97 protein-coding genes and 3 pseudogenes (2 of these 100 cut by a window edge) are annotated in these 115,343 nt (G+C 41.7%); 58 read left to right on the top strand and 42 right to left on the bottom strand.

Annotated features, from left to right (window positions below):
* Positions 1-98 (top strand): annotated as a pseudogene (locus AACW06_RS02800) (IS200/IS605 family transposase); its annotated part reaches 55 nt to the left of the window's first position; the annotation flags it as partial.
* A 164-nt stretch (positions 99-262) separates the two neighbouring features.
* Here the strand turns inward: AACW06_RS02800 and AACW06_RS02795 are convergent.
* A complete protein-coding gene (locus AACW06_RS02795) occupies positions 263-1,456 on the bottom strand; it encodes a class I SAM-dependent methyltransferase (protein ID WP_192073889.1) in 1,194 nt (397 codons plus the stop codon).
* A 267-nt stretch (positions 1,457-1,723) separates the two neighbouring features.
* On the opposite strand from AACW06_RS02795, the gene yccX reads away from it, so the two are divergent.
* A complete protein-coding gene (gene yccX / locus AACW06_RS02790) occupies positions 1,724-1,999 on the top strand; it encodes an acylphosphatase (RefSeq protein WP_192073888.1) in 276 nt (91 codons plus the stop codon).
* Between the two features lie 30 nt (positions 2,000-2,029).
* On the opposite strand, the gene AACW06_RS02785 is transcribed toward yccX, so the two are convergent.
* The 6 genes from AACW06_RS02785 to AACW06_RS02760 form a co-directional block, all read right to left on the bottom strand.
* On the bottom strand, positions 2,030-2,359 hold the full coding sequence (locus tag AACW06_RS02785; RefSeq protein ID WP_053311585.1) for a TusE/DsrC/DsvC family sulfur relay protein: 330 nt from the start codon (positions 2,357-2,359) through the stop codon (positions 2,030-2,032).
* A 118-nt stretch (positions 2,360-2,477) separates the two neighbouring features.
* On the bottom strand, positions 2,478-3,146 hold the full coding sequence (locus AACW06_RS02780; RefSeq protein ID WP_192073887.1) for a Bax inhibitor-1/YccA family protein: 669 nt from the start codon (positions 3,144-3,146) through the stop codon (positions 2,478-2,480).
* Positions 3,147-3,366: 220 nt separating this feature from the next.
* On the bottom strand, positions 3,367-4,134 hold the full coding sequence (locus AACW06_RS02775; protein ID WP_053311583.1) for an amino acid ABC transporter ATP-binding protein: 768 nt from the start codon (positions 4,132-4,134) through the stop codon (positions 3,367-3,369).
* 21 nt (positions 4,135-4,155) lie between these two features.
* Positions 4,156-5,253 (bottom strand): amino acid ABC transporter permease, encoded by a 1,098-nt coding sequence (locus AACW06_RS02770; protein ID WP_192073886.1) that lies wholly within the window; start codon positions 5,251-5,253, stop codon positions 4,156-4,158.
* Between the two features lies 1 nt (position 5,254).
* Positions 5,255-6,460: an amino acid ABC transporter permease gene (locus AACW06_RS02765; RefSeq protein ID WP_192073885.1), complete on the bottom strand. Its 1,206-nt coding sequence runs from the start codon at positions 6,458-6,460 to the stop codon at positions 5,255-5,257.
* Positions 6,461-6,529: 69 nt separating this feature from the next.
* On the bottom strand, positions 6,530-7,558 hold the full coding sequence (locus tag AACW06_RS02760) for an amino acid ABC transporter substrate-binding protein (RefSeq protein WP_192073884.1): 1,029 nt from the start codon (positions 7,556-7,558) through the stop codon (positions 6,530-6,532).
* A 457-nt stretch (positions 7,559-8,015) separates the two neighbouring features.
* Here AACW06_RS02760 and AACW06_RS02755 point away from each other — a divergent pair, with 457 nt between their 5' ends.
* Complete coding sequence (locus AACW06_RS02755) at positions 8,016-8,936, top strand: precorrin-2 dehydrogenase/sirohydrochlorin ferrochelatase family protein (RefSeq protein ID WP_192073883.1); 921 nt, start codon at positions 8,016-8,018, stop codon at positions 8,934-8,936.
* A 90-nt stretch (positions 8,937-9,026) separates the two neighbouring features.
* Here the strand turns inward: AACW06_RS02755 and AACW06_RS02750 are convergent, their stop codons facing one another.
* Together AACW06_RS02750 and AACW06_RS02745 are read right to left on the bottom strand one after the other, a co-directional pair.
* A complete protein-coding gene (locus tag AACW06_RS02750; RefSeq protein ID WP_192073882.1) occupies positions 9,027-9,509 on the bottom strand; it encodes a YajQ family cyclic di-GMP-binding protein in 483 nt (160 codons plus the stop codon).
* A gap of 15 nt (positions 9,510-9,524) precedes the next feature.
* Positions 9,525-10,586 (bottom strand): 3-deoxy-7-phosphoheptulonate synthase, encoded by a 1,062-nt coding sequence (locus AACW06_RS02745; protein WP_192073881.1) that lies wholly within the window; start codon positions 10,584-10,586, stop codon positions 9,525-9,527.
* A gap of 208 nt (positions 10,587-10,794) precedes the next feature.
* Here AACW06_RS02745 and AACW06_RS02740 point away from each other — a divergent pair, with 208 nt between their 5' ends.
* Together AACW06_RS02740 and AACW06_RS02735 are read left to right on the top strand one after the other, a co-directional pair.
* Complete coding sequence (locus tag AACW06_RS02740) at positions 10,795-11,685, top strand: putative PEP-binding protein (RefSeq protein WP_192073880.1); 891 nt, start codon at positions 10,795-10,797, stop codon at positions 11,683-11,685.
* A gap of 118 nt (positions 11,686-11,803) precedes the next feature.
* Positions 11,804-12,283 (top strand): PaaI family thioesterase, encoded by a 480-nt coding sequence (locus AACW06_RS02735; RefSeq protein WP_053311574.1) that lies wholly within the window; start codon positions 11,804-11,806, stop codon positions 12,281-12,283.
* Positions 12,284-12,305: 22 nt separating this feature from the next.
* On the opposite strand, the gene AACW06_RS02730 is transcribed toward AACW06_RS02735, so the two are convergent.
* Entirely contained in the window at positions 12,306-13,658 is a 1,353-nt protein-coding gene (locus AACW06_RS02730) for a hypothetical protein (RefSeq protein WP_192073879.1), read from the bottom strand.
* 100 nt (positions 13,659-13,758) lie between these two features.
* Here AACW06_RS02730 and AACW06_RS02725 point away from each other — a divergent pair, with 100 nt between their 5' ends.
* Complete coding sequence (locus tag AACW06_RS02725; RefSeq protein ID WP_192073878.1) at positions 13,759-14,592, top strand: CvfB family protein; 834 nt, start codon at positions 13,759-13,761, stop codon at positions 14,590-14,592.
* Positions 14,593-14,766: 174 nt separating this feature from the next.
* Here AACW06_RS02725 and rsmF read toward each other — a convergent pair whose 3' ends face one another.
* From rsmF to AACW06_RS02705, 4 genes are all read right to left on the bottom strand, one after another.
* A complete protein-coding gene (gene rsmF, locus AACW06_RS02720) occupies positions 14,767-16,191 on the bottom strand; it encodes a 16S rRNA (cytosine(1407)-C(5))-methyltransferase RsmF (RefSeq protein ID WP_192073877.1) in 1,425 nt (474 codons plus the stop codon).
* A 105-nt stretch (positions 16,192-16,296) separates the two neighbouring features.
* Entirely contained in the window at positions 16,297-18,936 is a 2,640-nt protein-coding gene (locus tag AACW06_RS02715) for an MlaD family protein (protein WP_192073876.1), read from the bottom strand.
* Positions 18,929-20,185 carry a paraquat-inducible protein A gene (locus AACW06_RS02710; protein ID WP_192073875.1) on the bottom strand — a complete coding sequence of 419 codons (1,257 nt, stop codon included), beginning with the start codon at positions 20,183-20,185 and terminating at the stop codon, positions 18,929-18,931. The genes AACW06_RS02715 and AACW06_RS02710 overlap by 8 nt, the downstream gene beginning before the upstream one ends.
* Before the next feature lie 27 nt (positions 20,186-20,212).
* Positions 20,213-22,015, bottom strand: coding sequence for an ABC transporter ATP-binding protein (locus tag AACW06_RS02705; protein ID WP_192073874.1), 1,803 nt, complete (start codon positions 22,013-22,015; stop codon positions 20,213-20,215).
* A gap of 92 nt (positions 22,016-22,107) precedes the next feature.
* Between AACW06_RS02705 and AACW06_RS02700 the strand changes: the two genes are divergently transcribed.
* From AACW06_RS02700 to rmf, 14 genes are all read left to right on the top strand, one after another.
* Positions 22,108-22,581: a GAF domain-containing protein gene (locus AACW06_RS02700; protein WP_192073873.1), complete on the top strand. Its 474-nt coding sequence runs from the start codon at positions 22,108-22,110 to the stop codon at positions 22,579-22,581.
* A 99-nt stretch (positions 22,582-22,680) separates the two neighbouring features.
* The gene (gene proQ / locus AACW06_RS02695; RefSeq protein ID WP_053311566.1) at positions 22,681-23,304 is read left to right on the top strand and encodes an RNA chaperone ProQ; all 624 of its coding nucleotides are present in this window, start codon (positions 22,681-22,683) and stop codon (positions 23,302-23,304) included.
* Positions 23,305-23,321: 17 nt separating this feature from the next.
* Positions 23,322-25,316, top strand: coding sequence for a carboxy terminal-processing peptidase (gene prc, locus AACW06_RS02690; protein ID WP_192073872.1), 1,995 nt, complete (start codon positions 23,322-23,324; stop codon positions 25,314-25,316).
* 141 nt (positions 25,317-25,457) lie between these two features.
* On the top strand, positions 25,458-26,132 hold the full coding sequence (locus AACW06_RS02685; protein ID WP_192073871.1) for a hypothetical protein: 675 nt from the start codon (positions 25,458-25,460) through the stop codon (positions 26,130-26,132).
* A gap of 185 nt (positions 26,133-26,317) precedes the next feature.
* Positions 26,318-28,924: an aminopeptidase N gene (gene pepN, locus AACW06_RS02680; protein WP_192073870.1), complete on the top strand. Its 2,607-nt coding sequence runs from the start codon at positions 26,318-26,320 to the stop codon at positions 28,922-28,924.
* A 48-nt stretch (positions 28,925-28,972) separates the two neighbouring features.
* Positions 28,973-29,191 (top strand): DUF2835 domain-containing protein, encoded by a 219-nt coding sequence (locus AACW06_RS02675; RefSeq protein ID WP_053311562.1) that lies wholly within the window; start codon positions 28,973-28,975, stop codon positions 29,189-29,191.
* Positions 29,192-29,373: 182 nt separating this feature from the next.
* On the top strand, positions 29,374-34,215 hold the full coding sequence (locus tag AACW06_RS02670; protein ID WP_192073869.1) for an NAD-glutamate dehydrogenase: 4,842 nt from the start codon (positions 29,374-29,376) through the stop codon (positions 34,213-34,215).
* Between the two features lie 46 nt (positions 34,216-34,261).
* On the top strand, positions 34,262-35,272 hold the full coding sequence (pyrD, locus tag AACW06_RS02665; protein ID WP_192073868.1) for a quinone-dependent dihydroorotate dehydrogenase: 1,011 nt from the start codon (positions 34,262-34,264) through the stop codon (positions 35,270-35,272).
* 178 nt (positions 35,273-35,450) lie between these two features.
* Complete coding sequence (locus AACW06_RS02660) at positions 35,451-35,996, top strand: cell division protein ZapC (RefSeq protein WP_192073867.1); 546 nt, start codon at positions 35,451-35,453, stop codon at positions 35,994-35,996.
* Positions 35,997-36,495: 499 nt separating this feature from the next.
* Positions 36,496-38,625: a bifunctional 23S rRNA (guanine(2069)-N(7))-methyltransferase RlmK/23S rRNA (guanine(2445)-N(2))-methyltransferase RlmL gene (rlmKL, locus tag AACW06_RS02655; protein ID WP_192073866.1), complete on the top strand. Its 2,130-nt coding sequence runs from the start codon at positions 36,496-36,498 to the stop codon at positions 38,623-38,625.
* Between the two features lie 9 nt (positions 38,626-38,634).
* The gene (locus AACW06_RS02650; RefSeq protein WP_141652889.1) at positions 38,635-38,877 is read left to right on the top strand and encodes a glutaredoxin family protein; all 243 of its coding nucleotides are present in this window, start codon (positions 38,635-38,637) and stop codon (positions 38,875-38,877) included.
* Complete coding sequence (locus AACW06_RS02645) at positions 38,855-40,771, top strand: ABC transporter ATP-binding protein (RefSeq protein WP_192073865.1); 1,917 nt, start codon at positions 38,855-38,857, stop codon at positions 40,769-40,771. The genes AACW06_RS02650 and AACW06_RS02645 overlap by 23 nt, the downstream gene beginning before the upstream one ends.
* A gap of 6 nt (positions 40,772-40,777) precedes the next feature.
* Positions 40,778-42,685: a DUF3466 family protein gene (locus AACW06_RS02640; protein WP_192073864.1), complete on the top strand. Its 1,908-nt coding sequence runs from the start codon at positions 40,778-40,780 to the stop codon at positions 42,683-42,685.
* A 168-nt stretch (positions 42,686-42,853) separates the two neighbouring features.
* Entirely contained in the window at positions 42,854-43,027 is a 174-nt protein-coding gene (gene rmf, locus AACW06_RS02635; protein ID WP_010320553.1) for a ribosome modulation factor, read from the top strand.
* A gap of 132 nt (positions 43,028-43,159) precedes the next feature.
* Here rmf and fabA read toward each other — a convergent pair whose 3' ends face one another.
* Together fabA and AACW06_RS02625 are read right to left on the bottom strand one after the other, a co-directional pair.
* Positions 43,160-43,678, bottom strand: coding sequence for a bifunctional 3-hydroxydecanoyl-ACP dehydratase/trans-2-decenoyl-ACP isomerase (gene fabA, locus AACW06_RS02630; protein ID WP_053311554.1), 519 nt, complete (start codon positions 43,676-43,678; stop codon positions 43,160-43,162).
* Positions 43,679-43,748: 70 nt separating this feature from the next.
* Positions 43,749-45,392 (bottom strand): S16 family serine protease, encoded by a 1,644-nt coding sequence (locus AACW06_RS02625; RefSeq protein ID WP_192073863.1) that lies wholly within the window; start codon positions 45,390-45,392, stop codon positions 43,749-43,751.
* Positions 45,393-45,555: 163 nt separating this feature from the next.
* Between AACW06_RS02625 and matP the strand changes: the two genes are divergently transcribed.
* The 4 genes from matP (at position 45,556) to AACW06_RS02605 (ending at position 47,349) form a co-directional block, all read left to right on the top strand.
* A complete protein-coding gene (gene matP, locus AACW06_RS02620) occupies positions 45,556-46,005 on the top strand; it encodes a macrodomain Ter protein MatP (protein WP_053311553.1) in 450 nt (149 codons plus the stop codon).
* A 9-nt stretch (positions 46,006-46,014) separates the two neighbouring features.
* Positions 46,015-46,332, top strand: coding sequence for a DUF3634 family protein (locus AACW06_RS02615; protein ID WP_192073862.1), 318 nt, complete (start codon positions 46,015-46,017; stop codon positions 46,330-46,332).
* 340 nt (positions 46,333-46,672) lie between these two features.
* Positions 46,673-46,945, top strand: a complete 273-nt coding sequence (locus AACW06_RS02610; protein ID WP_192073861.1) for a DUF1496 domain-containing protein — start codon at positions 46,673-46,675, stop codon at positions 46,943-46,945.
* 23 nt (positions 46,946-46,968) lie between these two features.
* Positions 46,969-47,349, top strand: coding sequence for a hypothetical protein (locus AACW06_RS02605; protein WP_192073860.1), 381 nt, complete (start codon positions 46,969-46,971; stop codon positions 47,347-47,349).
* 16 nt (positions 47,350-47,365) lie between these two features.
* Here AACW06_RS02605 and AACW06_RS02600 read toward each other — a convergent pair whose 3' ends face one another.
* Both AACW06_RS02600 and AACW06_RS02595 read right to left on the bottom strand, forming a co-directional pair.
* Positions 47,366-47,677: a hypothetical protein gene (locus tag AACW06_RS02600; RefSeq protein WP_192073859.1), complete on the bottom strand. Its 312-nt coding sequence runs from the start codon at positions 47,675-47,677 to the stop codon at positions 47,366-47,368.
* Between the two features lie 36 nt (positions 47,678-47,713).
* Complete coding sequence (locus AACW06_RS02595) at positions 47,714-48,382, bottom strand: helix-turn-helix domain-containing protein (protein WP_192073858.1); 669 nt, start codon at positions 48,380-48,382, stop codon at positions 47,714-47,716.
* 159 nt (positions 48,383-48,541) lie between these two features.
* Between AACW06_RS02595 and AACW06_RS02590 the strand changes: the two genes are divergently transcribed.
* From AACW06_RS02590 to AACW06_RS02555, 8 genes are all read left to right on the top strand, one after another.
* Positions 48,542-50,116, top strand: a complete 1,575-nt coding sequence (locus tag AACW06_RS02590) for a phage/plasmid replication protein, II/X family (RefSeq protein WP_192073857.1) — start codon at positions 48,542-48,544, stop codon at positions 50,114-50,116.
* Between the two features lie 13 nt (positions 50,117-50,129).
* Positions 50,130-50,432, top strand: a complete 303-nt coding sequence (locus AACW06_RS02585; protein ID WP_154398319.1) for a hypothetical protein — start codon at positions 50,130-50,132, stop codon at positions 50,430-50,432.
* A 485-nt stretch (positions 50,433-50,917) separates the two neighbouring features.
* The gene (locus AACW06_RS02580) at positions 50,918-51,139 is read left to right on the top strand and encodes a hypothetical protein (RefSeq protein ID WP_017044163.1); all 222 of its coding nucleotides are present in this window, start codon (positions 50,918-50,920) and stop codon (positions 51,137-51,139) included.
* A 70-nt stretch (positions 51,140-51,209) separates the two neighbouring features.
* Positions 51,210-52,655 carry a hypothetical protein gene (locus tag AACW06_RS02575; RefSeq protein ID WP_192073856.1) on the top strand — a complete coding sequence of 482 codons (1,446 nt, stop codon included), beginning with the start codon at positions 51,210-51,212 and terminating at the stop codon, positions 52,653-52,655.
* Positions 52,656-52,657: 2 nt separating this feature from the next.
* Positions 52,658-52,975 (top strand): DUF5455 family protein, encoded by a 318-nt coding sequence (locus AACW06_RS02570; protein WP_017044161.1) that lies wholly within the window; start codon positions 52,658-52,660, stop codon positions 52,973-52,975.
* 1 nt (position 52,976) lies between these two features.
* Positions 52,977-54,191 carry a zonular occludens toxin domain-containing protein gene (locus AACW06_RS02565; RefSeq protein ID WP_192073855.1) on the top strand — a complete coding sequence of 405 codons (1,215 nt, stop codon included), beginning with the start codon at positions 52,977-52,979 and terminating at the stop codon, positions 54,189-54,191.
* A gap of 149 nt (positions 54,192-54,340) precedes the next feature.
* Positions 54,341-54,550: a hypothetical protein gene (locus AACW06_RS02560; RefSeq protein WP_192073854.1), complete on the top strand. Its 210-nt coding sequence runs from the start codon at positions 54,341-54,343 to the stop codon at positions 54,548-54,550.
* Between the two features lie 8 nt (positions 54,551-54,558).
* Complete coding sequence (locus AACW06_RS02555; protein WP_192073853.1) at positions 54,559-54,777, top strand: hypothetical protein; 219 nt, start codon at positions 54,559-54,561, stop codon at positions 54,775-54,777.
* Between the two features lie 178 nt (positions 54,778-54,955).
* Here AACW06_RS02555 and AACW06_RS02550 read toward each other — a convergent pair whose 3' ends face one another.
* The 3 genes from AACW06_RS02550 to AACW06_RS02540 form a co-directional block, all read right to left on the bottom strand.
* The gene (locus AACW06_RS02550; protein ID WP_192073852.1) at positions 54,956-56,677 is read right to left on the bottom strand and encodes a response regulator; all 1,722 of its coding nucleotides are present in this window, start codon (positions 56,675-56,677) and stop codon (positions 54,956-54,958) included.
* 2 nt (positions 56,678-56,679) lie between these two features.
* Complete coding sequence (locus AACW06_RS02545) at positions 56,680-57,867, bottom strand: FIST signal transduction protein (protein WP_192073851.1); 1,188 nt, start codon at positions 57,865-57,867, stop codon at positions 56,680-56,682.
* A gap of 126 nt (positions 57,868-57,993) precedes the next feature.
* Positions 57,994-58,323 carry a hypothetical protein gene (locus AACW06_RS02540; protein ID WP_192073850.1) on the bottom strand — a complete coding sequence of 110 codons (330 nt, stop codon included), beginning with the start codon at positions 58,321-58,323 and terminating at the stop codon, positions 57,994-57,996.
* A 258-nt stretch (positions 58,324-58,581) separates the two neighbouring features.
* Between AACW06_RS02540 and ccoN the strand changes: the two genes are divergently transcribed.
* The 11 genes from ccoN to ttcA all read left to right on the top strand — a co-directional run bounded on the left by ccoN (position 58,582) and on the right by ttcA (position 68,585).
* Positions 58,582-60,009 carry a cytochrome-c oxidase, cbb3-type subunit I gene (gene ccoN / locus AACW06_RS02535; protein WP_053311549.1) on the top strand — a complete coding sequence of 476 codons (1,428 nt, stop codon included), beginning with the start codon at positions 58,582-58,584 and terminating at the stop codon, positions 60,007-60,009.
* 13 nt (positions 60,010-60,022) lie between these two features.
* The gene (gene ccoO, locus AACW06_RS02530; RefSeq protein ID WP_053311548.1) at positions 60,023-60,643 is read left to right on the top strand and encodes a cytochrome-c oxidase, cbb3-type subunit II; all 621 of its coding nucleotides are present in this window, start codon (positions 60,023-60,025) and stop codon (positions 60,641-60,643) included.
* A gap of 9 nt (positions 60,644-60,652) precedes the next feature.
* Positions 60,653-60,826 (top strand): cbb3-type cytochrome oxidase subunit 3, encoded by a 174-nt coding sequence (locus AACW06_RS02525; protein ID WP_192073849.1) that lies wholly within the window; start codon positions 60,653-60,655, stop codon positions 60,824-60,826.
* Positions 60,826-61,803, top strand: coding sequence for a cytochrome-c oxidase, cbb3-type subunit III (gene ccoP, locus AACW06_RS02520; protein ID WP_053311546.1), 978 nt, complete (start codon positions 60,826-60,828; stop codon positions 61,801-61,803). Before AACW06_RS02525 ends, ccoP begins: the two co-directional genes overlap by 1 nt.
* 83 nt (positions 61,804-61,886) lie before the next feature.
* The gene (locus AACW06_RS02515) at positions 61,887-62,366 is read left to right on the top strand and encodes a FixH family protein (protein WP_192073848.1); all 480 of its coding nucleotides are present in this window, start codon (positions 61,887-61,889) and stop codon (positions 62,364-62,366) included.
* A gap of 4 nt (positions 62,367-62,370) precedes the next feature.
* Complete coding sequence (locus AACW06_RS02510; protein ID WP_192073847.1) at positions 62,371-64,743, top strand: heavy metal translocating P-type ATPase; 2,373 nt, start codon at positions 62,371-62,373, stop codon at positions 64,741-64,743.
* Positions 64,744-64,920, top strand: a complete 177-nt coding sequence (gene ccoS, locus AACW06_RS02505) for a cbb3-type cytochrome oxidase assembly protein CcoS (protein ID WP_053311543.1) — start codon at positions 64,744-64,746, stop codon at positions 64,918-64,920.
* Positions 64,910-65,590: a sulfite exporter TauE/SafE family protein gene (locus tag AACW06_RS02500; RefSeq protein ID WP_192073846.1), complete on the top strand. Its 681-nt coding sequence runs from the start codon at positions 64,910-64,912 to the stop codon at positions 65,588-65,590. Before ccoS ends, AACW06_RS02500 begins: the two co-directional genes overlap by 11 nt.
* Positions 65,591-65,678: 88 nt before the next feature.
* Complete coding sequence (locus AACW06_RS02495) at positions 65,679-66,431, top strand: FNR family transcription factor (protein ID WP_192073845.1); 753 nt, start codon at positions 65,679-65,681, stop codon at positions 66,429-66,431.
* A 128-nt stretch (positions 66,432-66,559) separates the two neighbouring features.
* Positions 66,560-67,507 (top strand): universal stress protein UspE, encoded by a 948-nt coding sequence (uspE, locus tag AACW06_RS02490; protein ID WP_192073844.1) that lies wholly within the window; start codon positions 66,560-66,562, stop codon positions 67,505-67,507.
* A gap of 145 nt (positions 67,508-67,652) precedes the next feature.
* Complete coding sequence (ttcA, locus tag AACW06_RS02485) at positions 67,653-68,585, top strand: tRNA 2-thiocytidine(32) synthetase TtcA (protein ID WP_192073843.1); 933 nt, start codon at positions 67,653-67,655, stop codon at positions 68,583-68,585.
* A gap of 63 nt (positions 68,586-68,648) precedes the next feature.
* On the opposite strand, the gene AACW06_RS02480 is transcribed toward ttcA, so the two are convergent.
* Genes AACW06_RS02480 through AACW06_RS02470 form a run of 3 tightly spaced genes read right to left on the bottom strand, consistent with a single transcriptional unit; the run spans position 68,649 to position 70,914 of the window.
* Positions 68,649-69,314, bottom strand: a complete 666-nt coding sequence (locus AACW06_RS02480; protein WP_192073842.1) for a DUF2987 domain-containing protein — start codon at positions 69,312-69,314, stop codon at positions 68,649-68,651.
* A gap of 9 nt (positions 69,315-69,323) precedes the next feature.
* Positions 69,324-70,130 (bottom strand): glucosaminidase domain-containing protein, encoded by an 807-nt coding sequence (locus AACW06_RS02475; RefSeq protein ID WP_192073841.1) that lies wholly within the window; start codon positions 70,128-70,130, stop codon positions 69,324-69,326.
* Entirely contained in the window at positions 70,123-70,914 is a 792-nt protein-coding gene (locus tag AACW06_RS02470; protein WP_192073840.1) for a hypothetical protein, read from the bottom strand. The genes AACW06_RS02475 and AACW06_RS02470 overlap by 8 nt, the downstream gene beginning before the upstream one ends.
* A 318-nt stretch (positions 70,915-71,232) precedes the next feature.
* Between AACW06_RS02470 and potA the strand changes: the two genes are divergently transcribed.
* The 5 genes from potA (at position 71,233) to AACW06_RS02445 (ending at position 76,281) form a co-directional block, all read left to right on the top strand.
* Positions 71,233-72,366: a spermidine/putrescine ABC transporter ATP-binding protein PotA gene (gene potA / locus AACW06_RS02465; protein WP_192073901.1), complete on the top strand. Its 1,134-nt coding sequence runs from the start codon at positions 71,233-71,235 to the stop codon at positions 72,364-72,366.
* On the top strand, positions 72,350-73,207 hold the full coding sequence (potB, locus tag AACW06_RS02460; protein ID WP_171375537.1) for a spermidine/putrescine ABC transporter permease PotB: 858 nt from the start codon (positions 72,350-72,352) through the stop codon (positions 73,205-73,207). The genes potA and potB overlap by 17 nt, the downstream gene beginning before the upstream one ends.
* Positions 73,207-73,977, top strand: a complete 771-nt coding sequence (potC, locus tag AACW06_RS02455; protein ID WP_192073839.1) for a spermidine/putrescine ABC transporter permease PotC — start codon at positions 73,207-73,209, stop codon at positions 73,975-73,977. Before potB ends, potC begins: the two co-directional genes overlap by 1 nt.
* A 107-nt stretch (positions 73,978-74,084) precedes the next feature.
* Positions 74,085-75,119: an extracellular solute-binding protein gene (locus tag AACW06_RS02450; protein ID WP_192073838.1), complete on the top strand. Its 1,035-nt coding sequence runs from the start codon at positions 74,085-74,087 to the stop codon at positions 75,117-75,119.
* Between the two features lie 124 nt (positions 75,120-75,243).
* Entirely contained in the window at positions 75,244-76,281 is a 1,038-nt protein-coding gene (locus AACW06_RS02445; protein ID WP_053311532.1) for an extracellular solute-binding protein, read from the top strand.
* A 77-nt stretch (positions 76,282-76,358) separates the two neighbouring features.
* Here AACW06_RS02445 and cobB read toward each other — a convergent pair whose 3' ends face one another.
* The 11 genes from cobB to AACW06_RS02390 form a co-directional block, all read right to left on the bottom strand.
* On the bottom strand, positions 76,359-77,096 hold the full coding sequence (gene cobB / locus AACW06_RS02440) for a Sir2 family NAD+-dependent deacetylase (protein WP_192073837.1): 738 nt from the start codon (positions 77,094-77,096) through the stop codon (positions 76,359-76,361).
* Positions 77,097-77,251: 155 nt separating this feature from the next.
* Positions 77,252-78,472: an ammonium transporter gene (locus AACW06_RS02435; RefSeq protein ID WP_192073836.1), complete on the bottom strand. Its 1,221-nt coding sequence runs from the start codon at positions 78,470-78,472 to the stop codon at positions 77,252-77,254.
* Between the two features lie 313 nt (positions 78,473-78,785).
* The gene (locus tag AACW06_RS02430) at positions 78,786-79,202 is read right to left on the bottom strand and encodes a hypothetical protein (RefSeq protein WP_192073900.1); all 417 of its coding nucleotides are present in this window, start codon (positions 79,200-79,202) and stop codon (positions 78,786-78,788) included.
* Positions 79,203-79,206: 4 nt separating this feature from the next.
* Complete coding sequence (locus AACW06_RS02425; protein ID WP_192073835.1) at positions 79,207-80,250, bottom strand: formate dehydrogenase subunit gamma; 1,044 nt, start codon at positions 80,248-80,250, stop codon at positions 79,207-79,209.
* A 14-nt stretch (positions 80,251-80,264) separates the two neighbouring features.
* A complete protein-coding gene (gene fdh3B, locus AACW06_RS02420; protein ID WP_192073834.1) occupies positions 80,265-80,873 on the bottom strand; it encodes a formate dehydrogenase FDH3 subunit beta in 609 nt (202 codons plus the stop codon).
* Positions 80,874-80,884: 11 nt separating this feature from the next.
* Complete coding sequence (locus AACW06_RS02415; RefSeq protein ID WP_168522199.1) at positions 80,885-83,740, bottom strand: formate dehydrogenase subunit alpha; 2,856 nt, start codon at positions 83,738-83,740, stop codon at positions 80,885-80,887.
* 12 nt (positions 83,741-83,752) lie between these two features.
* Positions 83,753-83,953 (bottom strand): twin-arginine translocation signal domain-containing protein, encoded by a 201-nt coding sequence (locus AACW06_RS02410; protein WP_192073833.1) that lies wholly within the window; start codon positions 83,951-83,953, stop codon positions 83,753-83,755.
* 108 nt (positions 83,954-84,061) lie between these two features.
* On the bottom strand, positions 84,062-84,637 hold the full coding sequence (locus tag AACW06_RS02405; protein ID WP_192073899.1) for a TorD/DmsD family molecular chaperone: 576 nt from the start codon (positions 84,635-84,637) through the stop codon (positions 84,062-84,064).
* A gap of 83 nt (positions 84,638-84,720) precedes the next feature.
* A complete protein-coding gene (locus AACW06_RS02400; RefSeq protein ID WP_192073832.1) occupies positions 84,721-86,382 on the bottom strand; it encodes a 4Fe-4S binding protein in 1,662 nt (553 codons plus the stop codon).
* 188 nt (positions 86,383-86,570) lie between these two features.
* Positions 86,571-87,020: a DUF3306 domain-containing protein gene (locus AACW06_RS02395; RefSeq protein WP_337923143.1), complete on the bottom strand. Its 450-nt coding sequence runs from the start codon at positions 87,018-87,020 to the stop codon at positions 86,571-86,573.
* Positions 87,004-87,468, bottom strand: coding sequence for a DUF3305 domain-containing protein (locus tag AACW06_RS02390; protein ID WP_192073831.1), 465 nt, complete (start codon positions 87,466-87,468; stop codon positions 87,004-87,006). Before AACW06_RS02390 ends, AACW06_RS02395 begins: the two co-directional genes overlap by 17 nt.
* A 212-nt stretch (positions 87,469-87,680) precedes the next feature.
* Between AACW06_RS02390 and AACW06_RS02385 the strand changes: the two genes are divergently transcribed.
* Entirely contained in the window at positions 87,681-88,499 is an 819-nt protein-coding gene (locus tag AACW06_RS02385) for a formate dehydrogenase accessory sulfurtransferase FdhD (protein ID WP_192073830.1), read from the top strand.
* A 116-nt stretch (positions 88,500-88,615) separates the two neighbouring features.
* On the opposite strand, the pseudogene AACW06_RS02380 reads toward AACW06_RS02385, so the two are convergent.
* Positions 88,616-88,798 (bottom strand): annotated as a pseudogene (locus AACW06_RS02380) (IS630 family transposase); the annotation flags it as partial.
* A gap of 165 nt (positions 88,799-88,963) precedes the next feature.
* On the opposite strand from AACW06_RS02380, the gene AACW06_RS02375 reads away from it, so the two are divergent.
* Positions 88,964-94,123, top strand: a complete 5,160-nt coding sequence (locus AACW06_RS02375; RefSeq protein WP_192073829.1) for a VCBS domain-containing protein — start codon at positions 88,964-88,966, stop codon at positions 94,121-94,123.
* A 238-nt stretch (positions 94,124-94,361) separates the two neighbouring features.
* On the opposite strand, the gene AACW06_RS02370 is transcribed toward AACW06_RS02375, so the two are convergent.
* The 4 genes from AACW06_RS02370 to AACW06_RS02355 form a co-directional block, all read right to left on the bottom strand.
* The gene (locus AACW06_RS02370) at positions 94,362-95,675 is read right to left on the bottom strand and encodes an HlyD family type I secretion periplasmic adaptor subunit (protein ID WP_172532656.1); all 1,314 of its coding nucleotides are present in this window, start codon (positions 95,673-95,675) and stop codon (positions 94,362-94,364) included.
* A complete protein-coding gene (locus AACW06_RS02365) occupies positions 95,668-97,794 on the bottom strand; it encodes an ABC transporter transmembrane domain-containing protein (RefSeq protein ID WP_192073828.1) in 2,127 nt (708 codons plus the stop codon). The genes AACW06_RS02370 and AACW06_RS02365 overlap by 8 nt, the downstream gene beginning before the upstream one ends.
* The gene (locus tag AACW06_RS02360; protein WP_192073827.1) at positions 97,791-99,437 is read right to left on the bottom strand and encodes an ABC transporter transmembrane domain-containing protein; all 1,647 of its coding nucleotides are present in this window, start codon (positions 99,435-99,437) and stop codon (positions 97,791-97,793) included. Before AACW06_RS02360 ends, AACW06_RS02365 begins: the two co-directional genes overlap by 4 nt.
* 294 nt (positions 99,438-99,731) lie before the next feature.
* On the bottom strand, positions 99,732-101,321 hold the full coding sequence (locus AACW06_RS02355; RefSeq protein WP_053311520.1) for an ABC-F family ATPase: 1,590 nt from the start codon (positions 101,319-101,321) through the stop codon (positions 99,732-99,734).
* Between the two features lie 397 nt (positions 101,322-101,718).
* Here AACW06_RS02355 and AACW06_RS02350 point away from each other — a divergent pair.
* From AACW06_RS02350 to fbpC, 7 genes and pseudogenes are all read left to right on the top strand, one after another.
* A pseudogene (locus AACW06_RS02350) lies at positions 101,719-102,511 on the top strand (mechanosensitive ion channel family protein).
* 119 nt (positions 102,512-102,630) lie between these two features.
* Positions 102,631-103,266, top strand: a complete 636-nt coding sequence (locus tag AACW06_RS02345) for a response regulator (protein ID WP_171980527.1) — start codon at positions 102,631-102,633, stop codon at positions 103,264-103,266.
* An 8-nt stretch (positions 103,267-103,274) separates the two neighbouring features.
* Positions 103,275-104,894 (top strand): MASE1 domain-containing sensor histidine kinase, encoded by a 1,620-nt coding sequence (locus tag AACW06_RS02340; protein WP_172532975.1) that lies wholly within the window; start codon positions 103,275-103,277, stop codon positions 104,892-104,894.
* Positions 104,895-104,981: 87 nt separating this feature from the next.
* Entirely contained in the window at positions 104,982-106,313 is a 1,332-nt protein-coding gene (gene uhpC / locus AACW06_RS02335) for an MFS transporter family glucose-6-phosphate receptor UhpC (RefSeq protein ID WP_192073826.1), read from the top strand.
* Positions 106,314-106,442: 129 nt separating this feature from the next.
* Complete coding sequence (locus AACW06_RS02330) at positions 106,443-107,477, top strand: ABC transporter substrate-binding protein (protein ID WP_168522187.1); 1,035 nt, start codon at positions 106,443-106,445, stop codon at positions 107,475-107,477.
* 175 nt (positions 107,478-107,652) lie between these two features.
* Complete coding sequence (locus AACW06_RS02325; protein WP_192073825.1) at positions 107,653-109,749, top strand: ABC transporter permease; 2,097 nt, start codon at positions 107,653-107,655, stop codon at positions 109,747-109,749.
* Between the two features lie 17 nt (positions 109,750-109,766).
* Positions 109,767-110,822: a ferric ABC transporter ATP-binding protein gene (fbpC, locus tag AACW06_RS02320; RefSeq protein ID WP_168786709.1), complete on the top strand. Its 1,056-nt coding sequence runs from the start codon at positions 109,767-109,769 to the stop codon at positions 110,820-110,822.
* Between the two features lie 57 nt (positions 110,823-110,879).
* Here fbpC and AACW06_RS02315 read toward each other — a convergent pair whose 3' ends face one another.
* The gene (locus AACW06_RS02315) at positions 110,880-112,910 is read right to left on the bottom strand and encodes a sensor histidine kinase (RefSeq protein ID WP_192073824.1); all 2,031 of its coding nucleotides are present in this window, start codon (positions 112,908-112,910) and stop codon (positions 110,880-110,882) included.
* Positions 112,900-114,393 (bottom strand): sigma-54-dependent transcriptional regulator, encoded by a 1,494-nt coding sequence (locus AACW06_RS02310; RefSeq protein ID WP_192073823.1) that lies wholly within the window; start codon positions 114,391-114,393, stop codon positions 112,900-112,902. Before AACW06_RS02310 ends, AACW06_RS02315 begins: the two co-directional genes overlap by 11 nt.
* 243 nt (positions 114,394-114,636) lie before the next feature.
* Between AACW06_RS02310 and AACW06_RS02305 the strand changes: the two genes are divergently transcribed.
* A protein-coding gene (locus AACW06_RS02305) for a substrate-binding domain-containing protein (RefSeq protein ID WP_192073822.1) crosses the window boundary here: on the top strand, positions 114,637-115,343 show its 5' portion. It continues 109 nt past the right edge of the window; 707 of the gene's 816 nt are visible here — the first part of the coding sequence; it begins with the start codon at positions 114,637-114,639; the stop codon falls past the right edge of the window.

Here is a 115,343-nt window from a genome sequence, read left to right as displayed (position 1 = left end):
TAAAAAGTTACATAAAGCACCAACTAGAGCAAGATAAAATGGGAGAGCAATTAGCGATCCCGTATTCAGGTAGCCCGTTTACGGGCCGCAGGAAATAGTCATATACAAATGTCAGATCACTACGCGCCTGCTAGGGCGCAGCCAGTAGGAGAGCCTTATAGGCGCATATAAAAAACCACCTACTTCAGTAGGTGGTTATCATTATGTTGTCTGGATATCTTTGGCTACTGCTAGAGTGAATAGTTGTTTGCTGTGCTTTGTATTATAAAACCTTACAAGCGAACCCTTTCAAATAAAAACCTTCAGGATAGGCTGAATCTGTAAGATGATCGGCAGCTTGCTCGAATCTTTCTACAAACTTAACGCTGCGGCCTGCATCCAAGGCGGCATCAGCAAGTATTTTTTGAAATAGGTCGGTTCCCATTAAGCCAGAGCATGAGTAGGTAAGTAGTGTTCCACCTGGCTTTAAAATTTGCATGGCGAGCATGTTAATATCTTTATAACCATTTGCCCCTGACGTTAAGTTATTTTTGCTCGATACAAATTTTGGTGGGTCCATGATGACCACATCAAATTGTGTACCTTGATCACGGTACTCACGTAGCAATTTAAAAACATCGGCATTCAGGAAAACGGCTCGTTTTTTAGAAATATCAAAATTGTTAATTTCAGCATTATATTTAGCGGTATCTAGTGCTGGTTGAGATACGTCGGCATTGATAACACGCTGTGCACCACCTTTTAGGGCGTACAGGCCAAAACCTCCTGTGTAGGAAAAGCAGTTAAGAACCTCTTTATTTTTAACATATTTTAAAGACTTTTGGCGGCTATCTCGTTGATCAAGGTAGAAACCAGTTTTGTGTCCACCAATAATATCGACGCTTATTTTTACCCCATTTTCTTCAATGATGACTGATTTTGGCGGTTCTTGACCGTGAAGCACACCAGTTGTTTCTTCAAGACCTTCTTTTTTACGCACCGCGACATCTGAGCGCTCGTAGATACTGCATTCAGGGAAAACTTGGATAAGGGCATCAACGAGCGAGGATTTGTGGAACTCGGCACCAGCACTAAGTAGTTGGCAAACTAGGTAGTCTTGATACTTATCGATGGTTATCCCAGGTAAGCCATCTGATTCAGCAGCAATAAGTCTAAAACCTGTCAAGCCATCTCGCGCGATAATATCTTCACGTACTAGTAAAGCGTCTTTGATTCGTTGAACAAAGAAATCCGTATCAATTTCTCTTTTGTCAAAGCTCCACACGCGCGCTCTAATTTGAGAGGTGGGGGAATAGGCTGCTTTAGCTAACCACTGGCCGTCATGGGTAAGTACATCTACCGTTTCACCGAGGCTAGGTTCACCTTCAACCTTATTGATTCCTCTCGAGAAAATCCAAGGATGTTTACGGCGTAAAGACTTTTCTCGGCCTTTTACTAGATAAATTGCAGGTGTCATAGGTTACTCGATGAAATATTCAAAATGGGGGCGTATTTTCATAGAAAAGGTTATGGAAAGCAAATAAAGAAACGGAGATACGCTATATGTTGGATTGCTAATTACTTGATCTTAAAAAGTCATCATTCATTACGATTTTTAATCAATGGGATATCTATCAATTCAAAGAGCATTTATCTATTCCATAATATTAAATAAATGATAGGTTTGTTGGGTTTAGGTTCAAATTACCAATGTATATGGTTTAGATGAGATAGCGAGGTGTTCATGGTGACTCAATGCGATAAATTTGTAGTCTCAGGAATAGTGCAAGGGGTTGGTTTTCGTTACCACACAGCACATTATGCCTTGAAACTAGGTTTAACAGGGTACGCTAAAAATTTAAATAATGCTGATGTAGAAGTGATAGCCGTTGGAGATAGCGACAAAATAGAACAGCTTTACCAATGGATTAAACAAGGACCAAAGACCGCGCAGGTTGAGTTTGTGATGCGTGAAAGTGGTTTTGCTTCTGAAAGTTTTAAAGGTTTTGAAATACGATAAGGCTATTTAGTGAGCCTTATCGTATATATCTTATAAGCACTTCGCGGGTTTAGGCAGGCCTGCAAGTTTGGTTGCTTGTTTAGCTGGGCCTTGTTTAAATAGCTTAAACAAATACTTACTATTACCTTTTTCTGGTCCATGTGCTTTTTCCATGGCCTTTACAAGCATGCGTACAGCAGGGGACGTATTAAATTCTTCATAAAATTGGCGAACAAAGTGAATGACTTCTAAATGCGCATCCGTCAATTCGATCTCTTCATGATTAGCTAAAATTTGGATCATGCCTTCTTCCCACTGAGTGTGGTCAAGCAGGTAACCTTGAGCGTCAGTTTCGATGATTTTACCGTTGTATTCGAACATGTGAGTTCCTCAAATAACGATTTGCCGCTAGGGTATATCACGGTATGTCTGATCTCAACTATTTAGAAAGTAAAAAGCCCGAAAGCGTTCGCTCCCGGGCTTTTTCTAAACGGCTAGACTAGTCGTCGTTCATTATACCTAGAATGCTCAGTAAGCTGATAAACAGGTTCAAAATATTCAAATACATTGAGATAGTTGCATTGATGTAGTTAGTCTCTTCACCTCGCACGATACGGCTTGTATCAAACAAAATAAAGCCAGAAAATACGAGTGCTGAAATGCTACTAATAGCAAGTTGAGCCACTGTTGAGCCAACAAAGATATTAATAAGTGCCGCAACAATAACGATGATAAGACCAGCCATTAAGAAACTTCTCATGAATGAAAAGTCTTTTTTAGTCGTTATGGTATAAGCGGATAGACCCATAAAAACTAGGCCAGTCAAACCTAACGCTTGAGCAATAATACTTGGACCATTTGGAATCGCCACATAATGGTTCAGCATTGGCCCCAAGGCACCACCCATTAATGTAGTAAATACAAATGTCCAAACGATACCTGAAGAAGAGTTAACTGCTTTAGGCATCACAAAGAAAAGGATTCCGATGGCGGCTAGTTGCATAACTAACGCCATCATTGATGATATTTGCATAGCCATGGTAGCCATTGCTGCAATAGCACTGGTCATTAGCGTCATTGAAAGTAAGAAGTACGTATTCTTCAATACTTTATTCGTTTGTAATGTGCTCTCTAAACTTGTTGAGCGAGTAAACATAGGGCTGTTCATAATCTTCCTCGTAAGGGTTTATGTCTTTAAGTACATTTATGGGGCTGAAAGTTCCATAAATCAAGCCCGATGTACCATTTCTTTCGTTCCATAATAGTAAAAATAGTCACGGACATGTTAATGAATGTGTAACATGATGTGTCGGTTAACATAAAAGAAAAAGAGGTGAAAAACACCTCTTTTATCAATTGGTTAGTAATTGGCAATCAAAGTTTGTTAATTAATGATGCAGAATTTGAGAAAGGAAGTTTCGAGTTCTGTCTGATTGCGGGTTTTCAAAGAACTCAACTGGGTTGTTTTCTTCGATGATTTCACCCGCATCCATAAAGATAACTCTATCGGCGACTTCTTTAGCAAAGCCCATTTCATGCGTCACACAAAGCATAGTCATGCCTTCTTCAGCCAACTCGACCATTACATCCAGTACTTCCCTAACCATCTCTGGGTCAAGCGCAGATGTTGGTTCATCAAATAACATGACTTGTGGGTTCATACATAATGAGCGAGCAATGGCAACACGTTGCTGCTGACCACCAGACAATTGACCTGGATATTTGTCCGCTTGATCTGGGATCTTCACCCTTTCTAAATACTTCATTGCGATAGCTTCGGCTTCGCCCTTAGGCATTTTCTTGACCCAAATAGGAGCTAGGGTGCAGTTTTCCAATACAGTCAGGTGAGGGAATAAATTAAAGTGTTGAAAACACATGCCGACTTCGCGGCGAACGGCTTCGATATTTTTTAAATCTTCAGTTAACTCATTGCCTGCAACGATAATTTGACCTTTTTGATGCTCTTCAAGTCGATTAATACAGCGAATCATGGTCGATTTACCTGAGCCGGAAGGGCCACAAATAACGATTTTTTCGCCTTTTTTCACTGTTAGATTGATGTTTTTCAGTACGTGAAACTCTCCGTACCATTTATTCATATCATTAATCTGAATCATGACTTCTTCAGAGGGAGCTAGTTTGTGTTGTTGCGTCATAATACGTCCTTGAATTCTTAATTATCGTTTGTGACCAGTGTGGAGTTTGTTTTCGAGCCATATCGAGTATCTCGACATACCAAAACAAAACACCCAGAACACTAACGCGACAAATATATAACTTTCGGTCGCAAAGCCTAACCATTCAGGGTCAGTATTTGCGGCTTGTCCAATGCCTAAAACGTCGAACATACCGATAATGAGTACCAAACTGGTATCTTTAAATAAACCAATGAAAGTATTCACAATTGATGGAATGGTGATTTTTAGCGCCTGAGGCAAAATAATTAAACTTATTTTTTTCCAGTAGCTCAAGCCAAGTGCATCTGCTGCTTCATATTGACCTTTTGGTATCGCTTGTAGGCCACCACGAATTACTTCAGCCATATAAGCCGCACTGAACATCACGACCCCGATCAGTGCGCGGATCAGCTTGTCGGTTTCTGAGCCTTCGGAAAGGAACAGCGGTAGCATAACCGACGCCATAAACAGTACAGTAATCAGAGGAACGCCACGCCACATTTCAATATATACAGTACACAAGCTACGTATAATTGGCATGTCTGAACGACGACCTAAAGCTAAGGCAACACCGATTGGTAATGACACCACAATACCAACCAAAGCGATGATCAACGTTACGAGTAAGCCACCCCACTTATGTGTATCAACAACTTCCAATCCAAAAAAACCACCGTACAGCAAAGCTGCAACCATGAATGGGTAGATATTGACAAAGAATAACCATATCCATGTTTTTTTCGGCGTTTTTTCATACGCAAGTAGTACAGTGAAAATTGCAAGTGTGAAATAGAAAAGGCGAGGGCGCCAAAGTTCAGTTTCAGGGTAAAAGCCGTACATGAACTGATCCCATCTAACACTGATAAATACCCAACACGCACCATCACGTGTGCAATCATTACGTGTACTGCCTATCCAATCGGCATCGAGTATTGCCCAGTTAAAGATATACCAAACCAATGATAGAGCCATATAACCGAGGACTAATGTCAGAACCGAGTTTACGGCGTTGTTAAAAAGGTTTTTTCGTAACCAACCGACCAGACCAACAGTATTAGCAGGTGGCGGAAGGCTAGGCTGAAATTGATGTACTTTCATCTTATCTCTCCACCAAAGCAACTTTACGGTTATAAATGTTCATTAACGCTGAGGTAACCAAGCTTAGTGTCAGGTAAACCCCCATCGTCATCGCGATAATTTCAATGGCTTGCCCAGTCTGGTTGAGTGTTGTTCCTGCAAAAACAGATACTAAGTCTGGATAACCTATTGCCATAGCTAACGATGAGTTTTTCGTTAAGTTTAAGTACTGGCTGGTTAACGGTGGGATGATGATGCGTAGTGCCTGTGGAATTACAACCAGTTTCAATGTTTTTGATCTTGGTAAGCCAAGAGACATGGCAGCTTCTGATTGACCGTGATTAACGGCATTGATACCAGAACGAACGATCTCAGCGATAAATGCGGCCGTATAAATACTGAGTGCGACAAGTAAAGCGGCCAATTCGGGGATAATACTGATACCACCTTGGAAGTTGAACCCTTTTAGTGCTGGGTATTCCGCAGAGATAGGTCGCCCCATAATAAAATAAACAACAACGGGCAGAATGACACACAGTGCGAAAATTATTCTAGCCATTGGTGTTTGTTGGCCAGTTAAACTTTGTCTGTTTCTAGCCCATATACCGATAATGATTGAAGCTATCAACCCGGCGATGAAGGTAAAAAATATCGCTGAACTGCCTGCTTCAAAAACCGGTGAGGGAAAGAATAGGCCTCGAACGTTAAGGAAAATTGAATCTCCTAACTGCATGCTTTGTCTTGGTGAAGGCAGTGCTTGTAAAACGGCAAAATACCAAAAGAAAATTTGTAACAGCAAAGGAATATTACGGAATGTTTCAATGTATACAGCAGCTAATCGACTCACCAGCCAGTTCGATGACAAACGAGCAATCCCAATAAAGAAACCAAGGATGGTTGCTAGAATAACACCAAGCAAGGAAACCAAAGCCGTATTTAAAAGACCAACAACAAAGGTGCGTCCATAAGAGAATGTTTCATCATATTCAACAAGAGTTAGGCCAATCCCAAAGCCAGCCTCTTGATCTAAAAAATCAAAGCCGGTCGCGATACCGCGAGCGTCTAAATTCGAAAGTGCATTTGACACAATGGTATAAAAGAAAAAGCCCAATACCGATACTGTTATGACTTGAAATACGACTGATCGAAAGGTGGGATTATAGAACAGGTTTGCGCTTTTCGCCGAGGGAACCTCAGACTTAGCCGCAATAGTATTAGTAGGTTTCATACAACTATAACCTCAAATCCATTTTCTAAAAAAGGCGGCCGAAACCGCCCATTTGGGTTTGTTTCACTATTAACGGAGTGGTGGAGCGTACATAAAGCCGCCAGCGTTCCACAAAGCATTTACACCACGTGAGATTTGTAGTGGGGAACCAGTACCAACAGTGCGCTCAAAACTTTCACCGTAGTTACCGACTTGTTTCACGATTTGGTAACCCCAGTCATCACGAATCCCTAAACCTTTACCTTTAGGTCCATCAAGGCCAAGGATACGTTTGATATTTGGATCATTTGACTTGAGCATTTCATCAGCATTTTTAGACGTGATGCCATATTCTTCAGCGTTAATCATTGCATTTAACGTCCATTTTGTAACGTTGAACCATTTGTCATCGTCTTGACGTACTACTGGACCGAGAGGCTCTTTAGAAATAATTTCCGGAAGTACAACCGCTACATTAGGGTCTTGTAAATTTAGGCGAAGGGCGTATAGGCCTGATTGGTCAGTCGTTAACACATCACAGCGACCAGCATCGAAACCTTTCGAAGTTTGAGCGGCAGTATCAAATACAACTGGCTTGTAGCTCATGCCGCTGTTACGGAAGTAATCGGCTAGGTTAAGCTCTGTTGTGGTGCCTGACTGAACACAAACAGATGCACCATCAAGTTCTTTAGCACTCTGGATACCAAGATCTTTCTTGACCATAAAGCCTTGGCCGTCGTAGTAGTTTACGCCAACGAAGTTAAGACCTAGGGCGCTATCACGTTGTAAAGTCCATGTTGTGTTACGTGAAAGAACATCGATTTCACCAGACTGAAGTGCTGTAAAGCGTTCTTTAGCGGTTAGTGGAACATATTTTACTTTTGACTTGTCACCAAGAACTGCAGCTGCAAGTGCTTGACAATATTCAACATCAATTCCTTCCCATTCACCTTTAGAGTTTGGGTTTGAGAAGCCCGGTAGGCCAGTACTTACCCCACAAGTCAAAACGCCTTGTGAAAGAACTTTATCTAGGGTGCTGTCTGCAGCAGAAGCTGTTGTCGCCATCATGGCTGTAGAAGCCGCTACAACTGAAGCAAGAAGTGTTAGTTTATTCGCCATTTGTATCCTTCCTGTATAATCCATGTTAAATCAGGTGACACCTGATGCAACGTAGTAAAAATGTTGTGTTTCTTATTTCATTGGCTGTATTTGCACACAAGAGCACATTTATAAATCAACCGTTTATAAGCGTAGATAAGGATTTGTATTTTCTCAAATTCATAATTTGAAAACATTTTTAATTAGAGTCACAAATCTAAGCTATGGTTAGAATGGCTAAATGTTAAGTAAATGTAAATAGCACGATAATGGTCAAGTGTAGGGCAACAGATGGAAGCAGTATCTTTATCTTTTAATATAAAATTAACATTTGCATAATCAGCTGGCTGTGGAGTTTTTCACTAGAACTTAGTGTTAATTCGGTCAATAATTATTTTGCAATGGATATTTGGTGTCGTCGTTGCCCTATTTTTGGTAGCATCTAGCGAATAGTTATTTACTTTATTCATGGAATGAAATGCAGTATTTTCCCCTGTTTCTAAATTTGAACGATAAACCGGTGTTGGTTGTTGGTGGTGGTGAAGTTGCGTGTCGAAAAGTCGATGCTTTAATCCGGGCTGGCGCTCTTGTCACGATTGTATCTCCTAAAATAGAGCCATACTTGTTAGAACTCGTTGAGCAAAAGCGTTGTCAATGGGTGCAAAATTTCTACTCATCCGAGTTACTCACTCGCGATTATTTGCAAGTATGGGCAACGACGGATAACCCATCGTTGAATCATCAAGTGCATAAAGATGCGAAAAATTCTCGAATTTTAGTCAATGTAGTTGACGATCAACCGTATTGTGATTTCATTACCCCTTCGATGATCGATCGTGGGCGAATTCAAATTGCGATCTCAAGTGGGGGAGCATCTCCAGTTTTAGTTCGTAATATCCGAGAAACACTAGAGGCAGTGTTACCACAAAACTTATCATTATTGGCAGATTTTGGCTCATCTAAGCGAAATTCAATCAAACAGTTGTTAGCTTCAGTGTCAGAACGACGTAAGTTTTGGGAAGAGTTTCTCGGTGAGCCTAAAGTTGAAAATGCAAAAAATAGAGAGGATTTGGAGGCGCTATACCAACAAGCTCTGAAGCAACCGATTGATAATGAAGGGCAATGCACATGGATCAGTTTTGGTGATGATGTAGAGTTATTACCGATTAAAGCGCTCCGTTATATGCAGCGTGCAGAGGTCGTATTCTTTGAAGAAAACTGTCCATTTGAGTTTATTGACCTCGTCCGTCGGGATGCGGAAAGGGAAAGTTTCCAAGATGCAGTTCAGCTTGCAGAAAAATTAAACCAAGCGAGAGCGGAAAAACGACGAATTTGTGTGTTGATGCCTAAGCAGGCAACAGATTACACACTGTTAATAGGGGCAGATTTAACCTTATAGCTATTAGCTGTTCGTTAGGTTTTAAGCTTCAATCGAGTATGCAAATTGCTTGCATAAAAAGAAGCCACCGGTATGCGGTGGCATTTTAAGTTAGTCTCGGAAGTTGTCGTATTGGAAGGGTTGTCCCATATCCGATTCACGCATAAGTGCGATTACCGACTGTAAGTCATCTCTCTTCTTACCTGTGACTCGTACTTTATCACCTTGGATTGATGCTTGAACTTTTAGCTTTGCATCTTTAATCGCTTTCACTACTTTCTTCGCCGTTAACGTATCCACTCCTTGCTTAAACTGTACATCTTTGTGCCAACGTCTGCCTGTACCAACGGCTTCTTTGGCATCTATGGAGTTTGCGTCTACTCCTCGTTTTGCAAGGTTTCCGCGTAAGATATCCATCATCTGATTCAGTTGGAAATCATGCTCTGCAGAGAGTTTTACGGTTTCATCTTTGAGTTCAAAACTGGCTTCAACATTTCTAAAGTCAAAGCGAGTTGCCAGTTCACGGTTTGCATTGTCGACAGCGTTACGAATTTCAACATTATCGACTTCTGAAACGATATCAAAAGAAGGCATGGTGGTTCCTTATATTTATTTTAAGTTGCGGCGGTCTGCGATTGCTTTAGCAAGCATATCAAGCATGGTCACTGTTTCATCCCAGCCTAAGCAAGGGTCAGTGATGGATTGGCCGTAAGTTAGGTTATCTAAGTCGTGCATTGGTTGATTACCTTCAATAATAAAGCTCTCCGCCATAATGCCTGCGACAAAATCTTTTCCTGCTCTAATTTGCGCACAAATATCAGCAGCAACCTCGATTTGTTTTCTGTGCTGCTTCTGGCAGTTGGCGTGACTGAAGTCAACAACAAGGCGCTGTGGTAGACCAAACTCAGCCAATTGCTGACAGGAATTCGCCACTGAATATGCATCAAAATTAGGCCCAGTATCCCCACCGCGTAAAATGACATGTCCATATGGATTACCACTGGTGCGGTATACTGTCATGCGGCCATTTTTATCTGGTGAGTAAAAATAGTGCGAAGCTTGTGCTGCACGAATAGCATCAATAGCAATTTTGATATTACCATTGGTACCATTTTTAAAGCCGACTGGGCATGAAAGTGCAGAGGCCATTTCACGGTGAATTTGAGATTCAGTTGTACGAGCACCGATCGCTCCCCAAGTGATGAGGTCAGCAATATATTGACCAGTGATCATATCGAGAAATTCAGTGGCTGTCGCTAAACCTAGCTTATTAATATCAAGCAACAACTGACGTGCTTTATTTAGGCCGGTTTCTAATGCGTATGAACCATCTAAGTTTGGATCGGTAATTAAGCCTTTCCACCCAATTACAGTTCTTGGTTTTTCAAAATAGGTACGCATAACAATGAAAAGCTCATTATCGTATTGAGCTTGAATTGAACTTAAACGGCGTGCGTAATCTAAAGCGGCTTCAGTATCATGAACTGAGCATGGTCCAACGATAACGAGTAGACGATCATCTTGACCTGTGAGGATATTTTCAATTTGACGGCGTGAGTTGGCAATACGCTCAGCAACATCATTTGTGATCGGATGCGCATTTCCAAGCTCTGCTGGTGTTGGCATTGGACCCATTGCTTGAGTTCTTAATTCATCTGTTTTTAATGGCATACTAAAGCCTGTACTCTTATTGCGAAGCGCTAAAGATAGCGGAATTGGCAAGAGGAATAAACTGTAAAACGGAAAACTTATTATCGACAATGCGTAAAGTGAAAATTTATTCAGTATATTTTCATAAATATTTACTTTTGTTCTTGTATTCGATCCTCGCTATAGGTATTTTCCAGATTAAGATAATAAAAAGTGTTAGGGAGCAGTAATGAGTTTGACACAAAACAGCACGATGCATGCACAGTTAGTTCTTGGTGACGCTCTTCCAGCGGCTATAGAAACGAGTGGAAACGCTCAACATCTTTATGTCTCACTGTCAGATATTATATTGGATTCGCTATTTTATCACCCATCGATTGAGCAACATTTTGCGAACTTATCAGAACTAGAACAAGAATCGGTGCAGTCGATTCTCAATGATAAAGAGGTTTCTGAGCACTTTACCGCGACGATAGTGGATAAAGTATTGTCAGCGGTGCAAGAATCACATCAAACGATTCGAGTTTGCTTAAGTGATGCTGATAGCTATGCATACAAAGCATTGCTTGGTGGCTGGGTTGAACCCGAGGAAGTCAACCCAGCCATGGGAGTGAGAGGTGTCTCTCGCTTTGCTTCTCAACAGTACGCAAAAGCATTCTCCTATGAGTGCTCGGTGGTTAAAGTTCTACGCAATGCGGGTGTGAATGTAGAAATTGTCGTGCCTTTTGTTAGAACATTGAGCGATGCGGCTACGATTATCGACCGTCTTGCAGAGCAAGGATTGCCGCGTGGTTTGCAAGGTTTGAAAGTACATTACTCTTGTGATGTGCCTTCGGCGGCGTTGTTAGCAGAGCGTTTAATGCACTATTTCGATGGCATCACAATTAATATTGATAATTTAACGCAATACACTTTGGGCATCGATAAGAACAATGCTGCACTTGCGCATCTATTTAATCCTGAAAGTGAAGCCGTTATTGCACTATTGGACTTAGCCGTCAAAGCTGCTTGCCAAGCCAAAAAGCCGATTCTAGTGGTTACGCAATCTCTAGTCGACTATCCAAAACTTCAAGAGCATTTAGTGGAAAATACACAAGCAGATGTTGTGGTAAAAATATAATGAATTCAGTTGAGCGTAGAATAGTTACGCTCAGCTCTTACTTTTAGTAACAATTTATTGACATTTATCGTGCTGTAATTTGAACTGGTCCGACAACTATATAAAAAGGTCAGTTTATATGCTCTCCCCACTTACCAAAGCAAACCTCTACTTAAGCCTATTTGGCTTTTTCAAAGTACCACTTATTTGGTCATGCCGTCCCAAAATTTTGCAGTTGAATGATCAGTCGGTTGAGATCAGAATTCCTTTAAAGCGGCGCAATAAAAACCACTTAAATAGTATGTATTTTGGTGTGCTTGCGGTTGGTGCTGATGTAGCAGGTGGTTTTATGGCCATGCATAAAGCAGAACAACGGGGCAGCAAAGTTTCTTTGGCTTTTAAAGCCTTACAGGCTGAATTCTTAAAACGTCCTGAGGCCGATGTGCATTTTCATTGTCATGACGGTCAGCTCATTGACAGCATGCTGGATGAAACAATAGCCACTGGGGAGCGTGTTAATCAGATAGTGAAAATTACCGCAACATGTCCTACTTTACATGGCGATGAAGTTATGGCTGAGTTTCTTTTGACGTTATCTCTAAAGCGAATAGGGAAGTAAAACTATTAGATTGAATTGGACGTTACCCATCCAATTCAATTTGTTCAACATCGACAATTTTGCTGCGATTAAGCACTATTTTCCAACGATAGTAGCGCGCTTTACCTTGGTGGTTATCTTCTTTAATGATCAAGTTTAGTAAGTGCCGTTTTTCAACGGACTCGCGGCTGACTTGCCCACCGTTTAATTGGTAGATTCTGTTTGAGCCTTTGTCTATTAAACGAGTGATGGAGCGGAGATCAACCTGTAGCGTTTCACGTGTTTCTTCATAGCCGCTCATAAAACGAGAAGTCGACATCTGTGTTTCGGATCGATAATGCAGTACCTGCTCCTCACGTTGGACTACTCTCTTTTTGCGTATCGATTTGATTCTATCGGGTAACTTATTGAGGTTCGTATAGTCTAGCCACTCTAGCTTATGTCCTACCGTTTTCCCTGTGGTTGGGTCTATATAACGGCGTTTCCACTTAGGTTTACCCCGACGAATCCAACGCCATAGTATGTCTCGTAAGTCGTCTTTAAAAATTTCGCGAAGCGCATAAACAAATGACATGGCGATGATGAAGGAAGCCGTAATTTCTCCCCAATAATCGCGAGCGGTAATTGCAATGATGGTAACAAAAAGCATGACTAATCCTGTTGCGATGCCTTTTACTGCCCGTTTCATATTACTACCCAAAGACGTTACTTTCTCATTGAGTACGATTGGGTGCTCAATCAATCGTCTAAGCAGACGCATTTTATTGCTTAACCGAGTGATGTCATCGCCAGCTTTTGCTGAATTGTAGTTATTTAGTTTACGGTGTGCTTGTTCTTTTTCGACTAAAGTAATTAAACGCTCTTTGATGGTTTTATAATCGCCATCACGATTCATATGTGCCACCAGCGAGAGAAACTTTTGTTCTGTGTACCAAGATAGGTAGTTATCGATGTTGGCGTAGTAGCGTTTTAAGTTTTCTTCGTAAGGAATGCTTCGACGTAACTTTTTAAGGATGTCCAAAGAGAGCTCAATGACGCTATCCACCTCACCTCCTGTGACGCTGTCACTCGTCGTGGTCAGATGAACCACTGCTTTGTCCAATGCAATCACATATTGATAAGCAAATAGGCTTAAACTGACGCGATATTGAGTCGAGGAGAGTCGACCGCGCTGGGCAAGGCGGCTATGCACCAAAGGCAGTAAAGTTTTATCACTGTAATAGGCACGTTTTTGATGGATAGAGCTATAGTAGAATTCTGACTCAGGGAGAATTTCGGGAGTTAAACCTAAATCACCAGGAATGAATAGATAAATGTCCAGATCAACCTCTTTGCTCTGGGACGTGGCATGTGAAATTTTAAGCGTAATCGCGTCTTGTTTATCTACATTAACCAAAGAAAGCTCCTGAAAAAATTACTTATTTTTCTCCTTCAATGGGAGAAAGGATAACAGAGATCACGTATAATCTCTGTAAAATTGAGGTGAGACAAAGTAAATGATTAATGTTGGTCAAATAAACAGTTTAGAAGTCGTGAAAATTGCCGATTTCGGCGTGTTTTTAGATGCAAGTGATTTTGGTACGACGTTACTACCGAATCGATTTGTACCCGAAGGTGTTGAGTTAGGGCAACAAATTGATGTGTTTTTATATTTTGATTCAGATAATCAGCTAGCTGCGACAACCGAGATTCCCATTGCTAAAGTGGGCGAATGGGGTTTAATGAAAGTCGAAGGTGTTAACAGTACTGGTGTTTTTGTTGATTGGGGAGTCAAGGATAAAGATCTATTGGTTCCTTACAGTGAACAACGAGCGCGCTTTACTGAAGGGCAGACCATTCTGGTTTATGTTTATACCGATAAGGCTTCTGGTCGTATTGTCGGGACAACAAAGTTCAATAAAGTATTGGATAAGACTCCGGCTAATTACACGAAGAATCAACAAGTGGATCTGCTTATCGCTGAGCGTTCAGATTTAGGTTATAAAGCGATCATCAATGGTCAACATTGGGGGATGATTTTCCCATCGGATGTGTTTGGCAAACTATTTATCGGCAAATCGTTGAAGGGGTACATTAAGAACGTTCGCGAAGATGGAAAAATTGACCTTGCTTTGCAAAAAGTTGGTGTCGAAAAAATGGATGAAATGAGCGCGAAAATCCTTGAACTTCTGGAGAAAAAAGGTGGATTCTTACCGTTAAGTGATAAGTCAACGCCTGACGCTATTTTTGCTACCTTCCGTACTAGTAAAGGCACGTTTAAGAAAAGCATTGGTGGTCTCTATAAGCAGGGCAAAATTACCATCGAACCTGACGGTATTCGTTTAGTTTAATTACTGTTGAAAGAAAAAAAGGCCCAAAACTCAACCGTCTTTGGGCCCAGGGGAATGGCTCTTACAGAGCCTACGCTAATCACTAAAGATTCGTGTTGTGCTTTCCTTATAAGTGTAGTCGGTATGCACGCGTTGGCGATGATTTTTTAGAATTTCATTCTATAGTTTATCCGTTTAGAATAGGTTTTTGTCTTTAACTAGCTCTCTTGGCAGGCCATTTTTAACGCGGTTACCGACCCATTTCCCTAATCCAATTACATTATTCCCGAGCTTTACGATAACTTCACCTTGGTTCGATGATTGTTCTGACCTGATATCTCTACCCATGTACCAATCTCTTGCATCATCAACCGAAAGTATGACGCAATTGGCTTCATTGCCAGTAGCTAGCGCTGTCGCGACTTGGTGTTGCCAGCGATAACCTTTCTTATGCGCTTCAGCAATTTTTATCCCCATTCGAGAAAAACGTAGTTCACCCAACATCGGCTCTAATGCGTTGGGAAATAACCATACATCGTTATCGCGCAACCATACGCTGGCGTCGTTAGGCAGTACAATATCCAGTGATTTTTTGAGCTGTAGTGCAATATCTTGCTGTACTTTGGTACTGGCTTTTTCAAATGGGAATTTACCCAAACGCTTTTTAACTTCAGGGCTCGGTACGGAACTTAATTTACGGATTTTCGCGACAAAGAAACCTTCACAATCGTAAACTTGCGGGAAGATATGCAAAAAGCCATCTTCAGTTAATGAAGCACTGGCATTCTCAAATAAATCACCTAGAGAAACAAATTCTAACGCTTCGCCAAAGGTGGCCTTTAGATGGTGACAAACTTGTTGGTTTTCTTCTGTACTTAATGTGCAGGTAGAGTAAACCATTACGCCACCAGGTTTGAGAGCATGAAAAGCACTTTCAATTAAGTCTTTCTGTGTTTCCGCAATGGAAAGTACCGACGCTTTACTCCAGTTTTTCATTGCATCTGGATCTTTACGGATCGTGCCTTCACCAGAACAAGGCGCATCAATAAGTACTGCGTCAAATTGTTCTGGTAACCACCCTCCAAACACTCGACCATCAAAATTGCTAAGTGCACTATTGCGCACGCCACAACGCTCTATGTTGGCGTGCAGTACTTTGACGCGACTGGCTGAAAATTCATTGGCAACTAAAATACCTAAATTACCCATTTGAGCGGCTATTTGTGTGGTTTTAGAGCCGGGCGCTGCCGCCATATCTAATACAGAGTTAAAGGGCGCGCTTTCATCCATAAATAGAGCTGAAACTGGCATCATGGAGCTGGCTTCTTGAATATAAAAAAGCCCCGCCATGTGTTCAGCTGTATTGCCGAGAGGAACTTGCGACTCATCAGCTTCAATCCAAAACCCCGTATCACACCAAGGCACTGGAGACAATTGCCACCCTTTTTCTGCTGCTCGCTGGCAAAAGTGTTCGGTAGATATTTTGAGTGTATTGACTCGAATACTTTTACGAAGAGGGCGCTGACAAGCGGCAATAAAATCACTCATAGTGAGTTCATTGGGTAATATTGCTTCAATTGTCGTAAGAAATGCTTCTGGCAGTGTTATGTTGGCGTGCAAGGTTCTGTCTCATTTGGAAGTTTGGCTGCGAATTATATAAGAATCGAGATGAGATAAGAACCGTAAAAAATGCAGCTCGGAGGCTGCATTTTTTAAAGAGGCGGATTAAGGTTTGGGAATCGCTGTTCTCCACTGCGTCCACTCTGGTGTTGCCGCAGGGTACAAGTAAAACGCTTGCCCTTGTTTTGCGATAGGTTGTAACTGCTTTTGTTCGGGAGTCGCAAAGGTAATTCCTCCGCGCACAATACTGTCTATGGTTCCAGCCTTTATGTTGGCGCCTGATAACCCGATAGAGACATCAACCCCAGAAACATTCCAAAATACACTGTTATTACGCACTAAATAAGCGAACGGTTTTTGAATTTCTACCGTGAAAATAACTCGGTCAGCGAAGTCGCCTAATTTTACATGGGTGACGACGCCCACTTCCATTTCTCGGTAAAGGACTGGTGTTCCTTCAGTCACTGAGCCTCGTCTTTCACTTTGCAGTGTAAACTCAACACCTGTTTCTTGCTTCGGCTGCTTTTCTAACTTGAATTGATAATTCGGCTTGCCAGTACCTGGCCGTACTTCAATACTACTGGTGATTAAGTTTTGTAGGTTTTCGATACCATCTAGACCGATTTTAGTTTTAGCAACCCAGAAATGCGTATCAACTCTTGCAACATCAGTGGCGTAACTAGGATCAATACGGGCTTTAAGAGTTATGATGCCGGTCTGAAAGTCGGGAGTTACAGATGTGACTTCACCGACAACAATATTATTGTATTTAATCGACGTCCCCTTAGTGATACCAAGAGAACTATCAGCAATCAAGGTCACTTCTTGTCCATACTTTCTCGCTTGCTCATAGCTGTCATATAATTTCCACAAGTTATTATTTTTATTATCGATACCTTGCAAGGAATCAAACGCAATACCACCTTGTAGCAATGTTTTAAGTGGTGCTGCTTTGACACTAACGCCGGCCAGTGATGCCTCGACTTCAACACCAGAACGATTCCAAAATACAGTTTGGTTCGTAATCAGGTAACGGTATTGATTCTCAATTTTCACCTCGATTTTTACACCGTTTTTCGTGAGCTTAAATCCAGAGACGCTACCGACTTGTAAATTACGGTACAGAAGAGGGCTACCTTGGCTGATTGGTGGTAATTCATCAGTTAAAAGAGTCAGCATTTGCGAACCGCTTTGGTTGTATTTTGCAAGTTCCGCCAAAGACTGACTCGGGTATAAATGATATTCGGGATAAACTTTCTCGCTCCCTTCACTGACAAAACTAATTGAACCAGTTAATAATTGTTTGGCTGGAGGGATTGATACATTGAGTCCTGATTCCGTGAGCTCTGCGGTTGCCGACCCTGTAATATAAAAGCGACTTTTAGATCGAATCAGGGATGAGTACTGCTCGTCAATTAAGGTGTTTAAGGCTACGTGGTCTTGCTCTAACACGACGCCAATAACTGAACCGACAGCAATGCCTCGATATAGAATTTGAGTGCCAACATCTAACCCATATGAGCTGTCTGCAATAAGTTTAATTGCAATGGATTTAGCTTGTGACTGGTTGAACTCAAATTGTCGGATAGCGGTGAAGCTCCTTGCCTTGCTGCCTTCTCCTGGAACCAGAGTCAAATAATTACCTTTGATTAAGTTACCAATGTTTTCAACGCCCGAGAGTGAAACTTTTGCCTCTTCTAATACAAAGCGACTACCAGAATTTAGCATGTCACTGAAAGCAGGTTGAATGGCGGCAGAGGCAACGACTTGTTTTCGTCCTTGGCTTAATTGCAAGTTTGTCACTTGGCCAATTTCAATTCCGCGATACATGATAGGAGCTCCAGTTGAGCCAATATTATGTTGATCGGGTAGGGTTATCTTGACGGGAATACCACGACCTGCTGTTTTTAAATCTCTATAGAGTCTAAACTGGGTATTCTGTTTGACGGGTTCTCCACCATCAGGGGAATCGACTGCGATGGACCCACCAATAAGAGCGCTGAGGCTTTCTAATCGAACATCAACTCCCTCAAAACCAATACTGGCACCAATGCCACTGACATTCCAAAAACGGCTTTCATTAGTAATGATGTGTCGATATTCATCATCGACAGAGGCTTGGATGATGACTGATTTTGCGTCTTTATCGAGTTGATAGTTAAAGACTTCGCCTATAGGTATTTTCTTATAGACAATTTGAGAGCCAATAGAAAGCCCCCCTAAATCACGTGCTTTCAAAGAAATAATCAACCCTTGCTCGGGTTGTAAATCTGAAGGAGCATTATCTAAAGCGCGAAAGGTGTTATTGTGATCCGTCGAGGTACCTTCATTGCCCGGTTGAATCGCAATATAGTTACCTGATACTAGCGCGTCCAACCCAGAAATACCTGAAAGGCTAGCGGTTGGTTTGACTAACCAGAAACGCGTTTGATCATTGAGCAGTTGGGTTGCTTCTGGATAAATATCTGCATCCACGTAAATGCTTTCTAACCCTTCAGATAAGTTGATATCACGTACCATACCGACTTCTAAGCCTTGGTAGCGAATGGTTGTTCTACCAGCAACTAAACCTTGAGCATCCGAAAAATAAATTTGAATTCTTTCTCCTGCATCGTGAATTGCTTTTGTAACCAACCATCCGGCAAGCAACATGGTTAGTATCGGTAAAATCCATAGAGGAGAAATACCTTTATTTCTTTTCACATCAGGAGTGTAAGAATTCTGGGTTGAAGCTGATTTACTCATTTGAAAGCTCATTTTTTTCTGATGTATCTGGGTAGTTATCCCAGATGAGTCGAGGGTCCATGCTTTCAGCCGCTAACATAGTCAATACGACGACCATGCCAAAGGCGACAGCACCATAACCCGGTGTAAAATCGAGGATTTGCCCTCGATCGACTAATGTCAGCATAATTGAAATTACGAACAGATCCATAACAGACCATTTACCTATCCATTTAATAGCAAAAAAAATCGTCATGCGCTGCCGATGGTACACTTGCCGTTTGAATTTGATTGCAAGAAGCAAATAGGTCAGGCCAAAAATTTTGATAATAGGTACGACAATACTTGCAACAAAAATAATGATGGCGATTCCGACCATGTCACTATTAATTAATGATGCAACACCAGAAAAAATGGTGTCTTCCAATCGTTGTCCATTGGTGATCAATATTGATATTGGGATAAGGTTTGCAGGGAAAATAGCAATGCTTGCAGCGATTAAATAGGCCCAGGTACGCTGTATTGAATTAGGCTTACGGTGATAGAGCTTTTGTTCGCAGCGGACACAATGGTGGCTTTCGGGTTGCGATAAATGACAATGATGGCAGTGGACATCTTTATGTTCAAATGTGTATTGATTTTCTGGTTTCCATGCTTCCCAATAACGTCTCACGCTGACGCGGGTAGCAAGTAGAACCGTAGCCAATTGTAATAACACCAGACCATACAGCCCAACACCAATATGAATATCTGAATAATCTTGAAGTTTAAAGCAAGAAACCGCCACGCTGATCAAAAAAACATCGATCATCACCCAAGATTTTAGTTTGTGAATGATAATAAGCGAATAGTTAAGTACAGAAAACCAGCGAAAGCGCAGTGCCATATGCGCTGTGACCACTGAAGAACACACTAAAAATGGGGCAATCGAACTGCAAAACAAAACCAGTAATGCAATCAGAAAAAAGCCTTCATCCATCAAAGCCAATACCCCTGAGGGTAGGGTGGCGGGAATCATTACGCCAACCAAACGAATACTAATAAAATCGAAAAAATGCGAAGGAATGAACAGTAATAAGCAGGTTATCGCTATCGCAAGGTCACCAGATAAAGATGGTTTACCCCCGCGGTACAGTTGAGTACCGCAGCGAGGACAATAAGCACTTTTACCTTGTGCGACTTCAACTATATCAACCGCCAGTTCGCAGCCTTGGCAGAGTCTGATAGCATTTGACGCACTAGGATGTTGTTCAAGAACTTTCACAGGCAAACAAGAGCCTCACTCTTGGTGACGTTGTCACTGAGTGACGTGTGACTGTATATTTCCATATAACGTTTGATATAAACCATCTTGTGTTACTAATTCCCGATGCGTACCAGTTTGGCTTACTTGGCCATCTTCAAGCACGTAAATGATGTCTGCTTGTTTCACGGCTGAAAGGCGATGCGCAACAATTAATGTGGTTCGGCCACTCAAAAAATCGTTTAAAGCATCATGCAGCGCTGCTTCAGTGGCGGTGTCTAATGCTGAAGTGGCTTCATCCAAAATAACGAATCTAGGATCACTAAGCACCATACGAGCAATCGCTAAACGTTGGCGTTGTCCACCTGATAGCCGAATGCCGTTTCGCCCAATTAAAGTATCCAGTCCGTCACTCAAATTAGCAATAACATCCTGCATTTGGGCAATTTGTAGCGCCTGCCAAAGTTGGGTTTCATCGTAATGCTCACCCAAAGTCAAATTATGCCTCAAAGTATCGTTAAATAGTATAGGTTGCTGTAATACAACGGCTATATTATCTCTAATAATATCAAAACTGATCTCTTCGGTTGTGGCGCCATTAAAACGAATTTCTCCAGATTTGGGTTGATACATACCAATCAACAGCTGAATCAGTGTTGATTTACCACCACCACTAGCGCCGACTAAGGCGACTTTTTTACCGCGAGGAATACTCAGTGACAGATCTGTTAGCACATTTTGGTCGTTATCGTAGGCAAAATTGATGTGTGATATTTCTACATCAACCTGCTTTTGCTGCGTAAATGGGTTGATTTTACTTATCGGTCTTGGCTCTTCATCAAGCGATAGTAGAGCGTTGATGCGAGTAAAGGCAGCTTTGGCACTGTACCAAGAAAATTGAATGCCTAGCAGCTCTTGAACCGGACCTAGCATAAACCACAAATAGCCAAATACGGCAAAAATTTGACCAATGGTTAAATCACTAAACAGAACCATCAACATTGCTACGGCTCTGAAAAGCTCAAAACCGAGTAGGAAGAGAAGAAAAGAAACGCGCCCAGCTGCTTCAGATTGCCAAGCATACTTATCAGCATCGATTCGTACTTGGTTCGCTTGCATTTTTAATTGATTTAGAAATACACGTTCTTTATTAGCAGCACGAAGTTGGTAAATACCGTCTAAAGTTTCTACCAGCCGATTTTGAAAACGCTCATAAGATTGGTTTTCGCGTTTCTTGAGGTGCTTTACTTTACTGCCCAGTTTACGTGAAAAGTAAATGACAATTGGATTCACTAATAAAATGAACAACCCAAGTCGCCATTCAAGCCATAGCAGCACGGCTGCAGTACCAATAACAGTAAAGAGGCTAATGATAAATTTGCTCAGCGTACTACCAATGAACTGATCGATAGTTTCGATGTCTGTAATCAAGTGAGCATTGATACCGCCACTACCTCTTGTCTCGTATTGTTGAATACTAATTCGACCTAATTTATCGATCATTTTAGCGCGCATATGATAGGTGATGGTCTTAGAAACAAGAGTGAATTGGCGGCTTTGAAGAATATTCAGAGCCTGGCTTACGCTGCGCATCAACACGACCAGCAATAAGGTTAACCCAATATAGCCTGTTGGGGTTTGCCATGCTGTCGGTAAGATGGCATTCATCATTACCAAACCGGATGCGGGTTTATTGAGAAGTACTTCATCGACCATCAATGGCATAAGCAAGGGGATAGGGACACTGATTAAAGTGGCAGCTATTGCAATGGCGTTGGCAAACAGCAAAGTTGCTCGATGTTTTTTTACTTGTTTTATCAACCAAGAACGGCTAATAGTGTCACTTGAATTAATCATTATAATGAGAATGCATCCTATTTATATTGTGGCGAAATTGTACGTCGTTCAAAAACGGATGTCTTTAGTTTTCAATTGGAAGTTTAGCTAATATGAACATAGAACATTACCAGCGCTTAACCAAACAAGCCTTAGCGCTATTGGAATCTGAAACGGATCTAATTGCGAACCTTTCAAATTTAAGTGCGTTACTTAATATGGAATTAGAGGATCTCAATTGGGTTGGCTTTTATTTGATCAAAGATGGTGAACTAGTGCTTGGCCCATTTCAAGGTCAACCTGCCTGTGTTCGCATTCCGTTAGGGCGAGGCGTGTGTGGTACGGCAGCCGCTAGCAATACTGTTCAACGTATTTACGATGTCCACGCATTTGAAGGGCATATCGCTTGTGATGCGGCGAGTAATTCTGAGCTTGTTATTCCATTTTTAATCAATGGTAATGTAGCAGGGGTATTAGATATTGATAGCCCAAGTATTGGCCGTTTTTCAGAAATTGATGAAAAAGGACTAACAGAATTGATGGTTGAGATAGAAAAGCTGCTCAATTCACACGCTAACAAGGCATAAATTGGTCATTGCCTGTGGTTTTTCGCATTTAGGTCACTATAATACCGAACATATTTATATTAATGCCTCGCGGAAAAGCCGCATAAACCAGGAATCCTCATGGAAAACACTGAAAAGTTAAAAAACAGCAAAGAAGTGATTGCGTACATTGCTGAATGTTTCCCAAAGTGCTTTACTTTAGAAGGTGAAGCCAAACCTCTAAAAATTGGTATTTTTCAAGATCTTGCTGAACGTCTAAGCGAAGATGAAAAAGTAAGCAAAACTCAGCTACGTGCTGCGTTAAGACAGTACACGTCATCTTGGCGTTACCTACATGGTGTTAAAGCGGGTGCGACTCGCGTTGACCTTGATGGTAACCCATGTGGTGAATTAGAAGAAGAACATGTAGAGCATGCACAAGCTGCCTTGGCAGAGAGCAAAGCTCGTGTGCAAGCGCGTCGTAAAGAACAAGCACAGAAAGCACGTGAAGAAGCGAAAGCGAAGCAGCCAAAAGCGAAGAAGCCTCAAGCTCGTCGTCCGCAAGCTAAAGCTCAGAAAGTTGAAAAACCGGTAGAGACACGTGCTTTAAATGCCGATGAAATGATCACTGGTAAGCAAGTGAACGTAAACATGGGTAAAGGAAACATGGCTGCGACCATTGTTGAAATTAATAAGGAAGATGTGCGCGTTCAACTTGTTAATGGCCTACAAATGGTTGTAAAAGTGGAGCACTTGCGCGCTTAAAGGAGAAATTCCTACGCATGAAATGCCGTTCAAAATTAACGTTGATTGCTGCTAGCCTATGGCTAGCAGTTTCATCAGCTCAGGCTTTAGAAGCCAAGTTGAGTCAAGAGGATCTTCCTCTTCTCACTCCTGAAGTTCAACATGAAACGGCGAGTAAACGTGTTACTTCCCGTTTCACCCGTTCTCATTACAAGCACTTCAATCTTGATGACAGCTTTTCTCAAGCAATATTCAATCGTTATCTAGAACTGCTTGATTATAATCGTAATATCTATACTCAAGCTGATATCGATTCTTTCAAAGCATGGTCAACTCAACTTGATGATCAACTTAAAGCGGGTAACAACCAAATTGCATTTGATGTGTACAATTTATCAATGCACAAACGTTTTGAACGCTTTCAATATGCTCTTTCTCTTTTAGATCAAGAAATTACTTTTGATACTGATGAATCAATGGAGCTTGATCGCTCAAAGGCTTCGTGGCCGAAAGATAAAGCAGAGCTGGATGAACTGTGGCGTAAACGCGTTAAATATGATGCGTTAAACCTTAAGTTAACGGGTAAAGAGTGGCCAGAGATTAAGGAAACGCTAGGTAAACGTTACAACAATGCCATTAAACGTTTGTCTCAGACTCATAGTGAAGATGTTTTCCAGCTTTACATGAATGCCTTTGCTAGAGAAGTGGATCCACACACTAGCTATTTGTCTCCACGCAATGCTGAACAGTTTCAATCAGAAATGAACCTCTCATTGGAAGGTATTGGTGCGGTATTGCAGATGACAGATGACTATACGGTTATTCGTTCGCTGGTGGTTGGTGGTCCTGCATCGACTAGCAAACAGTTAGGTGAAGGTGACCGGATTATTGGTGTTGGCCAAGATGGTAAAGATATCGTTGACGTTATTGGTTGGCGATTAGACGACGTTGTACAACTGATAAAAGGCCCGAAAGGAACCAAGGTTCAGTTGCAAATTTTGCCGGAAGGTAAAGATGCTAAAAGTCACGTTGTAACTATTGTGCGCGATAAAATTCGCTTAGAAGACCGAGCGGTTAAGTCTGAAATCATTGAAATAAATGACAAGAAAATCGGTGTGTTAGAAGTACCGAGTTTCTACGTCGGTTTGTCAAAAGATACAGACAAACTTATTGCAGAGCTTAAACAAAAAAATGTTGATGGCATCATCGTCGATTTACGAAACAATGGTGGTGGAGCTCTCACTGAAGCCACAGCGCTTTCTGGTCTGTTTATCGAAAGTGGTCCTGTCGTTCAAGTTCGTGATAGTTATGGTCGTGTCAACGTTAACAGCGATACCGATGGTAAAATCAGTTATCAAGGTCCAATGACGGTACTGATTAATCGCTACAGTGCTTCTGCATCTGAAATTTTTGCAGCGGCAATGCAAGACTATGGTCGAGCGATTATCTTAGGAGAGAACTCCTTCGGCAAGGGGACGGTTCAACAGCATCGTTCGCTTAATCATATTTATGATTTATTTGATAAAGAGTTAGGCTACGTTCAATACACGATTCAAAAGTTTTACCGAATTGATGGTGGTAGTACGCAAAATAAAGGGGTTGTCCCTGATATCGCGTTCCCAACTGCGATTGAAGCGAGTGACACGGGGGAAAGTGTTGAGCCAAACGCTCTACCTTGGGATCATATTGATAAAGCGAAATATGATAAGTTACAGGGTAATGAAAGTCTAATTGTTAGCTTGTCGACTAAACATCAAGCTCGTATCGCAAGAGACAGAGAGTTTGGTTTTATTCGCGAGGATATTGTTAAGTACAAAGCAGAGAAAGATGACAATACCATCTCTCTTAATGAGCAAGTACGTAAGCAAGAAAGCGATAAAGCCGATCAGTTACGTTTGACTCGTATCAACTTGCGACAAACCGAGAGTGGTGATAAACCATTCAAGACATTGCAGGATATACCAAAAGATTACGAAGCCCCAGATGTTTATTTAGATGAAGCCGTTGCAATTACGGTCGATATGCTAAATTAATTAAGCTATCCAATCTAAAGCGAGCCCTGCGGCTCGCTTTTTTGATCTTATTTAGACCAAATAAATAACGTGATATAGATCAAATACCGTCGCGCCATCGTAAAACGGGTCCTAAGCTTAATGAAAAGTGAGGGACGTGCTATGAAATGGATTACTCTAATTGTTGCCTGTATCACCGTTTTAGTTACGCACAGTGTTTACAGCAGTGAAAGTACTAAACATACTGATTTAACCCAGTTTGATCTTCCATTTTTGCTTGGTGATTGGTATCTACTCAATGATAACCCTGACTCATCTTCTGAAAATTTTCGAGCCATTAAATTGACCTTGGAATCGAATTACCGTTTTACAATTAATATCCAGAAGAAAGATTTCAGTGTTGATCAATGGCAAGGTGATTTTGATGCTAATAGCAACACACTGATACTTGGAGTGACATCATCTCAGCCACAAGTTTACGAGTATGAAAGCAATCATAATTTACTCAATCTAAATGGTGTGACTTTTACTAAAGTTTTACCGAACGCCTTAGCAGGTGTTTGGTTAAGTGAACAAATATCAGGTGAAGATTTATCCTCTATTAATATCAACAAGTTAGACTTAGTATTACAACCTGATTTTGTCTTTATGTTACGAGTAAGTGGCATTAATGGCAACGAGTCGGTTCATAAAGGTGTTTACTATACAGAAGGTGATCACCTAGTCCTGCTCTATAGAGATGGAGAGCATGATACACGCTACACTTTAGCCCGTGATACCTTGACGTTAGAGGTTGAAGGCGGGTCTATGTTTGCAGTCTTAACACGTGTTCGTTAGCTAAATTGGATACACTGTTTTGGCTCTTATAGGTAGTCATTTCTGTTTTATATGTTTAAATTGTCAGCAATTTAATGGGGTGTTTGTATAAAATACCTCGTTTTTTGATATGAGGGGTTGTTATTAATGATAACAAGCCTTAGATATAGGCAGTCACATTTCATTTCGTCAAAAAGGATTCCGACATGGCTCATACTCCGCAAGCCAAGTACCGCAAAGATTATCAAGCGCCGTCACACGGCATCACTGAACTTGAACTTACCTTCGATCTCTTTGATAGCAGTACATTGGTGACAGCTGTCTCTCAAGTCCAGCAAAAGAACGAAAGCAACCAGCTAGTACTTGATGGTGAAGGCCTTGAACTAAAGTCCTTGAAAGTCAATGGAGTAGAGTGGCACGATTTTCAATTGCTGGAAACTGGTTTGTCGATCTCTTCACTACCTCAACAATTTGAATTAGAGATCATCACTCAAATTAACCCTGAAGCTAACACAGCATTAGAAGGTTTATACAAATCGGGTGGTGCGTTCTGTACCCAATGTGAAGCGGAAGGTTTTCGTCGTATTACCTATTATCTCGACCGTCCGGACGTATTGGCGAAATACACCACCACCGTAATTGCAGACAAATTACAATATCCATATTTATTAAGTAATGGTAACCGTATTGACCAAGGCGATTTGTCGGAAGGGCGTCACTGGGTTAAATGGCAGGACCCACATCCGAAGCCAGCCTATTTATTTGCCCTTGTTGCTGGCGATTTTGACGTATTGCGTGATCAATATAAAACCAAGTCAGGTCGTGATGTCGCCCTCGAGATCTTTGTAGATAAAGGTAATTTAGATCGTGCTGGACATGCGATGACTTCTTTGATTAATTCAATGAAGTGGGACGAAGAGCGCTTTGACCTTGAGTACGATTTAGACATTTACATGATCGTTGCGGTTGATTTCTTCAATATGGGGGCAATGGAAAACAAAGGCTTAAATGTTTTTAATTCCAAATTTGTACTGGCAAACGAGAAAACGGCAACCGATACCGATTACTTAGGTATTGAAGCCGTGATTGGTCACGAGTATTTCCATAACTGGACTGGAAACCGAGTCACTTGTCGTGATTGGTTCCAATTGAGTTTAAAAGAAGGACTGACCGTTTTTCGTGATCAAGAGTTTTCATCCGATCTTGGTTCCCGTGCAGTGAACCGAATCAGCAATGTGCGTACCATTCGTGGGCCACAATTTGCTGAAGACGCCAGCCCTATGTCACACCCAATTCGTCCTGATAAAGTGATAGAAATGAATAACTTCTATACTTTGACGGTTTACGAGAAGGGCAGTGAAGTTATTCGAATGATGCACACCTTATTAGGTGAAGCTGCATTCCAAAAAGGGATGAAGCTCTATTTTAAACGTCACGATGGCACGGCGGCAACTTGTGAAGATTTTGTTTCCGCGATGGAAGATGCATCAGGTGTTGATCTTGCGCAGTTCCGTTTGTGGTATAGCCAGTCGGGAACACCGATTGTTTCAGTCAGCAGTGAATACAATGCACAACAGCAAACTTATTCGTTAACCATTGAGCAAGTGACTGAAGAAACGCATGAACAAAAAGAAAAAGCACCACTGCATATTCCGTTTGATATAGAGTTGTATGCTAAAAATGGCGATGTGATTCCGTTACAGTGTAATGGAAAACCTATTACTAATGTGCTTAATGTGAAGGATGCGAAGCAAACCTTCGTATTCGAGAATGTTACGGAAAAACCAGTACCTTCTTTGCTGCGTGAATTTTCTGCGCCAGTTAAGCTTGAATACGAATACAGCGATGATGAACTAACTTTCCTTATGGTGAATGCACGTAATGAATTCGCCCGCTGGGATGCAGGACAGATGCTATTGGCGAAATATATCCGTAGTAATGTACTTGGGGTTCAAGCCGGTAAAGATGTTGACCTAGCTGAATCGGTAATTGATGCATTTCGTGGTGTTTTGCTTAGTGATTCACTTGAACCAGCGTTCATTGCTGAAATGCTATCTCTACCAAGTCATAACGAAGTGTCTGGGTGGTATAAGCGTGTTGATGTTGATGCCATTGCCATGGTACTTAAAGCAATAAAAGTCCAGTTGTCGAATGCTCTCGAAGATGAGCTTACTGCGGTATACAACAGCTTAAAACAAGCACACTATTCCATTGATCACCAATCGATTGGTAAAAGAGCATTGCGCAATACTTGCTTGGCATATCTAGCTTACACCACTAAAGGTAATGATTTGGTGGTAACGCAATACAATACGGCTAATAACATGACCGATACCATGGCGGCCATGAGTGCGGCGAACAGTGCGCAACTTGCTTGTCGTGAATCGCTAATGGCTGACTACAGCGATAAGTGGAAACACGACGGTTTAGTCATGGATAAATGGTTTATCCTGCAAGGCACGAACCCTGCACAAAACGTGCTAGATGTAATTAAACAAACCATGAATCATGAAGCGTTCAGTCTAAAAAATCCTAATCGTATTCGTAGCTTAGTCGGCTCATTCCTGAATGCGAACCCCGTTAACTTCCATGCTAAATCTGGAGAGGGTTATCGATTTGCAGGTGAAATTCTACGTGAATTAAACAACAGTAACCCACAAGTTGCTTCGCGCCTTATCGACCCATTACTGAAATTCAGATTGTACGATGAAGAGCGTCAAGCGCTGATCAAAGCAGAGCTTGAAATGCTGAAATCGATGGATGATTTAGCTCGCGATCTATTTGAGAAAGTGACAAAAGCACTTGAATCTTAACTAGTATGAGGCGGCAGTAATGTGTCGCCTCACTTTTCATTGAATGCTATGAATCAATATTACTTCTCGTTAAACATTTCCTACCAAGCGTACTTAGCGCACTATTCTGGTGTTGCTAGTAGTGTGCAAGTGATCACCGATCAAGGTTTACGTCTACAACTGCCTGCCGCTAAATTTCGTCCATTTATTAGTCAAATTGGAGTAAAAGGTCGATTTAGATTGATAACTGACCAAAATAATAAGTTTGTAAAGTTAGAAATGCTGTGACCGACTGATTTCCTAGATATTTAAATAGGAATCTCAATCACATTCTCAAACATTTCACCTCAGACCACCCTCAAAATCATTAACTATTTATCAATAAAACTTTTACAATATAGCCATGCACTGCACAGTGTAAGCGCTATGCTTACATCATCCCTACAAAAATAATAATCTTGGAGTCTGCCATGACTGCGCGTGAAACTTTAGTGCCAGTTTTACTTGAAAAGGTGTATCAACTGATTCAAGACAAACTCGACCTTGCTCATCAACCCTTAGTGACTCAACTTGCTCAACATTTGTTTAGTAATATTTCCAATGACGATCTCACTGAACGTAATGAATCGGATCTTTATGGTGCGGTGGTTAGCCTTTGGCATCATATCAACGAAAAAAATCCAGAAGAACGTTCGGTACGTGTCTTCAACCCAACAGTAAGCCGCCAAGGTTGGCAATCAACTCATACAATTGTTGAGATTGTTATTCCAGATAGTCCATTCCTTGTGGACTCAGTCAAAATGGCATTAAGCCGTTTAGATCTTTCATCGCATTTAATGCTTAATGGTCCCACTCAAATTGCCCGTTCAGAAAATGGTGATATTACATCGATTAACCAAGGTGAAGGGGCATTGCAGTCACTTTTCCATATTGAGGTTGATCGCCTGAGCAGTAAAGACACAATGACAGTGTTGAAAAATGAGTTATTAAGTATCTTAAGTGATACCAGTTTAGTGGTGCAAGATTGGCGACCAATGGTTGAAAAGCTAGATCAAGTCATTGCTCAGCTCGAAACCCAAAAAGAATTTATCCCAGTGGAAAGCGATCGTTATGAAGAGACGATAAAGTTTTTGCGTTGGCTTGGTAACCATAACTTTACCTTTATGGGCTACAAAGAGTTTGATTTGGTTTCCATTGAAGGGGACACCGAATTAAGACCTACACCCGATCAAGGTTTGGGGTTATTTGCGGATGCTAAGCGAGTTCGCAGTGTTAAATTATCTGATTTTCCGGATTCAGCACGCCTTGAGGCAAAAAAGCCATTTTTGCTTATTGTGACAAAAGGCAACACTCAGTCTCGTATTCATCGCCCAGCTTATACCGATTACATTGGCATTAAGAAGTTTGATAAATCGGGAAAAGTGATTGGTGAACATCGCTTTAGTGGTTTGTATACTTCTGCGGTGTATAACCAGAGTGTAGAAACGATCCCGCTTATTCGTGAAAAAGTTGAACGTATTTTAAAATCCAGCCGTTATCGTGAAGGTTCTTACTCATACAAAGCACTGCAAAATATTCTAGAAAACTACCCACGTGATGAACTACTACAAGCGCGTGAAGAAGAGATGCTTGAAGTTGGAATGGGTGTTGTACAAATGCAAGATCGGGATCTGCTGCGCTTATTTGTGCGAAAAGACCCGTTTGGACGTTTCTTCAGCTGTATGGTGTATGTTACCAAAGAGCGTTACAACACAGAACTTCGTCGTCAAACTCAAAGAATTTTCCAACAATATTTTGGTTGTGAACAAGAAGTCGAATTCACTACCTATTTTTCTGAAAGCCCACTTGCGAGAACACATTACATTGTTCGTGTTGATAACAACAACATGGATGTCGATGTTAAAACAGTAGAGCAAAATTTAATGGAAGCATCATCAACTTGGGACGACCGCTTGTCTGACGCGATAGTGTCTAATTTTGGCGAAAGTAAAGGTTTGCCATTATCAAAAGACTACATGCGTGCATTCCCTCGTTCGTATAAAGAAGACATGATGCCCGGTTCCGCTGTCGATGATATTCAAAGACTCGAAGCGCTAAATGAAGAGAACAAACTGGGCATGTTGTTTTATCGACCTCAAGAAGAGGCGGTAGATTCCAAAGCGGTTCGCTTGAAACTGTATCACCGAGATCAACCGATCCATCTATCTGATGTGATGCCCATGCTTGAAAACTTGGGGTTAAGAGTGATTGGTGAGTCACCTTATGAAGTGCGAAAACTCAATGGGCAAACGTATTGGATCCTTGATTTTTCTATGCTGCATAAAAGCGAGAAAAGTGTCGATCTTCGTGAGGCACGAGATCGTTTCCAACAAGCGTTTGCGGCAATTTGGGTTGGTGAATTAGAAAGTGATGGCTTCAACCGCTTAGTGCTTGGTGCATCACTCACTGGTCGTGAAGTGTCTATTCTTAGAGCTTACGCTCGTTATATGCGCCAAGTGGGTTTCCCATTCAGTCAGCAATATATTGAAGATACACTTAACCATTATCCTGATGTAGCAAAAGGGCTGGTGGAGCTGTTCTTAAAACGTTTTGATCCTAAATATAAAGGCGCTCAAAAAGGTCAAACCGATCTTATCAATACCATCACAGAAGAGTTAGATCGTGTTGATAGTTTGGATGATGATCGTATTATTCGTCGTTATATGGAAATGATCACGGCCACCATTCGTACTAACTATTTCCAGTTGGATGAAAATAAACAGATCAAACCTTGGTTGTCGCTAAAAATGAAACCAAGTGAAATTTCTGAAATTCCAGCACCAGTGCCAGCATTTGAAATCTTCGTTTATGCACCTGACATCGAGGGTGTACATCTACGTGGTGGTAAGGTCGCGCGTGGTGGTCTACGTTGGTCTGACCGTCAAGAAGATTTCCGTACAGAAATTTTGGGCCTAGTTAAAGCACAGCAAGTGAAAAACACCGTTATCGTACCAGTTGGTGCAAAAGGTGGGTTCGTGTGTAAGAAACAACATATGTTTACGACACGTGATGAGATTTTTGCAGAAGGCCAACGCTGCTATAAACGCTTCATTCGTGCATTGCTTGATGTATCAGACAACATTATTGAAGGTGAAGTTATACCGCCCAAAAATGTGGTTCGCCATGATGACGATGATCCGTATTTGGTTGTGGCAGCAGACAAAGGTACTGCAACATTCTCAGATCTTGCCAACTCAGTATCGGCTGAATATAACTTCTGGTTAGGTGATGCTTTTGCCTCTGGTGGTTCAAATGGCTACGATCATAAGGCTATGGGGATCACCGCAAAAGGTGGTTGGGAATCTGTCAAACGCCATTTCCGTGAAATGGGGATTGATTGTCAAACCACCGATTTCACTGCGATTGGTATTGGTGATATGGCCGGTGATGTGTTTGGTAATGGCATGCTGTTATCCAAACATATTCGTATGCAGGCCGCATTTAACCATTTGCACATCTTCATTGACCCAACGCCTGACTCAGCGAAAAGCTGGGAAGAGCGTAATCGACTATTTAATTTACCGCGCTCTAGTTGGGAAGATTACAACCCAAAATTGATTTCAAAAGGTGGTGGTATATTTTCTCGCAAAGCGAAATCAATCACACTAACGCCTGAAATTCAGAAAATGTTGGGCACGAAGAAAGCGACAGTAGCACCAAATGATCTGATTAAATTGATCTTAAAAATGGAAGTTGATCTTCTATGGAACGGTGGGATCGGTACTTACGTTAAGTCATCAAAAGAAACACATAGTGATGTGGGTGATCGCGCAAATGACGCATTGCGTATTGATGGTCGAGAGCTACGAGCCAAAGTGATTGGCGAAGGTGGTAATTTAGGTATGACCCAGCTTGGCCGAATCGAATACGCTTTGGCTGGTGGTCGTGTGAATACCGACTTTGTTGATAATGTCGGTGGTGTTGATTGTTCAGACAATGAAGTCAATATTAAGATCTTCCTTAATGGCTTAGTCGCAAACGGTGATCTCACCGTTAAGCAACGCAATCAAATCTTAGAATCGATGGAAGATGAAGTCGGTGAGATTGTTCTTGATGATGCATACGACCAGTCAGAGTCTATTTCGGTGACAGAGCAGCAAGGCGTATCCTTGGTGAAAGAGCAAATTCGCTTTATCCATACCTTGGAAAAAGCTGGCCATCTTGATAGAGCATTAGAATACATTCCAGATGATGAAACGTTGCTTGAACGTGAAAAACAAGGCTTCGCCTTAACGCGTCCAGAGCTTTCAGTGTTGGTTGCTTACGGCAAAATGGTCTTGAAAGAGCAACTAGCTTGTGAAGAAATTTCACACGATGAATTTCATGCCCAACAGCTTATTCGCTATTTCCCGACAGAGTTACGACGTAACTATTCGCAACACATGCAAAACCACCCATTGCGTGCAGAAATTATTGCCACCGCTTTGGCCAACCAAATGGTTAATGAAATGGGTTGTAATTTTGTCACTCGTCTTCAAGAAGAGACTGGGGCAAATGTGGTTGATATTGCGAACGCTTATACTGCAGCCAGAGAAATTTATGGTTTAGGGCAAGTGCTAGAACAAGTTAGACAACTGGATAATAAAGCAGAGGCGAGTGCGCAATACGAAGTTATTTTCTTAGTGCGCCGAACATTACGTCGTTTATCTCGTTGGTTATTACGTAATCGCTCTGGTAAACAATCCGTTAAAGAGCTGGTTGCTTTGTACCAAAATGATGTACACGCTGTTGCTGCAGATTTAGACACCATGCTGGTCGCAGATGAAGTAGCCGAACATAACGCGATGGCTCAAGTATGGATCGATAAAGGGATTAATGCTGAACTTGCCAATTATGTTGCTCGTTTGTCTAGCCTTTACTCAGTACTGGATATATCCACAGTGGCTCGTGAAAAAGGTAAAACAGTCGCTAAAACTGCCAAACTTTACTTTAACTTGGGCGATCGTTTGTCGTTGCATTGGTTCTTAAAACAGATCAACGGCCAAAGTGTGGATAATAACTGGCAAGCTTTAGCTCGTGCCGCATTCCGCGAAGATTTAGATTGGCAGCAACGCCAATTAACGGCTCAGGTACTTAATTGTGCCTGCAGTTCGGATGAGTTAGATGTAATCAAAGCGCTAGACGAGTGGATAGTGAGTAACGAACTGTCATTAGTTCGTTGGGAGAGCATTTTAAATGAGTTTAAAGTGGGGTCTGTGCATGAATTTGCAAAATTCTCGGTGGCATTAAGGGAATTAGTACTTTTAAATTTGAATTGTGCAGCAAATGAGTAAATAATAACGCCCCGTTTATACGGGGCTTTTTTATTTCGGAGGCACAATGCTTTATCGCTTAGCCAGGACTGGCTTTTTCCAACTTGATGCCGAAAAGGCACATGATCTTGCGATTGAAAACTTTAAACGCTTAACAGGCACTCCTCTCGATATCTTCTATCGTCAACACTTACCTAATCGTCCAGTAGAATGTATGGGACTGACCTTTAAAAACCCAGTAGGGTTGGCAGCAGGTCTCGATAAAAATGGTGAATGTATCGAAGCATTTGGTGCGATGGGTTTTGGTTTTGTTGAAGTCGGTACGGTAACACCGCGCCCTCAACCAGGTAACGATAAACCACGCCTATTTCGTTTAGTGCAAGCGGAAGGCATTATTAACCGCATGGGCTTTAACAACTTAGGGGTTGATAACCTTGTTGAGAATGTAAAGAAAGCCAAGTACGACGGAATCATTGGTATCAATATTGGTAAAAATAAAGATACGCCGATTGAAAATGGGGCAGATGATTACCTAATTTGTATGGAGAAGGTGTACCAATACGCGGGATATATTGCTGTAAATATTTCGTCTCCCAACACGCCAGGGTTAAGATCTCTTCAGTATGGTGAAGCATTAGATGATCTGCTTGCTGTATTGAAAGCAAAACAGTCTGAACTTGCCAAGCTGCATGATAAATATGTGCCGCTAACATTGAAGATCGCACCAGATCTCAGTGATGATGAAATTAAGCAGATTTGCCAATCGTTGATCAAAAATAACATCGATGGTGTTATTGCAACTAACACCACATTAGATCGCTCGTTAGTGGAAGGAATGAAATTTGCGAACGAGGCGGGTGGGTTAAGTGGACGTCCTGTCCAATCTAGAAGTACTGAAGTGATTAAGTGCCTATACGAACAACTAGGTGACAAACTACCTATTATTGGGGTAGGTGGTATTGACTCTTGTATCGCAGCGAAAGAAAAAATGCTAGCAGGAGCTAAACTTGTTCAGGTTTATTCTGGATTTATCTACCACGGCCCAGGTTTGGTTAGAGATATTGTAAAAAATCTATAAAGCATTTGATTTACCCCGTTTATATAAAAGTGACTGGGTCATAGAAGAGGAAATGAACTATTCATTTCCTCTTTTTTTTTCTATTTCTATTCTTAAAATTGAAGTTAATGATTAACAAAGGTAATTAAGCGTTTTGCCTAATAGTTTGATAATCCACTAAAATTAAAGAGTTGGAACGATGCTTAAACCAAGTGATAAATGGAATTGGTACTACTCGGATAGTGAAGGCTATCTGATGCTAGACCTTGGCGATGAGATGGTTTTTAAAACCAATCTTTCCCGTAATCTACTTGTAGACTGCGCCTTTGTTAATAATCATTTTTCAGTTGATGATGCATCGGCATTTCAAACCTATAGAGAACAAATTAGTTACCTTAGCTTGAGTGAGCCACGACAAGCGGAACTGGCACTGTATTGTGTAGCTGCAAAGCGCTTCCATAAGCCAGTTCAGCCGAAAAGTTGGTTCTTTGACTACCAAGGCCAAGGTTTTTCACCTTGTGAAGGTGATGTTGTTCAACTTCTAAACAATTGCAACCAAGGCTATTTTATTGTTTTAGAAACAGGGAATTGCGCCAGTCTTTGCGCCCTTGTTGATTTACAACCTTTCGTACTCAATGCAGGTTCAAAACAACTTGAATTTGGCCAGGTTATTAAAGTGATGCATGACAGAATGTCTTGCGCCAACCATATTTTACTTGAAGAGCATATCGCTTTAGTCAGTTAGCACTAGCGAAGTTCTACCTATTTCCGTTCCTTTGTTTCATTTCCTATCGGCTCATTAGCCGATTTTTTTTGCCTTTCTATGACCTTTCTTACTATTAATCTCACGCAGACACAGCCTCGTAGCCAATCTCAAATGTGAGATTTGTACAAAATTAGCACATCTATTTTGCAGAAAGTGACAATAAGCATATCGATTTAAGATATGAAATGAGGGTGATTCTTCCCATTTTTAATTCATTTGTAGCTAAATTACGCCAATAAATCATATCTGGTATAGTCCAGTTTTGGTGTGAATAAATACTCACTTCGTGTGTGGGCCTTGATAAACGGTAGATAAGTGATTGGTATGATTTTTGTGGTTATTTTGGTTCATAGAAGTGGAAAGTGATGAGGAGTTGAGCAGTTGAAGGCTTGAGGAGCCCAAAGAAACACTTTGTTTTACTCAATGAACGGAATGTCAGGTATAATGCTAGGTCATTTTTTACCAGTAAAAGAACAGTATGAATCAATATCTAGCGGTTACCTCAAACGGTCTTGAGAACCTATTAGTTGAAGAACTAACAAAATTAGGGATTGCTGACGCAAAACCCGTACAAGCTGGGGTGAAATTTAAAGCATCTAAAGAGCAGATTTATCGCTGTTGTTTGTGGAGCCGACTAGCATCAAGATTTGTTCTTGTTCTTTCTGAATTTAACTGTCAGAACGACATGGATCTTTACTTGTCCGCAACGGCCGTTAATTGGGTTAATCATTTCCATAGTTCGAAGAGGTTTGTGGTCGACTTTAATGGTACAAACCGCGAAATCCGCAATAGCCAATATGGTGCGATGAAAGTTAAAGATGCCATCGTTGATTGCTTTACTAATAAGAATCTCCCTAGGCCATCGATCGACAAAGATCGTGTTGATCTTCGCGTGCATGTGCGTTTACACAAAGAGAAAGCCATACTCGGTATCGATATGGTTGGTGGTGGCCTTCATCAACGCGGTTATCGTCCAGAAGCGGGTCGTGCACCGCTTCGTGAAACGCTCGCGGCAGCGATTATCTTACGCAGTGGGTGGGATGAGACTAAGCCACTTCTTGATCCTATGTGTGGTTCAGGAACTTTATTAATTGAAGCCGCTATGATGGCCGCAGGAATGGCACCTAGCGTTAAGCGTGCTAAGTGGGGCTTTGAAGCGCTAGAAGATTTCGATGCAGAGCTTTGGGCCCAAATTAAATCAGAAGCGAATGTACAAGCCAGACGTGGTGTCAAAAAAGTTGACTGTAAGTTTTTTGGTTTCGATAACGATGCTCGTGTATTACAAACAGCTAAAGACAACGCACGTCGCGCCGGTGTTGAAGATTTAATTACTTTCCAACTCGGTGATGCAGCACTAATTAAACGTCCAGCCGACTTTGAAGACGGGGTGGTTATTTGTAACCCACCTTATGGTGAGCGTTTAGGCACACATCCTGGCTTAATTGCGTTATACACGGCATTTGGTGGACAATTGAAAGCAGAATTTGGTGGTTGCCAAGCTTCTATCTTCTCAAGTTCAGATGAATTGCTTAGCTGCTTACGTATGCGCGCTGAGAAGCAGTTCAAATTGAATAACGGTGCGTTACCGTGTCACCAAAAGAACTACTCAATTTCAGCTCGTGTGGCTGATACTGTAAATGGCTCTCAACAAGAATCACTAGTGGCACCTGATTTCTCGAATCGATTGAAGAAAAATATCGCGAAAATAGGCAAGTGGGCAAGACGTGAAGAGCTCGATTGTTACCGTATCTACGATGCGGACTTACCGGAATATAATGTGGCTATTGACGTATACCTTGATCACTTAGTGATCCAAGAATATGCCGCGCCTAAAGATATCCCAGAAGAGAAAGCGAAACGTCGCTTAACGGATATTATTCGTGCCGCCATTCAAGTGACTGGTACAGAAGCCAACAAAGTCGTACTTAAAGTGCGTGAGAAGCAAAAAGGGCGCTCTCAGTACCAGAAAATGGGGCAAGTTTCAGAAACCATGCAGGTTAACGAATACGGGGTTAAGTTAATTGTTAATTTGCATGACTACCTAGATACTGGGCTGTTTTTAGATCATAAATTGACTCGGCGCCGTTTAGGGCAAATGGCGAAAGGCAAAGATTTCTTAAATCTATTTGCTTATACCGGATCAGCAACTGTGCATGCCGCTTGTGGTGGTGCTAAATCAACCATGACACTGGATATGTCGAAAACCTATTTAGAGTGGGCTAAAGAGAATTTGAAGCTAAATGGTCAAATTGGCCGTCAGCACCGCTTTGAACAGGCAGACTGCTTGCAATGGTTAGATAACGCCAAAGAGCAATTTGATCTCATTTTTATTGACCCGCCAACGTTTTCGAACTCTAAGCGCATGGAACAGACCTTTGATGTCCAACGAGATCACATCAAATTGATGGAGAACTTGAAACGTATTCTGCGCCCAGATGGCATAATTGTTTTCTCAAACAATAAACGTCATTTTAAAATGGATTTAGACGCGCTTGCAGAGCTCGGATTGGAAGCCAAAAATATTTCGGCACAAACATTACCTTTGGACTTTGAGCGTAATAAGCAGATTCATAACTGTTGGACTATTGCACACACAAGCAACGAATAGGGTATAAAGTTGTTCACTCTTTATAGCACGGAAGGATGCCATCTTTGTGAGATGGCATTTGAGCTAACTCAGCAAGCCAAGATTAGTCATCAAGTCGATATTGTTGATATCGCCTTTGATGACGAGCTCTTTTCTCGTTACGGTGTCACCATTCCTGTATTGAAATATCAACAATCGGAATTGAATTGGCCCTTTGACTTACAAAAATTACTTCATTGGTTAGAAAATAATGGCATTAATCACCATCCATAATGGTCAACTTGCATTTGGTGACCACCCTTTACTTGACCATGCAGATTTCGCATTGCAAGAAAACGAACGCGTTTGTTTAGTTGGCCGAAATGGTGCCGGCAAGTCGACAATGATGAAGGTTCTTGCTGGCGACATCGTAATGGACGACGGCAAAATGCAAGTGACGCAAGATGTTGTCGTTTCCAGATTAGAGCAAGACCCACCTCGTGATGAAGCCGGAACCGTTTTTGACTACGTGGCTGGTGGTTTGGCTGAAGTGGGCGAGTCTCTTAAGATCTATCAAGATCTTCTCGATCTGATTGCGGTAGATCCAAGCGAAAGCAATATTAATAAATTATCTCGAGTGCAAGAACAGCTAGAGCATACTGGTGCATGGCGCTTTGAAGACCGAATTCAAAATGTAATGGCTGCTCTCAAATTAGATGGTCATACCAAGTTGACTGATCTTTCTGGTGGCTGGCAGCGCAAAGCCGCTTTGGCAAGAGCACTGGTTTGCGATCCCGACGTGTTATTGCTAGATGAACCAACGAACCACCTTGATGTGACAACGATTGAATGGTTAGAAGGCTTTTTGAAGGATTTTCGAGGTTCGATTATCTTTGTATCGCATGACCGTGCTTTCATCCACTCCATGTCGACGCGCATTGTTGATCTCGATCGTGGTAAATTAAGTTCTTTTCCGGGTGATTATGATCAATATTTAGTCGCCAAAGAAGAAGCGCTGCGTGTTGAAGAGATGCAAAACGCAGAATTTGATAAAAAACTCGCCCAAGAAGAAGTCTGGATTCGCCAGGGAATCAAAGCACGTCGAACACGTAACGAAGGGCGTGTTAGAGCTCTGAAGAAGCTGAGAGAAGAACGCAGTGATCGCCGCGAAGTTCAGGGCAAGGCGAATCTACAAATCGATGACGCGGCTCGTTCAGGTAAAATTGTGTTTGAAGCTAAAGATATTAGTTACGGCATAGATGGGAAAAACATTGTTTCTAACTTCAGCTTTAATATTATGCGTGGCGACCGAATTGCGCTTATCGGCCCGAATGGTTGCGGTAAGAGCACTTTGTTAAAACTACTATTAGGTGACCTACAGGTTCAAAGTGGCAAACTACATTGTGGTACCAAGCTCGAAGTCGCTTACTTTGATCAGTATCGTGAAATCCTCGATCCAGAAAAATCGGTGATTGATAATTTGGCCGATGGTAAACAGGAAGTGATGGTTGGTGGTCGTCAACGTCATGCGTTAAGTTATCTGCAAGACTTCCTATTTGCGCCTAAGCGTGCACGAACGCCAGTGAAAGCACTATCGGGTGGTGAAAAGAACCGCTTGCTGTTAGCCCGTATTTTTCTTAAGCCGAATAATTTATTGATTCTAGATGAACCAACTAACGACTTAGATATCGAAACATTGGAACTTTTAGAAGATTTGCTTGCCAACTATCAGGGTACGTTGCTGTTAGTCAGTCATGATCGTCAATTTGTTGATAATACAGTGACAACCAGCTGGATTTTTGAAGGTAATGGTAAAATTGAAGAATTTGTTGGTGGTTACTATGATGCTCAGCAACAAAGGGCACAGGTTCTTCAAACTCGAGTTGTTGAAAATGTGAGCAAGGTTGAGAAAGTGGTTGAGGAAACTCCCAAAACCGCATCAATTAAAACCAAGCCTAAGAAATTATCTTATAAACTGCAGCGAGAGTTAGAAGGGTTGCCAGCCAAACTAGAGCAACTAGAAGACGAAATTTCACTGCTTCAAGAACAAGTGAACGATCCTGAGTTTTTCATGCAATCTGTAGAAAAGACACAGCCCGTTTTAGATAAGTTAACTGCAACAGAGCAGGAACTTGAAATTGCGTTTGAGCGCTGGGAAGAGCTCGAAGCGATGCAACAGGAAAGTTAATCATTAATGAGTAGTACAACATTTAAAATGAGCGCAATTGCAGTCAGCATTTTGGCTGCAACGCAAGTACAGGCAGCTTTATATCAAGTTGTAGAAGTTTTACCTAACTTTACGGCCAATGAATATTATGGCCGTGCAATACAAAAAGATACGGTTTCATCGCATCCATTAGGCTGTTTTGAAACATCTTGTAGTGAATCATCTTTTCAATTTGCTGGTGATACATTAAATGGTTCAGACGGTATTTCATATCGTGATGAAGTGCCATTTAAAATGGATAATCGTTTTCTTTATCAAGATCGCGATGACTTAGAAGATTATTGTTACAGAGAACAGGGCTATTCAACCTGTGATGCATGGGCTGATAAACAGTGGCACGGTTTTGATTATAATGGCGTGGAAACTGGTGGTTTGAAGCGTGAGCGTGATGCTTGGGATAACGCGAATTACACATCGAATGCTTCTGCTTTTGTAAACACCGCCCAAAAATTGCCAACCATTAATGCTATTGTTGGCTCTAGTGCTCCTATTGCAGGAACAATAAATACGATCATTACTGCTATTGATGGATCAACCCCAATAGGTATTACCAGTAGTGGCTATGCTCAGGAAGGCAGTAATTACGCCTTAGGCTATCGCCAACGTGGTTTCTATGGTCAGACAATATTAAACCCTCCAACAGATACGTCTATTGTTAGCGATACTAACAATAAAATTGTTGAAAAAATGGGTCGAACATTTGCCTATGATGTATTTGCTAATAGCCCAAATAAGTTTGTAGTTGGCAGTGCATCGGTAAGCCCTTATTTAACTGGCAATAGCGACGACGACAATAAAGATTACAACGGTGATGTTAGTGGCTGTGTGAACGACAGTGTTGATCCTCAAACAACTCGTCAATGCCAAAACTTTGCTTTTGCAACCCAAGCTTATATGTGGGACGCCACTAACCCAACAGTTGGTTACCGCGTAACAGATTGGATTGGTGATGTTACTGCCAATAGAAACGGCTATTCTGCTGAAGCCAGTGTTCGTGGTGCTGCAATCGCTGATTCTGGCAACTATGCGACCAAACCAGTAATGGCTGGTTTTAATACTTCCCGTGATAGTGATGTATTAAGAATGCAAGCAACGGTGTTTTACCCGAATGGTAAGTATGATCCGGCAAATCCAGTTCATGATATGTGGGACAGCAAAGTCATTTCAGGAACTGAATTGAAATTGGATAACGATCTTATCTACTCAAATTCGATGGCGACGGATATCAACGAGAACCTAATTGTTGTTGGTGAGTCTAAACGTCGTGGTGATAGACCTGAAAGCGGCGCAGCCGCTAACCGTATTTTCATTGCAGATGCGAATGCTGACAATCCTGTGGCAAACTATTTATCCGGCGGTATTTTCTTTAGCGGTGCTGGTGGTGAGGCTAATGCAATCAATAATTATAATGAAGTTGTTGGTACCATCGATGCCGAAACCTCACGTGAATATAACGGTAAGCAACGCCGCCATCGTGGATTTATTTATCCTTATAATGGTACTGGTAGTGAAGTTACCCGCATGGCACTTTTCAAAAACCAAGCGTGGTGGCTCGACGACCTGACCAATGATGGGAATGCTAAGGGTGACAATAACCAGTATCGGATCTTCGAAGCCTCTGATATCAATGATGATGGTGTGATTGCCGCTACTGCCTTTAAGTGTTCTGGTGGGTATGATGACACTTCTCATAACTCATACTGTTCTTCCGGAACAGAAGCTGTAGTTGCCATAAAACTGGTTCCTATTGCTGGCAGTACAGCTGACGATATTGTGGTACGTAATACTGATTTACCCGATGTTGAACGTAAAGGTGGCAGCCTTGGTTGGCTGACTCTGACATTGATTGGGTTGCTTGGGTTCCGTAGAAAATAGTCATTTTATGTAAAGAAGAGCGCAGGTTCACAAATTTGGATCTGCGCTTTTTTGTAGCTTGTGAAAGTTGAAATTTTGAGCAACTATTAATTGTGGCTTAACAAAACTGCCACGTAGATTTAATAGTTGTATGTAAGACACAAGTTACTGTATGAGGACTACACTATGATGAAGAGACAAAAGCGTGATCGCCTTGAAAGAGCACAGTCTCATGGGTACAAAGCTGGCTTAAACGGACGTTCCGTAGAGGCTTGCCCTTATCAACAAACTGACGCTCGTTCATATTGGCTAGGCGGTTGGCGTGATGCCAGAGATGACAAACAAGCTGGTCTCTACAAATAAACCCCACATACATGCAAAAGGATTTGAAGCCCCGGAAGGGGCTTTTTAGAGTCTACTTGATGCACTATAACTAAATCTATTGGTAACAATAAAGCGACTCAAATGAGTCGCTAGGCTTTAGAATTCGTTGAATTAAAAAGCAGAAGTATCTTGGAATAGACCGACTTTTAAGTCTTTTGCCACATAGATTTCTTTACCGTCAACTAGCACTCGGCCATCGGCCAAACCCATCACCAGTTTGCGGTTTACAACACGCTTCATGTTGATTTCATAGGTCACTTTCTTAGCAGTAGGTAGTATTTGACCTGTGAATTTTACTTCGCCAACACCAAGTGCTCTGCCTTTACCTTTGCCGCCAACCCAACCTAGGAAGAAGCCAACGAGTTGCCACATTGCATCTAACCCTAAACAACCAGGCATTACTGGGTCACCAGGGAAATGGCAGTCAAAGAACCAAAGATCAGGAGTGATGTCTAATTCAGCAAGAATAAGGCCTTTACCGTATTCACCTTCAGTTTCTGACATTTTAGGGATACGATCCATCATCAGCATATTTGGTGCTGGTAGTTGAGGGTATCCTGGACCAAAAAGCTCACCACGGCTGGAAGCTAAAAGGTCATCACGGTTGTATGAGTCACGTTTATTCTGCATTATTACTTACTCCAATTTTTGATAGGGGGATATTAGTGAACGCGTGTATGCTAAACAACTCCGATCAGTACTAAACAAACCAGTTTTTGATGCGTTCTACGATCCCTTGCGATAGTTCATGTCTTTCAAAGTTTTCAATACGTTGCGCGATTTTATTGATGATACTATCTTCATCATCGCCTCTAAATGGTGTTCCCATCAAAATTGGTACGGCTTCATCTACAGTTGAGACCGGCCAAATATGAAACTCCCCACGTTTAATGCTATTTACCACATCTTTATGAAGAGCAAGATGTTTCAAGTTGGTTGTCGGTAAAATAACACCTTGTTCACCAGTAAAACCCTGATACTTACAAACGTGATAAAAACCTTCAATTTTTTCATTTAGACCACCGACCGCTTGAACCCGACCAAATTGGTCGACAGCACCAGTAACAGCGATCTGTTGGTTAATTGGATGTTCAGCGAGTGCGCTGACCAGTGAGCAAAGCTCGGCAAGCGAAGCGCTATCACCATCAACTTCACTGTACGACTGTTCAAATACAACAGATGCTGAGTAAGGGAGCGGGGCATCTAAATTCATCGAGCTGCTCAAGAAAGCTTGCATGATCATCATGCCTTTCGCATGCAAATTACCGCCAAGCTCCGCTTTACGTTCAACATCAGCGATGTCACCATCACCAAAGTGTATGACACATGAAATGCGCGCTGGTTCACCATAGGCTAGTGGGTGGCCTGCTACATCAATGACCGTTAAACCATTTACCTGACCAACTTGTTCACCTTGTGTTTCAATGATCACTTGTCCGTCAATAATGTCATCAAGCGCACGTTGTGGCAGATAGGATTCACGGAAGTATCGTTTATCAAGAGCGAGTTCAATATGTTCATCAGCGATTGTTTTAAAATTAGATTCTAGGGCCGCTTCTTCAAGTAGAGCGCGATGCCACATAACACATAAAGGTGCATAATGTTGGTCTTCAGTAAAACGGGCTCCTGCGGTCATTAGCGTGGTGATCGCATTTTCTGTTAATGCCGGTAAAGCATAAGTTTCTGATATCCAACGTAAGTAGGCTAAATAAATAGAAATCGTTTGCTCATCAATCTTCAGATCTAACTCCAATTCGCTATAAAAGCACAAACTAGAGTGGATATCAGCATCCATATAATCGACATCACCTAATTGATTACGATCTCCGAGAATGACAAGTTTAATGTCGTAGGCTTTTGTTATGGGAGATTGAATAGGGGATTTAGGATCACAGTTTATTGGGCTGACATACTCTCCTAGAACTGCCGCTTTCAGCATTGGCCAACAAGTAGGATTCGCCAGTAATAAGTTTGCAGAGACCAGTAAAAAACCACCATCAGCTTTATCGAGCAACCCTGGAACTTCATTAATAATATGACCATCTTCGGCTTTAAATTGTCCGAAAATCGTCTTTACATCAATAGATTCAGTACAGATGACTGGAGCAGATTTTATTAGCGATTGAATTTTATTGCCTACTAAGTGGCGATAAATTGAGTTATCTGGCGCATTGATCAGCATCATGCGAGTGAAGCCTTTAAGTTGCACAAACTGCGCAATAGCACTTGTTAGTCTTGGTTGAGTTTCAAATAAATCTAAAGGGGGAAGACTAGGGTATTGGGCTAGTTGTGAATTAAATTGATCATACTGAGGTGTGACAGAACGCCAGATATTTTGAGTCATTGAAATACAATATTGATTAAAAGAATCCAGATTATATAGAAAAAGCGTAGTGTCTAACAGCATCATTATTATGATTGATCTTGTTCTCTTTTTTGCATCCAAAAATTGAACAAATTGAAAGCCTGGGTTACGCTGTCACCCTAACTTTGAATGGATTGATGACATGAAATATCAGCAGCTCGAAAACTTGGAATCTGGTTGGAAGTGGCAGTACTTAATCAAAAAATGGAAAGATGGTGATGCCATTACTCGCTATATAGACAAAAGTGAAGCCAAGGTTGCTATTGAACAATTACAACAGATTGAGCATGAGCCAACCTTAGTATTGAAATGGATAGAGCAACACATGGCTCTTGATCTTGATAACAAGCTTAAACAGGCAATCAGAGCGAAGCGAAAACGTCATTTTAATGCTGAGCAGCTTCACACAAGAAAAAAATCCATTGATCTTGATTATCGTGTCTGGGAGAAGCTTTCTTACCGCGCAAATGAGTTAGGTTGTACATTGTCTGATGCAATCGAGTATCTGCTCAGTGAAGCTTCACGCAGCGAAAAAGCAAGCAGAACTGTTACTAGCTTGAAAGAAGACTTAAGTAAATTGTTGTCTGAATAAGGAATGAATATGTTGTATGTGATTATTATTGCTGCCGTTGTCATATTTTGGTTGGTTGCTGTAGATAGACCTGTATTGAAGGTGAAATTTAAAGATGGAGCAATTATCCAGTCAAAAGGTCATTTTCCACCAAGTTTTAAGCATAATATTTCTGAGATTGGTGATGTGACTGCATTTGATGGTGAGTTGAAGGTGTATCAACAACGTACAGGTATGAAGCTCGTTTTTTCAAAGCAAGTGCCCAAGAAAATTCAACAACGTATTCGCAATGTTTTTCCTCACCAGGGATTTACTAGTAAAGAATCACGGACGAAGAAATCACATTAAGTATGTTTCAAGTTTATGAGCAAGAGATTCTAGTAAACATGAACGTTAGTGAATTATTACACTGGTGCGCATTATGTGTATGGAATTATGTTGAGGGTTTGCCTCTGGCCTGAACGACAGCAAAGGGTGGGCGAGTGAAGTAGTGATTCCGCACCGAGGGCGGCTTGTCCGTCTGGCAGTGCGTGAAGATGGTGAGGGAGAATCGCTTTGCCAGTGAAGCCCGTACACATAATTCCCATAATACGCTCTTTTCATTCACATCTTTAAGACAATTTGTTGCATAACTCTCTCTATTGCTTTAGAACAATACTATCTAAAACTCATTACTTCTGAGGTAGTTATGAAGAAAATCTTTTTTTTGCTTATTCCTTTTACTTTCTCTATTCAAGCAGCTCAAGATTCAAACCAATCACGTGAAATGAAGAATTTTAATCCTGAGTATATACAAGCAGCTAATGAGATTGATACGTCAAAATACTGTTTCTATGATGATAAGCTCGTTCCCCGTAATGCAGTTGTAGAAATGGGTGGAGGCGTTTTGATGCAGTGTAAAAATGTTAGCGCATTTGGTGGTCAGGTTGAGCTTCAATGGCAACCCTACGATAAAAACTAACAACTTTAATTTAGAGGTTGCATATGTCCAATTCAGTTAAAAAGTCATTGAAACGCAAGCAAAAAGCCAAACAATCTCGTGTAAAAAAACAGCATAAAAAGGATCAGAAAAATGCCCTTGTCCTAACCCAAAAAGGGTTAGAGATGAGTAAACTTTTTAAGTCGCTGGCTGAATCACCATTGACTGAAATCGAACAACCATTATTAGGCGCTTATCGCGATAATCAAGGTTCTTTTATGCGTGTTTTATCTGTATCTGATAGAGATGAAAGTGGAGATTTTACAATTTCATTTTGTGAAATAGACCCAATGACAGGTCTAGATGCTACGGAGCCTGAGTTCCAGTCAGCTATGGAGTGGGCTCAAATGTCCGCAGTTTATGAGCTTGAGCTTTTAACAGAATAGTTTTAAAGGGCTGATTTTATTCAGCCTTTTTACTTAGGTCTTCCATTAAACTGACAATAGCGAATGCTTGTCGTTCATCAAATCCAGCATTGCTTAGTTTCGTCACACCGTAACAAACCCTTTCATACTCAGCCTTAACATCTGGGTTTTTCAGTGCTTTTTCTTTTAATAGTTCCAGTTCGCTTATACGCTTTAGTATGACTGAACCATCGTCAGTTTTATCCCATTGTATTAGATCTCCATCTTGCCAATTTAGAGCTTCTTGGTACTCGTTTGGTAATCTAAAAAATAGTTCGCCGTTTTCTGCTTTTTCTATGCTGACCTTCATTATCCTTTAATAGTGGCTTATAGTCCCAATGTGGTACTAACCGTTATTGTCGGCTTTTCGGTGTTTTCCCCACCCGAATGCTTTGTTGATTTTGTCTGTTTCATCTAGTCTCTTTCGCTTTTCTCTTTCAGCCTTTTTCTTCTCCGCGATTACCTCATACTCAATTTCTGCACCGGAAAGTTCTTCTTCACTAAATCCATAACTTTCTATTAGCTCTTGCTTTATGTTGTTTGCAGCATCAGCTTGCTCATCGATTAGGTGTCTTATATATGCACTCCTTAGTGTGGCTCTTTCGCTTGCTCGTTGCTTTTCTCTATGGCTCTTGAGAGCTTGTACTTGAGTGCTAATTGCTTGAATGTCTTCTTTATACAGTCCTGAAAGCTGCCAGATTATTGTTCTGTAAGCCTCATCTGTCTTTTCGTCAATACCATTAAGTGCGCTCACGAACGATTTTACAGCTTCTATTTGTTGCTCTCTTGTTTCTCCGTATACAAGATCATTCAAATTTTCATTTGTAATCTTCGCAATTTTGATAACATCTGACAGCTTAGGGTCGGTTTTTCCTGCACAAATTCTCTTTAGTGTGCTGACACTGATTTCGGTTAACTCTGACACTTCTTCATATGTACCTCTTTTTAAGATCGCGCTTTTAAATCGTTGTATCTGTTTTGGATCTAGCATGAGTTCATTCTCTATTGAGTTCATTTTTACCTCCATTCATTTTACCTCTTGTTTTTGATTATAAATCACAGAGTGTCAATATTGACCCTGAATTGGTTGCAATTACAATTCAGTGCTAGCAGTATCGATAGTGTCATTATAGACACTCTAAACAATCATTATTGATATTGACAGGGTTTTGGTTTGTACGACTTGTTCGGTTTGAGAATTCACTTTAAAGATGAGCTATATACGCCAGTTGCAGTTCGTGACGGGTGGGAGTTTCATATCAATATGAATGACCTGCTTCAAAAGGGACTTAAACTAGAGTGCGGTATTGTCGCTGATACTGATTCCGGTGACGTTGATATAGAAAACTTACGTCATGCTTGGGAATCTGTTCCTACTTCGTATGCAGGAATTGCAATGAAGGTGTTTCAAGGTTCAGGTTTCCGTGAAGCCGCTTGTGTCGAGTTAAAAGCTTCGCCAGCCAAGATAATGCAAGGGCATAACGTTTATGGCTCTGATAGTTTGGTTAACTGTCTAACTGCTTTTTTAGTCTCATTTAAAGAAGCGATGCCACTTTTTGCCGAAGTCCTCGACTTTGATAAAACAGATATCTACCGTTTTGACTCCACATTTTCTGTTCAGGTTGAATCACGTGACCAAATTCTTGGCGCACTTAAATCTCTGTCTTCCGTTTCTCATCGATACCTTCGCCCAAGTAGAGAAGGTGATTACGAAACATCCGTTTATTTCAACAATGACAAAAACAGTCCTGATTCAGGACGCTGCACTTCATTAATTATTTACTCAAAATCAGACGAAGTTGAGAAACAATGCGAATCTCTTAAACGCTTATCCAAGAAAGAAAAAACTCGTAAATATGATCATGTGATCAAAAGCCTTTCTGATGAGTCTTTAAGAGATTTTGCAACTAATCGTTTACGTTTCGAGGCTCGATTTATGTCTCGCTGGTTCCAAAAGAACGACATTCCTCGCAACCTTTGGGAGTTTCTTGCATACGTAGAAACTTTCGAAGCGTCATCTGGCGGTATGTCTTTCTGCGAGTGGGCTTGGCGTGATGCTAACAAGTATCTGCTTGAAGCTATCGAGGGTTCGACTCTTACTGTAGTTAACGACCATAAAGTTATGGGGCTGCTTCATCATCACTATGACACGATAGATGCGAAGGGAATAACCCGTCAATCTAAAGCTTTCCGTCTATTTCAACTGTATGACCGCTTGAAGCACAACACATATAAACAGGTGAAAGAGACTATGTCTAAATCCAGCTTTCATAGAAATATCAATGATTTGATGGCAATTGGTTTTTCAAAAGATCAATTGCAAAATTTGCATCTTGATGAGCAAGTTCCTTTGGGTACTGTTCTTACATTCGATTTTAACAACCAACGCCCCTCAGATTATGTTGAACCTGCTTATGAAGGCATTAAAACTGGTTCTGATTTACTTGCTTACCTTAAAGGTGAGTCGCCCGTTGAAAATGTGGCACCTACAGAGCTTGACGAAATTTATAACGCACTTGAAAACGTTGGTATGCCTCCATTCTATGCTCGTGCTCTCCAAGCAGGCCGTGAAGTGCGCCTAAATGAGCATAAATCTGTTTCTTTCGTTCTCTGGCATGACGGTACATCTAACTTAGTTTTCCATAAGCCTAATGATAAAAACGTTAGGTTAGCCCCTCCAATAAACCCGAAAAAAACTGACTCACCAAGTGGAAAAATGAGTTTCCAGCAATGGTCAGGCAATGCTTAATAAGGAGCAAAAAATGAATAAGATGCGCATAACTATTTATGGTTCTAACTTCGGAGAATATCAAACTGATGATGGTAAAAGTGGTATTTTTGCTAATGTTCATACTCTTACGGATTATATCTCTGATGGGAATAAATGCGGTTGTTCACTAGGTAAAACTGCTGTTGATACTGCTAATGCCTTTGCGGTTTCTAAACAAATCCAAATGGAACTTGAAGCCAAAAAAGCTCCTGTGGATTTTATTGCAACGTTTGGTCTCGGTGTTAGTCAAGGAAAAACCACAATGTTGATTAAATCAGTTGAGATTCCAAAATAATAAAGGGGTTATATCACTATGACTTACTATGTTGTTTCATCTTTATTTTTAATTTGTGCTTTTATTAAATTGTGGCCTTTAACAAGAAAGTTTACTTACAACTTAATGTCTGGTTTTTTTGTGCAGCCTATTATCACCAAGAAACAGCGTAGGGATATCCGTCGAGCACGATGGGCTAAAGAGGGGTTTGTATATAACTCTGAGGATTACAAATCTAAATCCTACAAATAAGGGTAACAATGGAAGATTTAACAAATATCCAAATTATCCAATATCAAATAACCCTTGCTTATTTGATTTTATTCGCTCTCGGTTTTAATGCCAATATTTGATTCTATGGAACAGTTAACATATGAAAGTATTGAAGCCATTGATTTAATAAGCGGTGGCTTTATCGTTTGGCTAACAGGTTTAGCCTCTGGTGTGACGCTTCGTTATATTAGAAATATCATAACTATAGCGTCTAATAATTAAATGGAGTTCTTATGAAAAAGACTATTTTAAGTAGTGTGGTTGTTTTAGGTAGTACATTAGCAACCTCTGCCAACGCAGCATTAGTTCAAGCTGATGTTGATTCAATTGTTTCGGGTGTTACGGCTGATGCTGCCATTGCTATTGCTGCTGGCTTTTCAATTTTAGCTGTTGTTCTCGGTGGTCGTGTAGGCTTTGGCTTAGTGAAGTCTTTCGTCTCTTCTGGCGCATCTTAATTTTAGATTTCAACTATCTTTCTACAATTCAAGGCGTGCTTTTTGTGCGCCTTTTTTGATCGAGGTTTGTATGATTAAGCGTTTAAGTGTTTATTTTCTTTGTTTTTGGATCTCGTTTTTTCCAGTCTATCAAGCTCATGCATTTGCTCCTGCTGTTGCAGTCGGCTTAGGCTCAAATGCTGTTCGTTTTTTAGCATCAGAAATTGCGTTGGATGTTATAGCAAGAGGTTTTGCATCAAATGACCCACTTTATAAGACTCAGGGGAAGTTACCTAGAGCAAAGTATCTTAGTTTTTTAAAAGGCAAGGGGAAACTAGTTCCCTTTATAGCTCATGGTCTAGCTGCTGCGGGGTTTTCAATAATTGGTGATGACATCGTTATAAACCCACAAGTTGACCCTGTTCCTGAGGGAGATGTTGCACCTCAGAAGGGGGTTGCATGGCGTAGTGGTAGCATTATTGGTGAAACTGTTACTTCGGCTGCGAGTAAGAAATGTGAAAGCTATCAGTATTGTACTGACTTCGATATCGAGCCTTATAGATATGACCCTGCTAGACAAGATTTAAGAACAGTTAAGTTTAAACTTGAATCTGGTGCAATTTGGATCACTGAAGATTATCAAAGTGTTGTTTGTCATACGCTTACGCCAGCTCAACAACTTCTTGTTCCTACTTGCGCTGCTAGCTGGCAGCCTAGCAATCCTGAACAACGTCCTGCAACGGACAAGGAAATAGATACAGATTTTCCTTTGTGGGTGTCTTCTCAGCCAGAGCATGACCAAAGATTTGCTTTTGGAGATGAGAATGGTGGTTTACACCCTGATTTAAAGCCTGATATCCAAGTTCCCCCGCCTCCAACCATGCCTGATGGAAGTCCGATTCCAGGTGTTGGGGAGCAGCTTTGGATTTATGCTGATTGGATAGTTCGGGGTGTAGGTCAAAACGCTGACCCTTCTGTTGATCATTACATTCCACCTCAGGTTTGGGATGATGCCTATTTCCTTGCACATTCTGTAGCTGGAAGTAGTTCTGCAATAACATCAGCCAATGCAAACGGTAGTAGTATTCCCAACCCAAATCCTGACGGTAACACTAATCCAGATGGTAATTGGTCTGTGTCTAATCCGTTACCAGTGATTGGGCCAATGACTTTTAAAGAGTATCAAACTTATACAGACAATAATTACTCTCAAGCTTCTGATTCTTTGGGTGATTCTGATTTTCAAACGTCAAAAGATGAAATTACAACGGCAATGAATGACTTCATTGATAATTCTGTATCGGTTGATATTCCTGATTTTGATTTTAATCCTTTTGGTTATATGTCTTTTGGCGGTGGTCACTGCATTCCATTTACTGTTGATTTGTCTATTGGAACTTTAGATAAAAAAGTTGTTTTTGATTCACACTGTCCGCCTTATGAGGAATATGTTAGGCCTACTTTAGAGTGGTCTATCTATCTAATGACAGCTCTTAATATTTATATGATTTTTACCCGAACAGTTAGGAGTATTTAATTGTGTCTTCATTGTTTGCTCGAATTGGTCAATGGCTTGCTGGTTTAATTGGAATTCAAGTTTTTAGTGTGACTAACAAGTTTGTATTTCTTGGCTTGTTGATTTCAATGTATTTAGCTTTGTATATTGCATTTATGGCTTCTGTAGTAGGTGTTGTTTCTTTTATTCCAGTTCAGCCAACAGGTAATGTTGCAGCAGGTTTAGCATTGTTACCCGGAAATATAGGTCAGTGTATGTCTGCAATAGCAACGACTCATATTATTTCTCATGTATTCATTATGAAGTCGAAAATTATTAAACTTTCATCTAAAGGGGCTTAGTATGGCTTGTTACTTTGTATATGGAACTTTAGGCGCTGGTAAAGGCATCTTTTTAGCTAAGAAAATGAAGGAATATTTGGCACGTGGCTCTCGCGTTGCTACTAATGTTGATCTATTTCCTGAAAACCTTTGTCCGAATACAAAAGAGTCTATTAGCCGTATCCCGTCTGTATTTCGCTTAGAAGATCTCGACCAACTTGGTCGAGGTTGCTCGGAAGATGAAAAAGTAAACTTAGGTGGCTTGTTTTTAGATGAAGGTGTTTTTTGGCTTAATGCCCGTGATTGGAATGCAAAGGGACGTAAAGAATTAATCCAAAAGCTAGTCATGATTCGAAAGCTAGGGTGGGATATATGGATTGCAGTTCAAGACCCTGAATCAGTTGATAAACAAGCACTTAACGCTCTTGGTGAGCACTTTGTTTGTTGTACAAGACTTGATCATTTTAGGATACCAATCGTTTCACCTATCTATGATTTCTACCGTTTGGTTAAATCCAAGGGTAGGGAACAATCAACAAAAATCCTCCCACATATTAATAGAGCGTCTTACCGAAGAGGAAAGGCGAAGCAGGGCAACAAACCCTATTTTTCAGAAACTTATAGACCAAAAGACTACTTCGGCACTTACGACACTAATCAAATTTTCGAAGTTGACTATGAAGATTATGGTTTAAGGCAAGTGGATATGAGGGCTTCATTTTCTTACATATCTGGTTCTACATTAAAACAATGGTACAAACCTGATGTACAACCAGTAGCTTCAAATGCTAAGAAAATCCCTTTTCTTTCAATAGCTTTGTTTATCATTTTCTTGTTGGCTGCGGCTTACAGTTGGTCAATTTCTCTCTCTGATGATGAGCCTGTAATCCAATCAAATCAGTCCACACAATCAACTTCATCTAAGGTAGTTCCAGCCATTCCAGACTTCTTGCAAGGTGTTTATATTTCTGGCCATGTGATGATTCGTCGTGCTTCTGGTCAAATAACATATGATTATGCAATGCACGACAGATATCATCGTTCTTTTGACTACGTTTACTACTCACTAAAGCTTGTTGCCGCTTCACCTTGCGATGCTTGGTTAGAAACATATGATGGTATTAAATATAAAGTTTCGTGCCGGTTGCCAGTTGTTGATTCTTCGCCTAAATCTTCATCAGTTTTAGGTGATTTTTCACTTGCTGATACTGCTACAAAAGCATTGAATTCTATTTAATAAGCTCGATTTTTGCTGCTATATGCTTGCATGTAGAGTAAAAATGAGCAGACAAGCGGAAAGAACCTTAACTATGACGCACAATGTCAATTCCGCGCGTCAGCTTGCACAGATTTAGTTGCAGTGCTGCAACTTTCTAGGAGTGTTTTATGAAAATCAATACACAGGATGAACATCGTTCAGCATTGCTCAGAATTGAACAGCTCTTTGATGTTGACGATCCTAATTCAAAAGAAGTTAAGTTACTGTCTAGTTTGATTGACGCGGTAGAAGAATATGAAGAAGATCAAGAATTAATCTTGGCTGTGCGTGAGCGTGTTAATCAGCCAGAAATTTCAGTTGATCTCGATGATTTGTGAGGAACGCTATGAATAAATCAATCTGGTTGGAAGGAATGTACCTTGAAGGTAGGGATTTTGGTTATGACGTTGTTGCTGATAATCCAGATATTTCTAAGATTGAGTTAGAGTCTGAAATTTATAATTATCTCATGAGCTTAGAGATTTACCGTAGATATACAACAGCCGTAGATACACGTTCAAAGATGGCTGCTGAGCGTGTTTACAAGATGCTTCACAGCCAATAATTCAAAACCTTAAAGTGCGTATTATGTATATTATGTTAAATAGGTGCGTGTTGGATTTAATGTACGTGTGTTTATTACCCCTTCGGTGTCATCTCTTTTTCCATTAAACATAACTGTGATTTACCATAAAATACCTAATAACCATATAGTTACAGTTTTTAACTATATGGTTATTAGACTATGTCAGATATGCACACAACACTTTTTGAATCTCTTTACTGCGTATTGGTTTCGCAACAAAATCATTCATTCCGGCTTGTAAGCATTGTTCTTTGTCTTGTGCCATTGCGTGTGCCGTCAGTGCGATGATTGGTACTTGAACCTGCTGTTGTCTGATTTTGATTGTCGCAGCAAGGCCATCCATTACTGGCATCGATATATCCATTAATATTAAATCAATCGTGCAGCTATGCTCTCTAACATACTCGACGGCTTCTTGCCCATTATTGACTATTGTTACCTTGTAACTCATCCTTTCTAGCAATAGCTTGATTACCATCTGGTTTGTTTTCGTATCTTCAACAACTAAGATATGCGATGTCTTTTGATTTGAGCTTCGGTAATCTTTTATTGGTAAGGAGGCTTTCTGCTCTTCTGTAGACTTTGCTTCCAACGGAATCGAGATTGAAAAAGTGCTTCCTTGGCCAATGGCGCTGCTGACGGTTATCTTGCCGCCCATGAGTTCAACTAAATGTTTGGTTATTGCAAGCCCAAGCCCAGTACCACCATAATTTCTTGTGATTGAACTATCAGCTTGAATGAATGGCGAGAAAAGAAGCTCTTGGCGGCTTTGATCAATACCAATCCCCGTGTCGGTTACAATAATTTGTAAAGTATGATTTTTGGTGGTTTTCAGGTGTACGTTTACACCGCCGCTATGAGTAAACTTGATGGCATTACCAACCACGTTGAATAAAATTTGTGAGAGCCTGACTGTATCTATAAGGTATTGATGTCGGTGACAGACTTTACTTGATACATGAAATTCAATATTTTTGTTCAGTGCTGCATTTCTATGGTAATTCATCGTGCTAGTTAATTTGTCGCCAATTAATTGCCAGTTACGTTGTAACTCGAAATGACCAGCTTCTATCTTGCTTAAGTCTAAAATATCATTGATGATGACGAGTAATAGCTCGGCCGAGGTTTCCATTTGTCCCAGAAGCTCTACATGTTTGGTCGCGCAGTCATCGCGAAGGATGTCGATAAGTCCTAAAACGGAATTAAGTGGTGTACGAAGCTCATGACTCATCATCGCTAAAAATTGCGATTTTGATTGATTAGCCTGTTCTGCCAATTGTTGAGCAATAGATAACTCTCGTGTTTTTAATTCAACCAGTTTCTGCAGTCCATCTTTATGCTCAATATCACTAATCGCCCTTTCTAATAAAGGTCTAAACCTCATTAATGTGGCTTTTTTTTCTAAGCTAAATTGCCCTTTTTTAGCACCTAATAGTAGTATTACTGAATCACTGGTTTGCGCTTGTATACCTGTGATCAGTGCTGACTGAATTTGATTTTTTAGCTTAGGGGCTAGGCTCTGAAATTCATCTTGTCGATTGGGTTCAAATAATATAATGCACTCACCGTTTAAAACCCTTTGGAACTTAACTCCATTGAGCCATTGCTTTTGCATAAACAGAGGATTAGAGGAAAGTAACGTAATAAATTGATTCGAATCTTTACTTTTTGATATGACGATAAAGTCATCGTAATCGATGTAGTGGCTCAGAACTTTTTGCAGCTCTTCAAAAATTTGATACTTATTCTCAGCTTTACTGAATGCAGAAAGTGAAGCAAGAATGACTTTGTTCTCTTCAGCGAGTATTTGTTCTCGCTCTTGGCTCTGCTGCAATTCAAGTAAAGTTTCATTGAGTTGCTCAAGCAATGTAGTGCTCATCTTCACTCCAAGTCGTAAAATATGACCGATGAAATCATCAAGTTTCCATGCGCATTTTCACCACCAATGAATCTTCCTTGTTCACCAAAAGTAAATGGGCAAATAAAAGGACAGTCACCAATTTGTGCTTTGATTTGCTCATGAACTTTAGTGATATCAGATCCGAGAGTAAGCATTGAACCTGCGCAAAAAATCGCAATGGCACCTAAAATAGCGGTATCGTGATAGTTCCTGGTATTTACTTGCTTGAAAACTCTTGAGGCTCGAGTAATGAGCTGATCTCTTGAACCGGTCATTAATGTAACTTCATCACCTTCCTTAATATCCGTAAAAAGCTCTAATGCGCCACTTCTAGTCATCCTAACTGGATGCGATAGTTTGTAGTAAGGCTGTTGGTACAAGCTGCCAGCAATCCGACCCAATGGAAAACGTGTTACATGTTCAAAAATGTACTGCTCGCATATGTTCACGCTAGAATGATCACTAACCCACTCTTTATATAGTCTTTTAGCGGGTTCGTTGTCTATTTCTAAAATATAACGCCCACTAGCCTTAGTCACTATTCCAGAAAACTCGGTTGGTGAATAACCGGCACTAAAGCCTGTGTTTAAAGGCTTTGACGGAAAGAAAAGCTGAACGGCAAAGCCATCTTTCGTTGCGCCAGCCTCAGTGAAAATAGACCAATTCCCTTCAATCTGATTATCTGCGGCTGAGCCACCAATAATGGGGATCTGTGTTCCGAATTTATTATCAATAGATTGAATTAAACGTTCTTCATGTCCAGGTGTTGAATGCAAAATAATTAAACTAGGGACCTCGCCTATTCGGTTGGCATTAACCAATGCGTGATCTAATACTTGGTTGACTGTAGTTTTGATATCTTTCGGATTTGCCAAATCGGCAAAACCAGTACCAAATGCGCTAAAACTATTATCGTAAATTAATATCACGCCAATCACAGGCCCTTCAATGAAGCCATACTCTGTCATGACTCCTCGGCAGGAAGAGCATCCAATAATTGGAGTTTGAGGTAGATGTTTCGCAAGTTCTGATGACAAAAGGTTGGCTGAGTAATCTTCTGTGTAGTAACAAACGATACTCGATAAGTTATCTTTTTCTACAGATAATAATAATTCTTCAATTGCTTGAATAGGATCTGTTTTTTGAGTTGTTTTGGTAATAAGCCGCATACTGCATATGTATGTAGTCGTGTCCTGAGCTATTTATACTTTATATTGAGATTTGTATAAAATGATAAGTTGAACTCTTTAAGGCTTGTCTCGTATTTCATTCATTTTCTTACAAGAAAACTACATTTACTTTTCGATTATGCTGAATTTGACTGGGCTATTTAACGAATTTTGTTGAATTAGCCAATAGTCAGCATTGTGCGTAATTATGCCATTTGTTTGTATATAAACTTTAGGTGAAAACGGCGACAAAACAAGCTGCAGTGGGTTATCAGCACTTTTTACGATGGTAATTTTCTCACCATTTACAAATACGGAACAATTGGGGTTTGGGTTGCAAGTTTTTTGTTCGAGATTGTTATAAGAAAGAGTGCGCCATATGAAGGCGCCCATAAGAATTATTAGTGTGATGGTTATTTGAGCAAGTCTGTGTTTTGTAAGCTTTTCTGCAGCCATTATTGTGTGTTCCTCGTGTAACAAACTTCAAAGTTTTGAAATAAAAGAGCTAATCCAGACCAACCGTAAGGTTACTACTCTGTCATTGAATTGTTAATTGCAGTATAGTTGCGTATTGAAAATGCCACTTTTTTTTAAAGTCAGCAATAGTTAATAACGTTTTGATAAAACTCTATTTCTATTGTGGATTTGGGGGGCATTACGACAAGTGTCGTGTTGGAAGTAAAGTGTAGTTAATTAGAAATTGGAAGCATGCAAATGAGCCAAGAAAAGCAGCTTGAACAAAACTATAACTATACAGTCGTCCGTCAGTTTACCCTAGTGACTATTCTCTGGGGAATTGTTGGTATGGCTGTTGGTGTTTTGATTGCCGCTCAATTAGTTTGGCCACAGCTAAACTTTGATACGCCGTGGTTGACGTACAGTCGCTTACGTCCTCTGCATACTAATGCGGTTATTTTTGCGTTTGGTACAAGTGCCCTATTTGCAACATCTTATTATGTTGTTCAGCGTACCTGTCAAACTCGTTTATTTGGTGGTCCTCTTGTTCCATTTACCTTCTGGGGATGGCAAGCAATCATTGTATCTGCAGCGATAACATTGCCTCTCGGGTATACCTCGGGCAAAGAATATGCTGAATTAGAGTGGCCTATTGATATTGCCATTGCGCTAGTATGGGTTTCTTATGCTGTCGTGTTCTTTGGAACATTAGTCAAGCGTAAGACTTCTCACATCTATGTTGCAAACTGGTTCTTCGGTGCCTTTATCCTCACTGTTGCTGTTTTGCATATTGTAAATAGCATGGCTATTCCTGTCTCTATGGGTAAATCATATTCGATTTATTCAGGTGCGGTGGATGCAATGGTCCAGTGGTGGTACGGCCACAACGCAGTAGGTTTCCTACTGACGGCTGGTTTCCTAGGTATGATGTACTATTTCGTACCTAAGCAAGCTGAACGCCCTGTTTACTCATACCGTTTATCAATCGTCCACTTCTGGGCTTTAATCTCACTCTATATCTGGGCTGGTCCACACCATTTGCATTACACGGCTCTACCGGACTGGACTCAGTCTCTGGGTATGGTGATGTCACTAGTGTTATTTGCGCCATCTTGGGGTGGGATGATCAACGGTATTATGACCTTGTCAGGTGCATGGCATAAACTCCGTTATGACCCTATTTTACGATTTTTAATCGTGTCACTCTCTTTCTACGGTATGTCGACTTTCGAAGGTCCAATGATGTCAATTAAGACAGTCAATGCGTTATCGCATTACACTGATTGGACCATTGGTCACGTTCACTCCGGTGCGTTAGGTTGGGTTGCGATGGTTTCTATCGGTTCGGTTTATCATTTGATCCCTCGCCTATTTAATCAAGAACGCATGTATTCGGTAAGTCTAATCAATGCTCACTTCTGGTTAGCTACGATCGGTACAGTTCTTTACATCGTAGCAATGTGGATCTCAGGTGTAATGCAAGGTCTAATGTGGCGTGCGGTTAACTCTGATGGCACGTTGACGTATAGCTTTGTTGAGTCAGTACAAGCCTCTTACCCGTTCTATACTGTTCGATTCATTGGTGGATTTATCTTCTTATCAGGTATGTTCCTAATGGCTTACAACACGTATAAGACAATCAGCGCCCCTAACGATAGCCTAAAAGCTATTCCGCAACCGGCATAAGGAGATTGAAAGAATGAGTTCTAATTCTAAAAATCGCCATGAGATCATTGAACGCAATGTTGGTTTGTTGGCTATCTTTATCATTTTCGCGATCAGTTGGGGCGCTTTAGTTGAAATCACACCATTGATTTTCCAAAAGCAAACAACTGAGCCAGTAGAAAACCTTAAGCCTTATACTGCCTTACAACTTGAAGGACGCGATATCTATATCCGTGAAGGTTGTAACGTCTGCCATAGCCAAATGATTCGTCCATTCCGTTCTGAAACTGAGCGATATGGTCACTATTCGGTTGCTGGTGAAAGTGTATGGGAACATCCATTCTTATGGGGTTCTAAGCGTACTGGTCCAGATTTGGCTCGTGTTGGTGGTCGTTACTCTGATGAATGGCATCGTGTTCACTTAATGGATCCTCGCGAGCTCGTGCCTGAGTCAAACATGCCTGGCTTCCCTTGGTTAGCGAAGAACGTTTTAGACGGCGAGTTAACGCAGAGCAAGCTTGAACTGTTCCGTAACCAATTTGGTGTCCCGTACACGGATGAACAAATCGCGAATGCGGCGAAAGATGTAGAAGGTAAAACTGAAATGGATGCAATCATTTCTTATCTTCAATCTCTTGGTCACGCAATGAAGTAAGGAGGAATTATGGATATCGGTACTATTCACAGTATTTGGACCATAGTGTTGTTTGTGTGCTTTATTGGTGTGGTTTGGTGGGCCTACGGTAAAAACCGTAAAGCTCGTTTTGACGAGGCTGCCAACCTAATTTTTGCTGATGAACCACCAAAAACCTCTAAAGAACAAGGAGTGACTAAGTAATGACTACATTTTGGAGTCTTTGGATCATCGTAATTACCGTTGGTACATTACTTGGCTGTGCAATTGTTCTTGTTTGGTGCCTAAAAGATAAAATGGGTGTCGAAGAGGGTTCTGACATGGGGCACGAATACGACGGTATTCGTGAGCTAAACAACCCGTTGCCAAAGTGGTGGACATATCTGTTCGTGAGCACTTTTGTGTTCGCAGCAGTATATCTAACGCTTTACCCTGGCCTTGGCAACTTTAAAGGTGTGCTTGGTTGGCAAAGTTCAGACCAAAAGGTTCGCTCTCTTGAAGAATCAAAAGCATCGATTGAAGCATCACAGCAAAACAAAGTTCTAGTGCAATATGCTAAAGAGCTAGATGATGCAGATACCTACTTTGGCGAGGCATTCAAACGCTTAGCTTACAATGGTGATTCTGAATTACGCCCTATTCCTGAAATAGCAGCCGATTCTGATGCATTGAAGGTTGGTCAACGTTTGTTTCTTCAAAACTGTTCGCAATGTCACGGCTCAGATGCTCGTGGTCAGCGTGGCTTCCCTAATTTAACGGATAACGCGTGGTTGTATGGTGGAGAACCGGAAGCGATTGTTACCACCATCAGGCATGGCCGTATTGGTCAAATGCCTGCGTGGAAAGATGCGCTTGGCGAACAAGGTGTTAAAGAAGTGGTCAGCTATGCGCTTAGCCTTTCTGGTCGTTCTGTGAACGCAAGAGAAGCCGAAGCGGGTAAAGCGCGCTTTGTTGTTTGTGCTGCTTGTCATGGTACAGATGGTAAAGGTAATCCAGCGGTAGGTGCACCAGATTTAACAGACCAATATTGGTTGTTTGGTGATTCACGTGCAGATGTGACTCAAACTGTTATGTATGGCCGCTCTGGTGTTATGCCAGCTTGGATTGATATCTTAGGTGAAGACAAAGTTCAACTTGTTGCAGCTTACGTTTGGAGCTTGAGTAACACTGATAATAAGTAACATTTCAAAGGCAGCCCCTTTCTAAGGGGCTGTCTTTCCTTTATTTTATTAGCCTTCTTTATTTTGTTGTTGAGAACTTTTTTATGGTAAAGCCTTGGTATAAACAATTTTGGCCGTGGTTCCTGATTATTCTGCCACTGACTGTTGTGGTATGGACAATTGCGACGGTGATCGTTTTTTCTCAGAATTCAGTGTCATTAGTCACTGAGGATTACTATAAAAAAGGTAAAGGCATTAATATCGACCTTTCGAAAATCAACGAAGCAAAAGCACTCCACTTAAGCTCAGAGATTTATTCTGAAGGTAACGATATCGTTTTCAAATTTAACAAGGGTAAGCTTGACCATTACCCTGCAATTAAAATGATGTTTGCTCACCGTACATTGCCTGACCGTGATTTTACTCAGTTAGTGACATCTGACGCTCAAGGTATTTACCGTATTACCCTTCCTTCACCACTGCAAGGACCTTGGTTTATTGAGTTAACACCGCATGATGCTGAGTGGTTAATTCAAGGTCGAGTTACTTTCCCTGCCGCTACTTCAACTCAATTAATGAATTAAAATTATGTGCAAAGCGTGTTACCACTGTGGTGAAGATGTACCAGCCGACACGGATTATAAAGTTGAAATTTTAGGTGAAGAAAGGGACATGTGTTGTCCAGGATGTGAAAGCGTCGCTCAAACTATTATTGATAGCGGTCTTGTTTCCTACTATCAGTACCGCACCACTAAAGCGGATAAAGTTGATCTTGTTCCTGAACAACTTAAAGCCCTAATTCATTATGACAATGATGACGTGCAGTCAGAGTTTGTGCACAACCATGACGGCACCTCGGAGGTCACTTTGTCGCTTGATGGTGTTTCTTGCGCTGCTTGTGCTTGGTTAATTGAGAAACAGCTATCAAACAAAAATGGTGTGCTCTCTATTCGTGTTAATACCACAACTAACCGAGCATTATTAAGTTGGGACAAAACACAAACACGTCTCAGTGAACTTCTTTCTGTTATCCATAATTTAGGTTACAAAGCTGCCCCGTTTGAAGCGGATGCTCATGAAGCTGAGTATCATCGCTCAATGAAACAATACTTATATCGCTTAGGTATTGCAGGCTTGGCAACAATGCAAGTGATGATGTTGGCTGTCGCTCTGTACCTTGAAGTGTTTGGTGATCTTGACTCCGAGTTCCGTAATTATTTTCGTTGGGTAAGTTTGATCTTTGCAACACCTGTATTGCTCTATTCTGCACTGCCCTTTTATTTAAATGCATGGCGCAGTCTTAGAGGCCGAACTCTTGGAATGGATGTCCCGGTTTCTATTGCATTGATTTTTGCTTATGTGGCGAGTTTGGTTGCGACCGTAACAGAAAAAGGAGAAGTGTTTTTTGAATCGATTTCAATGTTCACCTTCTTCTTGTTGGTTGGCCGCTTTTTGGAAATGAGAGCTCGTAGAAAAGCTGCCGCTGCAAGTGGAAACTTGCTTAAGCTCATACCAGCTATTGCCAATACACTTGAGGGTGAACAGGTTCCTGTTAAAACCTTAAAACTTGGTGACAAAATCAGAGTATTACCAGGAGAGCACGTTCCGGCCGATGGTGTTGTCTTAGCTGGTCGCATTCATATCAATGAAGCGATGCTCACTGGAGAATCTGTCCCTGTTGTTAAGAAAGCAGGTGATGCAGTTTTTGCTGGTACATTAAACGGTGATGAATCATTTGAACTAGAAGTAACAGCTGCTAAAAAAGATTCCGTTATCTCCAAAATAGTGAGACTGCAAGATGAAGCACAGATGTCAAAGCCTAAAATTGCGGAGATTGCTGATGTAGTGGCACGATACTTTGTGGCCATTTTGCTAGTAATCGCAGCGGGTACTTGGTTGTACTGGCATCAAACCAAGCCGGAAGACGCGTTTTGGATTATGTTAGCCGTTTTAGTAGCTACCTGCCCATGTGCCCTATCCCTTGCCACCCCGACAGCAATAACCTGTGCGACATCTCGAATGGGTGATTTTGGTATTTTGCTGCGTAAAAGTCACGTGTTCGAAACGCTTTGCAAAGTGAATCATTTGGTTATTGATAAAACGGGGACATTAACCCATGGTGATATCGAAATCAGCGGTGTCGAGGTTGCTGGCGATATTGATAAAAATACATGTTTAGCGCTAGCGGCATCATTAGAAAAACATGCCAACCACCCCATCGCACGTGCTTTCCGAAGTTATAGCGATGAGCAGTATTCGGTCGATGATGTTCAAAATATCATTGGTTCAGGTATTGAAGGTCGCTATCAAGATAAAGTTATTTGTATTGGCAGTGCAGAGTATGTATTAGGAAATACGGCCAACCAACAGACAAACAGCATCTATCTGTCACTCGGTGGCCAGCATCTTGCTACTTTTACCTATCGAGACCCTATTCGCCGAGAAGCCAAGGCATTTATCGACCGTTTTCATAACGAAGGGATAAAGATAACGTTATTAACGGGTGATTCAGAGCTAAATGCAAACCATGTCGCCTCAGAGATGAACATTGATGCTGTAGTCTCCGGTGCAAAACCTGAAGATAAATTGAACTACTTAAAATCGCTACCAAGCAGCGATGTTTCGATGATGGTGGGTGATGGTATTAATGACGCACCGACACTCGCAGGTGCTCATTTATCTGTTGCTATGGGCGGTGGTACCGATGTCGCTAAAGCATCAGCCGATATGGTTCTGCTCGGTGATAAATTAGACAAATTGCTGGAAGCTAGGGTTTTAGCTATCAAAGCACGCAAAATCATCCGAGAAAACTTAGCTTGGTCATTGGGTTATAATTTAGTGATTTTGCCGCTAGCGGTATCTGGATTTGTTGCACCTTACATTGCCGTTGTTGGTATGTCAGCGAGTTCTATTATCGTTGTTTCTAACTCGTTGCGGCTATTAAAGAATCAAGGTAACTAAATGGAAAGTCTTTATATACTCATCCCTATTGCTATCGTACTTGTAACAGTTGCTGTTGTTATTTTTCTATGGGCAGTCAAAAGTGAGCAGTTCGAAGATTTAGAGCGTCAAGGCCACAACATCTTATTTGACGAGGATGAAAAACTAACCTCAAAAGAAGAAAAAAATGACGCCTGATTGGATTGGTGCATTTGTGATTGGTTTGCTTGGTGCGGGTCACTGCATGGGAATGTGTGGCGGTATTGCATCGCTGCTAACCCTTGGACAAACTAAAAATGCTCGTCTTCCAGTACTGCTTCTGTTCTACAATTGTGGGCGTATCGTTAGCTACATGTTAATCGGTGGCTTATTAGGCGGCCTTGCAGCCTCTATGTCTGAGCTATCGATGCTTAATCATTCCTTGGTTTGGTTAAGATTGCTTGCGGCTTGTTTAATGATTGTACTCGGCCTGTATGTTGGTCGGTGGTGGTTTGGGCTATTAAAGCTTGAAAAAATGGGCCAGCAACTATGGCGTATAATTTCTCCTCTTGGTAAGTCACTATTACCTCTCAAAAAGTCGTGGTATGCCGTGCCTTTTGGATTCATCTGGGGGTGGCTACCTTGCGGCCTCGTCTATTCAGTTCTCACTTGGTCTGTAGTTTCAGGTAGTGCGCTATCTGGTGCTTTTGTCATGGGGGCTTTCGGCCTAGGAACGCTGCCCGCAATGCTGCTGGTAGGTTACGGAGCCCATCAATTAAAAAAAATTCAACAATCTACAATATTTCGTCATTTTGCTGCGATTTTTATCATATCTTACGGCCTATATACGGCATATGGTGCAGTAAGTATTTTATCATCTACATGGTAGATGACTGATTATATGCGGCTTTTTTAACTATCCTTTAAGGTTAAGGAATGCTAAAATATTGATGTATATCAAATAGTGAAAGGTTGTTATGATTTCTGAAAAGCCTGCGGCAAAGCGCATTCAATCTGGTGGTTGTGCAATTCACTGTCAAGATTGCAGTATTAGCCAGCTTTGTATTCCCTTTACACTCAATGAATCTGAACTTGATCAGCTTGATCAGATTATTGAGCGCAAGAAACCGATCCAAAAAGGACAAGAACTGTTTAAAGCCGGTGATGACCTTAAGTCTCTCTATGCTATTCGTTCGGGTACAATCAAAAGCTATACCATCACAGAACAAGGTGATGAGCAAATTACCGCATTCCATTTAGCGGGTGATCTGGTTGGCTTTGATGCCATTACTGAAGATTTGCACCCAAGCTTTGCACAAGCACTAGAAACTTCTATGGTGTGTGAAATTCCATATGAGATTCTCGATGACCTTTCTGGCAAGATGCCAAAATTACGTCAGCAAATTATGCGTTTGATGAGTAATGAGATTAAAGGTGATCAAGAGATGATTCTTCTGCTTTCAAAGAAGAATGCTGAAGAAAGGCTTGCTGCTTTTCTATACAACCTCTCTACCCGCTTCTCTCAACGTGGTTTTAGCCCGAGAGAGTTTCGTTTGACTATGACACGCGGTGATATTGGTAATTACCTTGGCTTAACCGTTGAAACGATCAGCCGTTTGCTAGGCCGCTTCCAAAAATCAGAGATTCTGAGTGTGAAAGGAAAATACATTACTATTCTTGATCATGATGCATTAATGGGCCTCGCAGGCGTATCGAAAGAAACTAAGTAACTTCAATGATGTAGCCCTTAAATGAGCTACATCATACTTCTACTAAAATCCCAATGTATTTGCTAAAACTCTTGTCTGTTATAAGCTAAAGTAGCATTAACACCCTTCTCCACACTTAAGGAGTTGTTATGAGTATTTACAGCAAAATTTTAGTTGTTGCCGACATTAACCATGACGAGCAACCAGCCCTTGCTAGAGCGATGCAACTGGCCAAACAGAGCTCATCTACTAGCCACATTACTTTTTTCCTATCAATATATGATTTCTCCTATGATATGACCTCCATGCTCTCTCTCGATGAGCGTGATGCGATGCGTCGTGGTGTGATTCACCAACGAGAGCAGTGGATGAAGAATGTGGCAGGACCTTATATTGATGGGTCCGTTCAATTTGATGTTAAAGTCGTCTGGCATAACCGCCCTTATGAAGCAATCATTGCTGAAGTGTTTGCTGGTGAGCATGACATATTGATCAAAAGCACGCGCAAGCATGATATTTTGGAATCGGTCATTTTTACTCCGACGGATTGGCATCTTTTACGCAAATGTCCAACCCCTGTCCTGCTGGTAAAAAATGCAGATTGGCCGGAAAATGCCAATATTATTGCATCAGTTCATGTGGGATCTGAAAACCCAACCCATTTAGGTCTGAATGACTGCATGGTCGAACAACTTAAAAGTTTGACCGCTCGTCTGGGTGCGACACCTTACCTTGTCAATTCATACCCAGTCACTCCAGCTAATATTACTATTGAATTACCAGAGTTTGACCCAACAACTTACAGCGATGCCGTTCGTGGGCATCACTTAACATCGATGAAAGCGTTGAGACAAAAACACGGTATTGATGAATCCCAAACGCTGGTTGAACAAGGCTTACCCGAAGATGTCATCCCTCAGTCAGCAGAAAAATTGAATGCAGCGATGGTTATTCTAGGAACCACTGGACGTACCGGTTTGTCAGCGGTGTTTATTGGCAACACCGCTGAGCAAGTGATAGATAAAATCAATTGTGATGTTTTAGCGCTAAAACCTAACGGTTATGTCAGCCCATTAGATCCTAAAACTGCAATTTAGTCTCATTAATCATCAACTATCTGATCCCCTTTGCTAAGATAAAGGGGATTTTTTACATTCTCTGTTTGTTAGAACTAGCATCTGAGCTATTTATCCGTATCATACGCACTTCATTTTGTTTTGAAGATTAAAAGACAACAAGCTGATGACAGAGCAAACTCAAGAGCGCACTAAGGCTCAACAATACAATTTCAATAAACTTCAGAAGCGTATTCGTCGTAATACTGGTCAGGCAATTGCTGATTTCAATATGATCGAAGATGGTGACCGCATCATGGTATGTCTCTCTGGAGGAAAAGATAGCTTTACCATGCTTGAGATTCTGATGAGTCTTCAAAAAAGTGCTCCTGTCTCCTTTGAACTTGTTGCTGTGAACTTGGATCAAAAACAGCCAGGATTTCCAGAACATATTTTGCCTGAATACTTAGACAAACTCGGTGTTGAGTACAAAATTGTTGAAGAAGATACCTATTCGATCGTTCAAGATAAAATACCAGAGGGAAAAACGACATGTTCGCTTTGTTCTCGTTTGCGTCGTGGAATTTTGTATCGCACCGCTAAAGAAATTGGCGCAACCAAGATAGCTCTAGGCCATCATCGTGATGATATTCTTGAAACTCTGTTTTTGAATATGTTTTACGGCGGTAAGATCAAAGGCATGCCACCAAAGCTAGTGTCAGACAACGGTGAGCATGTGGTGATTCGTCCGCTTGCCTACTGTCGAGAGAAAGACATCATCAAATATGCTGCAATGCGTGATTACCCAATCATCCCTTGTAATTTATGTGGTTCTCAACCAAACATGCAGCGTCAAAACATCAAGCAAGTATTGAATGGTTGGGACAAACAGTTTCCTGGGCGTATTGAAACCATGTTTAGTGCGATGCAAAATGTCGTGCCAAGTCACCTAGCCGATTACAACTTGTTTGATTTTAAATCGATAAATCGAGATTCGGGTGTTATCAATGGTGGTGATATTGGTTTTGATAAAGAAGAAATGCCAATTCCTGTAATTAATGACGAAGACCGAGTCATGGAGTTTGATCCAAACTTAAAACTCGATGTGACTAATCTCTGAGAAATCGACTAAAGAATAGAACGTTGCCGTACAGGGCTGCTTATTAGCAGCCCTGTATTGATTTTACTTCTTAGCGTTGGGAAGGTAAGGCAAAACTCGGACGGTTTGCTCTGGTAGCTGCATGTAGCCACCATTACCGATTTGTTCTACCGCTACTTGAGCTTTACCGTTTTTTATCGCAATGGTTTGACCGTTGCTCAGCACAATATTTGAGTCAAGATTATTAGCGAATTCAAGTGTTACACCTGATACATCCGGTGTAAACCAACTGGCAAACATCCCGCCGAGCTCTTCAAGTAAGCTTTGCATTTGAGGGAGCAATGTAGCCACTTGCTCATAACTTACCTGTCCTTCAAATGGCTTTTTAGTCATTACTACAGTTGAAAAATCACAACGCATATCCTGTGGAGTATCAACAAAGATCAAAGGATTGGCTTGGCGTAAATTGTCATCTAAGGGCAATAAAAGCTCATGGTTAATGCTGGTACTAAGTTCCTCGTAATGCTTTTCTTTTTCCATCCACGCTTTTTCTATTGGGCAGAGTTTTTTGGTTTGCGCGTTGACGAAAAAGAAACCGACTTTGACATCTTTATAATCATCTTTCACGTTGTTCTTCAACTGAGAAAACAGTTTAGAGTACGTAAACATATATTCTTGTGCTTGAATCGGAAATGAAACACTAGCGCTAAACACCAAAGTCGTAAGTAGAGTTAAGGGTGATTTTTTCATTGTTATTATCTATTCTGTCCAGAATTGTTGGTTATGGCGCATCATCGATTGAAGATCTTGAACATAGGCTTCACCTCGTTCTGAGTATTTAAGTAACCCATTGACCATTTCCATGGCACTGTCAGCGCTAAGTAGGTTTGCATTGTTTTCTCTAAGCCCGTAACGAATTTCACGTAAATCGTAGTACGCGGCATTTCTATTCACGTTCATAAAATAGCGATGAATAGATTCTTGTTCTGAGCTAAAGCTGGCGACTTCATGTGTCATACCTTCTCCACGTTTGAGTGGAATAAGACCACAACCATCACTGTAACACCACTGACCAAAATAGTTGTTCCCCTCTGTAGCAAAGCGAGATGTCCCCCAAGCTGATTCATTAGCCGCTTGAGTCAGAACCAATGCTTCAGGCAACACATCAACACGATGAAGCATGTCGTCTATCCATTTCTGATCTACGCCTTGCTCACTAAGTGACAAATCATAATTTTCTGCCAGTTTTTTAGCTTGCTTTATATTGTCATTAGAGAGTTTATTCGCGAGGAAGTTATCCTTAATATTGTTAAGGGTTTCTCTTTCTTGTAGGACTCGTCTATTTTCCCAAGCAACACCGGGTTTTAAAAATGAGAAGAAGGTGTGCTTTTTCTCATTGATATCAGTTATTTCAGCAAAGTTGGGAGCCTTACCAACAATATGTGCATCTTGTAACTCAGGAACATTATGGTAATACGTCGTCTCTGTTGAGGTTTGTTGTACATAATATACGCTACAACTTACAGCAATGAGGCTGAAAGTAGCTAATAAGATTATTTTACGCATTGAACACCTGAGAGTTGTCGTTACTATCTGATTGATTTGTCGCTGCTATTTTAAGTTTGATGCCAAACATATTGCGATAAATGATGCCTTTTGCATGGAAAAAGAAAGGCAATACAAAAATGAAACCGATGCCATAAAGTAGAGCAGCAGTAATGAACATCACCATAACGACAAGGTAAATCATTGCGATAGGTCCGATTTTTTTGTTTACCGCTCGCAATGATAAAAGCAATGATTGCATTGGTGGCACTCGCTTTTCACAAATCAGCAAGATGGAGTTACTGAATGCCAATGACAGGTAAAGAGAAAGTAGCGGAAAAATCATTCCAGCAATCCCTTGTAGCACCAAGCTAAATAGTGTCGCTAAAATAACCGGAATGGTAAACTGCAAACCTTTGGCAATATGTCTAGGCTGCGTTTTTAGCCCTGCCGCATGGCTCATTGCCATTAAGCTTACGCCTGCAAAAATGGGCGCACTGACCACTTCGTAACTAAAATTAGCTACAAAAATAGCTTCAACGATACTTTGAGTAAATCCATCAGGTTTTTGTAGTGCATCTAAAATAATAGATGGCTCACCTAATTGCAGTTTTAATGCAATATAAAAGATAGCTAACTGTACAAACAGAAGAATGACAATTGCTGGTGTAAAAGAGATAAATTGCTTAATTGTGCAGTCCCATGCTTCTTTAAGGACTGCTCCAGCCTTAATATCACAGTCCCCTTTTAGAGCGCGTTCTACGCTTCCGCCTAGGTTGAAATCTTTTTCGATATCGTTATTCATAAAATGTCCTAGACAGCAATAATAATTCTGCTGTCTGAATTGAGTCACAAAATTCGTTTCATTATACCGCAATGCAGTTTAGTCCAAAATCAGAACTCGAAACTGATCTTGCATTATGAGTTATTTGGTTGATAATTAATCAATTTGATGCGTTTAATCATGGTCGAATGACTATGGTAAGCAATCTTAGCTAAGACCTACAAAACTTTTTCTGTATCAAGATAAGAAAAAACTTTGAATTCACTCTTTTGATGATTATGATTCGCGCCTCAAGCGCATATGGCAGCAGGCCGTATCATAGGCATCCCTAAGAACAAGGTGGGAGAAAAACAGACGTTGAACGCAAAAAAATCAGTAGGAAAACCAGTAGTTCGTCTTTCTGGTATTAGTAAAAGTTTCGATGGTAAGGAAATCATCGGCGGGTTAAACCTTGATGTTAATCACGGTGAATTTTTAACGATACTTGGACCTTCTGGCTGTGGTAAAACAACAGTATTAAGAATGATTGCAGGTTTCGAAACTGCTGATAACGGAAATATCATTCTTGATAATCAAGATGTCACCCAAATTCCTGCTGAACAGCGACACGTTAACACGGTATTCCAAAGTTATGCTCTGTTTCCGCATATGACGGTGTTTGAAAATGTTGCGTTTGGCTTACGTATGCAAAAGGTCCCTACTGCAAACATTGAACCTCGTGTAATGGAAGCACTACGTATGGTTCGCCTAGACAGTATGGCACAGCGTAAACCTAGTCAACTCTCTGGTGGTCAACAACAACGTATAGCGATTGCGCGAGCTGTCGTGAATAAGCCTAAAGTGCTGCTACTTGATGAGTCTTTATCGGCACTTGACTACAAATTACGCAAGCAAATGCAGATGGAATTAAAACAACTGCAACGTCAGCTTGGTATCACCTTTATCTTCGTAACACACGATCAGGAAGAGGCACTATCAATGTCTGATCGCATCATTGTTATGCGTGACGGGAAAATTGAACAAGATGGTTCTCCACGTGAGATTTATGAAGAGCCGAAAAACCTATTCGTGGCACGCTTCATCGGCGAGATCAACGTATTTAACGCTGAAACGCTAGAGCGCATTGATGAGAAACGCATTCGAGCCCATATCGAAGGTGTTGAATCCGTGGTGTATCACGACCAAGATGTACAACCCGGACACAAATTACAAGTATTGTTGCGCCCTGAAGATCTTCGCATCGAAGAAATCAAAGAATCGGAAGAAAGAGGCATTGTGGGCCACGTGACAGAGCGTACCTACAAAGGAATGACTCTTGAATCTGTCGTTGAATTAGAATCAGGCATGCGTGTGACTGTAAGCGAATTTTTCAACGAAGATGATCCTGATGTTGATCATTCTCTTGGTCAAAAAGTTGCAATAACTTGGGTGGAAAGCTGGGAGGTAGTACTCGATGATGAGCAAGAAGCTTAGTCTTCAAAATGCTATTATCACACTGATTGTTGGGTGGTTAGTACTGTTTGTATTGATCCCAAACCTAATGATTATCGGTACTAGCTTTTTGACTCGTGATGAAGCGAATTTAATCGAGCTTACATTCACACTGGATAACTATACGCGTCTACTAGATCCACTGTATGCCAAAGTGCTAATGCACTCTTTTTATATGGCCATTGTGGCAACCTTGCTGTGCTTAGTTATCGGTTATCCGTTTGCTTATATTGTTGCCAAGATGCCTGCAAAATGGCGTCCTATCATGCTGTTCTTGGTGATTGTGCCCTTTTGGACCAATTCACTGATCCGTACTTACGGATTAAAAATTGTTTTAGGCACACAAGGTATCTTAAACCAAGCATTACTTGGTTTAGATATTATTGATAAACCATTACGTATTATGTACACCGAAACCGCTGTGATGATTGGTTTAGTTTATATCTTGCTTCCTTTTATGATTCTTCCGCTCTATTCAGCGATTGAAAAGTTGGATGGTACTTATATAGAAGCAGCGCGCGACCTTGGCGCCAATAAACTTCAAACTTTGCTAAAAGTTGTTTTGCCACTGACGATGCCTGGCATTATTGGCGGTTGCTTACTAGTGTTACTGCCTGCATTAGGAATGTTCTACATTGCTGACTTGTTAGGTGGAGCGAAAAACTTATTGATCGGTAACGTAATTAAGAGTCAGGTTCTTAATGCTCGCGATTGGCCATTTGGCGCTGCGACCAGTATTGCACTCACTCTTGCTATGGCGGTGATGCTGTATGCTTACTACCGTGCTGGTAAGTTATTGAATAAGAAAGTGGAGCTAGACTAATGGCAAAAACAATTAGATTTAGCTTTATGAGCTTGGTATATGCATTTTTGTATTTGCCAATCATTGTGCTGATCGTTAACTCATTTAATGAAAATAAGTTTGGTATCAAATGGGGTGGATTTACCACTAAGTGGTACCACGCTTTGGCTGCCAATGACAGCTTGGTTCAAGCCGCCTGGCATTCACTCAATATTGCCGTGTTTTCAGCCACCGCAGCAACCATTATCGGTAGCCTGACGGCTGTTGCCCTATTCCGTTACCAATTTAAGGGAAAGCGTGCAGTTAATGGCATGTTGTTTGTTGTGATGATGTCCCCAGATATTGTCATGGCAATTTCGCTACTTGCACTATTCTTAGTATTAGGTGCTCAGTTAGGTTTCTTTACGCTGCTGATTGCCCACATTACTTTCTGTTTACCTTTTGTTGTGGTGACAGTTTATAGCCGCCTCAACGGGTTTGATGTGAAAATGCTAGAAGCGGCAAAAGATCTGGGTGCTGGTGAATGGGTTATTTTGAAAAAAATTATCCTGCCACTGGCTAAACCTGCGGTTGCTGCTGGTTGGTTGTTGAGTTTCACACTGTCTTTAGATGATGTGATCATTAGCTCGTTTGTGACTGGCCCTACTTATGAAATTCTACCGTTAAAGATTTACTCAATGGTTAAAGTGGGCATTTCTCCGGAGGTAAATGCTTTAGCTACGGTAATGTTGGTTGTTTCTTTGCTACTGGTTATTGCATCACAGTTGATAGCCAAGGAAAAAGTACAGTAGAATTGCCAAGTTGTAATACTTTACACGAAGCAGAATGGCAGTCAGTCATTCTGTTTTTCTATCTAACGCCTACAACGTAGGTAACGTTTGGTTTGGAGCTAACGTCAATGAAAAAATGGGCTACTCTATTAGCTGGTAGTGCATGTGCGCTTTCTTTGTTCTCTGGAGCAGTAACAGCGGACGAAAACAAGGAACTAGTCTTCATGAACTGGGGGCCGTACATCAATAGCAGCCTCTTAGAACAGTTTACTAAAGAGACCGGCATCAAAGTGATTTATTCAACTTATGAGTCGAATGAAACTTTGTATGCAAAGCTAAAAACACACAATGAAGGTTACGATCTTGTGGTTCCATCTACCTACTTCGTGTCAAAAATGCGCGATGAAGGCATGCTACAAAAGATCGATAAATCGAAATTAAGTAATTTCCAAAACCTTGATAACAACTATCTAAATAAACCCTATGATCCTAATAACGATTATTCGATTCCACACGTAGTTGCTATCACTGGCCTAGCCGTTAATACTGATATGTACGATCCTAACGACTTCCAAAGTTGGGGGGATCTCTGGAAACCGGAACTAGCTAGTCAGTTGATGCTAATGGACGATACTCGTGAAGTTTTCCATATTGCACTTCGTAAGTTAGGTTATTCTGGTAACACAACAGACGAAAAACAAATCGATGAAGCTTACGCTGAACTACAAAAGTTAATGCCAAATGTATTGGTTTTTAACTCCGACAACCCTGCTGCACCTTATCTTTCTGGTGAAGTAGGCTTAGGTATGTTGTGGAATGGTTCTGCTGCTGCTGCGCAAAATGAAGGTTTACCCATTAAGCTAGTTTTCCCTAAAGACGGTGGTATTGGTTGGGTTGATAACTTCGCCATCAGCTCTGGTGCGAAAAACGTAGAAGCAGCACATAAGATGATCGATTTTTTGCTTCGTCCTGAAATCGCTGAGCAAATTTCTCGTGACACTGGCTATTTAACTGGTGTGAAAGCTTCTAATGAGAAATTCAAAGACAGCCCTGCTCTGTTCCCATCTCAAGAAGATTTAGATCGAGTTGAGTGGCAAGCGGCTGTCGGTGACAAAACTGTAAAATATGAAGAGTACTTCATGAAGCTAAAAGCTGGCCAATAATTCGTTAAAAAGTAGGAAATAGGCAGCATTCGCTGCCTATTTTCGTTTAAAATGATATACTTTGTGCTCTCGCATCACGCACTCTTGCCTAGTTAGCTTTGGCACCGACTAAAATGGAACCGTAATGAAAAGTAAATTGTATGCAGGCGCACTATGCGCAGCGACTCTATTCACTACCCCTGCAATGGCTGCAGACCAAGAACTTTATTTTTATAACTGGTCTGAATATATCCCCCGTGACGTACTAGAAGACTTTACCAAAGAGACCGGTATTAAAGTTATCTATTCAACCTATGAATCCAATGAAAGCATGTATGCTAAATTGAAAACTCAAGGTTCGGGTTACGACCTTGTCGTTCCATCTACTTATTTTGTATCGAAAATGCGCAAAGAAGAGATGCTGCAGGAAATCGACCATTCTAAACTCGCACACTTTGCTGACCTTGATCCTAATTACCTAGACAAGTCTTTTGATCCAAATAATAAATATTCAATTCCTTACATCTGGGGTGCAACCGGTATTGGTATTAATACTGATATGCTAGATAAGTCATCTATTAAAAATTGGGGTGACTTATGGGATGCGAAATGGGAAGGTCAATTGATGATGATGGATGACGCTCGTGAAGTCTTCCACATTGCGTTGAGTAAATTAGGTTATTCAACCAATACCACTAACCCAGAAGAAATTAAAGCGGCTTACGAAGAGCTGAAGAAACTTATTCCTAACGTACTGGTGTTTAATTCCGACTTTCCGGCTAACCCTTATTTGGCTGGTGAAGTCTCATTAGGAATGCTTTGGAATGGTTCGGCTTACATGGCACGTCAAGAAGGTGCATCAATTGATATTATCTGGCCAGAGAAAGGGGCAATTTTCTGGATGGATAGTTTAGCAATCCCTTCTGGAGCCAAAAATGTTGAAGCAGCTCATAAGATGATCGACTTCTTACTACGCCCTGAAAATGCAGCGAAAATTGCTCTAGAAATTGGTTACCCAACGCCAGTTAAAACCGCGTATCAGTTATTGCCAAAAGAGTTTGCCAATGATCCAAACATTTTCCCTCCCCAATCAGTAATGGATAGCGGTAGTTGGCAAGATGAAGTGGGTGAAGCCAATGTGCTTTATGATGAATACTTCCAAAAGTTAAAAGTAAACAATTAGTTCAAATACCATTTAAACAAACAGAAAAGCGGCATTAAGCCGTTTTTCTGTTATAGCACCAATTAACACGCCCTAATTTAGGCGTGTTTCTTTTTTGGCATTTCTAGCGCCAATAACTCTTCCACCAGTTGCGGCACTTCGATGCTGGCTTTTCCATAACGCTTTTCTTCGAATTCACTTTCAACTGCGCTTGGCTCTAGATTGATTTCAATGGTATGTGCTCCGTGCATTCTTGCATCATGTACAAAACCCGCGGCTGGAAAAACAACGCCAGAAGTACCAATAGAAATAAAGAGGTCTGCCTCTTCTAGCTCCGAATAGATATCTCCCATACGCAATGGCATTTCCCCAAACCAGACAATATGTGGTCGCATTTGCGCTGGGAACTGGCAGCAATGACAAAGTTCGCCAGTCAATATGTCATCTTTATGCTCTATTACTTGATTAGAAGCACTGCAGCGTGCTTTTAGCAGTTCGCCATGCATATGAATCACATTGGTGCTGCCTCCTCGTTCGTGGAGATTATCAATGTTTTGGGTAATGATTGTCACCTTCCCTTCTGACTCTTGTTCTAGCTTACCCAAAGCGATATGTGCTGCGTTCGGCTGGATAGCATCGGATTGGAGTTTACGACGTCGTTGATTGTAGAAGTCTTGAACAAGATCAGGGTTGCGTACGAAACCTTCTGGCGTGGCAACATCTTCAATTCGGTGGTTTTCCCACAATCCGTCTTGAGCTCGGAAAGTTTTGATGCCTGATTCGGCTGAAATACCAGCGCCAGTGAGGATAACAATATTTTTGTAGGGGAAATTCATGCGATGTCCTTATTGCTCACTTTCTTGCTAGCTTAGCATTGATGCAATAACAACAGTAGTTTTGAGGATTAGACCATAGTATAAAACGGCTATGAATTTGGCTAATTCTGTGATTTAAGCGAAGTGAAAGTAACCCTTCACCTCGCTCGATATGATTAATCTTCGTTAAGAGATGAGATTTTGTGAATGGCTAAATCTGCACCATTAAATTCATCTTCTTCTGAGAGGCGTAACCCTGTCACCGCGTTTAGCGTGCCATAAACGATGGCCGCGCCAATAACAGCGACAATAATACCTAGTAGTGTTCCAAGTAGCTGTACGGTCAAACTTACGCCCCCAAGGCCTCCCAAAGCGGTTTGCCCAAAAATACCGGCAGCAATTCCCCCCCAAGCACCACATACACCGTGTAAGGGCCATACGCCGAGTACATCGTCGATTTTTGTTTTATTCTGCAGTTGAGTAAATAACCAGACAAACAGTACGCCAGCCACAGCACCAGTCACGAGTGCACCAAGTGGATGCATCAAATCTGAGCCGGCACAAACGGCAACTAAACCAGCCAAAGGACCATTATGGATAAAGCCTGGGTCATTTTTACCAGCAATCAATGCCGCTAAGATACCACCGGTCATCGCAAGTAAGGAGTTCATGGCGACGAGACCACTAATACCATTAAGTGTTTGGGCTGACATCACGTTAAAGCCAAACCAACCGACACAAAGAATCCATGCACCTAACGCTAAAAATGGAATATTTGAGGGGGCAAAATTGGTGTGTTTTCCTGCGCGAATCCGTCCTTTACGCATGCCAAGAAATATGACTGCAACTAGTGCAATCCAACCGCCAACAGCATGTACAACGACAGATCCTGCAAAATCATGAAACCCAGCGCCAAATTGAACTTCAAACCAATTCTGGACACCAAAGTTTCCATTCCAAATCATGCCTTCAAAGAAAGGATAAACTAGGCCGACAGTAAAAAAAGTTGCTACGAGAATAGGATAGAAACGCGCCCTTTCAGCAATACCACCAGAAACAATCGCAGGTATCGCTGCTGCAAAAGTCAATAAGAAGAAAAACTTAACCAATTCATAACCATTTCCTTGAGAAAGCGTCTGCGCATCAGCAAAAAAGTTCGCACCGTATGCCACCCAATAGCCAATAAAAAAGTAGGCGATGGTTGAAACCCCGAAATCAGCAAGAATCTTCACCAAGGCATTCACTTGGTTTTTCTTACGAACGGTTCCTACTTCCAGAAAAGCGAATCCGGCGTGCATTAAAAACACCATGATTGCACCGAGTAATAAAAAAAGGGTATCTGAACTTTGGGTCAGGGCTTGCACAGCACCTTGTACCTGACTTACGGTTTGAGTCATCTGAGTGATTCTCCATCAATGTTGCGCACCAATCCTGTGCTACTTGATTATCACTTCACCAAATCGGGGAAATGCTTGTATTAGCTAGCGTTTCAGCAAGATTTGTTCCGAAAATAGATAGATGAATCAATAAAAATAAAATGCAAGCTAACCTAATGAATAATATTAAATTATTAGTTATACATATCAATTAGGCTTATTGTCGAAATGGATGATATACCTCATCTGTTGCACCGGATTGGATCGTACGCCCCTTTTTGATGCGCACTAATATATGGCGTAAAAAAGCCCAGTATGAAGCTGGGCTTATAGATTATAGATTGGGCCCTTTAGAGGGCTGATGAGGCTGGTTATTCCTCAATTGCTGCATACCTTTTACTATTCTAGCAAGCCAAACTAGGATGGCTAGTAGAGCAAAAATGGCACCGATGATAGGGATCACATAACTTACCGTGTCAATCCATGAGCTTTTATACCAATAGTCATTGAGCCCAACCAAGATACCATTTGAAGTGGCAACAGTGACTAGCAGTACAACAAAGAATGTCAGGTACAAAAAGAAGCTACGAATAAGACCGTAATAATGGGAATTAGCAACCTCACCATCTTGATTTTTATCAAGCCGATATCCTGCATAAATAATGGCAATCACCCCTGAAATTAAACAAGTAAAAGGCGTGAGTAAACTTGCAATATAGACAAACCATATGCTTTTTCGGTTATTACTCATAACGTTATTGTTCATGGGCTTTTTCCCCTTTCACTGGCTCATCACTGCTTACCCTTCCTTCATGTTTTGCATTTTGCATTTCAGCATACCAGAGGTCATGGTGTTCCTTAGCCCAGGTTTCGTCGACTTCACCCGTAACCATACCTTCTAATGCCCCTTCCATTCCAAATAAACCAATATAGATATGGAAGATGAAGCCACAGATTAAAATAAGCGCTGAGAACATGTGAATGAGGTTTGAAAATTCCATGTCACGTCGAGTTTGTCCGAAGATCGGAAAATCCAATACCAAGCCACTGATTGCTGCCACTGTGCCAAAGACAATCAATAACCAGTAAATGACCTTTTCAGCACCATTAGAAAATTCTGCAGAAGGGTGACTTCCTTTATACTTGCCAACCATCCCTCCAAATTTCATAAACCATTTGATATCTACCATATTGAATAATGACTTACGCCACCATTTCAATAACATGCATATCAGCAGGATGAAAAATAGAGGTCCCATATAGTTGTGGTATTGTTTGGCAATGAATATTACCCATCCCCATAGTTCAGTTGGCACATACGGTTTTAAAAAGTGTTTACCATAAACCAGCATTAAGCCACTAAATGCAAGAGTCAAAAAGGTGAACGCCATGCTCCAATGTAATGCTCTGTCCCATCGAGACCAGCGTTTGATTTTCTTGCCTGTGCGCGGAGCACTAAGCATCAATGGTCCAACCAATACGTATGCCAAAATGACCATGGTAATACTACCGAAAATGGCGATAGCGCCCGCAGGAGACATCCATTTTTCTTTAAGTAAAAACCATGCCTCCCCAGGGGCGCTGATCAACATGCCATGTTCTGGGGATTGCGATGTGGTGTAACCCACCTCACCTTGTCTGACTTGTTGCCAAAAATCGGCACCAGCTAATTGTGTCATTTCTCTTTCAACTACTGGAGCTGTTTCATCTTTAGCAAAGCTAGGCGATGAAAATAGCATCACTAGTGCTGCCAATACAGGCAGCATAGCGAGAGTTGCACGTTTTATGTGTTGTAACATACACCTCTCCATCTTTAGCTTTTACTAGCATCGTAGGAAAGGTCTTCACCGTTTGTCCAACCAGCGCCTTTTGCTCCGCGTTCTACGACACGTTGTCGAAAGATATCAGAGACTTTTTCTGCGTCACCAGCAATCAAAGCTTTTGTTGAACACAATGATGCGCACATCGGTAATTTGCCTTCAGCAATACGGTTTGCACCATATTTTTTACGCTCTTCCTCTGAACCAGGCTCGGTATTTGGCCCACCAGCACAGAATGTGCATTTATCCATTTTCCCGCGTTCACCAAAAGCCGATTGCTTAGGAAATTGAGGCGCGCCAAACGGACAGGCGAACAAACAGTAGCCGCAGCCAATACACAGGTCTTTATTGTGGAGCACAATTCCATCCTCAGTGTGCTCAAAGCAGTCTGCTGGGCAAACTGCCATGCATGGTGCGTCGGTACAATGCATGCAAGCCACTGAGATCGAGTTTTCTCCTGGTTCACCATCGTTTAGTGTTACAACGCGGCGGCGTTGAATACCCCACTCCAGTGCATCATCATTTTCATTTTTACATGCAGTGACACAGCCGTTACATTCTATGCAGCGCTTGGTGTCACAAAGGAATTTCATTCTAGCCATTTGTAAGCTCCTTACGCTTTGCGAATGTTACAGAGAGTGACTTTGGTTTCCTGCATTTGTGTTACAGGGTCGTAGCCATAGGTTGTGGCAATGTTTGCTGACTCACCGATCACATATGGGTCGGTGCCTTCAGGGTATTTATGGCGTAGGTCTTCACCTTGGAACTTACCGCCAAAGTGGAATGGAATGAATGCCATGCCTGGTTTGACACGACGAGTTACCATGGCTTTGACGTGAATTCTGCCTTTCTCAGCCCCTTCAACCCAAACCATTTCTCCATCTTTAAAGCCTAAATCGTTGGCATCTTTTGGGTTGACCTCAACAAACATTTCTTGTTGTAGCTCGGCAAGCCATGGATTTGAACGTGTTTCTTCACCCCCACCTTCGTATTCAACCAAACGGCCTGATGTTAGGATGATCGGATACTCGTTAGATTTATCTTGCTGCTGTATTGATTTATACAAGGTCGGCATACGGAAAATTGCGTCTTTGTCATCCCATGTTGGGTAATCAGCAATTAAATCACGACGAGGGGTATACAGTGGCTCCCGGTGCAAAGGTACACGGTCTGGGAATGTCCATACAATGGCGCGAGCTTTTGCATTACCAAATGGAATACAGCCATGTTTGATCGCCACACGTTGGATGCCACCCGACAAGTCAGTCTTCCAGTTTTTGCCTTCTGCCGCAGCTTGTTCTTGTGCGGTTAAGTCACCCCACCACCCTAATTGTTTTAGAAGCTTATCAGTAAACTCAGGGTAACCATCTTCAATTTCACAGCCTTTAGAATAGCTATCGACGGCTAATAAACTTTTACCCTCAAATTCCACGCCAAAACGTGTTCTGAAGTTACCGCCACCTTCAGCTACTGGTTTAGACGTGTCGTAAAGGATATGTGTGCCAGGGTGTTTCATTTCAGGCGTTCCCCAGCATGGCCAAGGTAAACCATAAGTTTCACCATTAGCAGGCCCACCTTCTGCTTCTAATGTCGTCTTATGGAAGGTATGCCAGTTTTGTTGGTGTGCTTTCAAACGCTCAGGACTTTGGCCGGTATAACCGATAGTCCACATTCCTTTATTGAATTCACGAGTGATGTCTTCAATAACAGGCTGATTGTTTTCAACACGGATGTTTTTGAATAATTGCTCGGAGATACCGAGCTTTTTACTCATCAAGTACATAATTTCATGATCAGGCTTTGACTCAAAAAGAGGTTCAATAACTTGATCACGCCATTGAATCGAACGGTTAGAAGCCGTGACACTGCCGTAGGTTTCAAATTGAGTGGTCGCGGGTAGAAGGTAAATACCATCAGTGCGATCGTTCATAATAGCGGCAACGGTTGGATACGGGTCAACAATCACCATCATATCCAGTTTTTGCATCGCTTTTTTCATTTCAACACCGCGGGTTTGCGAGTTAACCGCATGACCCCAATAGAACATAGCGCGAATGTTTTCACGTTGCTGAATGTTATCTTTGTTCTCTAACACGCCATCGATCCAGCGAGAAACCGGAATACCAAAGGTATTCATTGGTGTCGCACCGCCGTAAGTACCACTGTCGAATCGATCTTTTATCCATTCGAAATCAAGGTCCCACACTTTTGCCCAGTGACGCCATGCGCCTTCAGATAGGCCATAATAGCCAGGTAAGGTATCAGATAGCACACCTAAATCAGTTGCACCTTGTACGTTGTCGTGACCACGAAAAATGTTTGCACCGCCGCCAGATTTACCAATATTACCTAAAGCTAACTCCAAGACGCAGTAAGCGCGAGTGTTGTTGTTACCTGTGGTGTGCTGCGTGCCTCCCATACACCAAACAATGCATCCTGGGCGATTTTCAGAGAGTATTTTTGCAGTTTGGTAGACTTCTTCTTCACTAACACCTGTTACACGCTCGACTTCGACTGGTGTCCATTTCGCGACTTCATCACGAATTTCATCCATACCAAATACGCGTTGACGAATGAATTCTTTATCTTCCCATTGGTTTTGGAATACGTGCCATAACACGCCCCAAATAAAGGCAACATCACTACCAGGACGTAGTGATACGAAATGATCCGCCTTTGCTGCTGTACGTGTACGACGAGGATCCGCGACCACGATTTTACAGCTGTTTTTCTCTTTGGCGATCAAGATATGCTGCATTGCAACCGGGTGCGCTTCTGCTGGGTTTGAGCCAATGAACAGCATCGATTTACAGTTATGCATGTCATTGAATGAGTTTGTCATGGCGCCGTAGCCCCATGTATTTGCAACGCCAGCAACTGTTGTTGAGTGGCAAATACGAGCTTGGTGATCGACGTTATTGGTACCCCATAATGAAGCCATTTTGCGGTACAAGTAAGCTTGCTCATTGCTGTGTTTCGCGCTGCCTAACCAATAGACGGAGTCCGGGCCAGATTCTTTGCGAATGTCTAAAACTTTGTTACCAATTTCTTCTATTGCTTGATCCCACGACAGTTTTTTCCATTTGCCGTTTTCAAGTTTCATTGGGTATTTTAAGCGTCTTTCTCCATGGCCATGTTCACGCAGTGCAGCGCCTTTAGCACAATGCCCACCAGCATTAAATGGGTGATCAAATGCAGGTTCTTGACCTGTCCAGACACCATTTTGTACTTCGGCATAAATACCGCAGCCCACCGAGCAATGAGAGCAAATAGTGCGCTTCACTTCAGTTTTTACCGTAGGATCAACACTTTTAGCTTGTGCTTTTTTCATCATGCCGGGAGTAAATAAAGCCGCGCCTGCAACTGCACCACCAGCCGCTAATGAGCTATTTTTCATAAAAGCACGACGACTAATGCCTAGTTTGTCATGTTCTTTCATTACGCTATCGGAGCGTTTGGATAATTTCATTGTCAGTTGCTCCTACAGTGTGTCGTAATAATCACGAATATGTTGAGTTTCGTGGTAACCCTTTTTCTTTACATCATCATTGTTTGAAACCACGTTTTCTGAAGCCGTTGCGGCTTGGACTGTGCCTGATGCCACGACTCCAACGACAGCGGCGGTACTTAGCCCTTTGAGCAAATCTCGACGGCTGTTATCAACTTCTTTATCTTTCTTCATTGAATGCTTCCTCTGCCTGTTTTAAACCGGCTATCTATGGATGCTAACGACGCATCTCTTTTGCTATACCTTTTCTACCTGTAACTCCAAGTGGTTTGGGTATATAAATTAGTGACTCTGAAGTGAGTCTGTTAAATTTTTCACATCAATTTTGATGGCGGTCTTCGCACCTTCAGGAGCTTGGGTGAATTTCACCTGCTCAATAGTTAAAAAGGTGTCCATTAAATTGGCCACACTGAGGTAAAACTTGGCATGACTTGCTTGCCTTATTTGCTCAACTAATTTGCTAAACCAAGGCCCAATATGCTGATTAAAAAACATTTTCTGCGATTCTTCTGGCTGTTCGCACAGATAGCTCATGACTTCACAAATTGCAGAGATATGATCTTCAGGCTCTTTCACACCCTCTGCTCTTTCAAAACCAAGTGTAAGTAGGGTTTGTCTTAGTTGTGCAAGTGGTTTTTCCATTAAGGAACCAGTCAGATGCCAAGAGGCGAATGGAACGACTTCTCCGCGGCCAATACCAATAAAGAGATTTTGAAATTCATCATCGGTATCAACAGCATGACTGGCTGAGCTCTTTAACTCGATCCATGCTTTTGCCATATCAGTATCGTTATTTTCAATGTCTAACTGAGTGAGAAAATCCATTAACTCTGCGCTCGGTTTTTGTCTAAGCAGCATTGCAAGCAGTAGATAAATCTCAAAACGTACTGATTGTCCTAAATGAGTTAAGTCGTCTGTTTTGTGTTCCACGTTAGTTATCCTTAGTAGTTCAACTGTTGGTGTGGATCTTCTGCCATGCCTTCGAAAATATCGACCACTCGGCAGTCCTCACACATCGCAATACGGTTAAGTGCTGCAGCATCTGCGAACTGAGAGTGACCACGTAACTTATTTTGTAGCATGGTGATCATCGATTGCGGGGCAAAAGGTTTATGGCAGCGTAAACATTCGGCAGGTTTTTCGGCATGGAGCGTTTGGACTTGTTGACGAGACGCTTTATCCCAGTTCATTTGTGGCGTTAGTGATAACGCTTGTTCTGGACAAGCTTTGGCACACAAACCACATTGAATACAGTCTTGTTCAATAAAATTAAGGGTTGGCGAATCCCCCGAATGATGCAGTGCGCGGGTTGGACAAACCGCCACACAACTCATGCAAAGTGTGCAATCTTGAGTGTTGCAGCTTACTTTCCCATAAGGTGCAGTACTGGGTAGTGCCACGATGTTATCTTCAGGAATACGAGATGTCGCTAAGGCGTCAATTGCGGTAAATAGCCGTTGGCGTTTATTACCTTCTAAATCCCCTAAAGCGAGATCAAAAGACATGTCCATTAATGTTGGAGGCCCTTCACGCAGTGTTTCTAAATAAAGAATATCAACGCTCTCTTTGGCAATACCAAGTTGTGTAAGCAGAATTTGAGCCATTTCCACTTCTTGATTAAGAATACGAATAATGGTTTCAGGCATGTGACGGCTAGCAGCAAACAGCACTTGGCTTGCGCCATTAACAAGCGCAGCAAACCAAGTATCAATACCCACAGATGGAAGTTCTTCAACGATAACGGGAATGACGTTATCTGGTAAGGCTTGTAGTGCCATTAGGTTGTAGCTTTCATGGCGTGAACTGCAGATCAATACAATTGGGTTGACGCCGCCAGCTGACTCATAGTTAGCTAAAAGTCGTTCTACAAACTTTTGCGTATCAGTTGGATTTGGTAATGCATAATGAATAGCTTCTGTTGGACACGATGTCGCACAAGTTCCTATACCTTGACAAAGGTAAGGATTAATTTGGATATGGTGCCCGGTTTTATCATTACCCTCACTGGTCAAGGCTCCTGCTGGACAAGCATCAACACATCGCTCGCACCCTTTTACACCACGTGAACTATGGGCGCAAAGCTCAGTATCGAGGCGAAAATATTTTGGTTTATCAAAGGTGCCCATTAGCGTTGGAATTTCACTAAGCGCATCTGCCAAGGTTGGATAACCACGACCAACCGGATAATAACCGGGAACAGGCACTTCTTCTGTCATAAAACCGTTCAAAGACAAGTCGAGAACAATATCAAAACAGTCGAGCGCAATCGCCACTTTAGCAAGATTCTGACTTGCACCACGATTTTCGACATTAACTTGAAATGCACCGAGAAAACCCGACACTTCAACCGTGTCGGCAAAATAAAGGTTAGGATGTGTTCCTGGTTCACCATCTATAGAAAGAAGTGTCAGTGAGGTCATACTCGACAGTTGCTCTGCGGTACGAATGATGATGGCTGTAGGGCCTAGAATGAGAGTATGACCGCCACTTTCATAACTTACGGTCGGTGGGATCAAATTGGTGAGTTCAACCGTATGCTCAATGGCATACGCACGGGCGTTACCATTTTTTGATGTCGCTTGCTGTAAGAATTGTTTTAGCATTGCTCAGTTCCATTTAGAACACTAATGTTCGATTAATATGAACGTAGCAAATACCATTCCATAACTAATTTACTTATTTATCAAAGAATTAATAAAAATAGAGCATTGTGATAGTAAACCCACACATAAAGTGCGACATTTTGTCTCGGTAATGACTCATGGTGAGTAAGTCAAAATGTACCGATACTTTATGTGGTATTTTTTGTCTCTGTCATCTGTTGAGCGTTTTCTACTATAATTTCATTCCCTTCAGCTGCATTTTCTGCATCAGCGATGTTCTCGTCGTTGGTTTCCTCGTTTTCTTCATTCATCCAGTCGCGAAGTTTTGCAACGACCTCTGTCGACAGGTTGCTGACTTGATTAAAGTCTTGGTTGTAATCATCCAACATATCGATTTCACTAAAATCGCCATTTAAAAACAATTGACGCAATGCCGCTTTCTTAACACTGGCCTCTGCTGTAGAGGTCAATAGTGTAGCGATGCAGTTTTCGTTGTCTGACGAAGCTGCTTCCTCTTCTTGAGTTATGCTGAGAGCAATCGACTCTTCCCCACTGAGCTCAATTTCAGATTCAGGTTCGGCCTCAGACAATTTTCGCTGTGACCATCTTGATAAAAATCCTTTAGTTTCCGTTGGCACGCCCTGCTCCTTTACGTTTTTTACGACGCTGTTCTAATAGCTCACCATGACGCCCAATAAAAGCTTCCATCCATGCTTGTACTGCAAGTGGCATATCGTTGGACAGTACCAGATAGTCGCCATCCATATAGCGTGAAGCGACGTTTTGTGAAGCGGTTAGTTTGACTATTTTCGGCTCTTGGTCGGTGTCAATATTTTCTAAAACGAGAAATAGCTTGGGTTGCTGAGAGCTTAAATTAAAACGGTAGTCACTCCTTTCATCTCGGTAGAGTTCCAAGAGTGAAATTGTAGAAGATACCGCGGTCGGTTGGAGATTGAACCCTACAAGCTGCCATTGTTTCGTCACCCACATACCAGCGGTAATGTCATGTGCAATGAGGTCGCATTCGATTGGCCATAAGAAATCACTCTTTCCTGCGCCTAGAAGTTCTGATGAAGATGTAGACATGTTTCACCTACTTAAGTTATTAATTAAACACGTAACAGCAAAAATTACGCCACCTATTCAGCATAACGTACTTGTCTTCTTCACAACTGTATTAAAGATTAGACTTTATCCAATTTTTAGTGGCCTTATTTTCATTAAACAGTGGAATAATAATTGCTTGCCAAAACGCAGTCAGAGATTTGATCATTCACTCCAACAAATAGGATCACACAGTGGGTAAGCCAACCATAATTAAAACTAGCGATAACCCTTTACAAACCATAGAAGTAGAAGTGTTTGATGAATACGGTGAAAAACTGACTCAGCAAATTGCCTGTGAACGGCCATTAACCGTGATGTTAAATTGGAAAGAAATTGTGACCTTGATGACGTTAGGATCTCGTCCTGAATCATTGGTGCTTGGTTACTTGAAAAACCAAAGCTTTATATCTGATCCTACCGCGCTTGAGTCGATTATTATTGATTGGCAAACTCATTCGGCCGCGGTGATTACTAAAGAAAATATTGATCATTTGGATAAAGCGTTAAAGAAAAAAACCGTCACCTCTGGCTGTGGACAAGGCACGATGTATGGCAACGTGATGAAGCAACTTGAAAACTACCAAGTGCCACAAACCCCACTTAAACAGTCAGATATTTACTCGGCCTTAGAGGCTCTTACCCACTATAACGACACTTATAAAAAAGCGGGTGCCGTCCATGGTTGTGCCATTTGTCAAAGTGACAAGGTGCTTTCCTTTGTTGAAGATGTTGGTCGTCATAATGCGGTTGATACGTTAGCTGGCGAAATGTGGCTGAATCAACAAAGTGGTGAGGATAAAATTTTCTACACCACGGGGCGGCTAACATCTGAAATGGTGATAAAAGTCGCGCAAATGGGTATTCCTGTATTATTGTCTCGTTCTGGTGTGACGCAAATGGGGTTGGATTTAGCCAAGCAATTTGGTATTACCACTATAGCTCGTGCTAAGGGGCTACGTTTTCAAGTCTTTACCGGTGCCGAAAAAATCAGCTTTGATGTAAAAGGCTAAGTTTATCAATTCAAACTAAAAGCTGGTTCTGCGATCAGATCTTTCGACTAAAAAGGAAATCATCGCAAAGGAACCAGCTTTTAGTTCCTGCCTATTTTTATCCCGAGTTCAGGTTAATCACTGAGGTGACGTGCAACGGTCGATTCATGAATACGAAGAGGTTGTGAAATCATAGTCTGACTCCAGCCTTCTGAAGCCAGCAAAACAGCCTTAATACAGTCGCAAACTCGACTATCACGTTCAATGTCGTGCATTTGTTCGAGTTGCAGTTTCTGCTGAGGAGTCAGTGTGATTTTCATGGTTCGTAGCATGATCCTGATTCTATTGAAAATCAAGCATCTTCAATGATCACGGGTATATCTCAATTTCCGGTTTTTTCTTTAAAAATTATTTAATTAGCTAGAAAAATCTCTATCTGTGTATTTTACTTAAAATAGTGCAACCACGATTCACGGATGAGAAAAATGGCTAACAAAAAAAACATTGAAACAAACAAGAAAAATACAGAAATCAAAAATAAGAAAAGTAACGAGCTAGAACAAAAGAAAGCAACACAAAAAAAGAAGCTCAGACTGCATTCGCATTTAAAGGTTAATATCCCTCTTTTTCAATCACTCATTATGATATTGCCGTCATTGGCTAAACACGCATCTGCCGAGGGTGTAGACAATTATAGCGATGAGGCAAATCGAGCAACGGAAAATAGCGTGGCAGAAAAAGACGTCACCGATGACCATGGTAAAGCAAACTCATCGGCGGTTACTCATCAAGACTCTCCAACGAGTGAAAACTACGTAGGCTCAACCTTAAGTGTAAGTCATGCTCCCCATGGTTCGAACTCTCACTTGGTCCCTTCTCATCATTTGTCGGCGTTTTCTCACCCACAAGTCCATTACATTCCTTCGGTATCGATGCCAACTATCTCCTTAGGAAGTAACGGCCAGCCCATTCATTCAAATAATACGCCTCCGACAACTCCCGCTTCGCCAGTCACCTTTGTGTCAGAGGTAATAAAAGGTGCGTACGGAGAACTCCATGTTGATGCAAATGGTCAATACACATTTGTCATGAACCCTAACTCTCCTCAATATATTCTGCTAAATCAGAACAAACATGGCACAGACCATTTTGTTTTAAACCTATCTGACGGTTCTAAGATTGTTGTTCAGATCCCAGTGTCAGGTAAGCAAGACACGCCGACCATTTCTGGGGATTTAACAGGTGTGGTAATGGAAGATCACAAAGTTGATTCACACGGTTTGCTACATGCGAACGGCAAAATTGATGTCATTGACCCTGACCAAAATGAAAGTTCGATGAAACCCGAAGTGCTCGCAGGTAAATATGGTTCACTATCCATAGACGCTGATGGACACTGGCAATATCACGTAGATAATTCTCTCTCTAATATTCAAGCGTTAACTTCTGCCACTTCGCTGCACGAAAGTTTCGTCATTCACACTCAAGATGGTACCCCGCAAACACTCGATATGACCATTGGTGGCAACGATGATAATGCCGTTGTAACGGGTATCGATACAGGCGTGGTAACAGAAGATGTAACGACACAAATCCAAGGTCAACTTACCGTCAATGACTCAGATCTTGGAGAGAATCATTTTCAAGCCTCACAAATTAATGGTCATTTGGGTACGTTAACTATCACCAAAGATGGTGCGTGGGCGTACGCTCTCGACAACAGTAACCCTGCAGTTCAAAGACTTGCCCAAGGCTCTACTGCGACAGATATCATTACTGTTCATTCTGCCGATGGGACAGCACATCAAGTCACAGTCACGATTACTGGTACTGGAGATGCGGCCACCATTGGTGGAGTGGATACTGGTTCAATAACCGAAAACAGCGCGGGTGTCGACATGTCACCTGACTATGCTCAACCAGGCATAGCCACACTTGGCAATACAACACTCTATGCTGATGGCAAGCTAACCATCACAGACCCCGATGTAGGCGAGTCAGGATTTGAACGCCAAGGCAGCAATGGTTATGACTATCACGGCACCTATGGCGACCTCATCTTACTCACCGACGGCACCTGGCATTACCATGCCGATGCTGGGCATCTATCAGGTATAGGTGCCAGACCCACAACGCGTGGCACTGCAATTGACCAGCTTGGTGAAGGACAAAGCTTAACCGATACGATTACTGTCCATTCAAAAGATGGCACAACACACGATATTGTCATCACCATTCACGGCAGTAACGACAGACCTTACTGTTCATCGGAGGTCGTACTACAAAGTGGCTGTGAAGATACACGCCAAACCTTAACTACTGCGCAACTATTAGCGAATACCGTCGATGTCGATGCCAATGACGCCGGTAAACTAACCATTGAAAACCTCCATGTCGACCATGGTTCCATTCTAAACAATGCCGATGGCACCTTTACCTTTACCCCAGAGAAAGACTATAACGGCGATGTACACTTCAGCTATGACGTTAAGGATGCCCACGGTGGTATGACTCATACTGGCGCCAGTACCACTTTAGCGGCGGTACAGGATAATGCTGTTATTGCAGGCATTGATACTGGCAGTGTTACTGAAGACCTAAACCCTCATGCCAGCGTGCAAGGAAACTACGCCTATAAATTGGAGACTCAAGGCTCATTAACTGCTATCGACCCCGACAAGGATGAATCAGGCTTTGATTTTAAAACCCTTATCTCTGCAGCAATGCACCCAGAGTGGCGGCCATATTCTTCATCGCTGGGTGGCCAATTGGAAATTGACCCAAAAGGAAACTGGAATTACTACATAGATAACCGCAAACCTGAAATCCAGCACTTAGGTAAAGGCGAAACCTTAACGGATACCGTGACGGTGCATTCTAAAGATGGCACCACCCACGATATAGTCATTACCATCCACGGCACTAATGACGCCCCGACAGTATCAAGTGAGGTACAGTTAAACTCAGGCAAGGAAGACTCTGTTCAAACCATTACTGCGGCTGATTTGCTGGCGCATGCAACCGATATTGATAATAACGACCAAGGTCAGCTTACCGTCGCCAACCTTATTGCCAACCATGGCTCCATTCGAGACAACCAAGATGGCACCTTTACCTTTACCCCAGAGAAAGACTATAACGGCGATGTACACTTCAGCTATGACGTTAAGGATGCCCACGGTGGTATGACACACACCGGCGCAACCACCAACTTGGCGGCGGTTAACGACACCCCTGATGTGACACCTTTAACAGACAGTGTCAGTGAGGGGGCCGATAATCATCACACCCTCAATCTGCTAGTAGGTGCCACAGATAAAGACGGCGATGCTTTAAGCGTCAGCCACCTTGAATATGCCATCGATGGTCAACCTCAGGCAGGGAAAATCCCCGCAGGCATTACATTAGATACTGATGGTCATACATTAATTGTTGATGCCACCAATCCCGAATTTAACCATTTGGCAAATGGTCAGTCGCAACAAATCGCTATCACTTATCAAGTAGAAGATGGCCATGGTGGAAGTACGCAACAAACCGCCACGCTTACGATTGCCGGGACAGATGATAAAGCCACACTGGTTTCTAATGTCATCCAGCTCACTGAAACACAAGCGCTGGATAGCGAATTTAAATCCTATAGAGGCCAGCTTCAGCTGATTGACCCTGATAGTGGTGATAACACTCAGTTTGTTTTTAGCGGTAAATATTTAGGTCAAGGTTTTGCACCTGGTTACCTTGATGTTTGGCCTAATGGCTCTTATCAATTCAAATTAGATGCTGGTACCAATCGTCATGCGGATGAGCTCATTGGTAGCCTACATGCTGGCGAGTCGAAGGAGTTCCCCTACGAAGTCGAAACCAGTGATGGTCAGAAGCTCACCATTATGGTGAAAGTGACAGGCGAAGATAACCAAGCAAAAATTGAAGTAACGCCCTACTCCAGCCTCAATAATCATGTTTATGAAGATCACACTTCCTTTGGCAATACCACCAATCAGCTCAGCAGTGGTGGCACGTTACACGTCATTGACCCGGATCATGACCAAGCCGGTTTTATTGCACAAACCATCACCACCGCCGAAGGTGGTCGGTTCAATATCAACGCACAGGGCCATTGGTCATACGATATTGACAATGATAAAGTCCAACATTTAGGCGCAGGGGAAAGCTTCCAGCAAACCTTTACCGTTGAATCTATCGATGGCAGTGCTAAAAAAGATATCACAGTGACCGTTCATGGCACCAATGATGCGCCAGTTGCATCAGCTGAAGTACGTTTAGCGAATGGCTTGGAAGATAACAAAATTGTCCTTACCACGTCACAGCTACTTGCTAATACTAGCGATGTTGATGACAACGACATTGGCAAATTATCCATTGAAAACCTACAGGCTGATCATGGCGCTATTGCGTTAAATACCGATGGCACGTTCACTTTTACCCCAGAAAAAGACTATAACGGCGATGTGCATTTTAGCTATGACGTTAAGGATGCCCACGGTGATATGACACACACTGGCGCCAGTACCACTTTAGCGGCGGTACAAGATAATGCTGTTATTGCAGGCATTGATATTGGCAGTGTTACTGAAGACCTAAACCCTCATGCCAGCGTGCAAGGAAACTACGCCTATAAATTGGAGGCTCAAGGCTCATTATCTGCTATTGACCCCGACAAGGATGAATCAGGCTTTGATTTTAAAACCCTTATCTCTGCAGCAATGCACCCAGAGTGGCGGCCATATTCTTCATCGCTGGGTGGCCAATTGGCAATTGACCCAAAAGGAAACTGGAATTACTACATAGATAACCGCAAACCTGAAATCCAGCACTTAGGTAAAGGCGAAACCTTAACGGATACCGTAACGGTGCACTCTAAAGATGGCACCACCCACGATATCGTCATTACCATCCACGGCACTAATGACGCCCCCACAGTATCAAGTGAGGTACAGTTAAACTCAGGCAAGGAAGACTCTGTTCAAACCATTACTGCGGCTGATTTGCTGGCGCACGCAACCGATATTGATAATAACGACCAAGGTCAGCTTACCGTCGCCAACCTTATTGCTAACCATGGCTCCATTCGAGACAACCAAGATGGCACCTTCACCTTTACGCCAGAAAAAGACTATAACGGCGATGTGCATTTTATCTATGACGTTAAGGATGCCCACGGTGGTGTGGCCCATACAGGTGCAACTACTAACTTAGTACCTGATTCTCCTATCCAACATGACACTCCTGATTTTGAGCAAGTTAACAGTGAGGAGTTTAGCGTTGAGGTAGATATCGCCATCACGAATGACGATAAATTTAACCAATTGAACAGTGCCGACGCAATACAAAGTGGTCATGAGAATGATACCTCAATGACTGGCGCAAATGCTTACCTTGATGCACTTGGTATAACACCAACACATCACGCAATAGAAAATGAGCAGCAACATCAACCCGCTGATATGGATCTTGTTTGGGCGCAAAGCGAGCAAGCGTCACTCGTTGATGAACATGGTATACATATTGATGTTTCTGATGCAGTTACAGATGAAAGTCATCAACATGATAATGGTCACGACAACCAACATGATGATCAGCATCAGCAAGTCGATAATCTAGCAGATATTGATCCCAATAATTAATACCATTTCCACTAATAAAGTGATTAAACATTGGGTATGAAAAAGGAGTGAGTTAAAGGCGAACATTGATGTAAAGATTACTCCCTTTACGAAATATTCAGCGCTGAAATAGCTTCTTTTAACAAGCAAGTTGAACAGTTATTTAGTGGCTTGGGTATAAATGTAAACCCAAAAAAGGAACGCTAGATCGCGTTCCTTTTTTATGTGTGATTATTTTAAATGAAGTTATAAAAAGAAACTAACGCTCACCAAACGCCACGCTGACGTTGGTATAAATCGGTTTCCATAGGTACTGAAAAACCGATTTCTCACCCGTGGTAATGTCAACTTCACCGGTCATCCCCGGTAAAATAACAAACTGTTCTGGGTTATCTCTAAAATACGGCTTGTCTACCGACACTATCACCTCGTAGAAAATCTCTCCTCTTTCACTTTGGCTCGTCGTCGGCGAGATACTTTCAACTAACCCCTTCAATGCACCAAATCGGCTGTAGTCAAAGGCATCTACCTTGATACGGGTTGACTGACCAACGCTCACAAAGCCGATATCTCGTGGAGATAAACGCGCTTTGAATGCGGCTTTTCCACCAACAGGGACAATTTCAACAACGGTCCCTCCCGCTTGAATCACGCCACCATCTTGTGTATTGGGCAGGCTTTGAACCAGCCCCTGCAGCGGTGACACCAACATGGTGTTTGTTAATTTCGCCTGACTTGAACGTACTCTCGCATTCAGTGCTGACAAATCAGAAACAGCTTTAGAACGGTCATCACTGACTTTAGCTTTCGCTTCAGCAAGAAGCTGTACAATTTTTTGATCATTACTGTCGGCTTGTCTAATCAATACCGATTTCTTACCGCGAGCTTCCTCAATTTTCTGCTCGATACTGGCCAACTTCTGGCGCATTTCAAGTACTCGTAAGCGTGAAATGTTGCCCGCTTCATACCCCTTTTCAAGTATGTTCAACTCTTGCTCAGTGGCATTCAACTCTCTTTCATAACTCGGTAAGGACTTTTCTACGCTACGAAGCTGCTCTGCAATTTGCTCGCTCTCTTTTTCAAGCACCACGCGTTTTTGGAAATAAAGTGCTTTTTGTGCGTTCAACTGCGCTTTTTGCTGGCTGACGATCTCTGGGTAATCCACCTCAAATTCAGCTAGATTTGGCTCACGTTCCTCGAGAAGCGCATTCATACGCTCCACACTGGCTAGAAGCGTCACTTGTTGAGATTTAAGCTCTTCAAGCGCAGTACGTTGGAAGGTGGCATCAAACTCAACAAGTGGCTGGCCTTTCTCAACAAGTTGTCCTTCTTTAACTAGAATTTGCTTTAACTTACCACCGATTTCGCTTTGTAATACTTGTTTCTCACCTTCTGGAATTACAGCACCTTTAGCTTTAGCAATTTCATCAACTTGTGTCACCACAGACCAAATGACAAATGCTATGACACATAAGGCAACCGACCATGTCGCCAGCGCCAATGTACGAGCCGTATTTTGTGATTCAACAAGTTCACCATAGCGCTTGCCTGTCTCAATAGGTTGTTTAGCCATTAGTGACTCCTTGCATAAACTCTTGTTGGCCTGTCTGTTGATCAGCTTGGGGCTGTGCAGGTTCTATTGGCCCGGCATAAACCACTGCTCCTTCATTTAACACCACAACTTTATCAGCAAGCTTGATTAAATCCGGATCGTGGGATGTGTAAATCACGGTTGCTTTTCCTTTTTTCGACTGCACAAACTCACCAAATATACGTTTAGCATTTGGATAAGCATCAGGCACAGGATTATCCATTAAGAACATTGGGTAGTCATAAACCAGCGCTTTCGCGTCAATGAGGATCTGCGCGACGCTGCCAGACAGCATGTCAAAAAGGCTATCCGGTTGAATGCTACTGATCGACGTATCGAGCCCACCTGACAATGTCTCGAACCAACGCTTTCCGCCCACCATTTCAATCGCAGAGATCATTTTCTGGTCTTCAATTTTGTGCCCATCGTTTAACCACTCTCGTATACTTAATGTCAGTAAGTCTGGATAAGCAGCTCGAATGAAACACCAATGGCGATATAGCTGCGGGTCATATTGAGCAAGGTTAACCCGATTAAGCTCAACGATACCATTTTGAATAGGTTGTAATCCGGAGAAAACTTCTATCAGCGTTGACTTACCACTACCAGAAGGTCCTGTGATCGCTACAATTTCGCCGGCTTCAATGTCAAAACTCACACCACTCAATGCGGGGCGACTCTGCTTGGGATAACGCAGTGTCACTTGGTCTAATTTCAAGTTAGGGGCTGTCGACGGCAACGGGTGATGCTGATAACTGAATTCACGCTCAGATGGCTGAGACAAAATGCGGTTCACCTGCAACTTGGATTGATTAAAGCTATTGAAACGCATCGCGCTGTTCGTCAATACCTGAGCTGGCCCCGTCACTTTAGATATCAACATCATGGATGCGATAAGCCCCCCTGGCGTCATAACCTCTTCAAAAATAAGGCCTATTCCTAACCCCATCACAGCTAGTGTCGAACCCACACCAATGAAATAATACATGGAGGTGTATCGGCTCTGTAAAACCGACTGATTAAACGTCACGGTTGACGCAAGAAGGTTGGCCTTTTTAAAACGTTGTATCCAATGTTGTGATAACCCGGCGCTGCGAATAAAAACGAGTTTTGATGAAAGCTCATTGACCATGTTTTGACGATTGGTACCAGCAACCGTTGATTGCATTGAGCGCTTACTACTTGAACGTATCGAGCGTTTCGCTAACAGGTAATACAGAACTAAAGAGACGATAGGAACCAGCACCAACCACCCACCTAAAACACCTATCGCAAGTACAAAAATAACAATGAATGGCAGATCAAACAGCGCATTTCCTAATGGCCCTGATAACACACCTGAAATACGTTCCGACAGCATCATTTGGTTTTGCTGACTAGAAGAGGCTGTTTGCTGATTTTGAACATAGCTATTTCGAAGCAGACGCAGCACAAGGGATTGAGATATCTCTCGGCTTACTCGGTTCGAAACCGAAGCAAACACTCGGCTGCGTAATGTTCTTAACCAGCCCATCATCACAAACAAAAGACCTGCACCAATCGCGATACCTTGAAGCTCATGACCTGCATCTCCACCAATCACGTGGTCATAGATCGACATCGTGATGAACGGCACGGCAAGTGCGAACAAGTTGGTGATAAAACTGACCAGCAACAATTTAGGAATAATGGGCCGAAACGCATGTAACCGTTCACCAACCCAGTCCGGAGAAGCCTTCTCCAATGGTACGCCTTCTATAACGATACAAAATTGGGGAGTCCCCGTAAGGTCGTCGTTGTCATCAAAAGCAATAAACCGCTTCGATTCTAAATAACCTGAAACCAACTCATTTTCACCAAGTACCAGTAAGACTAATTTATGGTCACCCACCTCATTGAGATTGGCAACCAATCGATATGGTAAAGCAAGCCTGTCAAACAGAGCAAACATATCATCGATTGATTCCATGCCATTCTCATCGACCCATTGATGTGCGAACAATTGGATATTAGCGTTAACTTCCAACTGCTTAAGAGCTGAAAGGCTCTCGGTCTCTAAATGGTTCCTCACCACTTCTCTGCCATTCGTATCAGTGCGGCTACTAGTATCTAAACGATTCATACGACGGCCTCCTGATTGCTTTCACTTTCGACCGTCCTGGCTCGACTTTTCACTGTAATGATTCGATTAGCCAGCTCGCGAAGTTTCAAATGATAGCTCACCATCATTATCGTGCGTCCTGCCGACACTTCTTCTTCCAACACCTTGGCTAGGTTTCCAAGAGCGACTAAATCAAGTGAAGCGTCCGGCCTTTCTAACATGATAATGGGCTTGTCACTTGCCAGTTGAGTCGCGATAGTGAGCATTTTTACATTACCCATGCTCAATAAGGACGCACTCGTATGACCAATTTGTGTCTCTAGCCCATCTGGTAATCGAGTAATTGCTTTGTTTAAACCCAAACGCTTAGCATAGTCACTGGCGCTTTGTGTTCTTTCAGGATCAAAGCCACACAAGTTGTCGAGAATAGTACCTGACACTAATTGCCCCTTAACGCCACAGTAAGCTGCAACTCTAGTGACGGACTCTATTGTAACTTTCGCTCCGTTAATAAAGCACTCACCTTCTTGCAAATCATCAACACCTGCTATCGAAGACAACAAATGACTGTTGGTGTGTCGGTCTTCACTTTCTAACAATACCAGCTCACCTTTATTCAGTGTGATATCTGCATGAAAGAGTTCACCGTATCTTTCAATGGTCGCTTGCTTGATTTCCAACGTATCAAAGCCAGATAAATGGACCTCAGATTGCTCAAAATCTAAAGACTCAGCTATAGACAAGTCACTCAACTTTTCTATTGCCTGATTGGCACTGTGTATTGAATTGAGCTTGATTCGAACCCCAACCAGAGCACTTAACGGTGCAACCGCTCTGCCCGATAAGATAGAACATGCTGCCAACCCACCTGTGGTTAACTGACCATCTAACACCCACAAGCTGCCCGTAATCACAAGTAAAACTGACGTCGCTAATGCGGCAAGTTGAATACACTCTTGAGCGAAGGCGTTCTGTTCTTCTTCTCTCGCTTTAGACTGAGAGCGAACATTATTGAGGGATTTAAACTGATTGAAGATTCGAGATTCAACGGCCTGGCGTTTGATTCCCTGAATGGTTTGGCTCAATAAAATCAAGAACGCTTTGCGCTCCTGCTCATCTTGAGAAGCTTCTTCACTTAAGCTTTTTACGCGAATAGAAGATAACCAGACAATTCCGAGAGTAATAAGCCAAACTGCCAAAGGTATCGCCACTAACTCACCACCGATGTAAGCCACCAACCCCAAGAAGATCAATGCAAAAGGCAAATCAATAAAGCCTGCGATCACCCCACCGGAATACCAATCTTTAACTTTGGATACGGAGCCCAGCCCCTCTTCCACTCCGCCAACACCAATATGGCGAAGATGGCCAGAAGACGTGGTCGTCACCCTTTCAACCAAGGTTTGATAGGTCGCTTTCTCGGTGTTACTGGCCGCAGCAGACAAAAGCCAAGTTCGCACAAACCGGATTAATGCTTCCATAGCGACAGCCAACGTCGCACCCGCTAATAACAGAGTGGCAGTCCCGTAACTCTGGTTAGGTAAGATACGATCGTAAATTTGTAAAACCGTTAGCGGAACAGCGAGAGAAAGAAGATTTATGAGCAAAGAAGGCAGTAGGACTTTCCCCACCACCCCTTTGTTTTTCATTGAACTTACGGGCATACACAATCCTTATCCATGCTTATGAAATAAGATTGGTACAGACTATTAGGTTATGCAAGGTAAAGGGCTGATTTAATTTGATTTTAAGACACTGGTAAAAACAATAATTTCTATCAAACCATATAACCTAAACTGCACGCTATCAGTGAGTAAGTTACAACAAGAAACATTTAATTTTAGGTCGTTCTGTTCAAATCATTGTTTTTCCTCGCTATACCCTTCTTACCTGAAACTCCAAGTAGTTTGGGGGAAATTAACCTCTTAGGGATAGAGGTTTAGCGTCAAATTAACTCATTAGCTATTGCTGCGAGAGTTTAAAAACTCAGCGTAAGTACCTTTGAAGTCAGTGATCTTATTGTCACGAATTTCAATGATACGAGTTGCTAATGAATCTACAAACACGCGGTCATGTGAAACGAAGAACAGTGTGCCTTTGTAAATTTCTAATGCGTTGTTCAATGATTCAATTGACTCCATATCCATGTGGTTGGTTGGTTCATCCATCAACAACATGTTTGGTTTATGCATCATGATTTTACCAAGTAGCATACGCCCTTGCTCACCACCAGAAATCACTTTGACTGATTTCTTGATATCATCTTGACCAAAGAGCATACGGCCAAGGAAGCTACGAATCACTTGCTCATCATCACCTTCTTGACGCCATTGACTCATCCAATCAAATAAGTTCATGTCTTCAGCGAAATCATGCGCATGATCTTGAGCATAATAACCAATGTTAGAGTTTTCTGACCATTTGTATGAACCAGAGCGTGGTTCAATGACACCTGCTAATGTGTTCAACAACGTTGTTTTACCCACGCCGTTTTCACCGATAATCGCAACACGCTCACCCACTTCAAAAATGGCGCTGTAGTTACTGAACAGGTCATCTTCAAAACCTTGAGTTAGGTTTTCAATTTCCAATGCGTTACGGAACAACTCTTTAGACTGTTCGAAACGAATGAATGGGTTTTGACGACTTGACGCTTTCACTTCATCTAATTGGATTTTATCGATCTGTTTAGCACGAGAAGTGGCTTGTTTTGCTTTCGATGCGTTTGCAGAGAAACGCGCGACGAACGTTTGAAGCTCAGCGATCTGTGCTTTCTTCTTCGCATTGTCCGACAACAGACGCTCACGCGCTTGCGATGCCGCTGTCATGTATTCGTCGTAGTTACCTGGATAAACACGTAGCTCGCCGTAATCTAAGTCAGCCATATGAGTACATACGCTGTTGAGGAAGTGACGGTCGTGCGAGATGATGATCATGGTGCAGTTACGCTGGTTCAAGGTATCTTCTAGCCAGCGAATAGTATCCATATCCAAGTTGTTGGTTGGTTCGTCAAGTAGCATGATATGCGGGTCAGCAAACAGAACCTGTGCCAATAGCACACGCAGTTTCCAACCTGGAGCCACTTCGCTCATCAAACCAAAATGCTGTTCAACAGGAATACCTACAGCAAGCAACAGTTCGCCTGCTTTAGACTCGGCCATGTAGCCGTCCATTTCAGCGAATTCGGTCTCAAGGTCAGCAACCTTCATGCCGTCTTCTTCGCTCATTTCAGGAAGAGAATAGATACGGTCACGCTCTTGCTTTACTTTCCACAATTCTTTATGACCCATAATAACGGTATCAATAACAGTGAATTCTTCGTAAGCAAACTGGTCCTGATTCAGTTTCGCTACGCGTTCATTCGGATCGTAGCTAACATTACCACTCGAAGGCTCAAGCTCTCCGCTTAGAATCTTCATAAATGTTGACTTACCACAACCGTTAGCGCCAATCAGGCCATAGCGATTACCTTCGCCAAACTTAACGGAAATGTTTTCAAACAGTGGCTTAGCGCCAAATTGTTGAGTGATATTTGCGGTGGAGATCAAAACCAGTACCTTAATAAATGTGAATTGTGTAAAAAACTGCGCAACGTTACTTGTTCAAGCTCTGAACTGCAAGCGATGTTTTTGTTTGCAAAACAGCCTGTCAATGATATGGAGCCTGATCATTGTACGGCACTTCATAAGTGAGACAACGATAAACTTCTGGTTGTGTTATAAGGCTTAACATTGTTTTTATTACTAAGTTCCTATTTTTCTTCAATATATCGGCTAAACTTTTATTCGATAGATTTATTACTGATAAGTGATTCTATCGAATTTTGTGGTATTACTCCGATGGCAACCCTACCGTAGCGCTGCGTTTTTTCCGTCTATCATTGAATCGCAATAAAGAAACCGATCAGTCTTTTTCACGCTCCAGAATCCCAAGAATTCAGAACATATACAACAGTTCGCCAGTTTAATTCGTTGGAGTGGTGTTTTCTTCTCACTGCTGGTCATCGCATCGACTTGGTTACTGCTTAAGTTTATGAATTCGATGGTAGAAAGTATTGGCCGCCAATTTGTGCAATACCGAATGTTACTGCAAAAGCTTCAGTCATTTTTGCAGTTTTTATCTACATGACGGCCGGTTTAGTTGTGTTTATGATGAGTTTTCGTATTAATGATCAAATACTTGCATTAATAGGTGGTACGCTTGCAGTTTCTGTGGGTTTTGCGCTGAAAGACTTAGCCGCATCATTCATTGCCGGATTAACGGTTATGATCGACCGCCCATTCCAGGTAGGTGACCGCGTCACCTTTGAAGGGAATTATGGTGATATCATCACCATCAGTTTACGTTCTGTTAGGATGCGAACTCTTTCTGACGACATCATCACGATTCCAACAACAAATTCTTAAACGAAGTCACCGTCAGTGGTAACTACGGCGCTCTCGATATGCAAGTGGTGATCCCATTTTGTGTTGGAATAGATGAAGACATTGTCATGGCGCGAGACTTAATCCAAAAAGCTGCATCATCGAGCCGTTATATCCACTTACCCAAGCCCGTAACCGTGTTAGTCAAACAGACAATCACTGATAACTACTTAGTCATACAATTAACTTGTAAGGCTTACGTGGTCGATACCGCTTATGAAAAGCTTTTCGAAACGGACATTACCCTGCGTGTGATGAAAGAGTTTAAAAAGCATGGCATTAAGCCGCCAAAAATTGCGGTGTACGCCAGTTAATTTAATTAAAGTCACTGGCTAACACATCAGTTTCGGGAGAGTAATCACATCCCATACGCTTGTTTTTGATACTTATTGATACATCTGCGACTATCGCGGCAAATGCATAGGATGCCCGTATGATTTCAGTTGCCTTAGTCGATGACCATATTATGGTTCGATCCGGTTTCGCACAGTTGTTATCTGTAGAACCAGACATCATAGTACATAGTGAATACAGTAATGCTCGAGATGCATACCGCGTTTTGTCGACTGCCTCTGTAGACCTCGCAGTTATTGATATTTCGATGCCTGATGAAAGTGGCTTAGTGTTACTAGAAAAATTGCGCCAATCTCAACCCCATTTCAAAGCAATCATTCTTTCTATTTATGATTCAGCTTCTTTTGTAAGCAAAGCATTAGAAGCTGGCGCTTGTGGTTATTTATCCAAAAGATGCGGCCCAGGCGAACTTGTCAGTGCAATCCGTACCGTTGCAAACGGTGACCGTTATCTTTGCGCGGATGCATTAATCAACCTTAGTAACATTTCAGGGGTTCCTTTGGTACTCGAAGGGTTAACAAAGCGTGAGCGAGAGGTGTTTGAACATCTAATACTGGGAAAAGATGTGAAAGAAATTGGCCATGACTTATCCATAAGCCACAAAACCATTCATGTACATCGTGCCAATATTCTTAGCAAACTTGGGCTTTCCAATAATGTTGACTTGATTCGGTTTGCTATCACTCATCAGTTATTGGCTAATGAGTCGGTGTAACCGCTATCATGCGTTCTCTTTCACCCTCTTCTGCAAGCTTATCTTGGTTATCGCTTTCCTCTAGTTTTAGCTACGTTTTTGCCTGTGTATTGTATTCGATCAGTTGGTTTTGTTTATGGAATATCAGCCATTACCTAGCCCCCGATCTACTACTCGCAGGTCTACTTCTACCAACCGGACTAAAGTTAGCCACTTTAACCTTGTCACCGAGGCGCTTGTGGTTAGGCATTACACTATGCGAAATGTTCATTGCGTGGTCATTAGGCCAGATTTTAGAGAGCCCTGGCCATGAATATCTGCTTTTGTTATTTGCCTTAATCGCCTATTGGCTCGCTATTGCATTTCAGTCTCTTTGGGCTTCATTGCAAGACTATTGGCAAAAAATCTTGGCACTTACTGGTTTGACTTTAATTTACGGGCTAATTTGCGGTACAGGTGTTCTGTTGTTGATAAAACCGCTTGAGCTTGAATTTCATTATGTTGTTCAAGTTACCGTTGCAACCATTACTGGCGGAGTATTGCTAACCCCGTTTCTCTTTTTGCTATACGACTATTTGCATCAGCAGATTTGGAACCCACTTTCCCCGACACTCATTCACCATGAAGTGACGTTACGACCCTCCGCGTTGCTGTGGTGCTTACTGTTTTTTAGTGGTGGTTTGATTGCAGAGCTTGTGTTACTTGAGCAATTAAAGCCGTTAGCTTTACTGCTTTTTTTGCTGCCTAATATTTTTATGGCATATCAATATGGCTGGCAAGGTGGTGTTTTAGCTAGCATGATGAACAGTATTTTGCTTGCCACAGCAAGACAAGTCACAGGTTCGTTCGAATCGGATATGGAATTGCAAAGCTTCATTGCAACCCAAGCGCTTGTTGGCTTGGGATTGGGTATCGCAATCAGTCGTCAGTATTTGTTGGCTCATCGTCTAACACAAATAAATAGAAAACTTGAGCAAGAATTAAGAAATAAACAACAGCTGACAAGGCAATTAGTACATGTCGAAGAGCAAATACGTAAATCTGTAGCTCGTGAGTTGCATGATGAAATCGGACAAAATATTACTGCTATTCAAATTCAATCGATGCTGGCAGATCGACTCTCAACCAATGAAAAACAGACTCATATAGCACAGACTATCAATTCGCTAGCCATGCGTATTCACTCCTCTACCCGCCAATTATTAACCCAATTGCGTCCTCACGCATTAGATGAGCTTGGTTTGGAAAATGCTATTCGGCAATTAGCAAGTGAAATGAGATTTACTGAGCGAAACGTTGATTTTAGCCTGAATTTTGGCATTTTTGCTGAACGTTTAGATGATATAACCGCAGTCACTCTGTACCGGATCATTCAAGAATTATTGAATAACGTTTGCAAACATGCTCAGGCTTCATCGGTACAATTAAGTATTGTTCCTGGAGAAATGTTCAGTGTTGAACTACGAGATAATGGCATTGGCTTGCCAAGCGACTGGCGAACAAAAGGGCAAGGATTGTTAGGGATAGAAGAACGAGTGAGCGCCCTCGGTGGGCATTTTGTTATTGATTCTAAGTCTATTCTCGCTCCACCTGGTACGCGTATAACTGTTAACTTGCCCACAAAACCATCCACAACACCATCAAACTAGGAAAATTTCCTAGTCATTTATAACTTTGTCTCATTCATTTCATGAATCAGTCCGATACCATTATTTTGCACTAGGGAGAAACAAAGCATGATGGGTTTTATGATATCAAAACCAACATCAGCCCCCATAGAGTCATCTCAGATAGATGCAACCTACCGGTATTGGCGCTTGCATTTAATGCTTTCGATGTACGTTGGTTATGGGGTGTTTTATTTTACGCGGAAAAGTCTCAATTTTGCGATGCCTGCGATGCTAAGTGACCTAGGGCTAGAACATTCAGATTTTGGCATTCTCGGCACATTATTTTACGTGACATATGGTCTCTCTAAGTTTGTATCAGGCATGGTGAGTGACCAATCAAAACCAAGTTATTTCATGGGATTGGGCTTGATAGCGACTGGCGTTATTAATGTGCTGTTTGGTTTTAGTTCATCACTTGCTGTATTTGCAGTGCTTTGGACACTCAACGCTTTTTTCCAGGGTTGGGGGTGGCCTCCATGCGCAAAACTATTAACCACATGGTATTCAAGAACTGAGCGGGGATTCTGGTGGTCAATTTGGAATACTTGTCACAACTTAAGTGGTGCATTGATCCCCCTCAGTATTGGCTTTATAGCTGTTACTTTTGGATGGCGATACGGTTTTATTGCTCCTGGTTGTTTGGCCATTGTGGTCGGTCTGGTGTTGTGTTTTCGCATGCAAGACAAACCAATCACCCTTGGGTTACCGTCTGTCGGTGAATGGCGAAACGACTCTCTTGAAAAGCGACATGAAGCAGAAGGAAAAGGACTTAACTTTTCTCAAATTTTACGTATTTACGTTTTAGGCAATAAGTACATTTGGCTGTTATGTAGCTCTTACTTTCTGGTTTATGTGGTACGCATAGCTATTAACGACTGGGGAAATTTATACCTTACTGAACGACACGGCTATGACCTTTTTTCAGCCAATACGGCCGTTTCTATGTTCGAAATTGGTGGTTTTTTTGGATCACTATTTGGTGGTTGGGGATCAGATAAATTTTTCCGTGGCAATCGAGCACCAATGAATTTGATTTTTGCGTTGGGGATTTTTATTTCTGTTGCTGCGCTATGGCTCACACCGATTAATAATTTTGTGGTGCTTTCAGGGTGCTTTTTCTCGATTGGGTTCTTTATTTTTGGCCCGCAAATGATGATTGGGATGGCTGCTGCTGAATGTTCACACAAAGATGCGGCAGGTACCGCTACGGGTTTTGTGGGGTTATTTGGGTATCTTGGCGCGGCATTAGCCAGTTACCCGCTCGCTCTGATTATTGAACAATTTAGTTGGGAAGGGTTTTTCAGCGTTATCACCTTATCTGCTGCATTAATAGGACTGTTGATCCTACCTTTTCTAAAAGCACAACAACGTGCAGGGAATGCTGTCACTATGCCTTAATTCTTCCTCACGTTGTTTTCAAAATTTCACTGCTAATGCGCAGTAAAAAAGATATCACTGGAATGTGATGAGAACTTAACGCCTCCCTACACCTGCGTTAAGTGATGAAAATAACAAGAGGAAACAAACATGAAAGATAAATTACATCGCACCTTACTCGCGACTTGTATTTTAGGTTCGGCATTGGCTGCACCTCAAGTGCTTGCTGAAGGTCGATTAGTCGTATATTGCAGTGCAACTAACGCCATGTGTGAAGCAGAAACTAAGGCATTTTCAGAAAAATACGATGTAAAAACTTCCTTTGTTCGTAATGGCTCAGGCAGTACATTAGCGAAAATCGAAGCAGAGAAAAATAACCCTCGAGCAGACGTTTGGTATGGAGGCACATTAGATCCGCAATCTCAAGCCGGCGAGATGGATCTATTACAACCTTACCCATCACCTCAACTTGAGTTCATCATGGATGGATTTAAAGACCCAGCCAAACGCAAAGGCAATTACTCTTCTGCCGTTTACATGGGAATTTTAGGTTTTGGCGTTAATACGCAAAGACTGGCAGAAAAAGGGATTGAAATCCCACGTTGCTGGAGTGATTTGACCAAGCCAGAATACCAAGGTGAAATTCAAATTGCCGATCCACAAAGTTCCGGTACAGCGTATACCGCTTTGGCGACTTTCATTCAACTTTGGGATGAAGATAAAGCCTTTAATTACTTTAAAGCGCTCGACAAAAACATATCTCAATACACCAAATCAGGTGTTACCCCTTCTCGCAACGCTGCGCGTGGTGAAATTGCTATCGGTATTGGATTCTTACATGATTATTCCCTTGAGCAATCAAAAGGCGCACCACTGGAATTGATTTCACCGTGTGAAGGAACAGGTTATGAAATTGGTGGTGTAAGCATTATTAAAGGTGCTCGCAATATTGATAACGCTAAATTGTTTGTTGACTGGGTCATGTCCAAAGAAGGCCAAGAGTTAGCATGGAAAAAAGGCCAATCATTCCAAATTTTGACTAATACTCAGGCAGAGCAATCTCCAAATGCATTAGATCCTCAAAAACTGACATTGATTGATTATGATATGGATACTTATGGTTCGTCAGATGAACGTAAACGATTGATTAACAAGTGGGTTAATGTCGTTAAAATGGGTGAATAATTTCTTCACTCATTAACGTGAATGTATGGGCAGTATTGAGCTGCCCATTTACTCGCACGATGGAACTCATCTTCATTGTTCTTTTACTTATCAGCGCTATTGCACACCTTTCTTGATTAAATATTTGTGTATACATAGCTCAATGCTCCTTTGCTCACTACTTTGGTACAAACAAATGAATGAACTCGCAGCGGACACAGCACCACGTCAGCAGCAAAATAAGTCGCACAGAGATCCCATTTTTTATTGGATCATCACTTTATTGTGTGCATTTGTGCTGTTGCCATCTTTTGCCCTTGATTACGGGGTATTTGAGTCAACCTCACAAGAATTTTACGATGCCATGGGTTGGAGTGGCTTCAACATTTCTTGGTTGTGGTTTGCACTACCTACCCTTCTCTTAATTCGCCCCAGTAAAGCGCAAAATAAATACGCTAAACACCGCCACTATTTTGATATTGGTTATTCTGCAACGTGTATGCTCATCGTCTTACTCAGCTCTTGGTATACCCAACACGGTTTGGGCTACTCCACCATCGCGCTTTTCATTGCTTTAGGTGCGGTGATGACATTAGCCTTTGCCCGTCTTGAATTTCTAGGGGGGGATAGCTTTGTCATTGGTGCATTAATATCGATCATTCTACTGATCTCCATTTTTATCATATTTCCGAGTATTGCCATCTTTGTACCGATGTTTAAAGACGACCTGGGTAACTTTAGTGCCTGGCAATTCATTGATATATTAGGTCGCTCTCAGATCATACAAATCATTTGGAATTCGATATTCCTTGGTGTGTCCGTCGGGATTGGTGCTACCTTTTTCGGTCTGATATTTGCTATTTACACAACTCGAATTGCTACTCGCTCCGCTTTTATTGCGCGTATTTTTTCTATCTTGCCAATTGTAACCCCACCTTTTGTTGTGGGTCTTGGGGTTACTTTGATGTTAGGACGCTCTGGTTATATTACAGAATTGATGGTCAATTGGTTTGGGTTACAGCAAACCAACTGGTTATATGGATTTACTGGCATCTGGATGGCGCAAGTGCTCGCCTTCGCTCCAATGTCGTTCATGATTCTAGATGGCGCAATGAAATCGCTGCATCCTTCTTTAGAAGAAGCATCTTATACACTGCGTGCCAATCGCTATCAAACCTTCTTCAAGATCGTAATGCCATTGCTGAAACCTGCTTTAGCAAACAGTTTCTTGATCATATTTGTTCAATCACTAGCTGATTTCAGTAACCCGTTAGTGCTAGGTGGAAGCTTCGACGTATTGGCAACACAAATCTACTTCTATATTGCTGGTGCACAATTAGATTATGCCTCAGCTAGTACACTGGGCGCTGTTTTACTGTTGTTTTCACTGGCGATTTTTGTGGTTCAGTATTTGTGGATAGGTAAACGCTCGTACGTAACTATTTCAGGAAAATCGTATCGTGGTGATGTACAAGCACTGCCAACTTTGCTTAAACACTCGGTTTCGGGTCTGTTGTATTTTTGGATGGCATTTAACATTCTTCTCTATGGCAGCATTATCTTCGGTAGCTTCACCGTTAACTGGGGTGTTGATTACAGCTTAACGCTAAAAAACTATATCCATCTATTTGGCATGGGAATGAGTGAAGGTGCTTGGCCATCATTGATCACGACCATGATTTACGCAGGCGTAGCCGCGCCATTAACGGCATTATTTGGTTTATTGATCGCTTATATAGTTGTTCGCCAGCAATTTTATGGCAAAAAAGTCATAGAATTTGCCACGATGCTTTGTTTCGCAGTACCCGGCACGGTCGCTGGTGTGTCATACATCCTTGCCTTTAACGATGCACCTATTTACCTGACGGGTACGGCAGCCATTGTCGTGATCTCAATGGTAATGCGTAATGTTCCAGTAGGTATTCGTGCGGGTATCGCTGGGCTAGGTCAATTAGATAAATCCCTAGATGAAGCCTCACTCAGTCTAAGAGCGAACTCCTTTAAAACCATTACTCATATTTTATTACCTCTATTGCGCCCAGCGATTCTATCGACGTTGATTTATAGCTTTGTACGTGCCATGACCACCGTTAGCGCGATCATATTCTTGGTGACTCCGGAAACACGTGTTGCAACATCTTATATATTGAATCGTGTAGAAGATGGTGAATATGGTGTAGCGATTGCTTATGGCTCAATTTTAATTGTGGTGATGTTAGCCATTATTTTGATATTTGATTTTATCGTTGGTGAGGCTCGTGTTTCACGTTCTAAAGCGACTAACCAAGAATAACGATTGGAGATATAAACATGGAAAATGAAAACTTTGTCGTTCTAAAAAATGTCTGCAAACGTTTTGGTGATAAAACTGTTATTGGAGATGTAGACTTAGAAATAAAAAAAGGCAGTTTAGTAACATTACTTGGCCCGTCAGGGTGTGGGAAAACCACCGTATTGCGCTTGGTCGCGGGTTTAGAGAAACCGACTAGCGGACAAATTTTTATTGATGGCGAAGATGTCACCAATACATCAATCCAACAACGTGATATCTGTATGGTGTTTCAATCTTATGCGCTATTCCCACACCTTTCATTGCACGACAACGTCGGCTATGGCCTAAAAATGATCGGTTTGAGCAAAGAAGAAGTGAAACAAAGAGTTGATGAAGCGCTTAGGTTGGTTGATCTAGAGGGGTTTGGTGAGCGTTATGTTGACCAAATTTCAGGTGGTCAGCAGCAACGCGTTGCTCTTGCTCGCGCTCTGGTCTTAAAACCTAAAGTATTGTTATTTGATGAGCCGTTGAGTAACCTTGACGCTAACTTAAGGCGCAGCATGCGTGAAACCATTCGTGAATTACAGCAGCGTTTTAATATTACTTCTTTGTATGTAACTCACGACCAAGCAGAAGCATTCGCTGTATCTGATACGGTTATTGTAATGAAAGATGGCGATATAATGCAGCAAGGATCACCAACTCAATTGTATAAGCACCCTGCATCTATGTTTATGGCAAACTTTATGGGGGAAGCGAATATTTTCGATGGCAGTTATGATGGATCACACTTAATCATTAATGGTTACAAAATCCCAGCAGATGATGAGAGCGTAGCCGCCTTGCCAACGGGTAATTATCAAATTGGTGTGCGACCAGAAGCCATTTTACTTTGCACTGAAGGTGAAGCGTGTCAACAGTGTGAAATTACCAGCATTGCTTATATGGGTTCAATGTATGAAGTGTTGGTTAAGTGGCACAATAAAGAATTGTTATTACAGCTAAATTCTTCTCAGTTTGATCCCAGTTACGCTGATCATGCTTATTTGAGCATCAATCCTGTCGGGTTATTTTTACTACCCGAAGACGCATAACTGATCAGCCTTTTCATTGTAAAAAACCTAAACGCCTTTTTAATCAGAGGCGTTTTTTCAACTGACTTGAGTAACAAATAAATCGTTTTCCATCTTCCGTGGTAAGTAGACACTAAATACACTACCAGCTCCCAATACTGAGCTGACTTCAATATGCCCTCCCGTTTGGCTAAGAAGGCTTTGAGATACGGAAAGTCCTAAGCCAGTACCATCGCGCTTGGTGGTATAAAAAGGGTCAAATATTCGTTTGATATTTTCAGCTTTAATTCCACAACCTTGGTCTTGAATATGGATGATAGCACCGATACTTTCTTCATTTTTGTACCAGTCTTCACTGTTAATCGTTAAACAGCCGCAACCATTCATCGCATGGATACCATTCATCATCAGGTTGACTAAAATTTGTAGAAGTTGATGCCGATTCACTTCAACCGATGAATGTGCTTTTAAATCGACATTAAACTCAATATCGCGCTTATTGGTTCCGGTTTTAACTAGCGTAATACTTTCTTCAATAATCGGGTTGATGTGTTGCCACGTCACCTGATCTTGAATGCCGCCTTGTCGACTGTATTGCAGTAGACTACGAGTAATGTTTCGTATCCGATCTATTTGCAGCATGATCGCATCAAGCTCTTCTTCGACACGCTGTGTGTCGTCACCAAGTTCAAATTTTATCAGTTCGGTATTGCCGAGAATTACAGCGGTTGGGTTATTGATCTCATGTGCGATTCCAGCAGTTAACTCACCTAATGAAGCAAGTTTTTCATTGATGATGAGTTTATCTCGTGTTTGATTAAGCAATTTAATATGGTGTTCCAATTGCTCGGTTTTTTCACGCAAGCTCAATGTTCGCTCATTAACCTTCTCTTCCAATTCAAACGCAGCTTGGCGTATTTCTTCATTTTGCTGTTGCAGAAGATCAAGCATGTTGTCGAATTGCTTAGCTAACTGTGTGAGCTCATGTTGGTCATGAAACCCAAGCTCTCCAATACGTTGGTTTTTACCCAAACGTACCAGCTTAACTACTTTATGGATCTGCTCTATTGGTCGGAATAAATCTCGTGAACCTTTGTAAACAAACCACGTTGATAAAACTAGCAGCAGAACTGTTGTGACACCAATTTCAACGATGTTAGTCAAGTAGGTTTTCACAAACGGCCACATTAAATAACCGGTGTAAAGCATACCAATAACATTATCATACTGATCTTTGATCGGTTGGTAGGCGGTGATATACCAAGCGTCATAAACATACGCACGACCAACCCACTCTTGGCCTTCTCCCAAAACCCTTTGCTTCACATCCGAAGAAACGCGAGTGCCAATCGCTCTGCCCGCGTGTTGATCACTATCTAACGGAACATTGGTACTTACACGCAAGTCATCTAAGAAAACAGTCAGGGTGCCCAAAGGCCTTAAACTATCGAGCTTGCTTGGATAAATCAGATCGCGGATTTGATCGACTAATACCGTGCTGTTATTTAGCAATAAGCCACCATCTAAAAATCCGATAATGTCATTGTGTTGATTTTTAATCGGTATTACGGTGCGACTGACCAACCCACGAGTTTCTATTTGCTTGTCATTGAGGATGGGGGTTTGAGCCCTTTTTGCTAGATCACTATCCAGTTGCTGTAGCTCTTGTTCCGTCAATACATCAAAAAAGGATTCTTGCTTGGTCAGATCAAGGTAGCGGAATTTTTTCTCAAGAGTATCGATACTTTCGTAACGCAAAAAATCGAGCGAATAACGTTTCTTTTGTTCGCTGACCCACTGATTTAGCTGTTGATATTGTTTAGGATCTCTCACTCGGATGCGGAAATCATAGGACTCAGAAAATGCCTTAACGTAATTGGCTTGTTTTTGCTGTAATAGCCCAATACTGTTTTCAGCCACACCTAAACGTTCAGAGACATCAACCAATGCACTTTGCCAGGTATAGTGAATCGACCAATAAATACTGATAGTGATCAGAGCAAATAACGTAAAGAAAATGGGCGCCGACGATAAAATCAATAACCGATAACGAACCATGGTTTTAAAGCGAAAACGCCATTTTTTCAACCAATGAATATTAATTGGCATCGGCATTTCCCTCACTTTCCCATTCTTTAAACTTACGTTCCAAGGTTTTTCTTGCGACACCCAAATCACGAGCAGCAGCAGACTTATTCCCTTCGTAGCGCTGCACTAATTGTTGAATGTGCGCTTTTTCTACCTCTTTTAATGTCCAATCACACGGGTAACCTAGATAGGTAGGTTCTTGGTGTGAACTTGTATCCAAAGTTAATTGGGCAGTCACTGGTGGTAATGTCACTATGGATTCTTCCGCCTCACTTAATTCTTCTATTTTAGATAAGGCTTGCGACTCCGTTATCCCATACATCTCTCGCCAGTAATGGGCAGGTGGTTTACCGAGTAAAATACAACGTTCAATGAGGTTTTTCAGTTCGCGAATATTACCTGGCCAGTCATAGTCTTGAATTGCTGACGTATCTTCATGAGCCCATTTAGGGTCTTGTACACCAAGCTCTGCTGTAAGCATACGAGTGAAAAATGGAACCAATTCTTTGAGATCCGCTTTGCGCTCTCTCAGTGGGCTGACTTCAATTTTTAATACATTGAGGCGATAGTAAAGATCGCTGCGGAAGTTGCCACTTGCGACTTCTTTTTGTAAATTTCGGTTGGTTGCAGCGACGACTCGGACATCAATATGAATCTCTTTTTCAGAACCGACGGGGCGAATGGATCGCTGTTCTAATACCCTCAAAAGTGAGGATTGCATGGTAAGTGGCATCTCGCCTATTTCATCAAGGAACAGCGTCCCACCATTAGCGACACGAAACAATCCTTCTCGGTTTTTTTTAGCGCCAGTAAAGGCTCCAGAAGTATGGCCAAAAAGCTCACTTTCTAATAACTCTGGAGCAATTGCACCGCAGTTTACCGCTACAAATGGACCTTGACGACCACTGGCTTGATGAACACCACGAGCCACCAATTCTTTGCCAGTGCCCGACTCTCCCTCAATCAAAACGGATGCTCGTGATGGCGCAAATTGCACAATTAACTGTTTAAGTTGCTGAGTTTTGTATGAACCACCAATAATTTCGGAGGTACAGTGATGCTTGAAATTGTGTTGCAGTGCGTACTGCATGCGTTCATTTAAACGCTTATCCATGCAACGTTGCACAGCTTGTAGCATTTGACTCAAATTAAACGGTTTTAGGATAAAATCTGAGGCCCCTAATTTTAAGGCACTGATTGCGGTTTCTAAATCGGCGTAGCCAGTCATAAAAATAACGTCAGCGTGTTTATCTGGGTCTTCAAACGCTTCTTTCCATTCAATACCAGAACGTCCTGGCAAATTAATATCCAACACAATCAAATCATAATGATTAGCACAACGAAGCTCCTCTGCCTCTTCAATACTTCCTGTGCAATCAACTTTTGAAAACCATTTGCCAAGTGCTTTTTTGAGTACGGCTTGCATTCCAATTTCATCATCAACTACGAGGACAGAAAATGCTTGGTATTGCAATGCTGAATGAGTGTCGATGATGTGGGTCATAAGCTTCTCTTTTGATGTTGTGCAAGATTTTAATGATGGGACAGAGTGTACCAACTAACCATATTTTGAGTAGGTGTAAGATGGGACATTTTGTCTAAGTTTCTGAGGGTTGTCACTTAATTTACTGATATGAGACAAATTATCCGTAAAACCTTTATAATTTCTGGCACCTTGTTTGCTATGTAACATTGATACGCAATGTTCAGTTATTAGCTTTACCCTCTTTATCAATGGATATAACAAATGAAAAAAACGGCTTTTACTATCGCAACCGCATCTTTGGTTTTAATCAGCTATTCAGCATCAAGTGCCGAAGATAATTCTCGAATCCGACTGGCTACTACAACCAGCACTTATCACTCAGGACTGCTTGATTATTTACTGCCTCAATTTGAAAAAGAGTCTGGTTATAAAGTCGACGTGATTGCGACTGGTACGGGTAAAGCGTTGAAGATGGGTGAAAATGGTGATGTAGATTTAGTCATGACACATGCACCGAATGCAGAAGCAACTTTTGTTGAAAAGGGCTATGGTGTGTTGCCGCGCAAGCTGATGTACAACGATTTTGTGGTTGTTGGCCCTAAATCAGATCCAGCGCAGATTACACAACAGAAAGCGTTGACGGAAGTGTTTAAAAAAATCGCCAACACGGGGGTTACGTTTATTTCACGTGGTGATGATTCTGGAACACATAAAAAAGAACTAGGCATTTGGGCACAGGCCAACATTGAGCCTAATTTTGGTGGTTATCTCTCCGTTGGGCAAGGTATGGGACCTACATTGAATATGGCTTCGGAAATGCAAGCTTATACATTAAGCGATCGTGGCACATGGCTCGCCTACATCAATAAATTAGACTTAAAGATTTTATTCCAAGGGGATAAAAACCTGTTTAACCCCTATCAAGTTATTCTTATTAACCCCGAGCGTTACCCAAGTACTAATTATCA

This window comes from Vibrio sp. S12_S33, assembly GCF_963889785.1.
In the GTDB taxonomy this organism is placed as follows: Bacteria; Pseudomonadota; Gammaproteobacteria; order Enterobacterales; family Vibrionaceae; genus Vibrio; species Vibrio aestuarianus.
The sequence above is the reverse complement of the archived record's forward strand: the minus strand, read 5'-3'. Positions and strand labels throughout refer to the sequence as shown.

Bases quoted from the DNA above. Each gene is read 5' to 3' on its own strand.
- AACW06_RS02400 (WP_192073832.1), bottom strand. From the start codon at position 86,382: ATGCTAAAACAATTCTTACAGCAAGCGACATCAAAAAATGGTAACGCC.
- AACW06_RS02785 (WP_053311585.1), bottom strand. From the start codon at position 2,359: ATGTTCGAATACAACGGTAAAATCATCGAAACTGACGCTCAAGGTTAC.
- AACW06_RS02500 (WP_192073846.1), top strand. From the start codon at position 64,910: ATGACGCCTGATTGGATTGGTGCATTTGTGATTGGTTTGCTTGGTGCG.
- proQ (WP_053311566.1), top strand. From the start codon at position 22,681: ATGGAAAACACTGAAAAGTTAAAAAACAGCAAAGAAGTGATTGCGTAC.
- cobB (WP_192073837.1), bottom strand. From the start codon at position 77,096: ATGAATTTCCCCTACAAAAATATTGTTATCCTCACTGGCGCTGGTATT.
- AACW06_RS02310 (WP_192073823.1), bottom strand. From the start codon at position 114,393: ATGACCCACATCATCGACACTCATTCAGCATTGCAATACCAAGCATTT.
- AACW06_RS02425 (WP_192073835.1), bottom strand. From the start codon at position 80,250: ATGTTACAACACATAAAACGTGCAACTCTCGCTATGCTGCCTGTATTG.
- AACW06_RS02345 (WP_171980527.1), top strand. From the start codon at position 102,631: ATGATTTCAGTTGCCTTAGTCGATGACCATATTATGGTTCGATCCGGT.
- AACW06_RS02660 (WP_192073867.1), top strand. From the start codon at position 35,451: ATGCTTAAACCAAGTGATAAATGGAATTGGTACTACTCGGATAGTGAA.
- AACW06_RS02540 (WP_192073850.1), bottom strand. From the start codon at position 58,323: ATGGCTGCAGAAAAGCTTACAAAACACAGACTTGCTCAAATAACCATC.
- AACW06_RS02360 (WP_192073827.1), bottom strand. From the start codon at position 99,437: ATGCCCGTAAGTTCAATGAAAAACAAAGGGGTGGTGGGGAAAGTCCTA.
- fabA (WP_053311554.1), bottom strand. From the start codon at position 43,678: ATGCAGAATAAACGTGACTCATACAACCGTGATGACCTTTTAGCTTCC.
- ccoN (WP_053311549.1), top strand. From the start codon at position 58,582: ATGAGCCAAGAAAAGCAGCTTGAACAAAACTATAACTATACAGTCGTC.
- AACW06_RS02525 (WP_192073849.1), top strand. From the start codon at position 60,653: ATGGATATCGGTACTATTCACAGTATTTGGACCATAGTGTTGTTTGTG.
- AACW06_RS02585 (WP_154398319.1), top strand. From the start codon at position 50,130: ATGAATAAGATGCGCATAACTATTTATGGTTCTAACTTCGGAGAATAT.
- AACW06_RS02445 (WP_053311532.1), top strand. From the start codon at position 75,244: ATGAAAAGTAAATTGTATGCAGGCGCACTATGCGCAGCGACTCTATTC.
- AACW06_RS02595 (WP_192073858.1), bottom strand. From the start codon at position 48,382: ATGAACTCAATAGAGAATGAACTCATGCTAGATCCAAAACAGATACAA.
- AACW06_RS02725 (WP_192073878.1), top strand. From the start codon at position 13,759: ATGATTAATGTTGGTCAAATAAACAGTTTAGAAGTCGTGAAAATTGCC.
- AACW06_RS02330 (WP_168522187.1), top strand. From the start codon at position 106,443: ATGAAAGATAAATTACATCGCACCTTACTCGCGACTTGTATTTTAGGT.
- AACW06_RS02475 (WP_192073841.1), bottom strand. From the start codon at position 70,130: ATGCGTAAAATAATCTTATTAGCTACTTTCAGCCTCATTGCTGTAAGT.
- AACW06_RS02745 (WP_192073881.1), bottom strand. From the start codon at position 10,586: ATGCCATTAAAAACAGATGAATTAAGAACTCAAGCAATGGGTCCAATG.
- AACW06_RS02555 (WP_192073853.1), top strand. From the start codon at position 54,559: ATGAATAAATCAATCTGGTTGGAAGGAATGTACCTTGAAGGTAGGGAT.
- AACW06_RS02415 (WP_168522199.1), bottom strand. From the start codon at position 83,740: ATGAAATTATCCAAACGCTCCGATAGCGTAATGAAAGAACATGACAAA.
- prc (WP_192073872.1), top strand. From the start codon at position 23,322: ATGAAATGCCGTTCAAAATTAACGTTGATTGCTGCTAGCCTATGGCTA.
- ccoS (WP_053311543.1), top strand. From the start codon at position 64,744: ATGGAAAGTCTTTATATACTCATCCCTATTGCTATCGTACTTGTAACA.
- AACW06_RS02615 (WP_192073862.1), top strand. From the start codon at position 46,015: ATGTTGTATGTGATTATTATTGCTGCCGTTGTCATATTTTGGTTGGTT.
- AACW06_RS02580 (WP_017044163.1), top strand. From the start codon at position 50,918: ATGAAAAAGACTATTTTAAGTAGTGTGGTTGTTTTAGGTAGTACATTA.
- AACW06_RS02795 (WP_192073889.1), bottom strand. From the start codon at position 1,456: ATGACACCTGCAATTTATCTAGTAAAAGGCCGAGAAAAGTCTTTACGC.
- uspE (WP_192073844.1), top strand. From the start codon at position 66,560: ATGAGTATTTACAGCAAAATTTTAGTTGTTGCCGACATTAACCATGAC.
- AACW06_RS02605 (WP_192073860.1), top strand. From the start codon at position 46,969: ATGTCCAATTCAGTTAAAAAGTCATTGAAACGCAAGCAAAAAGCCAAA.
- AACW06_RS02670 (WP_192073869.1), top strand. From the start codon at position 29,374: ATGACTGCGCGTGAAACTTTAGTGCCAGTTTTACTTGAAAAGGTGTAT.
- ccoO (WP_053311548.1), top strand. From the start codon at position 60,023: ATGAGTTCTAATTCTAAAAATCGCCATGAGATCATTGAACGCAATGTT.
- ccoP (WP_053311546.1), top strand. From the start codon at position 60,826: ATGACTACATTTTGGAGTCTTTGGATCATCGTAATTACCGTTGGTACA.
- rlmKL (WP_192073866.1), top strand. From the start codon at position 36,496: ATGAATCAATATCTAGCGGTTACCTCAAACGGTCTTGAGAACCTATTA.
- rmf (WP_010320553.1), top strand. From the start codon at position 42,854: ATGAAGAGACAAAAGCGTGATCGCCTTGAAAGAGCACAGTCTCATGGG.
- matP (WP_053311553.1), top strand. From the start codon at position 45,556: ATGAAATATCAGCAGCTCGAAAACTTGGAATCTGGTTGGAAGTGGCAG.
- AACW06_RS02390 (WP_192073831.1), bottom strand. From the start codon at position 87,468: ATGTCTACATCTTCATCAGAACTTCTAGGCGCAGGAAAGAGTGATTTC.
- AACW06_RS02545 (WP_192073851.1), bottom strand. From the start codon at position 57,867: ATGCGGCTTATTACCAAAACAACTCAAAAAACAGATCCTATTCAAGCA.
- AACW06_RS02325 (WP_192073825.1), top strand. From the start codon at position 107,653: ATGAATGAACTCGCAGCGGACACAGCACCACGTCAGCAGCAAAATAAG.
- uhpC (WP_192073826.1), top strand. From the start codon at position 104,982: ATGATGGGTTTTATGATATCAAAACCAACATCAGCCCCCATAGAGTCA.
- AACW06_RS02375 (WP_192073829.1), top strand. From the start codon at position 88,964: ATGGCTAACAAAAAAAACATTGAAACAAACAAGAAAAATACAGAAATC.
- AACW06_RS02495 (WP_192073845.1), top strand. From the start codon at position 65,679: ATGATTTCTGAAAAGCCTGCGGCAAAGCGCATTCAATCTGGTGGTTGT.
- AACW06_RS02675 (WP_053311562.1), top strand. From the start codon at position 28,973: ATGAATCAATATTACTTCTCGTTAAACATTTCCTACCAAGCGTACTTA.
- AACW06_RS02565 (WP_192073855.1), top strand. From the start codon at position 52,977: ATGGCTTGTTACTTTGTATATGGAACTTTAGGCGCTGGTAAAGGCATC.
- AACW06_RS02760 (WP_192073884.1), bottom strand. From the start codon at position 7,558: ATGGCGAATAAACTAACACTTCTTGCTTCAGTTGTAGCGGCTTCTACA.
- AACW06_RS02625 (WP_192073863.1), bottom strand. From the start codon at position 45,392: ATGACTCAAAATATCTGGCGTTCTGTCACACCTCAGTATGATCAATTT.
- AACW06_RS02430 (WP_192073900.1), bottom strand. From the start codon at position 79,202: ATGAGTAATAACCGAAAAAGCATATGGTTTGTCTATATTGCAAGTTTA.
- AACW06_RS02435 (WP_192073836.1), bottom strand. From the start codon at position 78,472: ATGACTCAAACCGTAAGTCAGGTACAAGGTGCTGTGCAAGCCCTGACC.
- AACW06_RS02755 (WP_192073883.1), top strand. From the start codon at position 8,016: ATGCAGTATTTTCCCCTGTTTCTAAATTTGAACGATAAACCGGTGTTG.
- AACW06_RS02575 (WP_192073856.1), top strand. From the start codon at position 51,210: ATGATTAAGCGTTTAAGTGTTTATTTTCTTTGTTTTTGGATCTCGTTT.
- AACW06_RS02700 (WP_192073873.1), top strand. From the start codon at position 22,108: ATGAACATAGAACATTACCAGCGCTTAACCAAACAAGCCTTAGCGCTA.
- yccX (WP_192073888.1), top strand. From the start codon at position 1,724: ATGGTGACTCAATGCGATAAATTTGTAGTCTCAGGAATAGTGCAAGGG.
- AACW06_RS02470 (WP_192073840.1), bottom strand. From the start codon at position 70,914: ATGAATAACGATATCGAAAAAGATTTCAACCTAGGCGGAAGCGTAGAA.
- AACW06_RS02770 (WP_192073886.1), bottom strand. From the start codon at position 5,253: ATGAAAGTACATCAATTTCAGCCTAGCCTTCCGCCACCTGCTAATACT.
- AACW06_RS02450 (WP_192073838.1), top strand. From the start codon at position 74,085: ATGAAAAAATGGGCTACTCTATTAGCTGGTAGTGCATGTGCGCTTTCT.
- pepN (WP_192073870.1), top strand. From the start codon at position 26,318: ATGGCTCATACTCCGCAAGCCAAGTACCGCAAAGATTATCAAGCGCCG.
- pyrD (WP_192073868.1), top strand. From the start codon at position 34,262: ATGCTTTATCGCTTAGCCAGGACTGGCTTTTTCCAACTTGATGCCGAA.
- AACW06_RS02405 (WP_192073899.1), bottom strand. From the start codon at position 84,637: ATGCTGCTTAGACAAAAACCGAGCGCAGAGTTAATGGATTTTCTCACT.
- AACW06_RS02515 (WP_192073848.1), top strand. From the start codon at position 61,887: ATGGTAAAGCCTTGGTATAAACAATTTTGGCCGTGGTTCCTGATTATT.
- AACW06_RS02715 (WP_192073876.1), bottom strand. From the start codon at position 18,936: ATGAGTAAATCAGCTTCAACCCAGAATTCTTACACTCCTGATGTGAAA.
- AACW06_RS02645 (WP_192073865.1), top strand. From the start codon at position 38,855: ATGGCATTAATCACCATCCATAATGGTCAACTTGCATTTGGTGACCAC.
- AACW06_RS02775 (WP_053311583.1), bottom strand. From the start codon at position 4,134: ATGACGCAACAACACAAACTAGCTCCCTCTGAAGAAGTCATGATTCAG.
- AACW06_RS02480 (WP_192073842.1), bottom strand. From the start codon at position 69,314: ATGAAAAAATCACCCTTAACTCTACTTACGACTTTGGTGTTTAGCGCT.
- AACW06_RS02780 (WP_192073887.1), bottom strand. From the start codon at position 3,146: ATGAACAGCCCTATGTTTACTCGCTCAACAAGTTTAGAGAGCACATTA.
- fdh3B (WP_192073834.1), bottom strand. From the start codon at position 80,873: ATGGCTAGAATGAAATTCCTTTGTGACACCAAGCGCTGCATAGAATGT.
- AACW06_RS02705 (WP_192073874.1), bottom strand. From the start codon at position 22,015: ATGATTAATTCAAGTGACACTATTAGCCGTTCTTGGTTGATAAAACAA.
- AACW06_RS02550 (WP_192073852.1), bottom strand. From the start codon at position 56,677: ATGAGCACTACATTGCTTGAGCAACTCAATGAAACTTTACTTGAATTG.
- AACW06_RS02740 (WP_192073880.1), top strand. From the start codon at position 10,795: ATGAGTTTGACACAAAACAGCACGATGCATGCACAGTTAGTTCTTGGT.
- AACW06_RS02600 (WP_192073859.1), bottom strand. From the start codon at position 47,677: ATGAAGGTCAGCATAGAAAAAGCAGAAAACGGCGAACTATTTTTTAGA.
- AACW06_RS02365 (WP_192073828.1), bottom strand. From the start codon at position 97,794: ATGAATCGTTTAGATACTAGTAGCCGCACTGATACGAATGGCAGAGAA.
- AACW06_RS02685 (WP_192073871.1), top strand. From the start codon at position 25,458: ATGAAATGGATTACTCTAATTGTTGCCTGTATCACCGTTTTAGTTACG.
- AACW06_RS02735 (WP_053311574.1), top strand. From the start codon at position 11,804: ATGCTCTCCCCACTTACCAAAGCAAACCTCTACTTAAGCCTATTTGGC.
- AACW06_RS02750 (WP_192073882.1), bottom strand. From the start codon at position 9,509: ATGCCTTCTTTTGATATCGTTTCAGAAGTCGATAATGTTGAAATTCGT.
- AACW06_RS02410 (WP_192073833.1), bottom strand. From the start codon at position 83,953: ATGAAGAAAGATAAAGAAGTTGATAACAGCCGTCGAGATTTGCTCAAA.
- AACW06_RS02610 (WP_192073861.1), top strand. From the start codon at position 46,673: ATGAAGAAAATCTTTTTTTTGCTTATTCCTTTTACTTTCTCTATTCAA.
- fbpC (WP_168786709.1), top strand. From the start codon at position 109,767: ATGGAAAATGAAAACTTTGTCGTTCTAAAAAATGTCTGCAAACGTTTT.
- AACW06_RS02340 (WP_172532975.1), top strand. From the start codon at position 103,275: ATGCGTTCTCTTTCACCCTCTTCTGCAAGCTTATCTTGGTTATCGCTT.
- AACW06_RS02315 (WP_192073824.1), bottom strand. From the start codon at position 112,910: ATGCCAATTAATATTCATTGGTTGAAAAAATGGCGTTTTCGCTTTAAA.
- ttcA (WP_192073843.1), top strand. From the start codon at position 67,653: ATGACAGAGCAAACTCAAGAGCGCACTAAGGCTCAACAATACAATTTC.
- potC (WP_192073839.1), top strand. From the start codon at position 73,207: ATGGCAAAAACAATTAGATTTAGCTTTATGAGCTTGGTATATGCATTT.
- AACW06_RS02765 (WP_192073885.1), bottom strand. From the start codon at position 6,460: ATGAAACCTACTAATACTATTGCGGCTAAGTCTGAGGTTCCCTCGGCG.
- AACW06_RS02560 (WP_192073854.1), top strand. From the start codon at position 54,341: ATGAAAATCAATACACAGGATGAACATCGTTCAGCATTGCTCAGAATT.
- AACW06_RS02640 (WP_192073864.1), top strand. From the start codon at position 40,778: ATGAGTAGTACAACATTTAAAATGAGCGCAATTGCAGTCAGCATTTTG.
- potB (WP_171375537.1), top strand. From the start codon at position 72,350: ATGAGCAAGAAGCTTAGTCTTCAAAATGCTATTATCACACTGATTGTT.
- AACW06_RS02510 (WP_192073847.1), top strand. From the start codon at position 62,371: ATGTGCAAAGCGTGTTACCACTGTGGTGAAGATGTACCAGCCGACACG.
- AACW06_RS02370 (WP_172532656.1), bottom strand. From the start codon at position 95,675: ATGGCTAAACAACCTATTGAGACAGGCAAGCGCTATGGTGAACTTGTT.